This is a genomic window from Pseudomonas sp., from assembly GCF_049653025.1.
GTDB lineage: Bacteria > Pseudomonadota > Gammaproteobacteria > Pseudomonadales > Pseudomonadaceae > Aquipseudomonas.
Map to the genome: position 1 here is coordinate 1 of NZ_JBASFM010000008.1, position 114,519 is coordinate 114,519.

The window sequence follows — 114,519 nt, forward strand, 5'->3', positions numbered from 1 at the left end:
TCGGATCTGCTGCGCGTCGGCGATACGGCGTTAGAAATGGCCTCGGGCTGCTCATTTACAGCCAGTAAACTCCGCGCCCTCGGCCATTTCTGCCTTGTCTCGCTCTAGCTCGCGAGATCCGAAACAGCTTCTAAAGCGTGAGTGTTTAGACGAACTGCGCGGCGGCGTAGCCCGAAGCCCAGGCCCACTGGAAGTTGAAGCCGCCTAGGTGGCCGGTGACATCCAGCACTTCGCCGACAAAATACAGCCCCGGCGATTTCAGCGACTCCATGGTCTTCGATGACACCTCGCGGGTATCCACGCCGCCCAGGGTGACCTCGGCGGTGCGGTAACCCTCGGTACCGGCCGGTACCAGCTGCCAGTCACCGAGCTGCTCGGCAATCGCCTTGAGTTCGGCGTGGGTGTACTGCTTCATCGGTTTGGAGGCGAACCAGTTGTCCGCCAGCAGCCCGGCCATCTTCTTGGTGAACAGCTCGGCGAGCAGGGTTTTCAGCTCGCTGTTGGGCCGCTCGCGCTGCTGCTCGGCCAGCCACTCAGGTAGGTCGATATGCGGCAGCAGGTTGATGCTGATGGCATCCCCGGGTTGCCAGAATGAGGAAATCTGCAGAATCGCCGGGCCGCTTAAGCCGCGGTGGGTAAACAGAATGTTTTCCTTGAAGCTCTGCCCGTTGCAGCTCACCAGGCAGTCCTCCACCGAGGTGCCAGACAGCTCGGTGCACAGCGCCTTGAGCTGCGGGTCGGTGATGGTGAACGGCACCAGACCGGCGCGGGTCGGCAGCAGCTCGTGGCCGAACTGCCTGGCCACCTGATAACCGAAGCCGGTGGCACCCAGGGTCGGAATCGACAGGCCACCGGTGGCGATCACCAGCGACTCGCAGCGCAGCATGCCGGCGCTGGTCTGCAGCTGGTAGCCGCTGTCCAGCTTGGCGATCTCACTGACCGAGGTGTCCAGGTGCAGGTCGACGCCGGCTTCGTCGCACTCGCTGAGCAGCAGGCCGAGGATGTCGCTGGCCTTGTTGTCGCAGAACAGCTGGCCGAGTTTCTTCTCGTGGTACGCCACGCCGTGCTTGGCCACCAGGCCGATAAAGTCCCACTGGGTGTAGCGCGCCAGGGCGGATTTGCAGAAATGCGGGTTGTGCGAGAGAAAATTGCCCGGCTCGCAGTACATATTGGTGAAGTTGCAGCGGCCGCCCCCGGACATCAGAATCTTCTTGCCGGCCTTGTTGGCGTGATCCAGCAGCAGCACCTGGCGGCCGCGCGCGGCGGCCGTCAAGGCGCACATAAGCCCGGCGGCACCGGCTCCGATAATCACGACTTGGGGGGTAAGCACGAACTCATTCCTCGACACGACCCGCGCCGAAACCCCGGCGCAAAACAGCGCGCATCTTAACTGCAAGTTGTCGAGTGCGCTTGAGGGCTGGACGTGAGGTCGTAAGCCATTACCTGCATGCCGATCTCAAGCATGTCGGTGTTGAATGGGATTTCGCCACAGGTATGGAAACCGAATCGTGAGTAGAAGGCTTGTGCAGTGCGATTGCTCTTTAGAACATCCAGCCACAGCAGGTGATGTTGTCGTACTGATGCACGCTCGCAGACAACCCTCAGTAACTGCTTGCCATAGTCTTTGCCGGTCGCGGACTTGAGCAGGTAGATCTTCTGCAGTTCTACGCCAACTTTATTGCCCAACGGCATGGGGCTATTCCAGTTGAGTTTGGCAAAACCCAGAGTGTCGCCGGCCACGTCCTCGGCCAGCAGCCATAGATGCTGGTCTGTAGCCGCGAGCGAGCGGGCCAGGTTCTCGCTTGAGAAGTCGTCGGAAAGAAAGCGCTGCATCCCTGCGGGTGTCCAGACTTCACTGAAATGCTCACGGTAGGTATCGCAGCCGATACGCTGCAAAGTCTCTAGATCAGCATGGTTGGCATCGCGAACGTGTATGGGCTGGTGTTGCGTCATGCGACAGAACTCCTTTTTTGCCGTAATGAAGATTTGTGGGCACAGGATAGCTTTGGGTGTGTTTGTGGTGATTTACGTACTGTTAAAAATCTCTGGGGTGGCTAGGCTTAGGCCTCTGCTTTTTTGGACAGTTTCGATGACTGGATTGCGTACCTGCTTGCTGTCGCTGGTGCTGCTACCGCTGTATGGCGTCGCTGCTGAAACCTTGCGCTTGGTGGCCGACCCCTGGCCGCCGTTCAATGATCAGGCGTTGCTCAACAACGGTGTGGCCTCGGACCTGGTCAGCACCGCGCTATCACGCGCCGGCTACTCCAGCACCTACGCGCAGGTGCCGTGGGAGCGCGCGGTGCGTGGCTTGCAGCAGGACATTTATGATGTGCTGATCAACGCCTGGTACACCGACGAGCGAGCCACCTTTGGCCATTACTCCCAGCCTTACCTGGTCAACCGCATCCGCTTTCTGCAGCGCAAGGGCAGCCAGATCAGCTTCAAGCAGTTACCCGACCTGTACCCCTACAGCATCGCCGTGGTGCGCGGTTATGCCTATTCCAGCGAGTTCGACCAGGACACCCGGCTGACCAAGGTCGGAGTCGTCGGCTTTGCCATGGGCGCACGCATGCTGCATGCCCGACGGGTGCAACTGACGCTGGAGGATGAGCTGGTCGCGCGCTTTCACCTGAGCCGCGAGCTGGCCAGCATTCGTGATCAGCTGGAGTTTCTGCCGCAGCCGCTAAGCGAGAACGGCCTGCATATTCTGGTCAGCCGCAACCACCCGCAGCATCAGCAGATTGCCGATGCGTTCAACAAGGCGATCGAGGCGATGCGCGCCGACGGCAGCTATGCGCAGATCTTTCAGCGTCACGGCCTGTAACCGGTTGCTGCCAGCCGCTGGCGGCTATCACTGACGTACATTTTCAAAACGCTTGCGGTACGCACTGGGGGTCAGCCCCACCCGTTGTTTGAACAGCCGCCGGAAGGAGTTGCCGTCGTCATAGCCCACCTGCAGGGTGATCTGCTCAAAGGCTTGCTGGCTGCTTTCCAAGAGGAACTTGGCCCGCTCGATGCGCAGGTTCTGCAAATACTCAATCGGCGTTTGCTCGGTGGCGGCTTTGAAGCGGCGAATAAAGTTGCGCATGCTCAAGCAGGATTCCTCAGCCACCTGCTCCATGACGATGCTCTGCGCCAGGCGTTGCTCCAGCCAGACCTGAATCTTGAGAATCTCGGCGTCGGTATGGTTCTTCTTGAAGGTGGTGCTCGCGTAGGGCGTTTGGCTGCGCACAGCCACATCGACCAGCAGTTTCTTCGCGCACTCGGCGGCCAGTTGCGGCGAGGAAAATTTGCGGATCAGATGCAGCAGCAGGTCGCTGCCACTGGTGGAGCCCCCTGAGCACAGAACTTGTCCGTCATCGGTCACGGTGCGCTCGGCTTGCAGTTTCACCTTGGGGAAGCGCTGCGCAAACTGCTCGCTGAATAACCAGTGCGTGGTGGCGCAGCGCCCATCCAGCAGCCCGGCCTGGGCGGTGACAAACGCGCCGGTGCACATGTTGGCGATATAGCTGCCTTGCTGGTGCTGCAGTTGCAGCCATTCGACCATTCTGCCCAGACCAGGCAGCACGCCGAGGATGTTGAACATAAAGCCCGGCACGACAACCAGCTGCGGGTTGTGCACCTGATCCAAGGCTTTGTCCGGGGTCAGTGTCAGGCCGCCGGTGCAGGCCACGCTGTGGCCATCGATCGAGGCGGTTTCCAGAGTGAACAGCGGTACATTGCCTGGCTCATTGCGAGCGCTTTTCTGGGTCGCATAGTGGTGCAGGACATTGGCGGTTGCGAAGAACTCCAGGGTGGCGGCCACGCTGGTGGAGGAGCAGTGATCGGCCATCAGGACGGTGACGTGCATGGCGATTCTCCGGTCTGTGCGCGGTGTGTTGGTAAAAATCGCATGTTATATGTCATTTCTGCCGATAGAGGCAGTCGCGCGTTCTCCCTAGTCTGTGTTTATCAGCTTCGATCATCGATAACACAGGGATTTCCAGCATGAAGAACACGGCATACCGGCTGTTCAAGAAGCCTTTTTTCGGCCGCTTTATCCGGCCCTGGCGCTGGCCGGAAAACGTTGAGCAGAGTCAGTGGCAGCGCCTGAGTGTCGACAGCCAATCGGGGGCGCGTATCTCGGCGTTGCTGGCTGCGGCGCACACCTCGCAGGTCAAGGGGGCGGTATTGCTGGCGCACCCTATGGGCGTGGCGGCCAAGGGCTTTTGGATAAAGTACGGGCACGCCGAGCTGCTGCGCCAGGCGGGCTACCATGTGATGCTGTTCGACTTGAACGGCTTCGGCGAAAGCACCTCGACCAGCATGGATTACCCCCTGGATGTGCTCGCCGCCGGTCGTGCCTTGCAGGCGCAATATCCCGACTTACCGGTGGCGGTGCTCGGCGCGTCCATGGGCGCGGCCATGAGCCTGTGCGCCCTGGCGCAGCCTGATCATCCGTTCAAGGCGGCAGTACTGGAGTCGGCCTTCCCGACCCTGCTGCACTTCTGGTCGCGTTACCCCATTCCCAAGCTGGGCATCCAGCTGTCCAAACTGCTGTATCCCGCCGGCGAGCGTAGCTTGCGCCCCATCTATGCCGCGCAGCGTTTGGTTGGCAGTCCCGAACTATTGCTGATCTACGGCGAGGCCGACGAGTTCACCCCGGTCAAGGACGGCAAGTTGCTATTGCAGGCCCTGCAGGGCAAAGCCGCCACGGAGTTCTGGCAGGTCCCGGGAGCCGAACACACCCATGCCTATGCCGCACAGCCACAGGACTATGCGCAGCGCGTGGTCGGCTTCTTGGATAAGCATCTGCTGGCACACCGCTTGGCGTCTTGATGCTGGCGGGGCTACTGCCAGCAGTTGCGCCCGCGGCCCTGGTGCTTGGCCTGGTAGAGGCGCATGTCGGCCTGGTGCAGCAGGCTTTCCAGGTCATCCGGTGCGCCATGGTAGATGCCGGCGCTGAAGCACAGTGGCGGTGCGCCGATGGCGTATTTCAGGCCGGCGCAATGAGTGCGCAACTGGTCGAGGGTGTCGCTTAGGGTCGCGGCATCTTGCTGGCTGACCATGGCGAACTCCTCGCCGCCCAGGCGGCCGAGCAGGGCGTCGGGAAAGGCGGCAGAAAACGCCCGGGAGAAGGCGATCAACGCCGCGTCACCGCTGGCGTGGCCGTGTTCGTCGTTGATGCGTTTGAAAAAATCCAGGTCGAGCATCGCCACGCTGAGGTCGCGGCCGCCGGCGCGCGCCTGCTGGAACAACTGTTGGCCGTGTTCGTAGAAGGCTCGGCGGTTGTTCAGGCCGGTGAGGGCATCGAATTGCGCCGCCTGTTTCAGCGCGCGCAGCAGGTCGCGGCGTTCCAGTGTCGACATCACCCGGCAGTTGAGCTCTTCCGAGCAGAACGGTTTGCGCAGGAAGTCATCGGCCCCGTGCTTGATAAATTTGGCGCTGAGCGAACCCTTGGTGTCGGCGGACAGGCCGAGAATGATCAGCTCGTGGCGCTTCATCTTCTGCCGTAGCAGCTTGACCAGGTCGAAACCGCTGAGCCCCGGCATGCTGTGGTCGACCACCAGCAGGTCGATGTCTGGCTGTTCCTTGAGGATGCGCAGGGCTTCGTCGCCATCGCAGGCTTCGATGATCTGGTAGCGATGCGGGGTCAGCACGTGGCGGATGTAATGGCGGGTCGCGTCGGAGTCCTCGGCGATGAGGATCTTCACGGCGCTGTTGCTTTCCAGGCGGTGCAGCAGGCGGAAGGCGTACTCGTAGGAGTGCTGGCTTTCCTTGAGCACGTAATCGACCACGCCCTTGAGCAGCATCTGGTCGCGGCGTTGTTCGTTGTAGGTGCCGCTGAGCACGATGCAGGGCAAGCGGTAGGTCATCACCACATCGACGATCTCGCCGTCCGGGGCATCCGGCAGGTTGAGGTCGACGATGGCGGCGAAGAACAGCTCGGCCGAGGTTTCCAGCATCACCTGGGCTTCACCCAGGGACGCGCAGAAGATCGGCTGGAACGCGCTTTCCTTGCGGAACAGGTGCTCAAGGATTTTCAGCACCAGGGGGCTGTCTTCGACCACCAGAATATTGCGCACGGGGCGTTCCTCTGCCGCGGGCCGCGTCACTGCGGCCGTCTGTTTGCCTGCTGCAACTATAGGGCGCGTATGCGCAGCGAGCGGCCCTTGATCTTGCCGTCGGTCAGGCACTTGAGCGCCTGCATGGCGACGACGCGCTCAACGGCCACATAGGCCTGGAAGTCGAAGATGGCGATCTTGCCAACCTGCGCGCCAGGGATGCCGGCCTCGCCAGTCAGGGCACCGAGGATATCGCCGGGGCGCAGCTTGTCCTTGCGCCCAGCGCCGATGCACAACGTAGTCATTGGCGGCTGTAACGGCGCGCCGCCCTGGTGTTTCAGGCTGCTCAGCGGGTGCCAGTTGAGCGGCACCCTTTGCAGGGTCTCGATGGCCTGGGCGCGATGGCCTTCGGCTGGGGCCACCAGGCTCATGGCCAGGCCCTTTTCGCCGGCACGACCGGTACGGCCGACGCGGTGAATGTGAATTTCCGAGTCGCGCGCCAGTTCGACGTTGATCACCATGTCCAGCGCATCGATATCCAGGCCGCGCGCGGCCACATCGGTGGCCACCAGTACCGACAAGCTGCGGTTGGCAAACATCGCCAGCACCTGGTCACGGTCGCGTTGCTCCAAGTCGCCATGCAGCGCGGCAGCCGAGATGCCTTTGGCGGTCAGGTGATCGACCACTTCCTGGCACTGCTGCTTGGTAAAGCAGAAGGCCACGCAGGATTGCGGGCGGTAGCTGTTGAGCAGCTTGACCACGGCGTCCATGCGCTCTTCCGGGGCGATCTCGTAGAAGCGCTGTTCGATCTGCGTATCGTCGTGCAGGGCGTCAGCCTTGACCTGCTGCGGGTTGCGCATAAAGGTCGCGGACAGTTGCTTGATGCCGCTCGGGTAGGTGGCCGAGAACAGCAGGGTCTGCCGGCGTGTCGGGGTCTGCCCGATGATGTCGGCGATGCTGTCGTAGAAGCCCATGTCGAGCATGCGGTCGGCTTCGTCGAGCACCAGGGTGTTGAGGCCGTCGAGCTTCAGCGTGCCCTTGCTCAGATGCTGCTGGATGCGCCCCGGGGTGCCGACGATGATCTGCGCGCCATGCTCCAGCGAGCCGATCTGCGGGCCAAACGGCACGCCGCCGCACAGGGTAAGGATCTTGATGTTGTCGGCGGAGCGCGCCAGGCGGCGCAGTTCCTTGGCCACCTGGTCGGCCAGCTCGCGGGTCGGGCAGATCACCAGCGCCTGACAACCGAAGAAACGCGGATTGAGCGGGTTAAGCAGGCCGATGCCGAAGGCGGCAGTCTTGCCGCTGCCGGTCTTGGCCTGGGCAATCAGGTCCATGCCCTTGAGCATTACCGGCAGGCTCTGCGCCTGAATCGGGGTCATCTCGGTGTAACCGAGGGACTCGAGGTTCGCCAGCATGGCGGCGGAAAGCGGCAGAGAAGAAAACGCGGTGTTGGTCACGGTACAGGCCTGCTAAACGAAATGGCGTGCAGTGTAACAGGCTGCGCTTGCTGGCCTGACGTTAACAGGCAGCCGGTCGTGTGCCGGCGCGGCTTAGAACCTTATTTACGATCTCGCGAGCTAGAGCCATGCAAGGCGCTACGTTAGTAACAGCCTTCGGCTGGTCAAAGCGGCGAGGAAGCGGAGTTTACTGGTGTAAATGAGCATTACTCGTTTCACTCGCCCTTCGGGTCGCGCTAAAGCGCGTTAGCCACAAGTGGCTTGCCGAGCCTGTTTTTAACGCAGCAGGGCCGACGCGCAGCAGATCGTAAAAAGGTTCTAGAACAGATCGATGGGGTCGACGTCCAGCGACCAACGCACCGCGCGGCCGCTGGGCATCTGCTCCAGGGCCTGCATCCACGTATTGAGCAGGCGATGCAACGGCGCGCGGGCATTGGCCTGCACCAGCAACTGGGCGCGATAGCGGCCGGCGCGGCGCTCCATCGGTGCGGGCACCGGGCCGAGCAGTTCGATGCCGTTGAGTTTCAGCTCGTTCAATAGCAGCTCGGCTTCCGTGCAGGCGTCGTCGAGAAAGCCTTCGGCCTGGCCCGGCTTGTGCGCCTCTGCGCGCAGCAGGGCGAGGTGGCAGAACGGCGGCAGGCCGGCGCTGCGCCGTTCACTGAGGGCCTGTTCGGCGAAGGCGAAGTAGCCCTGCTCGGTCAGTTGCACCAATAAAGGATGGTCGGCCAGGTGGCTCTGGATGATCACCTTGCCCGGCTCTTCGGCGCGCCCGGCGCGGCCGGCAACCTGCACAATCAGCTGGGCCATGCGCTCGCTGGCGCGGAAATCCGCGGAGAACAGGCCGCCATCGGCATCCAGAATCGCCACCAGGGTCACGCGTGGGAAGTGGTGACCCTTGGCGAGCATCTGTGTGCCGACCAGGATGCACGGCTCGCCGCGCTGCACGGTGTTGAACAGGGTGGTCATGGCGTCCTTGCGCGAGGTGCTGTCGCGGTCCACACGCAGCACCGGCACCTTGGGAAAGAGAATCTCCAGGCGTTCCTCGGCGCGCTCGGTGCCGGCACCCACCGGGCGCAAGTCGACGTTGTTGCACTTGGGGCAGTTGCTCGGCTGGCGCTCGACGTGCCCGCAGTGGTGGCAGCGCAGCTCGCGCGAGCGCTGGTGCACGGTCATGCGCGCGTCGCAACGCGGGCATTCCGACAGCCAGCCGCAGTCGTGGCAGAGCAGGGTCGGGGCGAAGCCGCGGCGGTTGAGAAACACCAGCACCTGCTGGCCCGCTTCCAAGGTTTGCGCAATAGCCTGCTGCATCGGGCCGGAGATGCCGGAATCCAGCGGCCGGCTTTTTACATCCAGGCGCAGGAAGCGCGGCTGCTTGGCCCCGCCGGCACGCTCGCGCAGGTGCAGCAGGGCGTAACGGCCGTTGTGGGCGTTGTGCAGGCTTTCCAGCGAGGGCGTGGCCGAACCGAGCACAATCGGAATGCTTTCCTGATGCGCACGCACCACGGCGAGGTCGCGTGCGTGGTAGCGCAGGCCTTCCTGCTGTTTATAGGAGGCGTCGTGTTCTTCATCGATGATGATCAGCCCCGGCCGCTGCATCGGGGTGAACAGCGCCGAGCGGGTGCCGATGATGATGTCGGCCTCGCCATCGCGCGCCGCCAGCCAGGCGTCCAGGCGTTCGCGATCATTCACCGCCGAGTGCAGCAGGGCGATGCGTGCATTAAAGCGCTGCTCGAAGCGCGCCAGGGTCTGCGGACCGAGGTTGATCTCCGGAATCAGCACCAGGGCCTGCTTGCCGGCCTCCAGGGTTTCGCGGATCAGCTGCAGGTACACCTCGGTCTTGCCGCTGCCGGTGACGCCTGCGAGGAGAAAGGCGTTGAAGCTGCCGAAACCCGAGCGGATGGCCTCGGCGGCGGCGCGTTGTTCGGTATTCAGCGGCAGTTCCGGCTGGGCCAGCCAGTTCAGGTGGCGCTCGCTCGGTGCGTGGCGGCGGACTTCGACCCTGACCAGGCCCTTTTCCAGCAGCAGGTCGAGGCTGTCCTTGTTCAGCTGCAGCTTGCTCAGCAGCTGATGGGCGACGCCATGCGGGTGCTGGGCGAGGGTTTGCAGAGCGTCACGCTGGCGCGGCGCACGGCTCAGGCGCGGATCGTCCAGCTGCGCGCCGCCTGCGACCGACCAGAAGCGTTCCTGCCGCGCTTCGGCCGGCTCACCCTGGCGCAGCAGCACCGGCAGTGCCCAGCTGAGGGTGTCGCCGAGGCTGTGCTGGTAATACTGCGCGGTCCACAGGCACAGCTTGAGCAGCGCGGGTGGCAGCGGCGATTGGGCGTCAAGCAGTTGCAGGGCGGGCTTGAGCTTGTCTGCCGGCACTTCGCTGTGATCGGTCACCTCGATCAGGATGCCGATCATTTCGCGCCGGCCAAACGGCACGCGCAGCCGCGCACCCGGCTGCAAGGCGCTGCGCGGCACACCGGGCGGGGCACGGTAGTCGAACAGGCGGCGCAGCGGCGAGGGCAGGGCGAGGCGCAGAATGGCGTCGGGCACGCAAAGGCTCCAGCTGGAAGGGCGCGATCTTACCACGGGCTTAGACGACGGCCGGCGCGCAGCGTGGCTTGCGTAGCTGCGATGCTCTGGTATTATCGCCGGCCTAATTCCGTGCGGTACCTGACAATAGTGTCCGGTGGCGGCACGCTAGACCTGAGGAATCACCATGAAAGCCGATATCCACCCGAACTATGTCGCCATCACCTGCACCTGCAGCTGCGGCAACGTGATCGAAACTCGCTCCACCATGGCCAAGCCGCTGAGCCTGGACGTGTGCAACGAGTGCCACCCGTTCTACACCGGCAAGCAGAAAATGCTGGATACCGGCGGCCGTGTTGATCGCTTCAAGCAGCGTTTCGGCATGTTCGGCGCCAAGCAGTAAGCTTGCGCGCAGCGACGGAGACCCGCATGGGTTACCCCGCGCTACTGAAAAAGGCGTCCCTGGTGGGCGCCTTTTTCGTTTTCGGCTTTTATTTCAACACCGCGCAGGCGTTCTGCCCTGCGCCGGGCAAGCTACCCAGCGTCAAGGTGCAGCGTGTGGTCGACGGCGACACCTTGCGCCTAGTCGATGGCCGCAATGTGCGCCTGATTGGGCTGAACAGCCCGGAAATGGGCCGTCAGGGCGGCAGCGCCGAGCCCTTTGCCGAGGCCGCGCGTAAACGCTTGCAGGCGCTGGTGAAGGCCAATGGCGAGCGGGTCAGCCTGCAAGCTGGACAGCAGGCCAAGGACCATTACGGCCGTACCCTGGCACATGCCTATGACAGCCGCGGGCGCAATCTAGAAGCACAGCTGCTGGCTGAAGGGCTCGGCTACCAGGTCGCCGTCGCGCCCAATCTGGCGCTGGTCGCCTGTCAGCAGGTCGCCGAGCGCAGTGCTCGCGAGGCGCGCAGCGGCGTATGGCAGCGCTCGCCGGTAAAAACCCCACAGCAGCTGCGCAGCGGCGGCTTTGCCCTGATCCAGGGACGCGTCGCCCAGGTTGAGCGCAATCGCGGCGGCATCTGGCTGGAAATGGACGGTGGCTTGGTGCTGCAGGTTGCCACGCGCGCGCTGGCGGGCTTCGACCAGCGTCAGTTGCAGGGCCTCGCCGGACGCACAGTTGAGGCGCGCGGCTGGGTGATTGATCGCGCTCAGCGCGGTAGTGTGAAACCGGGGCAGGCACGCTGGATGCTGCCACTGACCGATAAAGCCATGTTGGAGGTGCTGCCGTGAGTCTGCGTGTGTTGATGCTGCTCTTGCTGCTGGGCCAGTTGGCCGGCTGCGCGGTCAACCCGGCGACTGGGCGCAACAACTTCGTGATGATGAGCGAACAGCAGGAGCTGGACCTCGGCCGACGCTACAACCAGCAAATTCTCAAGGAAAACCCGCGTTACGCCGACGAGAAGCTGCAGGCCTATGTGCAGCAGGTCGGTGAACGGGTGGCGAAGAACAGCCACCGCAGCCAGCTTACCTACACCTTCACCGTGGTCGACAGTCCGGACATCAACGCCTTCGCCTTGCCGGGCGGTTACATCTATATCCACCGCGGGTTGCTGGTGTACCTCAGTTCGGAGGCCGAGCTGGCAGCGGTGCTGGGCCATGAGGTCGGTCACGTCACCGCGCGGCACAGTGTGCAGCAGCAGAGCCAGTCGAGTGCCTGGAATATTCTCGGCCAGGCGGTGGCGCTGGGTACCGGGGTCGGTGCAGCGGCGGATATCACCAATGTGCTCGGCGGCGCGGTGGTGAGCGGTTATGGCCGTGACATGGAGCTGGAGGCCGATGGCCTTGGTGCGCAGTACCTGGCACGTAGCGGCTATGACCCGCAGGCGATGATCGAAGTGGTCAAGGTGCTGAAGAACCAGGAAGACTTTGCCCGCGACCAGGCGGCCGCAGAGGGCGAGGCGCAGCCGGCTGGCGGTTATCACGGCCTGTTTGATACCCACCCGGACAATGACCGCCGTTTGCAGCAGGTCATCGGCCCGGCGCGTGCGCTGGCGACCGGGCAGCAGGAGGTCAACCGCGAGGCCTTCCTCAAACGCCTTGAGGGTGTGCCGTTTGGCGACTCGGCCGACACCGGCGTCAGGCGCGGTCAGCATTTCTACCATGCACCGCTGGGCTTCGCCCTGAGCGTTCCCGGGGGCTGGGGCATGCTCAATCGGCCCGACGCGTTGATTGCCCACAGTGCCGATCAGCAGGCCTTTGTCGCCATGAGCCTGGAGCCGAATCCGCAGCAGTTGCGGCCTGAAGAACTGCTCCATCAGCGTGTTCGCGGGCAGCGTCTAGTGGCCGGCGTCGAGCTGCAGCAAGCCGGTTTGCAGGGTTACAGCGCGGTGCTGGCCGGCAACTCGCCCAAGCGCCTGGCGGTGGTGCAGCAAGGCGAGCGGACCTATCTGTTCGTCGGTGTGGTGCGCGGGCAAACGTCGCTGCAAAGCCAGGACGAGCAGTTTATGCAGGTGATCAAGAGTTTCCGGCCGCTGAGTGCGGCCGAGCGCAAGCAGGCCGAGCCGCTGCGCATCCAGTTGGTCAAAGCAGCGCCTGGCCAAAGCATGGCCGCGCTGGCCAAACACAGTAAATTGCCAGGTGATGCTCAAATGACTCTGCGCCTGCTGAATAACCTCTATCCGACCGGCGAACCGCGCCCCGGTGATTGGCTGAAAGTCGTGCGCTAGGCGGTCGTGCTTATCCAGACCAGGCAGTCTTGTGCAGCTGTATACAACTTGCGTATCCTCGCCGCCTGCCTGTTCAACAGCCCAAAGCGGAAATGCCAACATGTCTGATTTGAAAACAGCCGCTCTCGAATATCACGCCTATCCCCGTCCGGGTAAGCTGAGTGTCGAGCTAACCAAGCCCACCGCCACCGCACGCGATCTGTCCCTGGCCTACAGTCCTGGCGTCGCTGAGCCTGTGCGTGAAATCGCGCGTGATCCGGAGTTGGCGTACCGCTACACCGGCAAGGGCAACCTGGTGGCAGTCATTTCCGACGGTACCGCGATTCTCGGTCTGGGCGACCTCGGCCCACTGGCCTCCAAGCCGGTGATGGAAGGCAAGGGCGTGCTGTTCAAGCGCTTCGCCGGCATCGACGTATTTGACATCGAAGTCGAGTCCGAGAGCCCACAGGCCTTTATCGACACCGTGCGCCGTATCTCCATCACCTTCGGCGGCATCAATCTGGAAGACATCAAGGCACCCGAGTGCTTCGAGATCGAACGCACGCTGATCGAGCAGTGCGACATTCCGGTATTCCACGATGACCAGCACGGCACCGCCATCGTGACGGCGGCCGGTATGCTCAACGCCCTGGAAATCGCTGGCAAGACTCTGGAGCAAGCCAAGATCGTCTGCCTGGGCGCTGGCGCTGCCGCGATCTCCTGCATGAAGTTGCTGGTGAGCATGGGTGCCAAGGTCGAGAACATCTTTATGATCGATCGCAAAGGCGTGATCCACGCTGGCCGCGACGACCTGAATCAGTACAAGGCGGTGTTCGCCAGCGAAACCGACAAGCGCACCCTGGCCGATGCCCTGGATGGTGCGGACGTATTCGTCGGCCTGTCGGGTGCCAACCTGCTGGCGGCTGAAGACCTCAAGCGCATGGCCCCGAGCCCGATCGTGTTCGCCTGCTCCAACCCGGACCCGGAAATCTCGCCCGAGCTGGCTCACGCCACCCGCAACGATGTGATCATGGCCACCGGCCGTTCGGACTACCCGAACCAGGTCAACAACGTGCTCGGCTTCCCGTTCATCTTCCGTGGTGCCCTGGACGTTCGCGCCACCCGCATCAACGAAGAGATGAAGATTGCCGCCGCCCTGGCCCTGCGTGAACTGGCCAAGCTGCCGGTACCGCAGGAAGTCTGCGAGGCCTACGGTGGCATCGCCCTGTCGTTCGGCCGCGAGTACATCATTCCGAAGCCGATGGACCCGCGTCTGATCACCGTGGTCTGCGATGCAGTGGCCAAGGCCGCCATCGAAAGCGGCGTAGCCACCCTGCCGTATCCGAAGCACTACCCGCTGCAGTCGGTTAACGACGTGTTCAACGGCTAAGCCTTCGCCCAATAAAAAACCCGCTTCGGCGGGTTTTTTATTGGCTGCGTTTTAACCGTGTTAGTGGGATCTAGAACAGGTCGATGGGCGCGGCTTCATCAGCAGGCAATGGGCTGCCAGGGATGCCCATGCCGGGCTCCAGTTCGCTCATCGGTGGCGGCGAGTCTTCGCTTTTGAACAGCTCGAAGTAGGCATCTGGCGTATCGGGCGTAGCGGCGCGGCCACTGAGAGGGTCGATGCGCAGGGTCAGCAGGCCTTCCGGTTCCGCGAGCAGATGGCTGGGCTTGTCTTTCAGCGCCACGGCCATGTAACTCATCCAGATCGGCAGGGCGACGGTGCCGCCGTACTCGTTGCGGCCAAGGCTTTCCGGCTGGTCGAAGCCGGCCCAGACCGTGGTGATGTAGTCGGCGTTGTAGCCGGAGAACCAGCTGTCCTTCGACTCGTTGGTGGTACCGGTCTTGCCCGCCAGGTCATCGCGGCCCAGTGCCATGGCGCGGCGTCCGGTACCGCGCTTGATCACATCCTGCAGCATGCTGGTCATGATGTAAGCCGTGCGGCCATCGATAATCTGTTCGGCCATCACCGGTTCAGCCGGTAGCGGTTGCTCGCCGACGCTGAGTGGCAGCGCGCTGTTTTGCTCGGCGCGCTGTGCAATGCCTTCCGGAGTCTGCGCCGGGCTGGCGTTGAACAGTTGCTTGCCGGTGCGGTCTTCGATTCGCTCAATCAGATACGGCGTGGTCTTGTAGCCACCGTTGGCAAAGGTGCTCCAGCCTTCGGCGATTTCCAGTGGCGTCAGGCTGGCAGTACCCAGCGCGAGTGACAGGTTGGGCGGCAGGTCGTTTTTTTCAAAACCGAAGCGTTCGATATAGCTCAGGGTGCTGTTGATCCCGAGGTCTTGCAGCAGGCGGATCGAGACCAGGTTGCGCGAGCGGTACAGCGCTTCGCGCAGGCGGATCGGGCCGAGGAAGGTGTTGTTGTCGTTCTTCGGTCGCCAGACCTGCGACAGGGCATCGTCGGCAAACACGATGGGTGCGTCGTTGACCAGGGTGGCGGCGGTATAGCCTTTGTCCAGGGCGGCGCTGTAGATGAACGGCTTGAAGCTGGAACCCGGCTGACGCTTGGCTTGAGCGGCGCGGTTGTAGTTGCTTTGCTCGAAGGAGAAGCCGCCGACCAGCGCGCGAATCGCGCCGTTGCGTGGGTCCAGCGACACCAGCGCGCTTTGGGCGGCAGGCAGCTGAACAAAGTGCAGGCTGCCATCGTCCTGGCGTTGCACGCGGATCAAGTCGCCGATCTGGCTGACATCCGCCGGTTGCTGTGGGCGCGGGCCGAGGCTGTTGGTATTAAGAAAGGGGCGTGCCCATTTCATGCTGTCCCAGGCAATCGCCTGTTCTTCGCCATTGCGCATCAGCACGAGAATGCCGCTTTTCTCGACACCGGTAACGATTGCAGGTTCCAGGCCGCCGAGCGAGGTCTGTTTGGCCAGCTCGGCCAGCCAGTTGTCCTTGGTCATGCCTGGCAGGCGGCTTTCCGGGCCGCGATAGCCATGGCGCTGGTCGTAGGCAATCAGGCCTTGGCGCACTGAGGTGTTGGCCGCGAGCTGCAAGTCGCTGGGTACTGTGGTGGTGACATTGAACCCGTCGGTGTAAGCGCCACTGCCATAGAGCCCAACCATTTCGGCGCGGGCCATCTCGGCAATATAGGGGGCCACCAGCTCGGGTGCGGGTACGTGATAACTGGCCTTGATCGGTTCGGCCACCGCTTCGTCATAGCGTTGCTTATCGATACGGCCGAGGCTGTGCATGCGCCCGAGAATCCAGTCGCGGCGCTCCAGCGCGCGGGTTGGATTGACCAGCGGGTTGAAGCGCGAAGGCGCTTTCGGCAGGCCGGCAATCATCGCCATCTGCGAGAGGCTGATGTCACGGATGGACTTGCCGTAGTACACCTGCGCTGCGGCCTCGATGCCGTAGGCGCGATTGCCCAGGTAGATCTTGTTCACGTACAGCTCGAGGATTTCGTCCTTGCTGAGCTCGCGTTCAATCTGCAGGGCCAGGAGTATTTCGTTGATCTTGCGCGAGAAACTTCTCTCGCTGGTGAGGAAGAAGTTCTTCGCCACCTGCATAGTGATGGTGCTGCCGCCGGTTTGGATCTGCCCACTTTTCAATATTTGCGTTGCAGCACGCATCAGGCTGGTCAGGTCGACGCCATAATGGTTGGCAAAATTGTCGTCTTCGGCTGCTAATAATGCGCTGATAAAGTCAGGTGGAATGTCGGCGAAGGCGATTGGCGAACGGCGCATTTCACCAAATTCGGCAATTAGCTTGGCGTCGCTGCTATAGATGCGCAGTGGAATCTGCAGCTGAATGCTGCGCAAAGATTCGACGGATGGAAGGCTGGGGCTAAGATAGAGGAAGGCCCCGCTGAAACTGAGCACCAAGCCACAAAAAGCGGCGAGGCAAGACCAGCAAAAAAAACGCAAAAGATGTATCAAGATTTTTGTATTTCCAGATAAAAGAACGGGTTAAGCGGAACACAAGGTTAAAAGAGAAAAACTGATCACATTATAAGCGGTTTTTTTGCTAGGTAGCCATTTGCGCTTCTGTCAAGACTGTTATTTAATGTGAAAAAACATAAATAGTCCGTAAGTCGCGGATGCCAATAGGAAATCGGTCGTGCTAGGGCTCTTCAATAAGAAAGCGAATACGCTACTCGGGATCGATATCAGTTCGACCTCCGTCAAGCTCCTCGAATTGAGTCGCTCAGGAAGCCGCTACAAAGTAGAGGCTTACGCTGTCGAGCCGCTCCCACCTAACGCTGTGGTTGAGAAAAACATCGCCGAGCTTGAAGGGGTGGGGCAGGCCCTGTCACGCGTTCTGGCCAAGGCCAAAAGCGGCGTCAAGACGGTCGCGGTTGCCGTGGCCGGCTCCGCGGTGATTACCAAGACCATCGAGATGGAAGCTGGGCTTTCAGACGATGAGCTTGAAAATCAGCTGAAGATCGAAGCCGACCAGTACATTCCTTATCCATTGGAAGAAGTGGCAATCGACTTTGAGGTGCAAGGCTCATCCCCGCGCAACGCGGATCGAGTTGAAGTCCTGCTCGCCGCCTGTCGCAAGGAAAACGTTGAAGTCCGCGAGGCCGCTCTGGCACTTGCAGGCCTGACGGCCAAAGTGGTCGATGTTGAAGCCTATGCGCTTGAGCGCGCCTACGGTCTGTTGATTGACCAGCTGGGCGGCGGTCGTGATGAGCTGACCGTGGCGGTCGTTGATATTGGCGCGACCATGACCACGCTGAGCGTCCTGCATAACGGACGCACTATCTATACCCGTGAGCAACTGTTTGGCGGCAAGCAGCTGACTGAAGAAATTCAGCGGCGTTATGGCTTGTCTGTCGAAGAGGCGGGGCTGGCCAAGAAGCAAGGTGGCTTGCCTGACGATTACGACAGCGAAGTATTGCAGCCGTTTAAAGAAGCTGTCGTACAGCAGGTCGCACGCTCTTTACAGTTCTTCTTTGCTGCGGGCCAGTTCAATGATGTCGATTACATCCTGCTGGCCGGCGGAACCGCCTCCATTCCTGACTTGGATCGCTTGATTCAGCAAAAAATTGGCACGCAGACGTTGGTCGCCAACCCATTCGCTGAAATGGCGCTGAGTGGCAAGGTCAACGCAGGGGCGCTCGCCAGCGACGCGCCAGCCTTGATGATTGCCTGTGGTCTGGCGATGAGGAGTTTCGACTAATGGCGCGGATTAACCTACTTCCATGGCGCGAGCAGTTACGTGAGGAGCGCAAGCAGCGTTTCTTGGTGACCCTCGCGGGTGTATTCGTAGTTGCGGCGGGTGCTGTGTTCCTTGGCGATCAGTACTTGAACGGTGCTATAGAACAGCAAGATGCACGCAATGAATTTGTGCGTAAGGAAATTGCGGTTCTGGATGCGCGAATCAAAGAAATCAGTGAGTTGAAGACCCGTCGGCAGCAGCTTCTTGAGCGGATGAAGATTATTCAGGACCTTCAAGGGAATCGACCAATTATTGGGCGCGTGTTCGATCAGTTGGTTAGAACTTTACCAGATGGTGTGCATTTCACTGCCGTTAAAATGACGGCGAAAAATATTGCAATTGTTGGGGCTGCTGAATCTAACAATCGAGTTTCAAATTTGATGCGTAATTTGGATGCGTCGGAGTGGATGATTTCGCCTAATCTGACGGAGGTCAAGTCTGTTACTGCGGGTGCGGTTGATCAGGCAAACGTGTTTCAGCTGAGCGTGCAGCAAACAATGCCTGCGCTTGACGCTGAGGGGGTAAAGCAATGAGCCTGAGTAATGCGTTAGAAAGTTTGCGTAAAGTTGATATAAACGACCTTGATTTTAATAATATTGGCTCTTGGCCGGCAGTTGTTAAGGTTATTGCTGGGTTCTTGCTGTTGGTTGCTGTATTGGCTCTTGGCTACAACTTTCATCTGAAAGATATGCAGGCGCAGCTTGAGGGGAAGCAGATAGAAGAGGGCTCTTTGAAGGAGCAATTTTCGAGAAAAGCTTTTCAGGCGGCAAACTTGGATGCATATAAAGAGCAGATGCAGGAGATGGAGGTTTCTTTCGGGGCGTTACTAAAACAGTTGCCGAGTGATACCGAGGTTCCAGGGCTGCTTGAAGATATTACTCGTACAGGCTTGGGTAGTGGGCTAGAATTTGAGGAGATAAAGTTGCTTCCTGAGGCTGCTCAGCAGTTTTATATAGAACTCCCAATACAGATAAAAGTTGTAGGTAGCTATCACGACCTTGCTACATTTGTTAGCGGGGTCGCGAGCCTTCCTCGAATTGTTACGCTGCATGATTTTGAGTTGCTACCGGACTCTGACAGCTCAACTAAGCTGCGAATGAGTATATTGGCAAAGACTTACCGTTATAATGATAAGGGAGTTCAGTGATGAGGATTCCTTACGCGGCCTGTGTTTTATGTGTGTTGTCCTTGAGTGGTTGTGGGGGCGGGGATTTTTCGGATTTGCAAGCCTATATGGATGAGGTGCGTGCTAGGCCTAAAGGTGAGATTGAGCCGCTGCCAAAGTTTCAGCCGTATGAGAGCTTTGCCTACAGTGCCGCTGCTTTGCGTAGCCCCTTTCAGCCTCCCGTGAAGATAGACATACTCAGTGGTCAAAAGGGGTCTCAAGATATTAAGCCAGATGAGGCTCGTACCAAACAATTTCTTGAAGGCTTCAATATAGAAGTGTTTGAAATGGTAGGTACCTTGGCAAATGACACAGGTTCCTTTGCGCTTGTTAGTGGCGCGGGTGGTGTTCATCGGGTCAGGGTTGGTGATTATCTTGGTAGGAATCATGGGCGAATTCTTGCAATAGATGAGTCTAAGGTCGATGTAATTGAAATCGTTCCAGATGGTGAAGGTGGTTGGCTGGAGCGGCCGCGGAGCCTGTCCCTTAAGGAGCGCTCTTAATCAGAGCGGAGTCGGTTATGAAGAAAAATAAATGGTCTGCTCAATGGAATATGATTATGAAGAGTTCTATTTCTCGCCTTGGCCTCCCGCTATTGGCCGTGTTTCTATCTCCATCGTTGTGGGCCGCGAATTTGCAGGCTCTTGATGTTGTTGCTTTGCCAGGCGATCGTGTTGAGTTGAAACTTACCTTTGATGAGCCTGTGTCTGCGCCGCGTGGATACACTATAGAGCAGCCGGCTCGTATCGCACTTGACTTACCTGGTGTCTCAAATAAGCTCGGCTCAAAGAATCGAGAGCTAGGTGTGGGTAACGCCCGTAGCGTAACCATCGTCGAGGCGAAAGATCGTACGCGACTTATTGTTAATTTGACGAACCTCGCACCATATAATACGCGTGTTGAGGGGAATGACCTTTTTGTGATTGTAGGTGAGGGGGCTTCTAGTGGTGTTGTGACTGCTAGTACTGCATCGGTAGCGGCCCAAGTTGCATCTCTTCCCGCTAAGGCCTACGGTCCGATGGTTAGGGATATCAGTAATATTGATTTTCAGCGTGGGGAGCAGGGCGAGGGTAACGTGGTCATTACTTTGTCTGATGCATCAGTTAGCCCGGATATCCAAGATCAAGGCGGTAAGATTCGTTTGGATTTCTCTAAGACTCAGTTGCCTGAAACGCTTCGGGTAAAGTTGGATGTAAAGGATTTTGCAACGCCTGTGCAGTTCGTTAGCGCTACAGGCACGCCTGATAGCGCTAGTATTATTATTGAGCCTGCCGGGCTTTATGATTATTTGGCGTATCAGACTGACAATAAGCTTACAATTAGTGTTAAACCGTTAACGCAGACTGATGCAGAGAAGCGGAAGGCAGATAGCTTTGCTTATACTGGCGAAAAGCTTTCTCTAAACTTCCAGGATATTGACGTTAGGTCGGTGCTGCAGTTGATTGCGGATTTTACGGATCTTAATTTGGTTGCAAGCGATACTGTTGATGGGAATATTACGCTGCGATTGCAAAATGTCCCTTGGGATCAGGCTCTTGATCTTGTTCTTAAGACTAAAGGGTTGGATAAGCGCAAGGTTGGTAATGTTTTGATGGTGGCACCTGCTGATGAGATAGCTGCCCGTGAGCGTCAGGAAATGGAGGCTCAGAAGCAGGTTTCGGAACTTGCTCCGTTGCGTAAAGATGTTATTCAGCTGAACTATGCCAAGGCCTCAGATATTGCCAAAATATATGAGGATAATGATGCGAAGGGGGTTCTGAAGGACGATATGAGGGGGTCTGTTATTTTTGATGACAGAACTAACACTCTTATTGTGACACTAACGCAGGATCGTATTGATGAGTTGCGTCGTATTGTTACGCAGCTTGACGTTGCTGTTCGGCAAGTTATGATTGAAGCTCGAATAGTTGAGGCTGGTGTAGATTATGATAAAGCCTTGGGCGTGCGCTGGGGTGGGGCGCTTCAGACTGGCGACGGCAAGTGGAACTCTTTTGGGAAAAGTGGAAACATAGGTATAAAAGAGAAGGAGGGTTTCAATTGTGGGCCTTTTGCGGGTAATTGTACTCTTCCGGTAAATCCAGCTGGGTCACCTGTCCCTTTTGTGGATCTTGGCGTACTTAATAGTACAGCTGGGATTGGTATAGGTTTTATCACGGATAATGCTATTTTGGATTTGCAGCTTTCAGCAATGGAAAAAACTGGTAACGGAGAGGTAATCTCCCAGCCTAAAGTAGTGACCTCAGACAAAGAAACCGCCAAAATTCTAAAGGGTACAGAGATTCCTTATCAGGAGGCGAGTTCTAGCGGTGCTACGACTACTTCGTTTAAAGAAGCTGCGCTTTCATTAGAGGTCACGCCTCAAATTACTCCTGATAATCGAGTTATCATGGAGGTCAAAGTGTCCAAGGATTCGCCTGACTTTTCTCGTGTGCTGAATGGTGTGCCGCCGATTAATAAAAATGAGGTGAATGCTAAAGTGCTGGTGAGTGATGGTGAAACTATTGTCCTTGGTGGTGTGTTCTCTAATACTCAAATTAAATCTGTAGATAAAGTTCCATTTTTGGGTGATCTTCCTTACCTAGGTCGAATTTTTAGGCGAGATCTTGTGCAGGACAGTAAGTCCGAGCTCTTGATCTTCCTGACTCCACGCATCATGAATAATCAAGCCGTCGCGGTGAGTCGTTGATTCAGTGCGTAATTTGATTCTCGTAGGCCCGATGGGTGCAGGTAAGAGCACCATCGGGCGTTTGCTTGCTAAAGAGTTGCGGTTGCCGTTCAAGGACTCTGATAAAGAGATTGAGCAGCGCACGGGCGCGGATATTCCCTGGATCTTTGATGTTGAGGGTGAGCAGGGGTTTCGTGAGCGTGAGCAGGCGGTAATTGCAGAGCTTTGCGATGTGGACGGTATGGTGCTGGCTACTGGTGGTGGTGCTGTGATGCGGGCTGAGAATCGTGTCGCGTTGCGCCGTGGTGGCCATGTCGTCTATCTGCATGCTTCGGTTGAGCAACAGGTGGATCGTACTTCGCGTGATCGTAATCGGCCCTTGTTAAGGGCTGCAGATCCGGGAAAGGTCCTTGCGGATCTGCTGGCTATTCGCGATCCGCTGTATCGCGAAATCGCCGATGTCGTTGTAGAGACCGATGAGCGTCCGCCTCGTCTGGTTGTGCAAGAGATTCTTGAGCGTCTTGAGGCGCTTTCTCCCCGTTAAAGCGCAGGCTGAACTGCGCTATCCTAGGCCCCTTTGCAATCTGGGGGCTTTATGCAAACTCTTCATGTCGATCTCGGTGAGCGCAGTTACCCGATTCATATCGGGGCTGAACTGCTTGCGCGCAGTGATTTGCTGACCGCACATATAGTCGGGCGGCAGGTCGCGATAGTGACCAATGAGACGGTGGGCCCCCTTTATTTGGAGGCTCTTGAGCGGACGCTCGGTGGTTATGCGTTGACCTCGGTGGTGCTGCCGGATGGCGAGGCATTCAAAACCTGGGATATCTTGCAGCTGATTTTTGATGGTTTGTTAAGCGCTCGGCATGACCGGAGGACCACGGTGATCGCCTTGGGCGGTGGCGTTATTGGTGATATGGCCGGCTTTGCGGCGGCCTGCTATCAGCGCGGCGTTAACTTTATCCAGATGCCGACCACACTGCTGTCGCAGGTTGATTCGTCGGTAGGGGGCAAGACCGGGATCAATCATCCGCTGGGTAAAAATATGGTCGGTGCCTTTTACCAACCACAAGCCGTGTTGATTGATACGGCGACTCTGGCTACCTTGCCAGCGCGTGAGCTGTCAGCCGGTTTGGCTGAGGTAATCAAGTACGGCCTGATTTGTGACGAGCCGTTCCTGACCTGGCTCGAAGAGAATATGTCGGCACTGCGTGCGCTTGATCAGGCGGCTTTGACTGCTGCGATTGCCCGTTCCTGTGCGGCCAAGGCGCGTGTGGTGGCGGCGGATGAGCGTGAGTCTGGTGTGCGGGCAACCTTGAATCTGGGTCACACCTTTGGCCATGCCATCGAAACGCATATGGGCTACGGTGTCTGGCTGCATGGCGAAGCTGTTGCAGCAGGTACGGTGATGGCGCTGGATATGTCTGAGCGCCTTGGCTGGATCTCGACGGCTGAGCGCGAGCGCGCAGTGCGGCTGTTTCTGGCAGCCGGTCTGCCGGTGGTTCCTCCCCAGGAAATGACTCCTGCGGATTTTATGCAGCACATGGCGGTCGACAAGAAGGTGCTGGATGGCCAGTTGCGCCTGGTGCTGCTGCGCGGTTTGGGTGAGGCAGTGGTAACCAGTGAATTTTCCCGCGAAATTTTGAATGCTACGTTGAGCGCAGATTATGCGGCGCAACTGGCTCAGCTTAAAAATTAACGAGTGTCCCATGACCAGTTTGCATGCTGACGAGGCGTTCCTCGATCACTACCATTTCACTCACGATCCTTTTGCTGCGAGAGTGCCTGGCTTCAAGTTTTTCCCGGCGCAGCGCAAGCCGGTGCTTGGCCAGTTGCACCACCTTGCACGCTATAGCCAGCTGCTGCTGGTCGTAAGTGCCCCGGTGGGCGGCGGCAAGACCTTGCTGCGCCAGGCCTTGGTCGCCAGTACCAATAAGCAGACCGTGCAGAGCGTCGTGGTTTCGGCCAAGGGCGCTTCTGATCCGGCAAGTATCCTGCGTCAGATTGCGCAGGGCTTGCAGGTGCAGCGTGCTGAGCTGCCGGCGGTTCTGGCTCAGGTTGGCCAGTTGGCGCTGACGGGGCAGGAAGTCTATGTGCTAGTCGACGATGCGGAAGATCTTAGTGATGCGGCGCTGACCAGTTTGCTGAGCCTGGCCGTTGGTAATGCAGAAGGTCGTCCGCATGTATTCCTATTTGCGGAGTCGCAGTTGCTCTCGCGGCTTGAGCAGGTTGCTGCTGGCGAGGAGCGCTTTCACGTCATCGAATTGCAGCCTTATAGCGAAGATGAGACGCGTGAATACATGGCGCAACGGCTCGAAGGCGCGGGCCAGGGTATTGAGTTGCTCTCGGACGAGCAGGTTGCCGATATTCATGAGCAGTCCGCGGGCTGGCCGGGCGGCATCAATCAGGTGGCGCGCGAGAGTCTGATCGAGGCAATGTTGGCGCAGCGTAATGCGGCTAATCGCGGCGGTTTCTCTTTCAGCTTGCCGCGTAAGCATCTGCTGGCCCTATGTGTCGTCGCGGTTGGCGTACTGGCAGCCTGGTTTATGCAAGGGCGAGTGGTTGAGGATGTTGAGGCACCAGTGGTTGCTCAGTTGCCGTTTGGTCAGGTACCAGCGCCTGCTGTGGTGACCGAGCCTGTGGTTTCGCCGAGTGGCGCTGCGCCGGCGATCCAGTTTGAAGGTGCGAATCAGCCAGTGCCACTGCCGTTGGTGGGCGAGGCGCAACCGGTGATTCGCGAGCCGTTGGCGCAGGCGGCGGGCTTGAGTGGTGCTGAAGAGGCTGACGTGGCAAGCGGCACCAGTGCCGCTGATGTCGTGGCCGAGGTGAGTCCGGTTGCTCCGGTTGTTTCGGCACCGGCAGCCGTGCCTGCTCCTGAGCCGATCAAGGCTGCACCTCCGGTTGCGCCTGCGGTCAAGCCGGTCGTGGCCGCACCTGTTGCTCCTGCCGTGGTCAAGCCGCAAGCGCCAGCGGTGGCCCCGGTGGCGACTAAGCCGGCAGTTACGGGTGATTGGTATGCGACTCAGGCGGGTGCGCGGTTCACCCTGCAGATTCTGGGCGCTCGCTTGGAAAGTGGCGCGCAAGCCTTTGTGCGTGCCAATGGCGCTGACTACCACTACTTCAAGAAACAGCATCAGGGTAAGCCGCTGTTCGTGGTGACCTACGGCAGTTTTGCCACTCGCGATGCGGCGCAAGCCGCGTTGCGCGCCTTGCCTGCCAAAATTCAGGCGGGTAAGCCCTGGCCGCGTAACTTTGCCGGTATCCAGCAAGAGATTGCCCAGGCTCGCTAACTGTTACACTGCGCCGCTGTGCTGACTGGTCGGTCGTTACCACGACCTTCCAGTCTGTTCCTTCGTTTTCGCGACATAAGGTTTCAAGGCTTCGTCACTAAGATTTGTGACGACCTAGGTGGGTATGTACAATGACCACCCTTTCGCCTGCGCAAAGCTGGGGCTTAGTCCTGCGCGCACGGTAAGTGGTTGAATTAGAAAGTAATTGCCTTGTGATAGGCCGTCTGGTGAGAGTCCCTATGAAAGCAGGTTTGTACCGTCCTGATGAGTTCAAGGATAACTGCGGCTTCGGCCTTATCGCCCATATGCAGGGCGAGGCTAGCCATCACCTGCTGCAGACCGCGATTGAAGCGCTGACCTGCATGACCCACCGCGGCGGGATTAACGCCGACGGTAAGACCGGTGATGGTTGTGGCCTGTTGATTCAGAAACCCGATGCGTTCCTGCGGGCCATGGCCCAGCAGCATTTCGCCGTCGAATTGCCCAAGCAATATGCTGTGGGCATGGTGTTCTTCAATCAGGATTCGGCGAAGGCTGAGGCTGCCCGCGAGAACATGAACCGCGAGATTCTGGCTGCCGGCCTGAGCCTGGTGGGCTGGCGCAAAGTGCCGGTCGACACCAGCGTGCTTGGCCGCCTGGCGCTTGAGCGTCTGCCGCAGATCGAACAGGTGTTTATCGGTGGTGAAGGCCTGTCCGATCAGGACTTCGCGATCAAGCTGTTCAGCGCCCGTCGTCGTTCCTCGGTGGCCAACGCCGCCGACAGCGACCATTACATCTGCAGCTTTTCGCACAAGACCATCATCTACAAAGGCCTGATGATGCCGGCCGACCTGCAGCAGTTCTACCCGGACCTGGGTGACGAACGCCTGCAGACCGCCATTTGCGTATTCCACCAGCGCTTCTCCACCAACACCCTGCCGAAGTGGCCGCTGGCGCAGCCGTTCCGCTTCCTGGCGCACAACGGTGAGATCAATACCATCACCGGTAACCGCAACTGGGCGCAGGCGCGCCGGTTGAAGTTCGCCAACGACCTGATTCCGGATCTGGAAGAGCTGGGCCCGCTGGTCAACCGCGTGGGTTCCGACTCCTCGAGCATGGACAACATGCTCGAGCTGATGGTCACCGGCGGCATCGACCTGTTCCGTGGCGTGCGCATGATCATTCCGCCGGCCTGGCAGAACGTCGAGACCATGGACGCCGATCTGCGCGCGTTCTATGAGTACAACTCCATGCATATGGAGCCGTGGGACGGCCCGGCCGGCGTTGTGCTGACCGATGGTCGCCACGCCGTGTGCCTGCTCGACCGCAATGGCCTGCGCCCGGCGCGCTGGGTCACCACCAAGAATGGCTATATCACCCTCGCCTCGGAAATCGGCGTGTGGAACTACGCACCCGAAGACGTCTTGGCCAAAGGCCGCGTAGGCCCAGGGCAGATTCTCGCGGTCGACACCGAAACCGGGCAGATCCTCGGTAGCGATGACATCGACAACCGCCTGAAGTCGCGTCATCCCTACAAGCAGTGGATGCGCAAGAGCGCCACGCGTATCCAGTCGACCATGGAAGACAACGACCATGGTTCGGCGTTCTACGACCCGGATCAGCTCAAGCAGTACATGAAGATGTACCAGGTCACCTTCGAAGAGCGTGACCAGGTGCTGCGTCCGCTCGGTGAGCAGGGCCAGGAAGCCGTGGGCTCGATGGGTGACGACACGCCGATGGCCGTGCTCAGCCAGCGCGTGCGCTCGCCATACGACTACTTCCGCCAGCAGTTCGCCCAGGTTACCAACCCGCCGATCGACCCGCTGCGCGAAGCCATCGTGATGTCACTGGAGATCTGCCTCGGTGCCGAGCGCAACATCTTTGCCGAGTCGCCAGAACACGCTGCCCGCGTGATTCTCAGCAGCCCGGTGATCTCGCCGGCCAAGTGGCGCGCCCTGATGAACCTGGATCGCCCAGGCTTCGAGCGTCAGCTGATCGACATGAACTACGACGAGTCGCTGGGTCTGGAAGCGGCCGTGCGCAATATGGCCGATCAGGCCGAAGAAGCGGTGCGCGCCGGTAAGGTGCTGCTGGTTCTGTCTGACCGCCACATTGCTCCGGGCAAGCTGCCGGCGCACGCCTCGCTGGTCACCGGTGCGATTCACCACCGCCTGACCGAAAAAGGTCTGCGTTGCGACTGCAACATCCTGGTCGAAACCGCCACCGCCCGTGACCCGCACCACTATGCGGTGCTGCTCGGCTTCGGCGCGTCGGCGGTTTACCCGTTCCTCGCTTACGAAGTGCTGGGTGACCTGATTCGTACCGGCGAAGTGCTCGGCGACCTCTATGAGGTGTTTAAGCACTACCGCAAAGGCATCTCCAAGGGCCTGCTGAAGATCCTGTCGAAGATGGGTATCTCCACTGTTGCTTCTTATCGCGGTGCGCAACTGTTCGAAGCCGTCGGCCTGGCCGATGACGTCACCGAACTGTGCTTCCGTGGTGTGGCCAGCCGCATCAAGGGCGCGCGTTTCGTTGATATCGAAAACGAACAGAAACTGCTCGCGGGCGAAGCCTGGAACGCGCGCAAGACCATCCAGCAAGGTGGCTTGCTCAAGTTCGTTTACGGCGGCGAGTACCACGCCTACAACCCGGATGTGGTCAACACCCTGCAGGCCGCTGTGCAGCAAGGCAGCTACGAGAAGTACAAGGAATACAGCACCCTGGTCGACACCCGTCCGGTGTCGATGCTGCGCGACCTGCTTAAGGTCAAACTGGCTGACCAGCCGCTGTCGCTGGACGAAGTCGAGCCGTTCGAGGCCATCCTCAAGCGTTTCGACTCCGCCGGTATCTCGCTCGGCGCATTGTCGCCTGAGGCGCATGAAGCGATTGCCGAGGCGATGAACCGCCTGGGCGCACGCTCCAACTCCGGTGAGGGCGGTGAAGACCCGGCTCGTTATGGCACCGTGCGCAGCTCGAAGATCAAGCAGGTGGCTACCGGCCGCTTTGGCGTGACCCCGGAATACCTGGTCAACGCCGAAGTGCTGCAGATCAAGGTCGCTCAGGGTGCCAAGCCCGGCGAAGGCGGCCAGCTGCCAGGCGGCAAGGTCAACGGGCTGATCGCCAAGCTGCGTTATGCAGTGCCGGGTGTGACCCTGATTTCGCCACCACCGCACCACGACATCTACTCGATCGAAGACTTGTCGCAGCTGATTTTCGACCTCAAGCAGGTCAATCCGCAGGCGCTGGTCTCGGTGAAACTGGTAGCAGAAGCTGGCGTTGGCACCATCGCCGCCGGCGTGGCCAAGGCCTATGCCGACCTGATCACTATCTCTGGCTATGACGGCGGTACCGGCGCTTCGCCGCTGACCTCGATCAAGTACGCTGGCGCGCCGTGGGAACTCGGCTTGGCCGAAACCCACCAGACCCTGCGCGGCAACGACCTGCGCGGCAAGGTGCGGGTGCAGACCGACGGCGGCCTGAAGACCGGCCTCGACGTGATCAAGGCCGCCATCCTCGGTGCCGAAAGCTTCGGCTTCGGTACCGCGCCGATGATCGCCCTGGGCTGCAAATATCTGCGCATCTGTCACCTGAACAACTGCGCCACCGGCGTGGCCACGCAGAACGACAAGCTGCGCAAGGATCACTTCATCGGCACCGTTGAAATGGTGATGAACTTCTTCACCTATGTCGCCGAAGAAACCCGCGAGTGGCTGGCCAAGCTGGGCGTACGTAGCCTGGAAGAGCTGATCGGGCGTACCGATCTGCTGGAAATGCTGCCGGGTGAAACCACCAAACAGGGTTATCTGGATCTGAGCCCGCTGCTCGGTAGCGACCACATCCCGGCTGACAAGCCGCAGTTCTGCCAGGTCGAGAAGAACCCGCCGTTCGACCAGGGCCTGCTGGCCGAGAAGATGGTCGAGCTGGCCAAGCCGGCGATCGTCGCTGCCAGCGGTGCCGAGTTCGCGCTGGATATCTGTAACTGCGACCGCTCCATTGGTGCCCGTGTCTCCGGCGAAATTGCCCGCGCCCACGGCAACCAGGGCATGGCCAAGGCCCCGATCACCTACCGCTTCAAGGGCACTGCAGGGCAGAGCTTCGGCGTGTGGAACGCCGGCGGTCTGCACATGTACCTGGAAGGCGACGCCAACGACTACGTCGGCAAGGGCATGACCGGTGGCAAGCTGGTTATCGTTCCGCCTAAAGGCAGCCCGTTCAAGACCCAGGAGTCGGCCATCATCGGCAACACCTGCTTGTACGGTGCCACCGGTGGCAAGCTGTTCGCGGCTGGTACTGCGGGCGAGCGCTTCGCCGTGCGTAACTCCGGTGCGCACACCGTGGTTGAAGGCACGGGCGACCATTGCTGTGAATACATGACCGGCGGTTTCGTCTGCGTACTGGGCAAGACCGGCTACAACTTCGGTTCCGGTATGACCGGCGGCTTCGCCTACGTGCTCGACCTGGACAACAGTTTTGTTGACCGGGTGAACCACGAGTTGGTGGAAATCCAGCGGATCAACAACGAAGCGATGGAAGCCTACCGCAGCCACCTGCGCGGCGTGCTGACCGAATATGTGGCGGAAACCGCCAGCGAGTGGGGCAGCAACCTGCTGGAAAACCTCGACGACTACCTGCGCAAGTTCTGGCTGGTCAAACCGAAGGCGGCAAGCCTGAAGTCGTTGCTCTCCAGCACCCGTGCCAACCCGCAATAAGAATGCGCCTGAAGTGGTTTGATGAGGTATTGCAATGACTGAACGTCTGAATAACGACTTCCAGTTCATCGAAGTCGGGCGCAAAGACCCGAAGAAGAAACTGTTGCGTCAGCGTAAGAAAGAGTTCGTCGAGATCTACGACAACTTCAAGCCTGCGCAAGCGGCCGACCAGGCGCATCGTTGCCTGGGCTGCGGTAACCCCTATTGCGAATGGAAGTGCCCGGTGCACAACTTCATTCCCAACTGGCTCAAGCTGGTGTCCGAGGGCAACATCCTCGCCGCCGCCGAACTGTCGCACCAGACCAACACCCTGCCGGAAGTCTGCGGCCGTGTGTGCCCGCAGGACCGTCTGTGTGAGGGTGCCTGCACCCTGAACGACGGCTTCGGCGCGGTGACCATCGGCTCGGTGGAGAAGTACATCACCGATACGGCGTTTGCCATGGGCTGGCGTCCGGATATGTCGCGCGTGGTGCCAACTGGCAAACGCGTCGCCGTGATCGGTGCAGGCCCTGCTGGCCTGGGCTGCGCCGACGTACTGGTGCGCAACGGCGTGACCCCGGTGGTGTTCGACAAGAACCCGGAAATCGGTGGCCTGCTGACCTTCGGTATCCCTGAGTTCAAGCTGGAGAAGAGCGTGCTGAGCAATCGCCGCGAAGTCTTCACCGGCATGGGCGTCGAGTTCCGCCTGAACACCGAGATCGGCACAGACATCACCATGCAGCAGCTGCTGGATGAGTACGATGCCGTGTTTATGGGCATGGGCACCTACACCTATATGAAGGGTGGCTTCCCCGGTGAAGACTTGCCGGGCGTCACCGATGCTCTGGATTTCCTGATCGCCAACGTCAACCGCAACCTCGGTTTCGAGAAGAACGCGGAAGACTTTATCGACATGAAGGGCAAGCGCATCGTCGTCCTCGGCGGCGGCGACACCGCGATGGACTGCAACCGCACTTCGATCCGTCAGGGCGCCAAGTCGGTGACCTGCGCCTATCGCCGCGACGAAGAAAACATGCCGGGCTCGCGCAAGGAAGTGAAGAACGCCAAGGAAGAAGGGGTGAAGTTCCTCTTTAACCGTCAACCCATCGCCATCGTCGGTGAAGACAAGGTTGAGGGCGTGAAAGTGGTCGAGACCCGTCTCGGCGAGCCGGATGCCCGTGGCCGTCGCAGCCCTGAGCCGATTCCCGGCTCCGAGGAAATCATCCCGGCGGAAGCTGTACTGATTGCCTTTGGTTTCCGTCCAAGCCCGGCTGCCTGGTTCAGCGATTTCGAGATCGAAACCGACAGCCAGGGCCGCGTCGTAGCGCCGGAGCAGAGCCAGTTCAAGCACCAAACCAGCAACCCGAAGATCTTCGCCGGCGGCGATATGGTTCGCGGTTCCGATCTGGTGGTGACTGCGATCTTCGAAGGGCGTAATGCCGCTGAAGGCATCTTGGATTACCTCGGGGTCTAAGCTACAGCGTGATTGGCTCATCCCCCTGGGGCGAGGCAAATCGTCGCAATAGACAAAAGGCACGGCACTCGCCGTGCCTTTTGTTTTGCGCTCTGCGAAAATACCCGCACTTTTTCTGCGTCACGGTGCGCGGTGCGCCTGTGACCCAGGAGCCCGCCCGGAGGAGGGGGACGCCACTGGCCGACTCCCGCACACTCCTTCGTCGTGACGCTTCCTTGCCGAATTTCCAGGAATCCTGCCGATGTCCGTCCTGAAGAACGACCGTTTCCTTCGTGCTCTGCTCAAGCAACCTGTCGACGTCACCCCGGTGTGGATGATGCGCCAGGCCGGTCGTTACCTGCCGGAGTACCGCGCCACCCGCGCCAAAGCGGGAGACTTCGTCAAGCTGATGAAGAACCCGGAGCTGGCCTGCGAGGTCACCATCCAGCCGCTGGATCGCTACCCGCAGCTGGATGCGGCGATTCTGTTCTCTGACATCCTGACCATCCCCGATGCCATGGGCCAGGGCCTGTATTTTGAAACTGGCGAAGGTCCGCGCTTCAAGAAAGTCATCAGCTCGATGGCCGATATCGAGGCGCTACCGATCCCGGATCCGGAGCAGGACCTGGGCTATGTGATGGACGCGGTGCGTACCATTCGCCGCGAGCTGAATGGCCGTGTGCCGCTGATCGGCTTCACCGGCAGCCCCTGGACCCTGGCCACCTATATGGTGGAAGGCGGCTCAAGCAAGGATTTCCGCAAGTCCAAGGCCATGCTCTACGACAACCCGCAGGCCATGCACGCGCTGCTCGACAAGCTGGCGCAGTCAGTCACCGCCTACCTTAACGGGCAGATCAAGGCGGGCGCACAGGCGGTGCAGATTTTCGATTCCTGGGGTGGTTCGCTGTCGTCCGCGGCCTATCAGGAATTCTCTCTGGCCTATATGCAGAAGATCATCGACGGCCTGATCCGCGAGCACGACGGTCGCCGTGTGCCAGTGATTCTTTTCACCAAGGGTGGCGGTCTATGGCTGGAGTCGATGGCCGACAGCGGCGCCGAAGCCCTGGGCCTGGATTGGACCTGCGATATCGGTAGCGCCCGTGCCCGAGTCGGCAATAAGGTGGCGCTGCAGGGCAATATGGACCCGAGCGTGCTGTACGCCAACCCGGCGGCAATCCGTGCCGAAGTGGGCCGTATTCTCGCCGCCTACGGTCATGGCAGCGGCCAGGTGTTCAACCTCGGCCACGGCATCACTCCGGAGGTCGACCCGGCCCACGCCGGCGCGTTCTTCGAAGCGGTGCATGAGTTGTCTGCGCAGTACCATCAATAAAACCTGCATAAAACAAAGGCCGCATTAGCGGCCTTTGTTTTATCTGCGTGTTGTTCAAGGTTGGCGCAAATCGCGTACGGCCTTTACCAACGCCAGCTGTTCGGCTTCGCTGAGCTTGTCGGCGTAGCCGGGCATGGCACCGGGGCCATCCTGAATGGCTTCGAGGATGTCGCTGTCGCTGTTGTTGTCCTGCCACTTGGCTTTGCTCAGGTTCTGCGCAAAGTACAGCCAGCCGCGCATGGTGTTGGCGCGGCCGTCTTCGGCGTGGCATTTGGCGCAGTGCTGACGGTACAGCTGCTGGCCATCCACCTCGGCCAGCGCGGGCAGGCTGGCGAGCAGAGTTAGCGCACCAAGCAGGCCGAGCAGCGCCGGCTTATTTGACATTGGCCAGGTTTCCCTTGAGCGCTACGCCCGCCATGATCGCGCCAGCGTGGCATTCGTACTTCTGGCTGTCCTTGTACTCGACGTTCTTGTAGTTACTGGCCAGGTCGACCACGGCATTGGCACCGGCGGCCTTGGCGGCGTTCTGGAAATAGATCAGCACTGATTGCAGGGCCCAGTTGCAGGCCGCTTCGTCAGACTTATTAAACGCATTAGCCTTCTTGCTGGTGAATACGCCGGACTTGATCACGCTGACCGAGCCGGCCGGTTTGTTGCCCGCTAGGTAGAACTTCACGCTGCCGTCGAGGCGGCCGGCATTCAGGGCCTCCTGCAGCGCGGTCTCAAAGGGCAGGAAGTGCGTGGTGTCGCGAGCCTGGCTAATGGCCGGGAACAGGCTCAAGCAGGCTGCTGCAAGGATCCAGGATTTGGCGTTCATAGGTTGCTCCTTGTTATAAGGCTTTGCTCGGAACGGCTCAAAAGTATTGCCGCCGCAGCAAGTGTAATCCAGCCTGCTCTCAGCTCCAGCGCTTGAAGATCAGCGAGGTATTCACCCCGCCAAAGGCGAAATTGTTGTTCATCACGTACTCATGACGCATCGGGCGGAACTCGCCGCGCAGGTAGTCCAGCTCACCGCAGGCCGGGTCGATAGTGTCCAGGTTCAGCGTCGGCACATAGCTGTCTGAGTTCATCATCTCGATGCTGAACCAGGATTCCAGCGCGCCACAGGCACCCAGGGTGTGGCCGAAGTAGCTCTTCTGCGAGCTGATCGGCATGCGGCTGCCGAACAGTTCCTGAGTGGCCTGGGTCTCGGCCACGTCGCCCTGGTCGGTGGCGGTGCCGTGGCCGTTGACGTAGCCGATGGCAGAAGGCGCAAGGCCGGCATCCTGCAGCGCCAGCTGCATAGCCCCGCGCATGGTCGCCTGCACCGGCTTGGTGGCGTGCTGGCCATCGGAATTGCAGCCGAAGCCGACGATCTCGGCATGGATGGTCGCGCCACGGGCCAGCGCGTGTTCCAGCTCTTCGAGTACCAGGATGCCGGCCCCTTCACCGATCACCAGGCCGTCGCGGCCGCTGTCGTAGGGGCGCGGCGAGGTATGTGGTGCATCGTTCTTCAGGCTGGTGGCGTAGAGCGCATCGAAGACCATGGCCTCGGTCGGGCAGAGTTCCTCGGCACCGCCGGCCAGCATCATTGGCAGGCGGCCGAACTTGATCGCCTCGTAGGCGTAGCCGATGCCCTGGCTGCCACTGGTGCAGGCGCTGGAGGTGGGGATCAGGCGGCCCTTGAGGCCGAAGAAGATGCTGATATTGGCAGCCGTGGTGTGCGGCATCATGCGGATATAGGAGTTGGCGTTAAGGCCGTCCGCTACGGAATTGAGCAGCATATTGCCGAACGCCTTGATCTCGTCGGTGCTGCCGGTGGACGAGCCGCAGGCCACGCCCATGCGCCCGTCCTTGATCGACTCGTCGCCGAGCAGGCCGGCATGCTCCAGCGCGCGTTCGGCGGCGTACACCGCCAGCTTGGACACTCGGCCCATGCTGCGGGTCTGCTTGCGCGTCCAGTGCTTGGGCGTTTCGAAGCCGTCCACCGGGCCGCCCAGGCGGGTATTCAGCTCGCCGAAGCGGTCCCACTCGGTCATATAGCGGATGCCGCTCTTGCCGGCTTTGAAGTTCGCCGCGATCGCCGGCCAGTCACTGCCCAGCGAGGTCACGCCAGCCATGCCGGTGACTACCACCCGTTTGCAACCGTTCATCAGCACAGCCCGCCGTTCACTGCGAGGACCTGGCGGGTAATGTAGGCCGCCTCCTCGGACATCAGAAAATTCACCGCCCCGGCCACTTCTTCCGGGGTGCCCATGCGCGCTGCCGGGATCATCTTGAGGATCTCCCCGACCGGCACCAGCTCGTCGAGTATCTCGGTGTCGATCAGCCCCGGGGCCACGCAGTTGACCGTGATCTTGCGCTTGCCCAGCTCGATCGCCAAGGCCTTGGCCGCGCCGATGATGCCGGCCTTGGAGGCGCTGTAGTTGACCTGGCCGCGGTTGCCGATCAGCCCGGACACCGAGGTGATGCAGACGATGCGCCCGGCCTTGCGCCGACGGATCATCGGCATGGTCAGCGGGTGCAGCACGTTGTAGAAACCGTCCAGGTTGGTGCGCATGACCAGGTCCCAGTCTTCCTCGCTCAACGCCGGAAAGGCCCCGTCGCGGGTCAGGCCGGCGTTGCACACAACCCCATAATACGCGCCGTGCTGCTCGACATCGGCTTCCAATGCTGCGCGGCAGGTGGCGCGGTCGGACACGTCGAATTGCAGGATGCGCGCTTGTTGGCCCAGCGCCTCGATCTGCGCTTGTACGGCCTCGGCCTCGTCACGTCGGGCGCGGCAGTGCAGCACGATGTCGTAGCCGCTCTTGGCCAGGCGCAGGGCGATGGCTTTGCCGATGCCGCGGCTGGAGCCGGTGACCAGAATGGTTTCGCTCATGACGGTAGTTCTTCCTGAAGATAGCTGGCCACCTGCGGTGGGCGGAACACATTGAGGCGGGCGAAGGCCTCGATGCCGGGGCCGGACAGCTGGCACTCGAATACGCCCATGCCGTTGTCGTCCTGCAGCGAGCGCAAGGCCTTGATATGAAGCTCGGTGCCGGCCGGAAAGCGCTCGACATTACATTGGAAGTTCCGCGTACCGAGCAGAAAGCCCAGCTCCACCGGTTGCCCGAGCAGGCGCGCCTGGCAGCCGGCGTAGGCGGCCACACTCTGCGCCATCAGCTCGATGCCGACCCAGGCCGGCAGGCTGCCATCTTCCAGGTTAAACAGGCCGCCGTTACGGATGGTCAGCTGGGTTTCGATGTCCTCGTCGCCGAAACTCACGACCCGGTCGAGCAGAATCATGTCGGCGGCGTGGGGAATCAGCTCGGCGATTGGCCACTGGCTCATAGCGCGCCTCCCATCTTTTCACCCGGCTCTTCACCCAAGAGCAGGCTGATATTGTTGCCGCCAAAGGCAAAGGAGTTACTCATCAAGCGGCGCGGCTGGCTGTTGCTCAGGCGCGTGCCGGTTGCTACCAGGTTTAGTGCAGGCAAGGCCGGGTCGGCCTGGCCGTCCCAGATATGCGGCGGTAGCAGTTTTTGCGGGTTGAACTCGCTCAAGGTCAGCCAGCAGAAGGCGGCTTCCAGTGCGCCGGCCGCGCCGAGGGTGTGGCCGGTCAATGCTTTGCTCGATGAGCAGGCCACGCCGTCAGGGAAAACCGCCTGCACCGCCAGGTTTTCCATGGCGTCGTTGTGCGTGGTGGCGGTGCCGTGCAGATTCAGGTAATCGATCTCGCTGGCGTCGATTGCGCCAGCCGCCAGCGCCTTGCGCATGGCGGTCTGCGCGCCAATACCCTCGGGTTGTGGCGCGGAAATATGGTGGGCATCGGAGCTGGCACCGCCGCCGAGCAGGGCGATGGGGCTGGGTTGTTTAGTCATAAGGAAGAGCGCTGCACCCTCGCCGATATTGATGCCATGGCGGTTGGCCGAGAACGGGTTGCAGCGTTCGGCCGACACCGCTTCCAGGGCAGAGAAACCGTTCAGGGTCAGGCGGCACAGGCTGTCCACGCCGCCACACAGCACCGCATCGCACACGCCCAGATTGAGCAGGCGCTGGGCACTGAGCAGCGCCCGCGCGCCCGAGGTGCAGGCGGTGGAAATGCAGTAGCTCGGCCCGCTCAGGCCCAGCCAGTCGCTGAGAAAGCTCGCCGGTGCGGCCAGTTCCTGCTGGGCGTAGTGGTAGTGTGCCGGCAGTGCGCCCTGGTTGAGGTACGCGGCGATGCTCTGGCTGGCTTCCTCGATGCCCGAGGTGCTGGTGCCGAGTACCACAGCAATACGATCCGCGCCGAACTGGGCGATAGCGGCGCGAATCTCGGCCTCTATCTCCAGGGCGGCGGCCAGCAGCAGCTGGTTATTGCGGCTCGGCGGATGGCCCGGCAGGTCGGGTAACTCCGGCAGGCTGCCGGGCACCGCGCCGACAGTTAGTTCGCGGTCGGCCACCCAGCCGCTTTGCGCGCGCATGCCGCTGGCATCGCCGGCGAACAACGCCGTCGCCACCGCGTGCTTGCCTTGGCCGAGGGCGCAGTTGAGGCCCAGGGCAGAGAGGTATGCGGCCATCAGGGAGCCTTATCGTCAGGCAGCGCGCTGACCCGGTAATCCAGGTCGGGCGGGCTGTGCAGGGTGAAATCCAGCGGCGCACGGTAACTGATTCGCCACTGCGGGTTAAGTCGGCGAGTGCCATCGGCGTCCAGTTGCCAGTCGTCGCCCGCGTAGTGCTGGCTTAGCAGTGGTGTGGGCGTCAGGGCAAACAGCAGCGCGGCAAACAGTTCGCGGGCTTCGCTATTGGGCGGCAGCAGGCCGTCGCTGTGCCATGCGCCGTCACGCAGCAGCTGGCGCGCCAGCGGTACGCCGAGCGGGTCGAACAGCGAGACGCGCAGCGCGCCGTGTTCGTCCTGCAGCACCAGCCACCAGGTCTGCAGGCTTCCGGCCTGCACGCGCTCTAGCTGCAAGGCCAGCGGTAACGGCGCGGCCGGCGGCGACGGTTGCAACGGCAGCGGCGTGCGTGCGGCGCAGGCCGCGAGCAGCAGGCACAGGCCGATAAGCAGGGCACGTGACATCAGAGGTTCGGTTCCAGCGGCTTGCGCGCCACCACATTGACCAGGGTTTCATTGCGCTGACCAACCGGCTTGGGTTTCATCAGGCCCCAGCGTTCCAGCAGGCCGAAGTCCTTGGAGCGGCTCCACCACAGGTAGGGGTAGGAGACATTCTCGGCGGCGAACTCGAAGCCTTGGCCGCGCAGCATGTCCAGATAGCCTTCGGCGCTTTTCTGCACATGCATCGGGTGACGGAACAGCCAGCGGATCACCCAGGTGTCGATATAGAACTGCGTCGATTCGGCGAACAGCAGCCGCCCACCCGGTTTTAGCACGCGCCAGAACTCGGCCAGCGCCTGTTCCTGTTCGACCAGGTGATGGAAGGTCTGGTGGCAGAACATCAGGTCGACGCTGGCGTCGGGCAGGTCGATGGCCGCGCAGTCGCTGGCGATCAGCTGCACATCCAGGCCCAGGCGCTCGGCCTCGGCGCGCGAGCAGGTGAGGCTGTGCGGGTCGGCATCCAGACCGATTATCCGCGCCGGTTTGAACGCCTCGGCGAGCAGGCCGAAGGACTTGCCCTGGCCGCAGCCGACATCCAGCAGCACCGGCGCTTCCGACAGCGGGCTGTCGAACAGGCCGCACAGGTCATTGATCGCCACGCGCAGCACATGGTGTTGCCAGACATGGCTCTGCAGAAACCAGAAACCGAAACGGGTTTCCTCGACGTAGCTGGCGGCCGGGTTGCTCATAAATATCCTTATTCGCTAGTAGCACAGAGTTCAGCGAGCACCCGCAGGCGGCGGCGCGGTTCGGCGACGTAGGGGTTGTTCTGATCCCAGGCGTAGCCGGCGAGGATCGAGCTGATCATCCGGCGGATTTCCGGCTGGGCCTTCTCGAAATAGATCACGTCCTGGAAGCTGCCGTCGTACCAGCCCTCGACATACACGCGGAAGGTGTCGACGCCGCGCTTGAGCGGGATAGCAAAGTCGGCTTCCCAGTCCACCGTCTCGCCACTTAGCTGGCGGTGCAACAGGCCGGCGGCCATGCTCGCCGAACGCATGGCGATGGTTACCCCGGAGCTGAACACCGGGTCGAGGAATTCGGCGGCGTTGCCGAGCAGGGCGAAACCGGCACCGTGCAGGGTTTTCACGTTGGCCGCGTAGCCGCCAATGGTGCGCGCCGGAGTGTCCCACACGGCGTTCTTCAGCACCTTGGCCAGCGAGGGCGTTTCCTCGATAAATTGCTTGAGGCAGGCGTCCAGGTCTTCTGGGCGACCCTGGAAACGGGTGGCATCGGCGACCACGCCGACCGAGCAGCGGCCGTTGCTGAACGGGATGGTCCAGAACCACACGTCGCGCAGTTCGGGATGGGTGGTGATCAGAATCTTCTCACGGTCGAAATCGCTGCCGTCGTTGCGGTCTTCGACGTGGGTGAACACCGCCTGGCGCACCGGGAAGTTCGATGGCAGGTCGAGGTCGAGCAGGCGCGGCAGCACGCGGCCGTAGCCACTGCCATCGAGAACGAAGGCGCATTCGACCTGGTATTCGTGGCCATCGGCCAAGCGCCGCACGCTCAGGCGCGGGCAGTCGCCGCTGAAATCGACGGCGAAGATTTCCTCTTCATAGCGGATTTCCACGCCCTGCAGTTCGGCCTGGTCGGCCAGCAGCTTGTCGAAGTCGGCGCGCAGCACCTGATAGGTCGAGCCCTGACCTTGGGTGAAGGTGTCGCGAAAATCGAACTCGGTATAACGCTCGCCCCAGCCAAAGGCCGCGCCATGTTTGGTCTGGAAGCCGGCGGCGCGTACCGCGTCGAGCATTCCGGCTTCCTCGACGAAGTCCAGGCAGTGCGACAGCAGGCTCTCGCCAATCGAGAAACGCGGGAAGCGCTGGCGCTCCAGCACCAGCACGTCATGGCCGTTGCGCTTGAGCAACGCCGCGGCAATCGCCCCAGACGGGCCGGCACCGATGACTACGACTTGGCGTTGTTCGACTTCAAGGGACTTCATAGCGGCGTCTTGCCTCATGCTTGGCGGCGTGTGGGTAGGCACCGGCCAGGGCCGGTAGCAGGGTCGAGATCAGGCCCATCAGCATCAGGGCGAAATACAGTGCTGGGCTGATTATCTGCTGTTGCAGCAGCAGATTGAGAAAGATGATTTCAGTCAGGCCGCGGGTATTCAACAACAGGCTTTCGCGCCACTGCCCCGCGTAGGCGCGCAGCTGCCCGGCGGCCCAGCTCAGGCCCAGCCAGTTACCGGCCAGTTTGCTGATGATTGGCAGCAGCAACAGCGCCGCAAACTGCCAGGCAGAATACCCCTGCCAGGCGTCCTGCCAGTCGATCTGCAGCAGGCCAAAGGCCAAAATCAGCGGCACCGCCAGCCAGGTTTGCAGCCAGCGCAGCAGCCCGGCGGGTAGCGGCAGACGCAAAGGCAGGCGCAGGGCGGTGAGCAGCAACAGGTAGGCGATGCCGAACACCAGGGCATTCAGGTGCAGTTGTTGCATCACCAGCAGCAGGGCGAGAAAGCAGCCGCCGTTAAGCCGCGCCGAGCGCAGCGGCAGCAGTTTTAACAGCAGCGGCAGGCCGGCGGCCAGCAGGGGCCAGAGCAGGGTGGCTGGGTCGCTGCTGCCCTGGGCCAGGCCGAAGATCAGCCAGCAGAGCAAATCCATGATGATTGCCGCCTGCAGCAACTGACGGATCTTAGCCACCGGGTAGCCGAGGTGCTGCAGGTAGAGAAACAGCACCGGAATGGCGGTCAGGGCAAACAACAGGCCCACGGCAATATCGGCCAGCATGCCCTGCTCCGGCAGCAGCCAGACCGCGCAGGCCAGGCCGCAGAGGAACGGCACAAAGAAACTCGGTAGGGCGATCTGCAGGCTGCCCGGCTCCAGTTGCAGATCGACCACATCACTGAGGATATGCCCGAGCAGCAAACAGAAGGCCACGCCATACAAAGGCTCCAGCCACACCGGTGCGAGTAGCTCGCTGGCTCCGAAGCCCAGCGGCGCGGTCCATAGCATCAGCAGCGGCAGGCCGAGGGTGGCCAGCAGCAATTGGCTGACGATCGGCATCAGGCGCAGGCGCTTGCCCAGCCAGGTCGCCAGGGCAAATAACGCGAGTAGTGCCAGCCAGGCCAGGGCGATGCTCATGTCGTTTGTGCCTGGTTAACGGCGGCTTGCCGGGTGCCGGCCCAGGGCGCGAGGAGGAAGCAGAAGAACAGGCCGAGGCTGATCGCCAGGCCGAAGTTGGCAATCGCCGGGGTGTCGCTGAGCAGCAGCAGGCCGAACGACAGCCAGCTGGTCAGCGCCGAGAGCAGGGTGCCGAGCAGGCTGACCGCAGGTCCGTCGATGTTTTCGCGCATCAGAATGGCGTAATCGACGCCGATGGCGGTGATCAACAGCAGGCCGAACAGGCTGAACAGGGTCAGCGGCTGGCCCAGCCAACCGAGGCAGGCCAGCGCCGCCATGGCCGCCAGCAGCGGCAGGCAGACCACCCGCAGCGCACCGCCGAGGCCGAACGGCAGGCACAGCAACAGCAGGATAGCGATGGAGGAGAGCAGTTTCAGTTCGGCGGCGCTCAGCTGGGTGGCGCTAAACAGCGCGTTCAGCTCACTGATGCGGTCGACCAGCTGCACGCCCGGCAAGTCTGCGCTGAGGCTGCGCAATACGCTGCTGTCGCTGAGGCCCTGCAAGCTGATCAGCCCCGCCACCGCGTTGTTCTCAGCCCCCAGCCAGAGCCCGCGCCAGGCTTCGCCCAGCGGGCTGGCCAGGCTCTGTTCGAGGCTGGGGGCGGGGTCGTTGGTCAGCTGCGCCAGCTCGGCCTGCAGTGCGGCGGCCGGAATGCCCAGGTCGAGCAGTGGCTGCCAGTGCTGTGGCAGTTGCTGCAAGGCGGCGCGTAACGGTTGTAGCTGGCTGTCGGCGGCCACCAGCTGGCTGAGGGCGCGGTAGCCACGCAGTTGGCCGGCGGCCACCGCCTGGTCGAGGCGTTGGCTGAGCGCGGCCTGGCGCTCCAGCAACTGCTGCGGGTTAGCGGCGCGCACCAAAAAGAACTGGCTGGTGGGCTGTTGCCCGGTTAGCTCGGCGATGCGCTGGGCTTCGGCCAATAGTTGCGGTTCCTGGCCGAGCCACTGGCGTAAGTCATTCTGTGTATGCAGTTGCCACAGCCCGCCTGCACAAAACAGCAGGAGTAACGCCAGCAGCGGCGCGCTGCCGATCTTGGCTAACAGACGCGTGCGTCCGGCCAGCAGGCGTTGGCTAAAACTCAGCAGCTGCGGCGATGGGCTTAGCCGCAGGCCACGCAGCCAGGCCGGCAGCAGGCATACCGAGCACAGATAAGCGGCGATCAGCCCGGCGGCGGAGAACAGCGCGACCTGGGTCAGCGCCGGAAACGGGGTAAAGGCCAGCGCCAAGTAGCCGATCAGGTTGGTGCCCAGGCTCAGGCTCAGGCCCGGCAAGGTGGCGCGCAGGGCGCCCCAGCTGCTCCAGCTTTCGCTGCCTTCTGCGTTGCTCCAGCTTTTACTTAGATAGTGTTGCGGGTAATCGGCGGCGACCCCGACCAGGCTGGCGCCGAGTACCAGGGTCAGGGCGTTGATCTGGCCGAACACCAGCACGCAGGCGGTGCAGCCGGCCAGCAGCGCCATGCCAATCGGCAGCAGGCTAACCAGCACCCGCACGCGGCGGAAGGCCAGCAGCAACAGCAGCAGCGTACCGAAGGTGGCCCCTCCACCAATCAGGCTGATCTCGCGGGTGGCCTTGGCCTGCCCAGCGGCGGCGTACAGTACGCCACCAGCTGCCAGCAGTTGCCCGCCGGCTGTTTCGATCTGTGCGCGGGTGTCGGCGACCTGGGCGGCAATCAGCGGCGGTTCCTGCATATCGAATGCACTGCCCTGGGCGCTGGCGCGCAGCAGGGCCCAGGTCATGCCCGGCTCTTCCAGCAGCAGCGCGCCGCTGCTCAGGTCGGCCTGGATGCGGCTGCCGGGATTCAGCGCCTGTTGCGCGCGTACGCCGAGGCCCAGCCAATCCTGCTCGATAGGCAGCAAGCTCAAACCGGCAAAGGTATCGAACAACTGCGCGGCGCGTTGTTCGATTAGTTGTTGCGGTTGTTTCAGCAGCAGCTGGCGATCCGCGCTCGGCAGCAGGGCCAGGCGGTTGTTGCGCAGATAGTCGCGCAGCGCCGCGAGGTCGCTGTCGACGCTCCACTGCACCTGGGCGAAGCGCCCGCTGCCGCGCCACTGCTCGCCCACCTGCTGCGCCAGGGCAATCGCCTGGTCGCGCTGCGGGTGGCCGATCAACAGCAGCAGGTCGCGATTGAGCGGCTCCTGCATACGCTGCTCGGCCTGCTGCACCAGGGCGTCGCCGCTGCCGGCGGGCAACAGGGCGAGCATATCCGCGGCTACGGGCGGGCCGTTGCGCCACTGCCAGGCGGCAAGCGCCAGCAAGACCGCGAGCAGCAGCAGAAAGCCGCGCGGCAGCCAGCGTTCACTGGGCAAAGTTGCGTTGCTCCTGCTCGCTCAAGGCCGCGCCGGCCTGGCTTTCCGGCAAGCGCAGCACGCTGTGATCGCCCTGGGTTTCATGCAACTCGATGCGCTGCACCAGGGCGCCGCCGTCGATCTGAATGCGGCTGAAAATCTGCTTGAGCAACACCGAGTTCGGCAGCAAGCGCAGTTGCCAGGCCTCGGCCGTACCGCTCAATTGCAGTTCGAAATCCCGTGCCAGGCCGCTGTGGTCGCCCTTGAGTACGGCGAGAAACAGCCGGCTCTGTTGGGCTGCGACATCCTGGCCGGGTTGCTGTTGCCAGCCGCTGGGCGTGCGTTTGGCGATGCCCTGGCTGTCGATGCGGTAATCCTGCTTGAGCGGGCTTTGCAGCTGCCAGAGCAGGCCAAGATCGCGGCTCAACACAAACTGACCGCGACTGGTCAGCGGCTGCGGCAGGGCGCGCAGGTGCTTTTCCTGAATCAGCGGGCCGCGTACCACGGCGGGCTTGGCCAGCTGGGCGCTGAGCTGGTCGAGGTCGAAGGCCAGTGCGCTCTGGCTCAGCAGCCAGAGGCCGAGGCCTGCCAGCAGGCGTTTCACGCCAGCACCTTGGCAACGGCGTCGATCAGCACCTTGGGTGAAGCAAACTGCATCTCGCGGGTGGCGATTTCCACCGCTACCTGCACGCTGCTGCCACGGGTCATGCGCTCGCCGCTGGCTGCATCGGTGATCAGGTAGTTGATCTTCAGGCGGTTCTCCCACTCCACCAGGTCGGCGCGCACGATGATCTTCTGGCCGAACTGCGCGCCGCGGATATAGCGCAGCTGCAGGTCGATCACCGGCCAGGCGTAGCCGGCGTCGCGCATCTGCACGTAGTTGTGGCCGAGTTTGTCGAGCAGGGCGCAGCGCGCTTCTTCGAAGTATTTGACGTAGTGGCCGTGCCAGACCACTTCCATCATGTCGACGTCGAAGAACGGCACCTGCAGTTCGATTTCCGCCTGCAATACGCCTTTGCTACGCATAGAGCCTCCAGTGCTGCGCGCGGATACGCACCAGGCACAGACGCAGCTCGGCTTCCAGGGCGCGGTCTTCGACCACTGGGTGGAAGTCCACGGCCAGCTGTTCACGCATGGCAGTGATCGGTGCCGGGATATCGCTCTTGCCGTCGCGCTGGCGCAGCCATACGCCCTGGTTGGCGGCCAGCAGGGTGGCGGCGGCGACCTGTTCGGTCAGCTCCAGGCTGCGCAGGGCGTCGCGGGCGGCGATGGTGCCCATGCTCACCTTGTCCTGGTTGTGGCACTCGGTTGAGCGCGAGAACACGCTGGCCGGCATGGTGTTTTTCAGCGCTTCGGCGGTCCAGGCGCTGGTGCCGATCTGCACGGCCTTGAAGCCGTGGTTGATCATCGCGCTGACGCTCGGCGCGCCGGACAGGTTGCTCGGCAGGCCGTGGTTGTAGCGGGTGTCGACCAGCAGGGCGAGCTGGCGGTCGAGCAGGTCGGCGACGTTGCCCACCAGATTCTTCAGGCTGTCCATGGCGAAGGCGATATGCCCGCCGTAGAAGTGTCCGCCGTGCAGCACGCGTTCGGCTTCGGCGTCGATCAGCGGGTTGTCGTTGGCGCTGTTCAGCTCGATTTCGATAAATTGGCGCAGCAGGCCCAGGCTATCGGCCAGTACGCCGAGCACGTGCGGCGCACAGCGCAGCGAGTAGCGGTCCTGCAAACGATGCAGCGGCGCGGTCGGTGCGTCGATGGCCAGGTCCTGGCGCAGCCAGGCGGCAACCTGCATCTGCCCCGGGTGCGGCTTGGCGGCGAACAGGCGCTCGTCGAAGTGCTCCGGATTGCCTTCCAGCGCCACCACGTTAAGCGCGGTGATACGGGTGGCCAGTTTCAGCAGGTAATCGGCACGGGAGAACGCCTGGCAGGCCAGGGCGGTCATCACCGCCGTGCCGTTCATCAGCGCCAGGGCTTCTTTCGGTCGCAGGGTCAGCGGCGTCCAGCCGAGTTCCTTATGCACATCGGCGGCGCTGCGGCGCTCACCCTTGAACATCACTTCGCGTTCACCGCTCAGGGTAGCCGCGACATAGGACAGCGGCGTCAGATCGCCGCTGGCGCCCACCGAGCCTTCTTCCGGAATCAGCGGCAGCACATCAAATTCGAGAAACGCCTGCAGGCGTTCCAGCAGCTCGACGCGCACGCCGGAAACGCCCTGACACAGCGACTGCAAACGTGCGGCGAGCACGGCGCGGGTGGCAGGCTCATCGAGCAGCTTGCCGAGGCCACAGCCGTGGAAGGTGTAGAGGTGACGCGGCAGCGCCTCGACTTGATGCAGCGGCACGGCCACCACGCAGGAGTCGCCGTAGCCGGTGGTGACGCCGTAGATCACGCCTTCCTTGTCCAGCAGACTGTCGAGGAAACGCGCGCCCTTGGCGATTTTTTCGCGGTAGGCGGCATCGTTTTGCAGCTGCGCCGGGGCGCTGCGGCTGGCCAGGGCGACAACCTGCTCGATGCGCAGGGGCTGTTCGCCAAACACGATGGGATCAGGCTGATTTGTCGTCATCTTCATTCCAGAACGGGTAGAAATTGAACCATTGCAGGGGCGCGCTCAGGCAGCGTTGGCCCAGGCGGTCGGCGTAGCGTTGGGTGCACTGGCGGATTACCGCGTCACGTTCGCTGCGCTTCCACGGTAGGCGCTCGAGAAAGGGTTCGAGAATCACCTGGTAGCGGCCGTCGATCTTCAGGCAACTCATCAGGTTGACCGGGCATTGCAGCAGCCCCGCCAGCAACCACGGGCCTTGCGGGAAGGCGGCCGGCTTGCCGAGAAAGTCCACGCTGACCTTGCGGCTGCCCTTGAGCGGTACGCGGTCGCCGGCAATCGCCAGCCACTCGCCGCGCTCCAGGCGCTCGGACAATTGCAGCATGATCGCCGCGTCCAGTTCGCTGACCTGGATCAGGCGCAGGTGGCTGGCACCGGCATCGGCCAGCAGGCGGTTGAACTGGGCGGCGTGTTTGGTGTGCAGCAGCACGTTCATCTGTACCTGCGCGCCGACCTCGGCCAGGGCGCGGCAGACTTCCAGATTGCCCAGGTGCGCGGCGACCAGTATCTGCCCACGGTTCTGCCGTTGCAGCTGGCCACAGAGGTCGTCGGGGTCGATCAGGTCAACCTGCTCCAGGCCGAGGCGGCCATTCCAGACGTCGAGCTTGTCGAGCAAGGTGTCGGCGAAGTGCATAAATTGGCGGAACACGCTGTAACGGCTCGGGCGTAGCTCCGGGCGTCCGCTCCAGGCGGCCAGATTGCTTTGATAGTGGTGAATGCTGCGCCGCGCCCTGGCGCCGAACAGGTAGAAGTACAGCACGATCAGATACAGCAGTGGGCTGATCAGGCGACGGCCGAGCACGCGCGTCAGCACCGCGGTGATCTTCATCAGAATAAAACTGCCGCGCTCGCGCTGGCTGGCCCAGTGGCGTTGATCGCTCATCCGCGCCACCGTTGCCAGAGGATCTGCGGCGCACGCAGCAGCATGCCGAAGAACAGCTTGGCGTGCATCTTCGATATCAGCGCGTTGTCGTGCCACAGGCGGAAGTGCGAGAGGCCATCCAGCGGGTAATGCACGCGGGTCGGCAGCCAGTGCATTGGCTGGTTGCGCCAGGCCAGGCGCACCAGGATCTCAGTGTCGAAATCCATGCGTTTGCCGATGGCTACCGAGTCGATCAGCGCCAAAGTGGCCGGCAGCGGGTACACCCGGAAGCCGCACATGGAATCGCGGATGCTCAGCGACAGGGTGTTGATCCACACCCACACGTGGGTCAGGTAGCGCGCGTAGAGGCGGCCTTTCGGCACGCTGGCATCGTATTGCGGGTAGCCGCAAATCAGCGCCTGCGGGTTGGCTTGCGAGGTTTGGATAAAGCGCGGCAGATCGCTGAGGTCATGCTGACCGTCGGCGTCCACCTGCAGCGCATGGCTAAAGCCCAGGCGCGCCGCTTCACGCAGCCCGGCCATCACCGCGCCGCCTTTGCCCTGATTGACGGGCAGACGCAGCAGGTGGGTATCGGGTTGTGTGGCCAGCTGATCCATGACCGTTGCACAGGCCAAGCTGGATGCGTCATCCACCAGCACGCAGGGCAGGCCGGCTTGATGCAGAGCCGCAACAACAGTCGGCAGCGCGTGCTCATGGTTGTAGACCGGGATTACCGCGCAGGGCTTATGCACGGGCGGCTCCCAGCAGAATGCGCCCGGAGGAGCAGGCCGCTTCGCCGTTGCGGAAGGTGAAGTACAGCTTGCCGCGCGCCGCGTCGAAACGCAGGGTCAGTTGCAGGCGGTCGCCGGGGCGTACCAGTTGCTGGAATTTCAGCACTTCCATGCCACAGAAACGTGGTGGCAGGTCCTTGATCAGGCCGCGCGCCAGTTGCTGCGCCCAGTCGACCTGGACCACGCCCGGCAGTACCGGGGTCTGCGGGAAGTGGCCGGTGAAGTGTGCGAGGTCCAGCGGCACCACCAGTTCAAGCTGCCATTCGCCATCCTGCTCGACAGCCGACAGCGGCTCCACCTGGGTTGGCCGTGGTGCTGCCAGTAGTGCTTCGACTGTGGCTTGCGCCAGCTTGCCCTGGTTGGTGTAGGGCAGCTGGGCGAGCAACCGCCAACGCCGGGGCAAGGCAATCGCTTCGCAATGGCTGGCCAAGTGGCGGCGCAGGGTTTCGCTAACGGTCTTGCGCCCCTGGTTGCGCAGCGCATGCAGGCCCGCCGGGCTCAAGGCCACCAACGCGCCGAGGTAGGCGCGGCCTTCCTGCACCACACCGAGGCGTGCATCACTGAGCCATTCGTGGCTGCTCAGCGCCTGTTCGAGCATCGGCAGGGAGATGCGTTTTTCTTCCAGCTTGATAATCCGGTCCAGGCGGCCGCGCAGGGCAAAGCGGCCATCGGCTTGCAGCTCGACCGCATCGGCGGTCTGCTCGCGGTGGCCGGCCGGCAGGTAGGGCGAGGTCAGGTGCAGCGCACCTTCGCTGTTCTTTCCCAGTTCAACTCCGGCAAACGGCGTCCACAGATCGCCACCCTGACGCCAGGCGATACCGCCGGTTTCCGAGCTGCCGTAGATTTCCGTGGGCCATTGGCCGAGCAGGTTTTGCAGTTCGGCGGCGGTTTCCGCTGGCAGCGCGCCACCGGAGGAAAACACCTGACGCACCGCGCGCAGCGCTGGCCAATTAAGGTTATCGCCCATGCGCTTGAGCAGCGCCGGGCTGGCGACCCAGGCGAAGTCGCTGCCGGTTGCCAGGCTTTCGCGTTGCAAGTCTTCGGGGAATGGCTGGGCGCGGCGCAGAAAAGTGCGGCCGGCGCACAGCGGCCACAGCACGCGAAACAGCAGGCCGTAGATATGCTGGGTGGCGACGCTGCCGAGGATGGTCGCGCTGCCCAGTTGCTCGCCCCACAGCTGCTCCAGGGCGGTCACTTCATTGGCCAGCTGGCGCAGGGATTTGTCGATCAGCTTGGCTTCGCCGCTGGAGCCGGAGGTGCACAGGGTTAGCTGGCACTGGTCGAGATCGAGCGGGGCCGGCGGCAGTGCCGCGCTGTCGGCGTTAAGCAGGCCATCGAGGTTGTCCAGCCACAGGTCGCACTGCGTACTCATGCGCTGGCGGGTTTGCGGCTGGGCATCGGCCGGCAGCAGTACGGCAATCCCGGCGCGCCAGGCGGCCAGCAAGGCGATGGCCAGTTCGCCGGCGTCGTCGAGGTACAGCGCCAGGCGCTTTACGCCACGGCCTTGCAGCTCAGCCGCCAGGTGCAGGGCATGCTGGCGCAGCTGGGCGTGATCCAGGTCCGCAGTTACTGCGCGACCGGGGTGGGCTTCGAGCAGCAGATGCTCGAGGGGCAGCCAGTTCATTCATGTCTCCTTACACGCTGGCGCACCAGCCACTCGCCGGCAAACAGCAGGCCCATCAGGCCGTAGGCAATTAGCCCGGTATACAGCGTCCACCAGCTCAGCGGCGCCCAGAAGTTCAGCGCCACCACCACCAGGCCGTTGGCCAGAAAGAACCAGGCCCAGACTGCAGTGACCAAACGCGTGTAGCGGATCGCCACTTCCGGCAACTGCGGCTCAGTCAGGCGCGCCAGGCGTTCGATCAGCGGCGGGCCGAATTTCAGGCTGAGGCCGAACAGCGCCAGCAGCAGGCCATTCAGCAGCACCGGGTACCAGCGCAGCAACGCGGGCTCCCCGGCCAGACCGAGCAGCAGGCAGAAGCCCAGGGCCACGGCGGTCATCCAGCGATTGCCCGGCTTGCCCCATTGGCTTAGCGCACGCACCAGCCACAGGCCGCCGAGCACGGCGGCGAACAGGCGCGGCGACAGATGCTCCATGCCGTAATACACGGCAAAGGGATAGAGCAGCCCAGCCAGCAGCAGGAGCAGGCCAAACAGGCGCGCCATCAGTCTGCAACGGGGGCGTTGACGAGCTGCAGCACCGCCTCGACCACGTCACCGACGGTACGCACGGCTTTGAATTCCTCGGCGGCGAGCTTCTTGCCCGTCTGGCGCTTGATATGGTCGATCAGGTCGACGGCATCGATGCTGTCGATTTCCAGGTCCTGATAGAGGTTGGCTTCCGGCGTAATGCGCTCGGCATCCAGCTCGAACAGCTCGACCAGGGCGTCGCGCAGGGTGATGAAAATCTCTTCACGGGTTTGCATCGGTGGCTTCCTCAGGCGGTCTGTTGCGATGACACGAATGCCGCCAGGCTGGCTACGTTGGCAAAGTGCTTGCGGGTGTCTTTGGCTTCGGCGTCGATCTTGATGCCAAAGCGTTTCTGGATGGCCAGGCCGAGTTCCAGGGCGTCTACCGAATCCAGGCCGAGGCCTTCACCGAACAGGGTCAGGTCGGCGGCGATGTCTTCGGCAGCCATGTCTTCGAGGCCGAGGGCGTCGATGATCAGGTTCTTAATTTCCAGCTGCAAATCGCTCATCTTTGGCGAGCTCCTTAATAAAGTGTTGGTGCAGAAAGTCGTTGAGTTTGCGTGAGGCGATTGGCGGTGGCCCCATGGCGTTGAACTGTTGTGGGTCAATATCCTCGCCCACGCGCAGGCGAAAGTGAAAACGGCGCGACGGAATGCTGTACCAAGGCTCGGCCTTGGTCAGGGTGGTGGGCGTGACGCTGATCACCACCGGGGTGACGATGCGCGCGCCGCGCAGGGCGATGGCCGCTGCGCCACGGTGAAACTCCGGGCTGTGCCCCGGCGTGGTGCGCGTGCCTTCAGGGAAGATCGCCAGGGTCTGGCCGCTTTGCAGCGCGCCGGCGGCTTCGTCGAGCATGTCCATGCTGCCGCTGTTGCTGATGTAGTGGGCCGCGCGCAGGGGGCCGCGCATGCTCGGGTTATCCCACAGGCTCTGTTTGACCACGCAATTGGCGTCGCGAATAAAGGCGATCAGCACCACCACGTCGATCAGCGACGGGTGATTGGCGATGACCATCTGCCCGGGGCGGCCGAGGCGTTCGACACCCTCGACCTCATAAGTCAGCACGCCGCTGCGGTACATAAACTGCACGAACAGGTAGAAGGTCTTGCTCACCACCGCGCGGGCGCGAGTGCGCCGGCTCAGGGCGTCGCCCGGTAGCAGGGCCAGCAGCGGGAAGATCAGCACGCGCAGCAGCACACCGCCGATGCCGAACAGGCTGAAACTCAGGGCCGTGGCAATCAGCCGCCAGATATAGGGCGCGCTGTAACGGCTCAGGCCTTGTTGCGTGACCATGTCCATTGCCGGCTCTTCCAGTGGTGTTGCAGGGAGGTTTGCTCGCCGCACAGGGCGCGCACCAGGTTGAGGGCGTGTGGCCATTCGGCGCGCGGGCCAGTGCCTTTGGCCAGTTCGAGCTGCCAGTCATCGCCTGGGGTTAGCAGCAGGCCGACGGCATAGGAAAACGGTACGTCGTCGATAAAAGGTTGGTACAGCTCGGGCGGGCTTTCCTCGGCAATCACCAGCAATACCGCAGGCGCGCCGTCGTGGAGCATGCCGCAGGCTTCCAGTACGGCGTTTTCCAGGCCATCGCCGGCACCGGCCAGAGCGGTCATTTCGCTGTGATCGCCGCGCTGGATCGACCACAGGCCGATGATCGCGTTATGCACCGAGAGGCTGAACTGGGTCGGCGACAGCGGCTCGTTGTGCGCCAGGTCGGTCAGGATGGTCAGGGTGCGCGGGGTTTCGCCATGCCGGCTGGCGAATACCATGGGCAGTTGCGGGTGCGCTTCGGCCAGCGGCCAGGCAACGTGGAAGGCCATGCGTGCCAGACGGCTCAAGCGCCGGCGCTGCATGGCTGGCAGTGCGCTGACATCCGGTTGCTCACCAGCATCCACCAGGCGCGTCGGTGCCTGGTGCCAGGCGCACCAGTCAGCCGTGCTGTCCAGGCCAGGGGCCCAGGCACGCCATTGTTCGATCCTGAAATGTGTCACGCGGTGGGCGTCCATGTCGGCTACAGCCAGCCGCAACCAGCGGAGGGCTTGGCAGCAGGTGTGGCGAAGTGCTGGCATTATCCAGACCGTGCGGGCCGTGCGCAAATCCGTGGTAGAGCGTTCTGACCGGAGGCGGCGGCCAATTTGCCGAAAATCTCGCCCTTGTCACGTAGTTTGCATAGAATCCAGGGCCATTTCGGGGCTTATGTGGGATTCAGGGGGGTGTTACATGCGGCGCGTGATCTTCAATCAGAAGGGCGGGGTGGGTAAATCCAGCATCGCCTGCAACCTGGCCGCAGTCAGTGCCTCCCAGGGCTATCGCACCCTGTTGATCGACCTGGACGCCCAGGCCAACTCGACGCATTACCTCACCGGCCTGACCGGCGAGGAAATCCCCATGGGCATCGCCGAGTTCTTCAAGGGCACCCTGTCGTCCACGCCGTTCGCCAAGAAAGGCAGTGTGGATATCTACGAAACGCCGTTCGACAACCTGCATGTGGTCACCGCCACCGCCGAGTTGGCCGACCTGCAGCCCAAGCTTGAGCAGAAACACAAGATCAACAAGCTGCGCAAACTGCTCGAAGACCTCAGCGAGGACTACGACCGGATTTACCTCGATACCCCGCCGGCGCTGAACTTCTACACCGTTTCGGCGTTGATCGCCGCCGACCGCGTGCTGATCCCGTTCGACTGCGACAGTTTCTCGCGTCAGGCGCTGTATGGCCTGCTGCGCGAGATCGAAGAGCTCAAGGAAGACCACAACGAGGGCCTGGAAGTCGAAGGCATCGTGGTCAACCAGTTCCAGCCGCGTGCTACCCTGCCGCAGCAGCTGCTCGATGAGCTGATTGCCGAGGGCTTGCCGGTGCTGCCGGTCAACCTGATGAGTTCGGTGAAGATGCGCGAGTCGCACCAGGCTTGTATGCCGCTGATCTACCTGGACCGCAGCCACAAGCTGACCCAGCAGTTTGTTGAACTGCATGACCTGCTTAACAACGCCGATTGAGTCGGACCTGGAAACTAAAAAAGCTGCCTAGGCAGCTTTTTTGTTGGGCGCAGGAAACCTACCGCACGACATAGATATCGCAAGGAGCCTTGTGCAGGAAGTGCTGCGCCAGGCTACCAAGCAGCGCTTGCGACAGCGCGCTGCGGCCGTGGCTGCCGAGGACCAGCAGTTCGGTGTTGGTGCTTTTCAGGTGCGCCTGCAGGCAGCGCAGGATGCCGCCTTGCTCCACCGAATGGGTCAGGGTCGGGCCTGTTTCCGGTAAGTTCTGCGCCTCATCTTCCAGCAGCTGGCTGATCAGGGCTTTCTGTGTGGTCAGTTGTGCTTCGATCTGCTTGGGCGTGCCCTTGTCCGGCTCGAAAACGTGCAGGGCGTGCAGCTCGGCGCTTTCCGGCAGCAGGCGGTAGGCCTGGCCGAGGGCGCTACAGGCGCAGAGCGAAAAGTCGATGGCGGCCAGGGCGCGTTCATACGGGCGCGAATCGTTACGCGCGACCAGCAGCAGTGGCACCGGGCAGTTGCGCGCGATGCGGTCGAGGCTGGTGCCGGAGAAGAAGTCGTGGCGCTGATGATGGCCGCCGAGCACCAGCAGGTCGCAGTCCAGTTCGTTCAACTGCTGCAACACCACTTCCGAGGGCTTGATGCCGGTGCGGATCAGCAGCTGGCTGCCGGGCGGGGCGTATTGCGTCAGGCTGCGGTCCAGGGCCTGCTTGGCCTGCTCGTGTTCCTGGGAGCTTTTGCTCGGGTCGAGCACATGCAACATGGTCAGCTTGGCGTTGAACTGCTTGGCCAACTGGGTGGCGCGGCACAGGGCCATGTCGGCAGTGTCGCGCAGGTCGTGGGCGATAAGAATGTGACTGGGCATGGTCGGCGTTCTCCTGCCGATGCATGTCGGCACATTTATTGTGACCTCGAGTCATAGCTGGACTTTTGACCCAGGGCAAGGTCAGGCGTCAGCGCGCACGTAATTGATAGACGCCGCGACTCTCGGCCACTACTTCACCACTGTCGTCGGTCAGCTGCAACTGCAATAGATATTCGGCTTTGCCGGTGTCTGTCGCTTGCTGTTGCAGGCGCTGGATTTCCTCGGCCTCCAGGCGTGCCTCGACGCGGATATCGCCGCTGGCCGGGCGGCGAAAGCGCAGGTTCATTTCCTTGATGATGGGGTAGAAACGCTGGGCATCGAAGCTGGTGAGAAACAGCGCGCCGCCGGGAATCTCCGCCAGGGTAAACAGCGCACCGGCGTACATGCTGCCGATATGGTTCTGGTTGCCCGCCAGTGGCATGCGCAGGCGCACCCGGCCGGGCTCCAGCACTTCGGCCTTGAGGCCGCTGCGTTTGACGAAGGCGATCTGTTCTTCGGTGAGCTGGCGTACCAGTTCAATGGGCATCGGCATGCTGGGCTCCACACGTATTGTTGTGCAGCCAGCCTAAAGGTTGGATGTGGCCAAGGTAATGACCGCGGGGCAGTCGCGCGATTGACCGATTCGCTCAGATGCCCTGCTGGCGCAACCAGCCCAGCAGCTGCGGCAAGGGCAGCGCGCCGCTCTGCCGGGCAACTTCGACGCCGCCTTTGAGCAGGATCAGGCTGGGGATCGAGCGGATGCCCATTTCGGCGGACAGTTGCGGGTTGGCTTCGCTGTCCAGCTTGGCCAGGCGGCAGCGGCCTTGCAGCTGACTGGAGGCCTGCTCGTAGATCGGCGCAAAGCTGCGGCAGGGGCCGCACCAGCTGGCCCAGACATCCATCAACAGCGGCAGGTCGCCCTTGTTTTGCGCGTCGAAACTGGCCTGGGTCAGCTCGAAGGGTTTGCTCGGCAGCACCTCGGCCTTGCAGCGGCCACAGCGCGGTGCATCGCCCAGGCGTTCGCTAGGAATGCGGTTGAGGCCGTTGCAGTGCGGGCAGGGGATCAGCAGGGGATCGGTCATACGCGGCTCCTTGGGCAATGCTCCACTAGATGGAGCCGCGCTGCGGCGATATCAAGTCAGACCGGTACCAGCGGCCAGAACCAGGGAATCACCAGGGTTGCGACCACCCAGAGAATCAGGTTCAGCGGAATACCGACCTTCATGAAATCGGTAAAGCGATAGCCGCCGGCGTTATACACAAAGGTGTTGGTCTGGTAGCCGATCGGTGTGGCGAAGCTGGCGCTGGCGGCGAACATCACCGCGACCACAAAGGCGCGCGGGTCGACGCCCAGGTGCTGGGCCATGCCGATGGCAATTGGCGTGACCAGTACGGCGACGGCGTTGTTCGACAGCACCTCGGTGAGAATCGAGGTAAACAGGTAGATAAAGCTCAGCATCAGCAGCGGTCCGGCCCAGGGCAGCCAGGCCATCACGTTCTCGACCATCAATTTGACCAGGCCGACCTTGTCCATGGCGATGCTGATGGCCAGCATGCCGAAGATCAGGCTGAGGATCTTCCAGTCCACCGCCTTGTAGGCGTCCTCCACATCCAGGCAACGGGTCGCCAGCACGGTGACCGCGCCGATGATCGCCAGGCCTTCGATGGGCATCACGCCGAAGGCCGCCAGCAGCATGACTGCGAGGGTGGCGATGATCGCAATCGGTGCCTTGTCACGGCGGAAGGCGCGCTCCTGCACGGCGTTGAGGCTGATCAGCTCGCCGTTGTCTGCAAAACGCTTGATCTGCGTCGGCGTGCCTTCCACCAGCATCACGTCGCCGAACTGCAGTTCGAAGTCATCCAGGTTGCCCTGGATATTCTCGTCCTGGCGGTGCACGGCGAGCACGGCGATGCCGTAGCGCGCGGTGAGGTCGAGGTCGCGCATGGGCCGGTGGCTGTAACGCGAGTTACGCCCGACGATGGCCTCGGCGAGGATAACGTCGTGGCTGCTGATGGTCTCGAAGGCATCGCTGCGGTTGAACGTGAGGTGGCCGCTTTCGCGCAGCTCCACCACATCCTTGACCTGGCCGTGCAGCACCAGTTGGTCGCCAGCGGCCAGCAGGGTGTCGTGGGCCGGCTCGGTGAGCTCCTGCTCATCGCGGAAGATCTTCAACACCTGCAAGCCGCTGCCGCCATTGAGGTTTGCTTCGTGCAGGGTCTTGCCGATCACCGGCGAGTCATGCGGTACCAGCAACTCGGTCATAAAGGTGCGGTCGAGGTTCGGGCGCAGCTGCTTGGACAGGGTTTCGCGTTCGGGCAGCAGGTGGCGGCCAATGGTCAGCAGGTAGGCCATGCCGGCGGCGGCGAGAATCAACCCGGCACCGGTGATCTCAAACATGCCGAAGGGCTCAAGGCCGGCCTTGCGCGCCACGCCATCGACCAGAATGTTGGTCGAGGTGCCGATCATGGTCAGGGTGCCGCCGAGGATGGTGGCGTAGGACAACGGGATCAGCAGCTTCGACGGCAGGGTGCCGGCACGTCGGGCCAGGGAAATCGCTACCGGGGTGAGGATGGCCACCACCGGGGTGTTGTTGAGGAAGGCGGAAATCACCAGGGCGGTAACCGTGAGGCCAGTGAGCACGCGGACTGGACTGGTGCCGACCAGGTCGCCCAGCCAGTTGCCGAGGGCATCAATGCAGCCGGTGCGCTCCAGGGCCGCAGACAGCACGAACATGCAGGCGATGGTCACCGGCGCTGAGTTGCTCAGCACGCTGAGCACTTCTGCAGGCGTCAGCAGTTGGGTAATCAGCAGCGCCGCCACGGCGATGGCCGCGACGATGTCCGGGCTCCACTTCTCGCGCACAAAGGCGTACAGCACCCAGACCAGCAGGGCACCGACAAACAGTAGGGGCAGAGGCAGTGAATCCCAGAACATGGACATCCTTAAACGTCGAATCTCGTGTGAGGTATCGCGCGCGGCAAATCCAGGCAGGGTGCCGCGCAAGGCGGAGAAGATAAGGGTTGCTGCTTAGAGAGTCTAAGAATGTTTGGAAAGGTTTATATGCCTTTTCGATTTAATAGATAAGGCTGTACCGACCGCTCTGCCGCGCACTGTGCCTGTGCGACGGGTCGGTGGCGGATTAGGCTCAGGCTGTTATCGAACAGGAGGTGATATGCGTCAGCTAGGCATTCTGGGTGGCATGAGCTGGGAGTCCACGGCCAGCTATTACCGCTTGCTCAATCAGGGCGTGCGCGAGCGCCTGGGCGGCCTGCACTCGGCCCCTTTGTTGCTGCATTCGGTGGACTTCGCCGAGATCGCGGCCTGCCAGCAGCGCGGTGACTGGCAGGCCGCGGGCAAGCAGTTGGCGAGCGCCGCGCAGGGTTTGCAGCGGGCCGGCGCGACGGCCTTGCTGCTGGCGACCAACACCATGCATAAGGTGGCACCGGCCATCGAGGCGGCGGTGGAGATTCCCTTGCTGCATATCGGTGATGCGGTCGGTCAGGCGCTACAGCGTCAGGGCGTGACCCGGGCGGCATTGTTGGGGACGCGCTTTACCATGCAGGAGGATTTTTATCGTCAGCGCCTGGCCGAGCGCTTCGGCATCGAGGTGCTGGTACCCGCGCCCGCGCAGATGACGGAAATCGACCGGGTGATCTTTGCCGAGCTGTGCCAGGGGCGCTTTCTCGACAGCGCCCGCGCGTTCTATCTGGAGTGTTTGCAGCAGCTGCGCGAGCAAGGGGCCGAGGCGGCGATTCTCGGTTGCACCGAAATCGGCCTGCTGCTTGAAGGCCTGGAGGCACCGCTGCCGTTACTCGACAGCACCGAGCTGCATGTGGCTATGGGGCTGGAATGGATGTTGGGTTCGTAGGGTGGATGGCGCTTTATCCATCCGCCGACGCAGGTTGGTGGATGAAAAAGGCGTCATCCACCCTACGGTTCTGCTCAGGATGAGCAGCTGATTTCCAGGTGCTTACCCCACTCGGGCGGGCGCTGGGCGTAGCGCTCGAACCCCGGCTGTTCGGCGAAGGGCTGGCTGAGCACCTGATGCAACTCGCGCACCGGCGCGTAGTCGCCCTGTTCTGCGGCCTCGATGGCCTGCTGCGCCAGGTAGTTGCGCAGGATGTATTTGGGGTTGACCCCATGCATGCGCAGGCGGCGCTGTACCTGATCATCGCCGTCCTGGGCGCTGCGGGCCAGGTAGTCGGCGGCCCAGGCGTCGAAGCCGGCCAGGTCGGTAAAGTCGTCACGCAGGCGCGCCACGGCTTGCGTTGCCGGGCTGTCACCGAGTTCGCGGAAGAAGTTGTTGTAGTCCACCGCGCTGCCCTGCATCAGTTGCAGCAGGCGCTGCGCCAGCACCTCGTCGCCCTCATCCGCGCTGAGCAGGCCCAGGCGCTTGCGCATCAGATCGAGGTAGTGCGCCTGGTACAGCGGCAGGAACAGGCTGAGGGTTTCGCGCAGGGCCTCCACGTCCACCAGCGGCGTCAGCGCCTGGGCGAGGGCAGCGAGGTTCCACTGGGCGATCGGCACCTGATTACTGAAGCTGTAGCGGCCGGTGTCGTCGGAGTGGTTGCAGATAAAGTTGGCGTCGAAATCATCGAGGAAGGCATAAGGGCCGTAATCGAAGGTGATGCCGAGGATCGACATGTTGTCGGTGTTCATCACCCCATGGCAGAAACCGTAGGCCTGCCAGTAGGCGATCATCGTGGCGTTGCGCTCGATAATTTCGCGGAACATCGCCAGGTGCGGCTGCTCCTGTTGCCGGCAGTCGGCGTAGTGGCAGCTCAGCACATGCTCGGCCAGCTGTTTGAGCTGTTCATGCTGGCGGGTGTAATAGAAGTACTCGAAGTGGCCGAAGCGCACATGGCTGGGGGCCAGGCGCAGCACCATCGCCGCGCTTTCCTGCTTCTCGCGCCACACCGGGGTGCTGGAGCCGGTTACGCACAGCGCGCGTGAGCTGGGAATGCCGAGGGCATGCAGGTGTTCGCTGGCGAGAAATTCGCGGATTGATGAGCGCAATACCGCGCGGCCGTCGCCCATGCGTGAGTAGGGCGTTTGTCCGGCCCCTTTCAGGTGCAGGTCCCAGTACTGGCCCGCGTCGTTGATTACTTCCCCCAGCAGCAGGCCACGGCCATCGCCCAGGCGCGGGTTGTAGCCGCCGAATTGATGCCCGGAGTAGACCATGGCGCGTGGCTCGGCCTCGCTCCACAGCTTGTGTCCGGCGAAGATCTGCGCGAACACCTCGCTGTCGGCCTCGGCCGGGTCGAGATCGAGCAGCGCCATGGCGGCCAGGCTGGCCACCACCAGACGTGGCTCGGCAATCGGCTCGGGCAGCACCTCGCTGGAAAAGCCGTCGCCGAGGCGGGCGAAGCGGTTGTCGAAGGTCAATTCGGAAAGCGATTTCACTACCAGGCTCCCGCCGGGCGAATGCGCCCCGGCAGCGTTGTTGGGGTGCGACCCGCCGAGGCGGGCCGCAGCGATGGCTTACTGTGGATCGACCGCCGGTGCTGGTGGCGCGAGCGGTGCAGGCTGGGCATTGGCTGCTGCGGTGCCGGCGACCATTTGCCCGCTGGTCAGGTTGAGCTCCTGACCGTGCAGGTTCTTGATCATCACCTCGACCTGGTTGAAGGCCATTTCCACGTTGTTCTCGCGGAAGCTCAGGGCGATCCGCGTGAGGATTTCATCGGTGGCGGCGTTGCGGTCGCCCAGTTCACGCACATGGAAGCGCAGTTCGTAGTCGAAGGTACTGGCGCTGATGGTCAGGAAGAACAGCAGCGGCTCCGGGTCGCGCAGCACCCGCGGGTTCTCCAAGCAGGCCTGCATCATCAGCTTGCGCGCCAGTGGCAGGTCGGTTTCATAGGCCACGCCGATCTTCACGATCACCCGGGTAACGGTGTCGTTGAGCGACCAGTTGATCAGTTGATCAGTGACGAAGGTCTTGTTCGGCACGATGATTTCTTTGCGGTCGAAATCGGTGATGGTGGTGGCGCGGATGCGGATCTTGCTCACGGTGCCGGACAGGTTGCCGATGGTCACCACGTCGCCGATGCGCACCGGGCGCTCGAACAGGATGATCAGGCCGGAGATAAAGTTGGCAAAGATCTCCTGCAGGCCGAAGCCGAGGCCCACCGACAGCGCCGCGACCAGCCATTGCAGCTTGTCCCAGCTGACCCCGAGGGTCGACAGGGTGATGACGAAGCCGATGCCGACAATCGCGTAGGAGAGCAGGGTGGTGGTGGCGTAGGCGCTGCCTTGCGCCAGCTTCAGCCGTGACAGCACCAGCACTTCGAGCAGCCCCGGCAGGTTGCGCCCGAGGGCCACGGTGATGCCGACGATGATCAGCGCGCCCAGCACGTCGCTGAGGCTGATCGGCGTCATGGTGAGCGCCTCGCCGCTGCCGCTGCTGTATTCATACAGGGTGATGTTGTCGAGGTAGGCGAATACCGAGATCAGGTCCGCCCATACCCAATACAGGCCGAGGAGGAAGGTGCCGAGCAGGGCCAGGCGGATCAGGCGCAGCGACTGCTGGTTGACCTGCTCGATGTCTAGGGTCGGCTCTTCGATCACCGCTTCGCCGCCTTCGCCGCCTTCCTTGCTTTGCGCCTGGCGTTTGCTCAGGGCGCGCTGGTAGGCCAGGCGCCGCGCGGCGACCGACAGGCCGCGAATAAAGGAGGCCTCGATGACCAGCCAGAGCATCAGCAGGTAGAGGGTGTTGATCAGCCGATCCGTCAGCATCAGCGCGGTGTAGTAGTAGCCGAGGGCCATGGCCACGATCAGCGCCAGCGGCAACAGGCTGAGCGCCAGGCCGATCAGCATGCGCAGCGGCGAGGCATGTTCACGCACCTGGCCGCTGAGCAGCAGCTTGTACAGCAGCCCGGCCATCAGCGCGTAGCAACTGAGCACCACGCCCAGGCCGATCACGTCGTCGCCCAGGCTGGCCGGTTGATGCTTGGCCACGGTTACCACCGCCACCAATGCCATCACCACTAGGCCGAGGCGACGGATCTGCCGGTGCAGGAAGGCCACTTGTGGACGATTCCAGCGGAAGTGCAGCTCGGCCACGCCGCCGTCGGAAAGAATCCGGTACAGGGTGTAGAAAATCAGCCAGGCATGGGCCATCTGGTACAGCGCCGCACCCATGTTGACGTTCTGGCCGCGCGCATCCATCTGCAGGGCATAGCCGCAGAGCGCCAGGAACAGCGTGCCGGGCAGGGCCAGCAGCAGGTTGAGCAGGATCGCCATGGGCGTGTGCAGCTGGCTGTCACGCTTGTAGTGGCCGATGTCCTGGTGCAGCTCGCCGAGCTTGCGGTACAGGTAGCCGCGGCGCCACAGCAGCCCGCCAATCAGCAGCAGCAGGGGCAGAAACAGCAGCGGCTGCTTGGTCAGCCCGGCCCACAGTTGGTGCAGGCTGGAGCCCCACGGCAGCACTGCGATCTGGCGTTCGAGCAGGCGCGGTACCGACATAAACCATTCCAGGTCCAGTGGCTTGTTGCTGGGAATCCAGAACATCTGCTCGTCGAGGGTCTTGCGCAGCGCCGCCGAGGTGCTTTGCAGTTGTTTCTGACTCAGTTGCAGGGTGATCGACTCATTGAGCAGGGCGTTTAACTCACGGTTGAGGCGGTCAATCAGCTCGCTGCGGGTGCTGATGATCGCCAGCAGGTCGGCGCGCAGGCTCGGCTCGCTGACGCTGACCTCGCTGCCCTGTTCGCCGAGCAACTGGTCAACGTAGGCCGTGGGGCTGCTGATGCTCTCGCGCTGCTGGTTGAGCTCGAACTGGTACAGGCGCAGGTCGGCAATCTGGTCGGCCAGGCCGCGGTCGATGCTCAGGGTCGGCAGTGCCTGTTTCTGTTGATAGAGAATGCGCGACAGCAGCAGGCTGCCTTGCAGCACACTGATCTGCTCTTCCAGGGCCTGGTCGCTCTGGTTGAGGCTGTCGAGCTGCTGCTTGGTCTGCAGGTTCTGTTGGGTCAGCTGGTTGAGCCGCTCGGTGGCGCGCAGCAGGTAATCGGACAGCTTCAGGTTGAGGGCGCTCTCGCGTGCCAGCAAGGTGCCCGGGCCGGCCTTCTCGGCCTCGCGGGACTGTTCGGCCACCGTCTGCTGGGAGAAAGCCCGGCGCTTGTCGTTGATCAGGGTCTGTAGGTCGAGCAGTTCCTGTTCGAGGCGGCGGATGCGCTCTTCCAGAAGCATCCGCCGGCTGTCGGCGAGGTCCTGCAGCAGGCTGTTGCCGGCCAGCTCCTGGCGGTGCAGCTGGGTTTGCGCATGCAGTTGCGCGAGTTCGGCATTCAGCTGGTCGCGGCGCTCGTTGCTCAGCGGCTTACTGCTGTCCTTGCCGGTCTTGAGGATGTTGTTGATGGCCTGGGTGCGGGTCTGGCTGTTGCTGATCGCGGCCTGGGCGCGTTCCGGGCGGGTTTGCGCGTTGATGATCTGGCTGTTGGCCTCGATCAGCTGGCGCTGCCATTCGCCGAGTTGGTTGTTGCGCTCGGCCAACAGCTGCTCGAGCTGTGGCAGCTGGCTCTTGGCGTAGCGCTGACTGGCCAGGGTCGGCTTGCTGGCTTTCAGTCGCTCGAATTCGCGCTTGGCTTCGTTGGTCAGCCGTGGGGCCTGCTGCAGCTGCTTCTCCAGGTCGAGCAGGCGCTGTTCGCTGTCTGCTTGATCGGCCAGCAGCTCCAGGGTCTTTTCCAGGGTCTGCTTGACCAGCAACTGCTCGGCTTCTGGCAGCTTACGGTCGGCCAGTTGGTCCAGGCTGCGCTGCACGTCCGCGCTCTTCGGCGGTTCGGCGGCGTGCAGCAAAGGGGCGCTCAGGCACAGCCCGAGCAGTGCGGCGGCAAAGTAGGTGCGTAGAGAAGGCATAGTGGCGATCGTAAGGCTCGAAAGAGGCTGAGTTTAACAGGCGCTTGCCGGGACGCCTGTGCAGGTGTCTCAGCAAGCTCTTTGAACAGCATTTTCCAGTAAGGTTCTTACAGGAATAATCCCGGGCCCGGACGGCTGCCCTCGGGGAACTTGACCCCGACTTTACGGATTTTGTTGCCTTCCATCGCGGCCACGGTCCAGGTCAGGCCCTGCCATTCAACCTGGTCGCCGATCACCGGCTGGCCACCGATCTGGTGCGCAATAAAGCGGCCCAGGTGCAGCTGCCCTTCGGCACCTTGCAACTGCAGGCCATAGAGGGCGGCCACGGCGTTGAGCTGGGCATCGCCTTCGAGGATAAAGTCACCGAAGAAGCGCAGGTCGAGGCCGCGGGTCGGCGCTTCGATAAACAGTTTGCCCAGGGTTGGCAGGTCATGTTCATGGCCAACCACGCACAGCACGTCGCCGGCTTCCAGGGTGGTACTGCCCGAGGTGTGTAGCAGTTCGCGGCCGCGGAACAGCGCGGCGATGCGCGTGCCTTCGGGCATGCGCAGGTCGCGCAGCGGCGCGCCGATGCACCATTTTTCCGCGCCGAGGCGGTAGATAAACAGCTCCCACTCGCTGGTGGGGTGGGTTTCCAGGCCGGCGCGGGAGATTGGCGCAGGGTCCGGCGGTACGGTGACTTTCAGCAGCTTGGCCGCCCACGGCAGGCTGGTGCCTTGTAGTACCAGTGACACCAGCACAATAAAGAAGGCCACGTTGAAGAACAGCTGGGCATTCGGCAGTCCGGCCATCAGCGGGAACACCGCGAGAATGATCGGTACCGCGCCGCGCAGGCCAACCCAGGCGATAAAGGCTTTCTCGCGGTCGTGGAAGGCGCGAAACGGCAGCAGGCCGAGAAACACCGACAGCGGCCGGGCGAACAGGATCATCCACAGCGCCAGGCCCAGCGCCGGCAGGATGATCGGCAGCAGCTCGCGTGGCGTAACCAGCAGGCCGAGTACTAGGAACATGCCGATCTGCGCCAGCCAGGTGAGGCCATCAAGGATATGCAGGATGCCGTGACGCGAGCGGATCGGCCGGTTACCCAGCAGCAGGCCGCACAGGTAGATGGCGAGGATGCCGCTGCCGCCGACGGCGTTGGTGACGGCGAAGATCATGATCCCGCCGCTGACCACTAGCAGCGGATACAGGCCGTTGGCCAGGCTGATGCGGTTGATCACCTGCAGCAGCAGCCAGCCGCCACCGAGGCCGAGCAGGCCGCCGATGCCGAATTGCTGGATCAGGTGGACGACGAAGGTCCAGTTGAAGCCGGATTCGCCGCTGGCGAGCATCTCGATCAGGGTGACGGTGAGAAACACCGCCATCGGGTCGTTGCTGCCGGATTCGATTTCCAGGGTGGCGCTGACCCGCTCGTTGAGGCCGCGCCCGCCGAGCAGGCTGAATACCGCCGCGGCATCAGTGGAGCCGACGATGGCACCGATCAGCAGGCCTTCCAGCAGGCTCAGGTTGAACAGCCAGGCGGCGGCTACGCCGGTCAGTCCGGCGGTGATCAGTACGCCGACGGTGGCCAATGATAAGGACGGCCACAGCGCCACGCGAAAGCTGGAGACACGCGTGCGCATGCCGCCATCCAGCAAAATGATCGCCAACGCCAGGTTGCCGACCAGATACGCCGTGGAGTAATCGTTGAAGAAAATGCCGCCAGGGCCATCGGTGCCGGCGAGCATGCCGACCACCAGGAAGATCACCAGAATCGGGATGCCGAAGCGCGAACCGAATGCGCTGACAAGAATGCTCATGGCCACCAGCAATGCACCGATCAAGAACAGATTATTGATGGTGCTGGCATCCAAGGCGCGTACTCCGTGCGGGTTGGTTGAGTGCGCCACTATGCATGGCGCGTGCCAGAGATTCTAACCGCTGGCTGCACCCGCCGCTCAAAAAAAACGCCCCGCGTTCAGCGGGGCGTCAGGTCTCAAGCCAGTTGAGTTTTAGAACCAGGCGTCCTGCATATTCAGGCAGGTTCCATCGCGGGCTTCGAGGATGGCCAGGTCGTGGTGGCAGCTCGGCACTTCCCAGGTCAGGAAGTAGCGCGCCGCCTGCAGCTTGCCCTGATAGAAGTCGACATCGATTGCTTCACCCTTGGCCAGGCCTTCTTCAGCGCGGATCGCCTGTTCCAGCCAGCGCCAGCCGATGACCATATGACCGAATACCTTGAGGTACAGCGCCGAGTTGGCCAGGCCCTGGTTGACCTTGCCGCTCATCAGGTCGCCGAGCAGGGCCAGGGTCACGGTCGACAGGCGCGCGAGCAGTTGCTCCAGCGGCTGGCGTAGCTCGTTGAGCGAGGCATGGGGCTCGGCGCGCTGGCAGGTGCCCTGGATCAGCTTGACCAGTTGCTTGAGCGCCGCGCCGCCGTTCATCGACACCTTGCGCCCGAGCAGGTCGAGCGACTGGATGCCGTGGGTGCCCTCGTGGATCGGGTTGAGGCGGTTGTCGCGGTAGTACTGCTCCACCGGGTATTCGCGGGTGTAGCCATGGCCACCGAGAATCTGGATCGCCAGTTCGTTGGCCTTCAGGCAGAACTCCGAAGGCCAGGATTTGACGATCGGCGTGAGCAGGTCGAGCAGTTCCAGGGCGGTCTTGCGCTCTTCCTCGGTGGCCAGGGTCTGGGTGTCGTCGAACAGCCGTGCGGCATACAGGCCGAGGTCGAACGAGCCTTCGACATAGGCCTTCTGGGTCAGCAGCATGCGCCGCACGTCGGCGTGCTCGATGATCGCTACCTGCTGGGAGGCCGGGTCCTTGCCATCCGGCAGGCGACCCTGCGGACGGTTGCGCGCGTAGTCCAGCGAGTACAGGTAGCCGGCATAGCCGAGCATCACCGCGCCCATGCCGACGCCGATGCGGGCCTCGTTCATCATCTGGAACATATAGTTGAGGCCGTGATGCGGCTTGCCCACCAGGTAGCCGACGCAGCCGTCGTTATCGCCCCCCGCGTTATCACCAAAATTCAGTGCGGTGGAGGTGGTGCCGCGCCAGCCCATCTTGTGGAACAGGCCGGCGAGGATCACGTCGTTGCGCTTGCCCAGGCTGCCGTCATCGTTGACCAGGAACTTCGGCACGATAAACAGGCTGATGCCTTTCACCCCGGCAGGCGCATCCGGCAGCTTGGCCAGCACCATGTGCACGATGTTTTCCGACAGCGGATGGTCGCCGCCGGAGATAAAGATCTTGTTGCCCTTGAGCCGGTAGCTGCCATCGGCGTGCGGCTCGGCCTTGGTGCGAATGTCCGACAGCGACGAGCCTGCATGCGGCTCGGTGAGGCCCATGGTGCCGAAGAAGCGGCCGTCGATCATCGGCTGCAGAAAGCGCTGTTTCTGCTCTTCGCTGCCAAAACTCTCGATCAGGTTGGCCGCGCCCATGGTCAGGAATGGGTAGGAGGTGGTCGCGGCGTTGGCCGACTGGAAGTGGCAGAAGCAGGCCTGCGACAGCAGGGTCGGCAGCTGCATGCCGCCGGCTTCGAAATCCCGCGCGGCGTTGAGGAAGCCGGCCTCGAGGAAGGCGTCCACCGCCGGTTTGACTTCCGGAATCAGCACCGCGCCGCCGTCGACATACTGCGGCTCGTTTTCGTCGTTCTTGCGGTTGTGCGGGGCGAAGAATTCTTCGGCGATACCGCGTGCGGTGCTGATCGCCGCATCGAAGGTCTCGCGGTTGTGGTCGGCGAAGCGCTCGCGCTGGGTCAGGGCTTCGGCGTCCAGCACTTCGTAGAGCTCGAAGGCCAGGTTGCGGGAACTGAGCAGGGTCTCGGACATGGAAATACCTCCGGTGGCAATGCGTCGAGTCTAAGCAGCTCCAGGCGAGGCACCCAGCACTATCAATAAGCGTGATAACAGGAGCCTGTTCAGCCTTACGCGTCGAAGCCGCGTGCCAGTTCAGCGGTAAGCGCTGCGGCACCGATGCTTTTGCAGCCGCTGGCGTTCTGTCCGGACCAGAGTGGCGAGAAATCACCGCTGCCATTGGCTTCGGCCTTGCTGCGCAGTGGCGCGATGGCCGCAGTGGCCAGCGGAAAGCTGGGGGCGGCGGCGCTGAGCGGGCCCAGTTCGCGCATCACCCGGTTGACGATGCCGCGCGCCGGTCGGCCGCTGAACAGGTTGGTCAGGGCCGTGTGCTGCGCGGCCGGGCTGCGCAGGGCGGCGCGGTGGATGGCGCTGGTGCTGGCCTCGTCGCAGCACAGGTACGCGGTGCCGATCTGCACCCCAGCCGCGCCGAGGGCCATGGCCGCACGCACACCCTGGGCGTCGGCAATGCCGCCGGCGGCGATCACCGGCAGGCGCACGGCTTGGACGATCTGCGGCAGCAGGGCAAAGGTGCCGAGCTGGCTGCTTAGCTCATCGCTGAGGAACATGCCGCGATGGCCGCCGGCTTCCAGGCCCTGGGCGATGATCGCATCGACGCCCTGGGCTTGCAGCCACAGCGCTTCCGCCACCGTGGTCGCCGAGCTGAGCACCTTGGCTCCGCAGGCTTTGACTCGTGCCAGCAGCTCGGCCGAGGGCAGGCCGAAGTGGAAACTCACCACCGCTGGGCGAAACTCATCGAGCAGGTCGGCCATTTCGGCATTGAACGGCAGGCGGCCGGGGCCGTTGGCGATAGTCGCCGGGTCGATGCCGAACTCGGCGTAGTAAGGGCTCAAGGCCTCGCGCCAGGCGGCTTCCTGTTGCGGCTGGGGCGCTGGCGGGGTGTGGCAGAAGACGTTGAGGTTGTAGGGCTTGCTGGTTTTTTCGGTGAGCGCCTTTAGTTCATTGCGCAGCCCGGCCACGTCGAGCATGGCGCAGGGCAGCGAGCCCAGCGCGCCGGCGTTCGACACGGCCGCCGCCAACCCATGCAGTTGCACTCCAGCCATCGGCGCTTGAATCAGCGGAAGGTCGATATTCAGCAGGCGTTGCAGACGCATAGGGACAATCTCCATGTCAGTGGGTAGGCCGGGCGATAGCTGGCTGCGGAATTCTAATCCAAGCAGGTAAACTGTGCGGCCACAGGAGTCTGCCTAGATGAACTACCGCCACGCCTTCCATGCCGGCAACCATGCCGATGTGCTGAAACACTATGTCTTGAGTCGTCTGATCGCCCTGCTGTCGCGCAAGGAGGCTCCGTTCGCCTACCTCGACAGCCATGCCGGCATCGGTCTGTATGACCTGCGCGGCGACCAGGCCAGCCGCACTGGCGAGTGGCTGGAAGGCATCGCGCGGCTGTGGCAGGCCACGGATGTGCCGGACCCGCTGCTGGATTATCTGGAAGTGATTCGCGCGATGAACCCGGATGGCGAGCTGCGCCATTACCCCGGCTCGCCGGAGCTGGCGCGCTTGCTGACCCGCGAGCAGGATTGCCTGCACCTGAATGAGAAACACCCGGAAGACGGTCGCCTGCTCAAGGAAAACATGCGCGGCGACCGCCGCGTCGCGGTGCACCTGGGGGAGGGCTGGCATGTGCCGCGCGCCCTGCTGCCAACTCGCGAGAAGCGCGCGCTGCTGTTGATCGACCCACCGTTCGAGCAGGTTGATGAGATGGAGCGCTGCGCCCAGTCCCTGAGCGAAGCCATCGGCCGTATGCGCCAGGCGGTGGTAGCGATCTGGTATCCGATCAAGGACCTGCGCCAGCTGCGGCGCTTCTACAGTGACCTGCAAAAGAGCAAGGCACCCAAGCTGCTGCGGGTGGAGCTTTACGTGCATTCCACCGATGAGGCCGCGCGACTGAACGGCTCCGGCCTGGTGATCAGCAATCCGCCCTGGGGCCTGGAAGACGAGCTCAAGCAGATCCTGCCCTGGCTCGCCCAACTGCTCGGGCAGACTCAGGGCGGCTGGCGCATGGACTGGCTGATCGAGGAAAGCAGCGGCAGCTAGCAGTGCGTTGAAAAATGTAGGCGAGGCAGGCAAGACAAGGCAAAAACGGCCGAGGAAGCGGAGTTTACTGGCTGTAAATGAGCATTCCGAGGCCGCTTTTAACGCAGTATTGCCAACGCAGGTAGTTTTTCAGCGCACTGCTAACGGCTCTGGCTGGGCTCGACAAAATAGCTGAGTTGCTGGCGTGGGTTGAGGTATTCCAGCACCTCGCGCGGCAACTGCGCCGGGCGCAGGCTCTTGTCGATACTCAGGCGTGGTTCCTGCTCCAGGTCGAGGATCAGCGCCTCGTTCTTCGGTACGGCGGCGTCATAGACAATCAGCGTCGGTTTCAGCGGCTGGCTCGGGTTCATGCCGAGCACCAGGCCGTAGCGCTGGTCGTCCAGTTGCACCAGGCTGCCCGGCGGGTAGATGCCCATCACCCGGATAAAGGCTTTGAGCGCCACCGCGTCGAAGCGCGTGCTCTGCTGCTTGAACATCAGCGCCAGCGCCTCGTGCGGGCTCAGGCCATCGCGCGGGTTGAGCGGGTTACACAGGTTGTCGAACTGGTTGGCGATGCACACCAGGCGGCTTAGCCGGCCAATGGCGGCCTCGCGCAGCTGGCGCGGATAGCCGCTGCCGTCGCAGTACTCGTGGTGCTCGTTGATGATGCGCAGCACCTCGTCGTCGAGCATCAGCTTGTGGCCCATGCGCAGGCCGAACTCGCAGTGCAGTTGCAGCAGCTGTTGTTCCGGGCGGGTCAGCGGCTCGCTTTTCAGCAGCACCTTGCTCGGCACTTCCAGCTTGCCGACATCATGCAACAGTGCCCCCATGCCGAGGACATGACAGTCCTCGCTGTCCAGGCCGAGTTGGCGGCCGAGCAGCAATGCCAGCACCGTGACGTTCAACGAGTGAAAGTAACTGTCTTCGGCGGCCTTGCTGTTGATGCTGTGCAGCACCACGCCGCTGCCGCCGAGGAGGGCCTCGACCATCGCGCCGACAATCTCGCCGGCCTGCTTGCTGGCATCTTCCGGGCGGCTGCGCAGGGTCTGGTTAAGCGTTTTGACTTGCTGGCTGGCCTGGACGAACTTGCGGTCGACCTCGGCCAGGCGCTTGCGCAGCGCCTTGAGCTTTTCCGCACGGGCCTGGCTGGCCTGTTCGGCCGGGCTGGGCGGGCTGACAACCGGCTGTACCGGGGCCACTGGTTGCGGCGCGCTCAGCGGCGGGCAATCGCTGCGTGCCGGGTCGTAGCGCAGGCGTTCCAGACCGAGGGCGCGCAAGGCGCTGATCTGCGCTTCATCCTTGATCTTGAAGTTGCTGAAGGCAAAGTTGTGTTCCCACCAGGCCAGTTCGAGCTGGATATACAGGCCGACACACAGCTGATCGGGGGATATGTAGGCGGAGGTCGCAGGCATGCGGGTATCGGCACTGGTGGCTATTGGCTTGCAGTCTAGCGGTTTGCCCATGACCTGGCAGTAATCTGCAATGAGTTCTGCGGGGCTTAGTTTTTTCGCAGTTCTTGCTCGACCTCATCAGCCCAAGCCAGCCAGGATTGCTCGCCGAGAATGCCGCGGCGCAGGGTCAGGTAGGGCAGGCGCAGGGCCTTGCGCTGCTCGGCAGGCAGGGCCTGGTAGTCGCGCTCGATGCTGAGCAGGCTGTCCAGGGTCTTGCGGTGCACGGCTACATGGCGCTGCATTTCCTCGCGCAGGTTGTCCAGCGAGGTATGCGCGCCGGCGTAGAGTTTGACCAGCAGCGCATCGTTGATTTTGTTCGGCTGCACCGGTTCGCCCAGCCAGCGCAGCAGCTCGGCGTGGCCGGCCGGGGTGAGGCGGTAGTTCTTCTTGTCCGGGCGGGTTTCCTGGGCTTGCGCCTCGAACTCCAGCCAGCCGGCTTCGCTGAGCTTCTTCAGCTCCAGGTAGACCTGCTGGTGCTTGGCGTTCCAGAAATAGCCGAGGCCATCCTTGAAGCGCTTGAGCAGGTCGTAGCCGCTGCCGGGTTCGCTTTCCAGCAGGATAAGAATGGCGTGTTTAAGCGACATGGACAGACTTCGCGGGCTGATTGAAAGGGAGGTTTGCGATGTGCGGCAGTATACGGATTATGCAAAAAGTTGCATGGTCAGCAGGTGCTGTCTAGTATGCAAAAAATTGCATAACAACAATAACGCAGGAGCCACCCATGAAACGCACCGGTACCCGCTTCCGTTCGCGCCTGATTCAGGGCGATTACGATGCCATCATCATCGGCTCCGGCATCGGTGGCCTGACCGCCGCCGCGCTGCTGGCCAAGCTCGGCAAGCGCGTGTGCGTGCTGGAGCAACACTACACCGCCGGCGGCTACACCCACAGTTACGAGCGCGAAGGCTATGAGTGGGACGTGGGCGTGCATTACATCGGCGAGGTGCACAAACCCTGGTCGGCAATCCGCCGCATCTTCGATGTGATCAGCGACGGCAAGCTGCAATGGGCACCGATGGATGCCCACTACGACCGCATTGTCATCGGCGACCAGACCTACGACTACGTGGCTGGTCGCGAGGAGTTCAAGGCGGAGATGCTGCGCCACTTCCCCGATGAAGCGGTGGTGCTCGACCGTTATGTCGATCTGCTCAGCGAAGTCAGCGCCAAGGTGCCGCGCTTCTTCGCCGGGCAAGCCCTGCCGCGTTCGCTGGGCATGCTTTACAGCAAGCTGCGCCGGTTGTGGCTGCCGGATTACTTCTTCAAGACCACCCGTGAAGTGCTTGAAGGCCTGACCGACAATCAGCAGCTGATCGGCGTACTCACCGCGCAGTGGGGCGACTACGGCCTGCCACCGGCCGAAGCCGCCTTCGTTATGCACGCCATGGTCGCCAAGCACTACATCACCGGCGGCAACTACCCGGTGGGCGGCGCGATCAAGATTTCTGAGACCATCATCCCGCAGATCGAAGCGACCGGCGGCCAGGTGTTCACCTATGCCGGGGTCGACAAGATTCTGGTGGAGAACGGTCGCGCAGTCGGCGTACGCATGCAGAAGGATGGCTTCGAGATTCGCGCACCGCAGATCGTCAGCTGCGCCGGCCTGGTGCCGACCTATACCCGTCTGCTCGAACCACAGGTGGCCAGCGACTATGGCCTGTTGGAGCAACTGCCCAAGGTCAAACTGTCGGCCGCCACTCTGTGCCTGTACGCCGGCTTCAAGGGCAGCGCCGCCGAGTTGAAATTGCCGAAGACCAACTACTGGGTTTACCCAAGCCATGATCATGACCATAACGTCAGCAGCTTTATGGCCGGGCAGAACCCGGCGATGCCGCTGATCTATATCAGCTTCCCCTCGGCCAAGGACCCGGCCTGGGATGCGCACTATCCGAACAAGGCCACGGTGGAAATCGTCGCACCGACCCAGCCGCAGTGGTTCGCCCAGTGGAAGGGCAGCACCTGGGGCAAACGCGGTGCCGAGTACGAGGCGTTCAAGGCCGAGCTCACCGAGCAGCTGCTGGAAACCCTCTACCAACACCAGCCGCAACTACGTGGTGCACTGGATTTCTGCGAGCTGGGCACACCGCTGTCCACCGAGTGGTACCAGTGGAACGAGCAGGGCGAGATCTATGGCATCGACCACACGGTAGAGCGTTTCGAGCAGCACTGGATTCACAGCCAGACGCCGATCAAAGGTCTGTATCTGACCGGTGCCGATACGGTGACTGCCGGGGTGGGCGGTGCGCTGATGGCAGGGGTGCTGACCGCCACGCGCATGCTCGGCTGGCGCGGCTACAAGATTGCGGGGCTGTTGAAGAACTGGAAGCCGGCGCTGGCGGACGAGGCTCGCTCCGCGGCCGCGGGGGCTGAGGGCTAGGCCATTACATCGATACTGTTGCCCAGATTGGGCGGATTGCCTGAGGGGCTGGCTGGCGCGGCGAGCTGAACCAGGCTGGCGGCGCTGCTGGCCTGCAGTTCCAGAGTTTTGCGCAGCAACAGGAGTGAGGCCAGGGCGGAGGCTTGTGCCGCCGCCTGGGTGGAGACCTGGCTGATGTTCAGCTCCATGGCGTCTTCCTCTTCATCTGCAAAGGGTCAGCCCGGCAGGCAAACCCCGGTGCCGCCCAGGCCGCAATAGCCGCCGGGGTTCTTTGCCAGGTATTGCTGGTGATAGGCCTCGGCATAGTAAAAGGGCGGCGCGGCGCGGACTTCGGTGGTGATAGGGCCAAAGCCGGCCTTGGCCAGTTCGGCCTCGAACTGCGCCTGGCTGCTCTGTGCTGCGGCCAGTTGCTCAGGGCCGTAACAGTAGATCGCCGAGCGGTACTGGCTGCCGATATCGTTGCCCTGGCGCATGCCCTGGGTCGGGTTATGCGCCTCCCAGAATGTTTTCAGCAGTGCGGCGTAGCTGGTGACCTTTGGATCGAAAACCACCAGCACCACTTCGGTGTGGCCGGTCAGGCCGGAGCAGGCTTCGTCATAGGTCGGATTCGGCGTATGGCCGCCGGCATAGCCGACTGCCGTGCTCCATACGCCCGGTTGCTGCCAGAAGCGCCGTTCGGCGCCCCAGAAGCAACCGAGGGCAAATACCGCCTGTTCGAGACTTGTGGGGAACGGCCCCTGCAGCGCATTGCCATTGACGAAGTGTGCCGCCGGCACCGCCATGGCGTCGGCGCGGCCCGGCAGGGCCTGCTCGGCCGTCGGCAGTTCGAGTTTGTGGGCGAGTATTTGCGAGCGCAGCACCATGAGCCATTTCCTCAGCAGAAGCATGTGTGTCATAGACCGTTAGAAACCCAGCTTGTTACAGCTAGCCTCGGTTTGGATAGCGCTTGAGGCTTTCCAGCAGGTCACGGCCGGCGATGGGTTTGTCGAACAGGAAGCCCTGGCCAATATCGCACTGCTGGCGGCGGAGGAAGCTCAGCTGCGCGGCGGTTTCGATGCCTTCGGCCACCACCTTGAGTTTCAGGTTGTGCGCCATGGCGATCACCGCGGAGGTGATTTCCATGTCGTCCTGGTTCTCGGGGATGTCCTTGATAAAGCTGCGATCGATCTTGATCACGTCGATGGGGAATTTCTTCAGGTAGCTGAGCGAGGAATAGCCGGTGCCGAAGTCGTCCATGGCCAGGGTCAGGCCCAGGCTTTTCAAACGGCTGAGCTGGTGGCGGGTGTCGTCGGTGGCTTCCAGCAGCAGGCTTTCGGTCAGCTCCAGCTCGAGCAGGGCCGGGTCGAGCTGTTCCTCATGCAGGATGGCGGCGATTTCGCCGACCAGATCCGGGTCGGAAAACTGCTTGGGCGACAGGTTGATCGCCATCTGCAGTGGCTTGTGCCCGATCGCGATCAGCTGCTTGCTCATGCGGCAGGCCTGGCGCACCACCCATTTGCCGATCGGGATGATCAGGCCGGTTTCTTCCGCCACGCTGATAAATTTGTCCGGGCTGATCATGCCCTTGTCCGGGTGGTGCCAGCGCAGCAGCGCTTCCATGCCCAGCAGTTGGCCGCTCTTCAGGCACAGCTTGGGTTGGTAGAACACTTCCAGCTCGTTCTGCATCAGCGCGCGGCGCAGGTTGCTCTCGACGAACAGCTTGTAATGCGCCTCGGCGTTGAGCACCTCGGTAAACACCTGCAGCTGATTCTTGCCGTTGGCCTTGGCTTTGTGCAGCGCCAGGCCGGTGTGTTTCATCAGGGTCTGCGGGTCATCGCCGTGTTCCGGGGCGCAGCCCAGGCCGATGGAACCGGTGACATTGATCAGCTGGTTGTCGACAAACAGCGGCTTGTCCAGGGTGTGCAGGAGCTTCTGCGCCACCAGTTGGCTGTCGGCCTGGTTGGCGTCGAGCAGCACGGCAAATTCGTTGCTGGCAAAGCGCGCCAGCACGCTGCTGGGGTGCAGGGTGTTGCGCAAACGACGGGCCAGGCTGACCAGCAGCTTGTCGCCGGTCTGGTGGCCGAGGCTGTCGTTGATCCGCTTGAAGTTGTCGATGTCCACCAGCAGCAGGCTGATCGGTTTGCCGGGGTGCGCGGCAAAGTGTTCCTCCAGGGCGCGGATAAACGCATAGCGGTTGCCCAGCCCGGTCAGGTTGTCGCGAAAGGCCAGGCGCTCGATATGCTGCTGCGCCTGTTTGCTCGCGGTAACGTCTTCGTAGATGCCGATATAGTGGGTCAGGCTGCCGTCATCGGCATGTACCTTGGACAGCGATAACTGGCCCCAGTAAGGGTCGAGATTCTTGCGCCGGCTCTTGAATTCGCCCTGCCAGCTGTTGTGTTCGGCCAGGCTGGTGCGCGCGTCGAACAGCAGGTCACTGAGGTTTTCCAGGGCCGGAATGGCCGACAGGTGGTGGCCCTGAACTTCGCTGGCGCTGTACAGAGTGATGGCGGTGAAGCTCGGGTTGACGTACTCCACCAGGCCATCGCGGTCGAGCAGGATAAAGGCGCTTGAACTCTGCTCGACGGCGCGCTGGAACAGGTACAGGGCCGAGGTGGCGGTGCGCCGCTGCTGGCTGGTCAGCACCTGTGCGTACTGGTCGGCCAGCTCGCCGGCAAAGGCGATTTCGTCGGCCTGCCAGGTGCGTGGCGAGCCGATATGCTCCAGGCACAGCACACCGACCACTTCGCCGTCGATGCGCACGCTGGCGTCGAGCATGGCGGTGATGTCCATGGGCTGCAGGTAGCTGGCGCTCAACTCGCAAGTGCGCAGGTCGTGCTGGGCGTCGTGGGCATCCAGCGCGCGGCCGCTGTGCAGGGCCGTGAGGTAATGCGGGTAAGGGCTGGCATCGAGGCTGGCCTGGGCGACATGACGGCCCTGGTCAGCCTGGTACAGGGCCACCGATTGCAGCAGGTGGCCACTGAGGTTCCAGAGCCCGGCGCGGGCTACGCCATAGAGTTCGCAGGCACTCTTGGTGATCAGCTCGGCGGCTTCGCGCAGCGGGTTGCTGTCACCGTAGTGGTGGCGCGCCAGTTTGACGATCAGGCTTTGCTGGGCCTGCGAGCGCTGCTGTTGCTGCTGCAGTTCGGCCTGGCTGCGCTGGTACAGCGCGAGGGTGTGCTGGCTTGAGTCGAGTTGTTCGTTCATTACCAGCAAGTAGCCGCGCAACAGGTGCCGGCCATGCTGCCTGTAGGCTTCGCCCAACTCCATCAGGCTGAGGCTGCCGTGCGGGGTGTGCAGGCGGTATTGCACGCAGTAATGACGCTGTTGGTTGATCTGCTGCTGGATGGCATCGTGCAACTGGTAGCGCGCGCTCGGCTCCATCAGGCTGGCGTAGGGCGAGTCGAGCAGCGAGCAGAGCTCCTGGGCCGGCAGGCCGAGCTGCTGCTCGCAGCCCGAATCGAGGTACAGCAGGGTCCAGCTGGCTTCATTCAAACGCTCGAAACGCAGAAGGCCCAAGCGCGAGGGCACTGGCAACTGCGTCACAACCTCGGCCGCTAAACGACTTGCGGCATCGGGATGACTTTTCATTCGGTGGCTGGCTTCCAGTATGCTGACCGAGACGAGGGCTCAGCCCACTTAACTTATGGCGTCGGGTAAGGGTGCATCATGCAATTGCGACTGACAAGAAAACTAATAACCGCCGTGTTGCTGAGTAGTTGTGTGGCCGCCGCGCCGGCCTTGGCCAATGAGCCGGAAGCGGCGCTCAGCAGCGCCGAGCAAGGCGATTACCTGTTGGAGCTGAAGCGTCTTTACCTGACCCAGAACGAGCGCCAGGCGCTGTTCGCCCACTGCAACGATCTGCTGGAAACCTACGCCTTGCGCGCCGCCTATCAGGTCGGTCAGGCGCAGCGTCAGGACCTGCTGTATCAACTTAGCCCGGGTGAATCCGGCGAGTTGCTGCTACGCGAGGAGACCCGTGGCCAGCAGGGCACTGACATTGCCGTGCGCAACCGCCGTATCGGCGTGTTCGGTGCCGATCCGTTCGTGCGTTATGACTGCCCGGCGAGTGGCATCAGCTGCGTGCTGCACAACCCCAACGACGGCAGCCCGCTGCTGACCATCGTGCGCGATCATAAGGGCGCGGCCGAACTGGCCAAGGCGCTGAGCTTTCTGATCCGTAATCTGCAGAAGGGCTAAGCGCTTTCCTCATTTTTGCCGTTGTCGTAGAGCAAAAAAAACCCCGCCAAATGGGCGGGGTCGAGGATACGAGCGTGGCGTGCTCGAAAAATAAAGCGGGTGTTACAGCAGCATGCTGCGGATATCGCCCAGCACGTCGGCGAGGCGCTTGGTAAAGCGCGCCGCAGCGGCACCGTTGATCACTCGATGGTCGTAGGACAGCGACAGCGGCAGCATCAGCTTGGGCTGGAAGGCTTTGCCATCCCACACCGGCTGAATGGTTGCCTTGCTGACACCGAGAATCGCCACTTCCGGCGCGTTGACGATCGGCGTAAAGCCGGTGCCGCCAATATGACCGAGGCTGGAGATGGTGAAGCAGGCACCCTGCATATCATCAGCCGAGAGCTTCTTGGTACGCGCTTTCTCCGCCAGTACGGCGGCTTCGGCGGCCAGTTGCAGCAGGCTTTTCTGATCGACGTTCTTGATCACCGGCACCAGCAGGCCGTCCGGGGTATCGACGGCAAAGCCGATGTGTACGTATTTCTTGCGGATGATCGCCTTGCCGCTCGGTGCCAGCGAGCTGTTGAAGTCCGGCAGTTCCTTGAGCAGGAAGGCGCAGGCTTTCAGTAGCAGTGGCAGCACGGTGAGCTTGACCCCAGCCTTTTCCGCCACGGCTTTCTGCGCGACGCGGAAGGCTTCCAACTCGGTGATATCGGCCGAGTCGAACTGGGTCACGTGCGGCACGTTGAGCCAGCTGCGGTGCAGGTTGGCGGCGCCGACCTGCATCAGGCGGGTCATCGCCACTTCTTCGATTTCACCGAACTTGCTGAAGTCCACCACCGGGATCGGCGGAATGCCGGCACCGCCGGTTGCGCCGGCCGCTGGAGCTTCCTTGGCCTTCTGCATCATTACTTTGACGTAAGCCTGCACGTCCTCTTTGAGCACGCGGCCTTTCGGTCCGGTACCCGGTACGACGGACAGCTCGACACCGAATTCGCGAGCGAGCTGGCGCACGGCGGGGCCCGCATGCACCTTGCTGGCTGGGCGCGCAGGGGCGTCCGCAACCTTGGCCGCGGCGGCTGCCAGCGAGGCAATGGCGCTGACTTCGGCGGCAACCGCCGGGTGAGCGCCTTCTGGCACCTTGTGCACAGCACTGGCGGCAGCTGGTGCGGCCGCGGCTGGTGCAACTGCCGGAGCGGCTGCTGCGCCTGCGACTTTCAGCTTGAGGATGAAATCGCCGGTGCCGACTTCGTTTTCCAGTTTGACGCCGATGCTTTCCACCACGCCGGCAGCCGGCGAGGGGATTTCCATGCTGGCCTTGTCCGACTCCAGGGTGATCAGCGATTGGTCGGCTTCGACCGTGTCGCCGACCTTGACCAGGATTTCGATGACCCTGGCCTTGCCGTCAGAGCCGATATCCGGCACATGGATATCCTGCACGCTGCTGCTTGCTGCAGCGGCGGGCGCGGCAACAGGTGCTGGCGCTGCAGCAGCTTGTGGCGCGGCGGCCGGAGCCGGTGCGGCGGCAGGCGCTGTTGGTGCTGCGGCTGCAGCACCTTCGACTTCCAGCTCAAACAGTTCGTCGCCTTCTTTCAGACGGTCGCCCAGCTTCACTTTCAGGCTTTTCACCACGCCGGCTTTCGGCGCGGGAATCTCCATGCTGGCCTTGTCCGACTCCAGGGTAAGCACGCTCTGATCGGCCTCGATGCGATCACCGACCTTGACCATCAGTTCGATTACTTCACCCTCACCACCACCGATGTCGGGTACGCGAATCAATTCACTCATCGTTTCGCTCCTTAGCAGTCCAGTGGGTTGAGTTTTTCCGGGTTGATGCCGAACTTGACGATGGCCTCGGCCACCACCTTAGGTTCGATATCACCACGGTCGGCGAGTGCTTCCAGAGCTGCCAGGACCACCCAGTTGCGGTCCACTTCGAAGAAGTGGCGCAGCTTCTTGCGGCTGTCGCTGCGGCCGAAGCCGTCGGTGCCCAGCACCTTGAATTCCTTGCTCGGCACCCACTGACGAATCTGTTCGGCGAACAGCTTCATATAGTCGGTGGAGGCGATCACCGGGCCTTTACGGCCGTTCAGGCATTCTTCGACATAGGTCTGCTTGGGCTTCTGGCCCGGGTGCAGACGGTTGCTGCGTTCCACGGCCAGGCCATCGCGACGCAGTTCGTTGAAGCTGGTAACGCTCCACACGTCGGCGGCGACGTTGAACTCGTCACGCAGGATCTTCGCCGCCTCGCGCACTTCACGCAGGATGGTGCCGGAGCCGAGCAGTTGTACGTGGTGCGCGGCTTCCTTCTTGTCTTCTTCGAGCAGGTACATGCCCTTGATGATGCCTTCCTCAATGCCGAGCGGCATGGCCGGCTGCTGGTAGGACTCGTTCATCACGGTGATGTAGTAGAAAACGTCCTGCTGCAGTTCGGTCATCTTCTTCATGCCGTCCTGGATGATCACCGCCAGCTCATAGCCGTAGGTCGGATCATAGGTGCGGCAGTTGGGGATGGTCGCGGCGAGCATGTGGCTGTGGCCGTCTTCGTGTTGCAGGCCTTCGCCGTTCAGTGTGGTGCGCCCGGCGGTACCGCCGATCAGGAAACCACGGGTGCGGCTGTCGCCAGCGGCCCAGGCCAGGTCACCAATACGCTGGAAGCCGAACATCGAGTAGAAAATGTAGAACGGCAGCATCGGCTGGTTGTGGCTGGAATACGAGGTGCCCGCAGCAATGAAGGAGCTCATGGCGCCGGCTTCGTTGATGCCTTCCTCGAGAATCTGGCCCTTCTTGTCTTCGCGGTAGAACATCACCTGGTCTTTATCCACCGGCTCGTAGAGCTGGCCGACCGAGGAGTAGATACCGAGCTGGCGGAACATGCCTTCCATACCGAAGGTGCGCGCTTCGTCCGGGATGATCGGCACGATGCGTTGGCCGATTTCCTTGTCCTTGACCAGCTGCGCGAGGATGCGCACGAAGGCCATGGTGGTGGAGATTTCGCGGTCGCCGGAGCCGTCGAGGATGGCCTTGAGGGTTTCCAGCGGCGGTGTCGGGATGCTGATGCTCTTGGCCCGGCGCTGTGGCACGAAGCCGCCCAGCGCGGCGCGGCGTTCGCTCAGGTAACGCGCTTCGGCGCTGCCTTCTTCCGGCTTGAGGAACGGCAGGCTTTCCAGCTCGTCGTCTTTGACCGGGATGTCGAAGCGGTCGCGGAACTGCTTGAGGCTGTCGACATCGACCTTCTTGGTGTTGTGCGCGGTGTTCTTTGCCTCGCCCGCACCGGTGCCATAGCCCTTGACGGTCTTGGCCAGGATCACGGTCGGCTGCTCTTTGTGGTTGACCGCCTGGTGGTAGGCCGCATAGACCTTGTACGGGTCGTGGCCGCCACGGTTGAGCTTCCAGATCTCGTCGTCGGACAGGTCGGCGACCATCGCCTTGAGTTCCGGCGAGTTGAAGAAGTGCTCACGGACGAACGCGCCGTCCTTGGCCTTGTAGTTCTGGTATTCGCCGTCGATCACTTCGTCCATGCGGCGTTGCAGGATGCCGTCGACGTCCTTGGCCAGCAGCGGATCCCAGAAGCGGCCCCAGACCACCTTGTTGACGTTCCAGCCACCGCCACGGAACACGCCTTCGAGTTCCTGGATGATCTTGCCGTTGCCACGTACCGGGCCGTCGAGGCGCTGCAGGTTGCAGTTGATGACGAAGATCAGGTTGTCGAGTTTCTCGCGGCCGGCCAGGGAGATCGCGCCGAGGGATTCCGGCTCGTCGCACTCGCCGTCGCCCATAAAGCACCAGACCTTCTGCTTGCCGGCCGGGATAAAGCCGCGCGCTTCCAGGTACTTCATAAAGCGCGCTTGGTAGATCGCCTGAATCGGGCCCAGGCCCATGGATACGGTCGGGAACTGCCAGAAGTCCGGCATCAGCCAAGGGTGTGGGTAGGACGACAGGCCATTGCCATCGACTTCCTGGCGGAAGTTGTTCATCTGGTCTTCAGTGATGCGGCCTTCCATAAAGGCGCGGGCGTAAACGCCGGGCGATGCATGGCCCTGGAAGAAGATCAGGTCGCCGCCGTGCTCGCTGGTCGGGGCCTGGAAGAAGTAGTTGAAGCCGATGTCATACAGCGTCGCGCTGGAGGCGAAGCTGGAGATGTGACCGCCCAGGTCGGAGTCTTTCAGGTTGGTGCGCATCACCATGGCCAGCGCGTTCCAGCGCACCAGCGAGCGAATGCGGCGTTCCATAAACAGGTCGCCGGGCATACGTGCTTCGTGGGTCAGCGGGATGGTGTTGCGGTACGGCGTGGTGATCGCGTACGGCAGCTGTGAACCACTGCGGGTGGCCAGCTCGCCCATACGGGTCATCAGGTAATGTGCGCGGTCTTCACCCTCGTTATCGAGGACGGACTCAAGGGCGTCCAGCCATTCCTGGGTTTCGACGGGATCGAGGTCTTGCATGGCTTGCTCCAGGGCGGAAAGGCTTCCAGAATCGGAGGCCAGGTTTCGGGCCCGACTTCGTGAGTGGACCGCGTGAATTCTTGGATTGACCGGGGGTAGGACCGGCTTCGTGTAGTTTTACTACATTCTGATGCCGATTTCAGCCTTTTGGATACAATCTTTGGTAGTAAAACTACAATTATTTTTCTGCCTGCACTTCGCCCGTCACCAGGGTGGCTATTTGCCTGGTCCGCGAGTGCGCGTGCAGAACGCTAAAAAGGATAGACCATGAGCCTGCCCGCGCTGGCCTCTTTACCCGCTGCCCTTGCCCCTCTTGCCCTGCGTGCCGAGCAGTCCTTGCAGCAGGCGTTTGCCGAGTTATCCGCGGCGGCTGCGGAGCAGTTTGCGGCCTGGCCGGCGGCGCGGTGCGAGCTGTTGCAGCGGGTGGGCGCGGCCAGCGATTTTGTCGTGCAGCAGGGCGCGCGTGATCCGCAAATGCTCCTCGACCTGGCCGCCAGCGGCGAGCTGGAGCGTGCGCTGCGGGCGGGTGAACTTCGCGGCCAGTTGGCCCAGGCCTTGGCCGAATGCGCCGATGACGACGAGCTGGGTCGGCGCTTGCGGCGTTTTCGCAACCGCCAGCAGCTGCGCATCATCTGGCGCGATATCAGCCGCCAGGCCGATCTGATCGAAACCTGCCGCGACCTCTCCGAGTTGGCCGACGCCTGTATCGACCAAGCCTATCACTGGCTGTATCCACGCCATTGCGCGCAGTTCGGCACACCACTTGGCCGCCGCACTGGCGAGCCGCAGCATATGGTGGTGCTGGGCATGGGCAAGCTGGGTGCGCATGAGCTGAACCTGTCTTCGGACATCGATCTGATCTTCGGCTATCCCGAAGGCGGCGAGACCGAGGGCGTCAAGCGCCCGCTGGATAATCAGGAGTTCTTTATCCGTCTCGGTCAGAAGCTGATCAAGGCGCTGGACGTGATCACGGTCGAGGGCTTCGTCTTCCGTACCGATATGCGCCTGCGCCCCTACGGCTCCTCCGGTTCGCTGGTGTTCAGCTTCAATGCGCTGGAGCAGTACTACCAGGATCAGGGCCGCGACTGGGAGCGCTACGCAATGATCAAGGCGCGCGTAGTGGGCGGCGATCAGGCGGCCGGCGCGCAGCTGCTGGAGATGCTGCGGCCGTTCGTTTATCGGCGTTACCTGGATTTCTCGGCGATCGAAGCGCTGCGCGCGATGAAGCAGCTGATCCAGCAGGAAGTGCGGCGCAAGGGCATGGCCGAGAACATCAAGCTGGGTGCCGGAGGCATCCGCGAGGTGGAGTTTATCGCCCAGGCCTTCCAGCTGATCCACGGCGGTCGCGATCTCAGCCTGCAGCAACGCCCACTATTAAAGGTGCTGGCCACTTTGGAAGGACAGGGCTACCTGCCGGCGGCGGTGACCGATGAGCTGCGTCAGGGTTATGAGTTTCTGCGCTACACCGAGCATGCGCTGCAGGCCATTGATGACCGGCAGACGCAGATGCTGCCCGACAGCGAGCAGGACCGCGCGCGGGTCGCCTTTATTATGGGTTTCGACAGCTGGTCGGCGTTCCATGAGCGCCTGATGTACTGGCGAGGGCGGGTCGACTGGCATTTCCGCCAGGTGATTGCCGATCCCGACGAGGATGCCGAAGGCGCGGAAGAGGCTGTGGTCGGCTGCGAGTGGCTGCCGCTCTGGGAAGACATGCAGAACGAAGAGGCCGCCTGCCGGCAGTTGGCGGAAGCCGGTTTTGTCGACGCGCAGTCGGCCTTGCAGCGCTTGGTCGGGTTGCGCAGCGGCAATCAGGTGCGCGCCATGCAGCGCCTCGGTCGCGAGCGCCTGGATGCCTTTATTCCGCGGCTGCTGGCGCAAGCGGTGGAGCATGCCAACCCTGATCTGGTGCTGGAGCGGGTGTTGCCGTTGGTCGAAGCGGTGGCGCGGCGCTCGGCCTATCTGGTGCTGTTGACGGAAAACCCCAGCGCCTTGCAGCGCCTGCTGACGCTGTGTGCGGCCAGTCCGTGGATCGCCGAGCAGATCACCCGCTTCCCGCTGCTGCTGGATGAGCTGCTTAATGAAGGGCGCTTGTTCAAGCCTCCTCTGGCCCCAGAACTGGCCGCCGAGCTGCGTGAACGGCTGATGCGCATTCCCGAGGAAGACCTGGAGCAGCAGATGGAAGCGCTGCGTCACTTCAAGCTGGCGCACCGGCTGCGCGTGGCCGCCTCGGAGATTGCCGGTACTTTGCCGCTGATGAAGGTCAGCGATTACCTGACCTGGCTGGCCGAGGCGATTCTCGATCAGGTGTTGGCTCTGGCCTGGCGCCATACGGTGAGCAAATACGGCGCGCCGCGCCGCGCCGACGGCAGCATCTGCGATCCGGATTTCGTCATCGTCGGCTACGGCAAGGTCGGTGGCATCGAGCTGGGCCATGGTTCGGACCTCGATCTGGTGTTTATCCACGACGGCGATCCGCACGCGGAAACCGATGGCGAGAAATCCATCGACGGCGCGCAGTTCTTCAACCGCCTGGGCCAGCGCATCATTCACCTGCTGACCACCCAGACCAACTCCGGCCAGCTCTACGAGGTGGATATGCGCCTGCGCCCCTCGGGTGCGGCGGGTCTGCTGGTCAGCTCGCTCGGCGCGTTCGAGCGCTATCAGCAGGGCGAGGCCTGGACCTGGGAACATCAGGCGCTGGTACGGGCCCGCGTGCTGGTCGGTTGCCCGCGCGTCGGTGCCGCTTTCGAACAGGTGCGGGCGGCCGTGTTGGGGCGTGAACGCGACCTGGCCACGCTGCGCACCGAGGTCAGCGAGATGCGCGCGAAGATGCGCGACAACCTCGGCAGCAAGGCCACTGCCGCCGGCACTGCGGCAAATGCCTTCGAGGCCGCGGCGCCGTTCGACCTCAAGCAGGACGCCGGAGGTATCGTCGATATTGAATTTATGGTGCAATACGCGGCCCTGGCCTGGTCGCGCCAGTACCCGGAACTGCTGGAGTTCACCGATAACATCCGCATTTTGGAAGGGTTGGAGCGAGTGGGTTTGTTACCGGGCGAAGACGCCCGATTGCTGCAGGACACCTACAAGGCCTACCGCTCAGCGGCCCATCGCCAGGCGTTGCAGAAGCAACCTGGGGTGGTCAGTGGTGAACAGTTTCACGACGAGCGGCGCACGGTGTTGCGCATCTGGCAGGAGCTGGGTTTGAGCTGACCGGGCTTGAGCTGAATTGAGGGCGCCGGGCGCATGTCGCGCCGGGTGCCGTAGACGAATCGAATGTGAGGAGCAGGCAACTATGTCGATGGCCGATCGTGATGGCGTGATCTGGTATGACGGCGAGCTGGTGCCGTGGCGCAACGCGACCACCCACGTGCTGACCCATACCCTGCACTACGGCATGGGCGTGTTCGAAGGCGTGCGCGCCTACAACACCCCGCAAGGCACGGCGATCTTCCGTCTGGAAGCGCACACCGACCGCCTGTTCGATTCGGCCCACATCATGGGCATGAAGATTCCGTTCAGCAAAGAAGAGATCAATCAGGCTACCCGCGCCGCCGTGCGTGAGAACAACCTGGAAAGCGCCTATATCCGCCCGATGGTGTTCTACGGATCTGAAGCCATGGGCCTGCGCGCCACTGGCTTGAAAGTGCAGGTGATCGTCGCGGCTTGGAACTGGGGCGCCTATATGGGTGATGAAGCCCTGCAGGTCGGCATCAAGGTGCGTACCAGCTCCTTTACCCGCCACCACGTCAATATCTCGATGACCCGTGCCAAGGCCAACGGCAACTACATCAACTCGATGCTGGCGCTGCAGGAAGCCATCTCCGGTGGTGCCGACGAAGCCATGCTGCTGGATACCGAAGGCTATGTGGCCGAGGGTTCGGGCGAGAACATCTTCCTGGTGCGTAACGGCGTGATCTATACCCCGGAAGTCACTTCCTGCCTGAACGGCATTACCCGTAATACCATTCTGACTCTGGCCGCCGAGCACGGCCTGCAGGTGATCGAGAAGCGCATCACCCGTGATGAGGTGTACATCGCTGACGAAGCCTTCTTCACCGGCACCGCCGCCGAAGTCACGCCGATTCGCGAAGTCGATGGCCGGCAGATCGGCGCAGGTCGTCGCGGGCCGATCACCGAAAAACTGCAAACCGCCTATTTCGACCTGGTAACTGGCAAGACCAGCAACCACGCCGAATGGCGCACCTTGGTTAAATAAGCGGCACGCTGCGCAGGGTGGGTTGAGCGTAGCGATACCCATCGGGGTGACGCTGCTGAGTTAAGCGTTGAGCATGTCCAGGAGGCGAAAGCCTCCTTGGTCGTTTCTGGGATAGGCATGAAAATACTGATCGTAGGCCCCAGCTGGGTGGGTGACATGGTGATGGCGCAGACGCTGTTTCAGTGTCTGCAGCAGCGCCACCCTGGCTGCGCAATCGACGTGTTGGCTCCCGAGTGGAGTCGGCCGATTCTTGAACGCATGCCCGAAGTGCGCCAGGCGCTGAGCTTCCCGCTCGGCCATGGCGTGCTTGAACTGGCGACGCGGCGCAAGATCGGCCAGTCCCTGGCCGGCCAGTACGACCAGGCTATTCTGCTGCCCAACTCGCTCAAGTCCGCCCTGGTGCCGTTCTTCGCCGGTATCCCCAAGCGCACCGGCTGGAAAGGCGAGCTGCGCTACGGCCTGCTCAACGATATCCGCACACTGGACAAAGAACGCTACCCGCTGATGATCGAGCGCTTTATGGCGTTGGCCTTCGAGCCGGGTAGCGAGCTGGCGCAGCCTTATCCGCGGCCGAGTCTGCGTATTGAGGAAGTCAGTCGCGCCGCGGCGCTGGCCAAGTTCGGCCTGAGCCTGGACCGCCCGGTGTTGGCGCTGTGCCCAGGAGCCGAGTTCGGTGAAGCCAAGCGCTGGCCGAGCGAGCATTACGCCAAGGTCGCCGAGCTGAAGATCCGTGCCGGCTGGCAGGTCTGGTTGTTCGGCTCGAAGAACGATCATGCGGTCGGCGAGGAAATCCGCGCCCGCCTGATTCCAGGCCTGCGCGAGGAAGCTACTAACCTGGCCGGCGACACCAGCCTGGCCGAAGCCATCGACCTGCTCTCCTGCGCCGGTGCCGTGGTCTCCAACGACTCCGGCCTGATGCATGTGGCGGCCGCGCTGAACCGCCCGCTGGTGGCGGTCTACGGCTCGACCTCGCCGGGCTTTACCCCACCGCTGGCCGAGCAGGTGGAAATCGTCCGCCTGGGGCTGGAGTGCAGCCCATGCTTCGACCGCACCTGCCGCTTCGGCCATTACAACTGCCTGGGCCAGCTCAAGCCACGTCCGGTGATCGAGGCGCTGGATCGCCTGGTCAGCGACCCGGTCGAGGTTGAATAGCTTGCGGGTACTGCTGATCAAGACCTCGTCGCTGGGCGACGTGGTGCACACCCTGCCGGCGCTAACCGATGCCGCGCGCGCCATCCCTGGCATTCAGTTCGACTGGGTGGTGGAGGAGGGCTTCGCCGAAATTCCGGCCTGGCATCCTGCCGTGGCCCAGGTGATCCCGGTGGCCATCCGCCGCTGGCGCAAGCACCTCTGGCAGACCCTGAAAACCGGTGAATGGCGGCGCTTTAAGCAACGCCTGGGCGAGACCCGCTACGACCTGGTGATCGATGCTCAGGGTCTGCTGAAAAGTGCCTGGCTGACCCGCTATGCCCAAGGCCCGATTGCCGGCCTGGACCGCGACTCTGCGCGTGAGCCGCTGGCCAGCCGATTCTATGATCGCCGCTATGCCGTATCGCGCGAGCAACATGCCCTTGAGCGCACCCGCCAGTTATTTGCCCAGGCGTTGGGTTATGCGCTGCCAGCAGGCGTTGGCGATTACGGCCTGAATCGCGCGCAATTGGCCGATCACGCGCAGCAGCCTTACCTGCTGTTTCTGCACGGCACTACCTGGCCAAGTAAGCACTGGCCCGAAGCCGACTGGCGCCAGCTGGCTGAGCAGATGAGTGCGCAGGGTTGGGCGGTGCGCCTGCCCTGGGGCAATGAAGCCGAGAAGGCCCGCGCCGAACGGATCGCCGCCGGCATTGAAAACGCTGCGGTGCTGCCCAAATTAAATCTTGCAGGCGTGGCCAAGGTAATCGCCGGGGCCAGTGCCTGCGTGGCGGTGGATACCGGGCTGGGCCACCTGGCTGCTGCGCTGGATGTGCCAAGTATTTCCCTGTACGGCCCGACGCTGCCAGGGCGAGTAGGTGCCTATGGCCGTGGTCAGGTACATCTGTGCGCCACGGGGCCGAATGCCGGTTCGGGTGATCGCCATAAAGCCTGTTTCGACGGTCTGGATGCCGAGCGTGTCGCCACACAATTGCAGGCCCTGTTGCTGGCCGAGGACGTTGTTTGATGCAACTCGCGTTTATCCTCTACAAATACTTCCCGTTCGGCGGCCTGCAGCGCGACTTTCTGCGCATCGCCCTGGAATGCCAGGCGCGCGGTCATGCGATTCGCGTCTACACGCCGATCTGGGAAGGTGAAGTGCCGGCGGGCTTTGACGTGGTGGTGGTGCCGGTCAAGGCGCTGTTCAACCACAAACGCAACGAGAAACTCACCGCCTGGGTCGAGGCTGACCTGGCCAAGCGTCCGGTTGATCGGGTGATCGGCTTTAACAAGATGCCCGGTCTGGACGTCTACTATGCCGCCGACGGCTGCTATGAAGACAAGGCGCAGACCCTGCGCAACCCGCTGTACAAGTATTGGGGTCGTTACAAACACTTTGCCGATTACGAGCGCGCTGTGTTTGCGCCCGAATCGAAGACCGAGATTCTGATGATCTCCGAAGTGCAGCAGCCGCTGTTTATCAGGCATTACCACACCCCGCTGCAACGCTTTCACCTGCTGCCGCCAGGTATCGCCGCAGACCGCCGCGCGCCGGCCAATGCCGCTGAAATTCGCGCCGAATTCCGCGCCGAGTTCAAGCTGGCGGATAACGACCTGCTGCTGGTGCAGATCGGCTCTGGTTTTAAGACCAAGGGCCTGGATCGCAGCCTCAAAGCTCTGGCCGCCTTGCCGCGTGAGCTGAAGCAGCGCACCCGCTTGATTGCCATCGGTCAGGATGATCCGCGTTCATTCCAGCTGCAGGCCAAGGCGCTGGGCGTGTCCGATCAGGTGCAGATTCTCAAGGGGCGCAGCGATATTCCGCGTTTCCTGCTCGGTGCCGATCTGCTGATTCATCCGGCCTACAACGAAAACACCGGCACCGTGCTGCTGGAGGCGCTGGTCTCCGGCCTGCCGGTGCTGGTAACTGATGTCTGCGGCTACGCCCACTACATTGCCGAGGCGGATGCCGGGCGCGTGCTGAGCGGGCCGTTCGAGCAGGAGCGGTTTAATCATCTGCTCGCCGATATGCTCGCCGACGATCAGCGTCGTGCTTTTTGGGGCCGCAACGGTTTGGCTTATGCCGACAGCGCCGACCTGTATTCCATGCCGCAACATGCGGCCGATATCATCCTGGCGAAGCGTCCATGAAACTGGTACTGGCTGAACCCTTTAAAAGCCTGTGGGCCGGGCGCGATGCGTTTGTCGCCGTCGAGGCTCTGCAGGGGCAGGTGTACCGCGAGTTGGAAGGCCGCCGCACGCTGCGCACCGAAGTCGATGGGCGTGGTTACTTCGTCAAGATTCATCGCGGCATCGGCTGGGGCGAGATTGTCAAAAACCTGCTCACCGCCAAGCTGCCGGTGCTCGGCGCGCGCCAGGAATGGCAAGCAATCGAGCGCCTGACCGAAGTCGGTGTAGCGACCATGACCGCCGTGGCCTACGGCGAACGCGGCAGCAACCCGGCGGCGCAGCATTCCTTTATCGTCACTGAAGAGCTGGCGCCGACCACCGACCTCGAACAACTGAACCTGAACTGGGCGCAGCAACCGCCCGAGCCACGGCTTAAGTGGGCGCTGATCAAGGAAGTGGCGAGCATGGTCGGCAATATGCACCGCGCTGGGGTCAATCATCGCGACTGTTATATCTGCCACTTTCTGTTGCACACCGACAAGCCGGTAACTGCCGACGATTTTCGCCTGTCGGTGATCGACCTGCACCGCGCCCAGGTGCGCAGCGCCACACCGCTGCGCTGGCGCAACAAAGATCTGGCCGCGCTGTACTTTTCGGCGCTGGATATCGGCCTGACCCGGCGCGACAAGCTGCGTTTTCTGCGCGGCTATTTCCAGTTGCCGTTGCGCCAGATCCTGCGTGAAGAAGCGCGTTTGCTTACCTGGCTGGAGCGCAAGGCAGACAAGCTGTATGCGCGCAAGCAGCGCTATGGCGACGCACTGTGAGTGGTGATAGATGGGGTGTCTGTCGTGTCGAATGGTTTTGAAGGGGCGGTGTAATGAAATTCCAGGGATTGACTGTCGCAGTGGTGCCACCCAAGGCATTGGGGGATGTGACTCTGTATCTGCACCTGGCCTGGCAGTTCCATCAGGCAGGTGCACGGGTGCGCTTTTTCTCCAACCCACTGTTCCCTGCGCGGGAGTTTTTTACCTGGCTGCAGATTGAGCCGTCTGAGCGATTGAGCCTGCAGTCTCTCGCGGATGAGTGCGATCTGGTCATCGCCTATTTCAATCATCTGGCGCAAGATCCTGTCGAGCGTGAGCGCTGCCTGGAACGCAACAATATTGCCTATGTCACCGCGAAGAAGCTGCCGCGGGATATCCCCCTAGAGGGCCGCGATGTGACAGTGGCCGGGCAGTACTTTAAGTCCGCCAGTATGCCGTTCTGCTTGGAATCACGCGCAGGCCGGTCGATGCGTGAGTGGGTCGACCGCTATGTGGCAACGGTATATGGGCTTCCGGTTACGTGTTCCCTGGCGATGGTCTGCCCCAGCCTGCGCCGCGAGCGCGATAATCGGGTATTGATCTTCCCCACTTCGCCGCACAGCAAGAAGAATTACTCCATGGTTGGCTTCCTGCGTCTGGCCCGGCGTTTGCGCAAGCGTGGTTGGCAGGTCGAGTTTATCGGTCTGCCGAGTGAAATGGATGAGTTGAACGCCTGTTTCGCAGGCTTCCCCGTGTTTAGCTTCGCCGATATTCGAGGCTTGATGGTGCATATGGCCGGTGCGGCAGCGGTTATTGCCAACGATTCGGGTGGCGGTCATCTGGGCTCGATGATGGGGCTGCGTACCTTTACTATCGCGCGCCGCTACGAGAGTTTTGTCTGGCGTCCTGGGTTCAATTCCGAGGGTATGGTTTTGGCCCCGCGTTTTCGCTTCAAGTGGCTCGATGGCGACTACATATGGCGGCCGTTTGTACCGGTTGGGCGAATTGTCGAGGCGCTGGGGAACTATACGGCTGTCGGTGCTGTGTTGCCGCAGGGCGAGGCGCGCTGATGTCAGGCTGGAATCTGGCACCCGACTACACAGTTTTGAATGCTGAGTTCGGCTCTCTGGAGGCAGTGTTCGCCTTACAGGGGCGGCGTCTGACCCGCGATCCGCTGTCCGAGGTGATCCTGGTTGAGCGCGAGGGCGTGCGGTATTACGTCAAGCGCTATTGGGGTGGCGGCAAGGGCTTGCGTCGTTTTATCGGTCGGCCGCGGGTCAAGGCCGAATGGCAGAATCTGAAAAATTTCGCCAAGTGGGGCATACCGACAGCGTCGATCGTCGCTTATGGGCTGGAGCGGCGCTTGGGGGCTTTTGTGCGCGGTGCCTTGATTACCCGCGAACTGGAAAACACCCTGGACATGGCCCATATGGCCACGTGCAGGGATCCGCGCTTTCAAGACTCGCGTTGGGTGGCGTTGATCAGTGCGCAACTGGCACATGCCACCCGTATTTTGCACGATCACCATTTCGCCCATAACGACCTGAAGTGGCGCAATCTGCTGGTCAATGATCGCGAAGAGTTGTTCCTGATCGATTGTCCAACTGGGGCGTTCTGGTGGGGGCCGCTCCTCAGTTATCGCATCGTCAAGGATCTGGCCTGTTTGGATAAAGTTGCTAGCAAGGTGCTTTCACGCAGCCAGCGCCTGCGCTTCTACTTGCAGTACTGCCGACGTGAGCGTCTAAGCATTGCCGACAAGCGTCGGGTGTTGCAGATAGTGAAATTCTTTGAGGGAAGGGAATGAGTGATTTTATTGCGGCGCAGGATCGCGCCTTGCTCGAGCGCCACAGGTTGACCAGCTTCGAGGCCTTATGGGCGCTACAGCTGGAGGCGGTGGATGAGCCCAATACCGAGCGCGGTGGTTGGAGCAGTGTGTACCGACTGGATTTGGGTGAGGCGGCGTTTTACCTCAAGCGTCAGAGTAATCACCTGACCCGCAGTCTGCTGCATCCTTTTGGCGAGCCGACTTTTTCCCGCGAGTTTCGCAATATTCGGCGTTATGCGGCGCTGGGCATTCCCGCGCTGCAGGCGGCGTTTTTTTCCGAGCGCAATTTGCCTGGCGAGCGGCGTGCGGTGCTGCTGACCCGCGCTCTGGATGGCTGGCAGGATCTGGATGCCTGGTTACCCGGTTGGGCTGCGCTCGAAGAGGTGCGTCGTGCGGCAATTCTCAAGGCCTGTGGTGAGCTGGCGCGGCGTCTGCACCAAGCTGGGCAGATGCATGGCTGCTTTTACCCCAAGCATATTTTTTTGCGCGAGACCGCTGAAGGCTTCGATGCACAGCTGATTGATCTGGAAAAGACCCGCCCGCTGCTGTTCGGTCAGCGTGATCGAGTAAAGGATCTGGAACCGTTATTGCGCCGCGCCAGTGCGTGGAGCGAGGCGGAGGTCGGCGTGTTGCTGGCGGCCTATCTCGGCGATGCTGCTGATCTCAATAGCTGGAGTGAGCGTCTCGGTGCCCGGCGGCGCAACAAGGAAGCGCGGCGATGAATTTGGTGGATCTCAGTCAGGCTGGCCGCGCGCCAGAGTTGCCGCTGACCATCGAGCTAGCCGATGCAGCGGGCTCGGCTGAACTGACCCTGCAGCGTCTGCTGCGCGTATTACCTGGGCAGCGCTATGTCGCCCAGGCCGAATGGCGTGGGCGGGCGGTGCTGGCCAAGTTGCTGGTGGGCGACAAGGCTGCGCGGCATTTTCAGCGCGAGCGTGACGGTGCGCGCTTGCTCGCCGAACTAGGGCTGAATACGCCGCTGCTGCTGGCCGAAGGATTGCGTGATGGCGAGGGCGGCTGGCTGCTGTTCGAGTACCTAGAGGGTGCGCAGAGCCTGTGGGACGCTTGGCGCGCTGTGGAGCATCAGCCGCTGCTCAGTGCCGATCAGCAGGCGGTGCTGGCCGATGCGCTGGTTAGCATCGCACAGATGCATGCCAAGGGGCTGTGGCAGGCGGATCTGCATCTGGACAATCTACTGCGGCATAACGGCCAGTTGTTTGTCATCGACGGCGGAGGGGTGCAAGTCGAGGCGGCCGGTCAAGCATTGTCGCGCGGCAAGGTGCTGGAAAACCTTGGGGTGTTCTTCGCCCAGCTGCCAGCCGAGTTGACGCCCTTTATCGAAGAGCTATTGGTGCATTACCTGCTGGCTAACGGCGAGCATGCATTGCCGCTGGAAGCGTTGCTTAAAGAAGTGGAAAAGGTGCGCAAATGGCGTTTGCGCGATTATCTGCGCAAGATCGCCCGTGACTGCAGCCTGTTCGCCGCTAAGATCGGTGCCTTCGGCCTGCAGGTGGTGCGCCGCGAACAGCAAGCTGAACTGCAGCCGCTGCTGAACAACCTCGATTTGCTCACCGAGGCCGGCCATATCTACAAGACCGGCGGTGCGGCCACCGTGGCGCGGGTTGAGCTGGGCGGGCGTGCGCTGGTGGTCAAACGCTACAACGTGAAGAGCATCGCCCACTGGCTAAAGCGTTTCTGGCGCCCCAGCCGCGCCTGGCACAGCTGGGTTGAGGGCAATCGTCTGCAGTTGCTCGGCATTGCCACCCCGCAGCCACTGGCCGTGCTAGAGCGGCGCTGGTGCTGGTTGCGCGGGCGTGCCTACCTGATTACCGAATACTGTGGCGGGCAGGATATAATCGCGCGCTTTCAGCCATACCAAGATGGAACACCCCCGGAAACCGAGCTGTTGGCACTGGATCGTTTGTTCGCCGCCTTGCTGCGCGAACGCATCAGCCATGGTGATTTCAAGGGGCACAATCTGTTTTGGGATGAAAGCCTGGGTCGCTGGTCGCTAATCGATCTCGACGCCATGCAGCAGCACCGCAGTGCGCGCAGCTTCGCCAAGGCCTATGCCCGTGATCGCGCCCGTTTCCTGCGCAACTGGCCCGCCGACTCGGCACTGCACCAGTTGCTCAACCAACGTATACCGCTGACGCCCGCCGTCGGCTCAGCAGACTAGAAGAGGCAAAACCAGTGGCACTGACCATTCTCGGCCTGTCCGGCGCCCTCAGCCATGACCCCTCCGCCGCCCTGTATATCGACGGCAAGCTGATCGCGGCCGTCGAAGAAGAGCGCTTCGTGCGCGACAAGCACGCGAAGAACCGCATGCCCTACGAGTCGGCCAAGTTCTGTCTGGAGCAGGCCGGGATCAAGCCGTCTGACGTCGACGTCGTGGCCATTCCATTCGCCCCGATCAGCATCTTCGAGAAAGCCCGCTGGCAGTACGCCAAGCGCTACTGGTACGCGCCGGATCGCGCCCTCGACGCCATCCTGATGGGCAACCGTCGCTACAAACGCTACTACAAGCACATCCAGTGGTGCCTGCAGCAGCTCGGCTTTGACCTGAAGAAAATCAAGATCGAGCCGGTTGAGCACCACTTGGCCCACGCCGCCAGCGCCTACCACTGCTCGGGTTTCACCGAGAAGACCGCGATCCTCGGCATCGACGGCAAGGGTGAGTACGCCACCACCTTCTTCGGCTACGGCGAGAACGGCAAGATCCACAAGATCAAGGAGTTCTACGATCCGGATTCGTTGGGAGGTCTGTACGGCGCGATCACCGAGTTCCTCGGCTTCGAGATGCTCGACGGTGAGTTCAAGGTGATGGGCATGGCACCCTATGGCGATGCCAGCAAGTACGATTTTTCGCGTCTGGCCAAGTTCGAGAACGGCGAGCTGATCATCAACACCGAGTACGCCAACGTCATCGGCCTGCGCCGTTATAAAGAAAACGGCAAGGGCTTCTACTTCTCCAAGAAGCTGATCGAGTGGCTGGGGCCGAAGCGTCAGGGCGATATCGCCGATGACCCTTACATCCACTACGCCGCCAGCATGCAGGCACTGTTCGAGAAGCTGGCGTTGCAGATGATGGAGCACTACCTGGGCGACATCATCCGCGAGACTGGCAAGATCGCCTTCGCCGGCGGCTGCGCGCTGAACGTCAAGCTGAACCAGAAGATCATCGCCCGCGATGATGTGAAGGAACTGTTCGTCCAGCCGGCGTCCGGCGACGCCGGTACTGCGGTCGGCGCGGCTGCCTACGTCTCGCACCAGCGCGGCGTGCCGGTGGAGAAGATGGAACATGTCTACCTCGGCCCGTCGTACTCCAACGAGGACGTGATCGCCGCCTGCGCTCGCCACCCGAGCAAGCCGGTTTTCAAGCAGATCGACAACATGCCGCAGCGCATCGCCAAGATCATGGTCGACGCCAACCCGGTGGCCTGGTTCCAGGGCCGCATGGAGTTCGGCCCGCGCGCCCTCGGCGGCCGTTCGATCATCGGTTGCCCGAGCGTGCCGGGCGTGGCTGATCGGATCAACGAACAGATCAAGTTCCGCGAGCGCTGGAGGCCTTTCTGCCCGTCGATGCTCGACACCGTCGGCCCGCAGATGCTCAAGGTCGATCACCCGAGCCCGTTTATGACCTTCACCTTCGAAGTCAACGAAGAGTGGAAGACCCGCGTCGGCGAAGTGGTGCACGAAGACGGCACCTCGCGCGCCCAGGTGCTCAAGCGTGAGTACAACCCGCGCTACTACGACATGATGCTGGAACTGGAGAAACTCACCGGCAACGGCGTGTCGCTAAACACCTCGCTGAACCGCCGTGGCGAGCCGATGATCTGCTCGCCGACCGACGCACTGAACATGTTCTACGGCTCCGACCTGCAGTACCTGATCATGGAAGACATCCTCGTGGTCAAGGACGGCAAGGACTGGTATGACCACGTTTGACTCGCCAGCAGGCGAGTCGCCATGGGTCTTGCAGTTCTGTCATGGCTACGACGGCCCCTTCCTCGATTGTGCGCGGCAGTACGCCGCGCTGTTCGTTGGCACGTCCTACAAGGTCTGTACGGTCTATCTGACCGGCAAGCCGAGTGTGGAAGTCGAGCAGGGTTCGGCCTCGGATGAGGTGATTTTCCTCGATTATTCCAGTCGCGATGTGCGCGGGCTCAAGCTCAAGGCCATTCGCGATATCCGCCGCATCTGTGCGGCGCGGGTGTTTAGATTCTGCATCGCCCATCGTTTCAAGCCGATCTATGTTGCTCTACTGGGTAGCGACCTACCGGTGATCGGTGTGCACCATGCGTTTGGCGACTACAAGCGGCGTACGCGCCAGCTGTTCGCCAACTTCTTTCGCAAGCGCCTGGTTTTGCTCGGGGTCTCCAATGCCGTGCGCGATGATATGCGCGGCTGTCTGCCGAGCTGGCCGCTCGAGCGTATCGAGACCCTGTACAACCGCATTGATATTGCCGCGGTGCAGGCCGAGCAGGTTTCTCGTGAAACTGCTCGAGAGCATCTAGGGCTGCCGCAGGATGCCTGGGTGGTCGGCAACGTTGGCCGCCTGCACCCGGATAAGGATCAGACCACTCTGATCAAAGGTTTTGCCCAGGCTCTGCCGCAATTGCCAGCAGGCAGCCTGCTGGTGATCATGGGTAGCGGTAGGCTTGAGGCGTGGCTGAGAAGCCTTACCGCCGAACTGGGGGTAAAGGATTCAGTGCGTTTTCTCGGCCAGGTGGCGAACGGTCGTAAGTATTTCAGGGCGTTCGATTTGTTTGCTCTGAGTTCTGATCACGAGCCCTTCGGCATGGTGTTGTTGGAAGCCATGGCTGCAGGGGTACCGCTGGTCGGTACTGACTGCGGCGGTGGTCGCGAAGTGCTGCAGGGTATTGGTCGGCTGTTTCCGTTGGGCAATGCCAAGGCGCTGGCTGTGGAGCTGATTGCCGAGGCGGCAGCCACCAGAGAATTGCCGGCCAAGCGTCAGTGTATGCAGGACCGCCTGGCCGAGCGTTTCTCTGATCAGGCGGTGCGTGCCGAGTTCTGGTCATCTCCCTTATTTGTCGTCCTGCGCTGAGGTTGTGATGACGCAGAGTGTTGTCAGTAACCCTTGGGCTGCCAAGGCCCGTGCTCTGGATCGCTACCGCTGGCTGCTGCTGCGCGAGCGTCATGGCCGGCTCGGTAGTATCTTGCGTTTTGCTCGCGAGTTGGTCGGTGATTGGCTGTTCGGTCTGTGTGCCAAACGTCGTCTGGCGGCCACGATCACGGCCGAGCCCTGTGACTTCTTGCTGCTGCAGTCGGCCCCCAAGGTGATCAAGTTCCAGCGCAAGAAGCTGTTGATCGAAGACCTGAGTGCACGTGGTCATAGTCTGGTGGAGACCGCTCTGGAGGAGCCCAGGGCAATCCTTCGCCAGCGTCTGCTTAGGCGGCCCCCGTGCAGCGTGCCGACTCGCTACTTCGGCCATGCTGCTTATGCCGAATGGCTGGTGGAGCGCTATCTACCGCGCATCTTGCTCAATGATCGTAATGGCAGTCTGTATGCACCGTTTTTGCGTCTATCGCTGAATGCGCGGCAGCGTCTGTTGGTGCAGCTGGCCCATGCCTCGACCGTGGAGAGTTCACGGCGTCTGGGCATGAACGACTACGATTACTACTTTATATTTGGCCAGAGTTCACTGGAGGCGTTGCAGTCGAGAGCCTTGCGTTTCGGTAGCTCACAGGCTGTGCTGGCGGGCTCGCATATGGTCGATCAGGCTTATGATCTGCAGCCTGCTGATTCTTCTCTTCGTGTTGTCCTAGTGCTGGGTGTTGGCCCTGATAAGGAAAAGCAAGTCGGTTACCGGCGCACTTACGCACTTATACGCGACTGGGCGGCGCAAAATCCCGACTATCAGGTGCTGGTCAAGGCTCATCCGCGTAGCCAGGTGTTGTTCTGGCAAGAGACTGCCGCAGCTCTGGATAATCTGCAGGTGTTGCCCGCCAGCTGCACACTGGCTGAGGCCCTCGGGCGTGCGTCACTGGTAATCAATATAATGTCCAACGCGGTGATTGAGGCCGCATTGGCACGGCGACCGGTTATCTACGTAAATGTCAGCGGTGAACCGGATATTTTTGCTCAGGATAGCTTCTTCGGTCAGCGGGTCGAGCGTGTTGAGCAGTTGCAGCAGCGGATTGCGCAGATTGATGCTGATTACGCACGCAGTCTGGAGCAAGCTGCCCGCTTTGCCGATTATCACCTGGCCTATGGTGTTTCCGGGCTCGCGCGGGCTGGAGCCTTACTCGAAAAACTTCTGCGCAACGAGCAGATTGAGAGCCAGCCTCTGTTGCAGGGACTGGTTACTGATAAATCTTACAAGGCAGGAAGCTGCAGCGGTGTGAGTGGTGCTATGAGCGGGTTTTGTTTTGAACGTGCGTTTGTCATTAATCTTGATCATCGCACGGATCGTTGGGTAAAGATGACGGAGAACTTGGCTCGGGTCGGTATTGCCGCCGAACGTTTTTCCGCCATCAGTGTTCGTGATCTGGTAGATGACCAGCCTTCGGGCGCGCTCAAGGCATTTCTTCAGCGCGTTGATGGCCCGAGTCCGTCTGCAGAGCATAAACTGCAAACGACTTGGGCGTGCATGCGCAGTCATCTGGCGATCATTCGCATTGCACGCGATGCAGGTTGGCCGTCGGTGTTGATTCTCGAGGACGACTGCGAGTTCGAGTCCTATACCCGGGCCGTGCTGACTCAGGCATGCAAGCAGTTGCAGGGCCGTGAGTGGGGCTTGTTGTATCTCGGCGGCACCTTCAAAAAAGGCGGTAAGAAAACAGCAGCATCCACGAATCTCTGGGCGGTCAGCCGTATTCGTCTGGCTCATGCCTATGTAGTAAATGCCAGCCTCTATGAGCGGATTCTCCGCGAGGCCCCCGAGTCGGGTTTGCCGCTCGATTGGTATTACTCGGAAGTGCTGCAGTCCTCTGTTGAGACTCTCATGGTGCGGCCGACGCTGGCCCAGCAGCGCTTGCTTGATATGAGTGATATCGAACAGGTCGAGCGTAAGCCTAAACACAAAACTCGCCAAATGCTGCAGCGTTGGTGGGCAAAAATACGCTACGGCCGTTCGTCGTACTAATGAGGCAAATATGACCAATACATTGCCATCTTCGCGATGGACTGCTGTTCTGACGCTATGGCTGGCTTTTGGTTTCGCATGGCTTTTGCTGGGTATGTTCTTACTTCCGACCAGCAAGTTGTATCAGCAGGGGTTGATTGTTTTCTTCTGGTTGCCAGGTTTGCTGGCGCTGTTCTCTATAGCAGCAGTGCGGCGTGCATGGGACTATATGCTGTTGTTTTTGCTTGCTCTGTCGGTACTCTGGGCTGGTGTTTCCATTGCCTGGGGAGGGGCAGCAGACCGGCTTAAGGAATTGCTTTATGTCTGCCTTGCGGTAAACGCTGTGGTCGCTCTGGCTGCGCTTAATGCGCGCCTGCTTTGGCAGGTCTTGCTGAGTTGCGCGGTGCTAGGTTCCGTACTGGTTTGGTGGTCACTTTTCTATTTTTATGTGTTGCAGGACCAGCCGCTAGAAACGCGCGTTGTGGCTACAGGCTTGCTCAATCACACCATTCTTGCATCGCATGTTATTGGGGTTATGGGGCTGGTTGTGTTGTTTATGCGCAGTTGGCTTTCGCCGCACCTTCCTCGTTGGCTGTGGGTTGTCGCGTGCATAGGTTGTTTGGTTTTCTTGTTGATGTCGCGCAGCAAAGGCCCTGCGCTTGCGTTGTTGGTGTGTTTGGCGCTATCCGGTATCTGGTCCGCTTCTCGTTGGGCTTGGCTAGCAGGTGGTATGGCTATCTTCACGGCGCTGCTGGGGGCTTGGTTGCTGCCTGAGCAACTGTTACGTGGTGGTTTTTCCTATCGCCCGCAATTGCTCGAACAGGCCTGGATGTTATGGCTGGCCAATCCTTGGCTGGGGCTGGGGCTTGGTACCGACTATCAACTGCTAATCGCCGAATTGGGCAACAGCTATGAGCATGCCCACAACCTCTATATGCACCTCGCCGTGCAGTTAGGTGCCATTGGTCTATTGCTCTGGCTCGCTTTGCAGGCAGGAATTGCCTGGCGCGCGTGGTCGGCAAGGGGCTCGGTGCCGGGGCAAGCACTGTGTGCGCTGTGTTGTTTCTCCTTGGTTGCGTTGTTGACGGATGGTATCGGCCCCTGGGTCAAACCGCGGGAGGAGTGGTTTACGGTGTGGTTGCCAGTACTTCTCGGTTTTGCCTTGGCCGTAGACCGGAAGTTGCTTGCGAAGTCACGGGCTGCGAATAGCCAGGATCTTACTGTTAGTAACGACAAGTAGGCGTTGAGCATAATGAAGGCGACGTACCCTGCAGGTAGTGAAAATGTCGGCGATGAGCTTAACCGTTGGTTGTGGCCTGCTCTTTTGGGTGATTTGCCCACGGACAGCACAAGCGGGTCTGCGCTCCTGGGTATCGGAACTCTGCTCAATCGTGAGTTTTGTACGCGATTAGACGGTGTAAGTCGTATCAATGTGCTTGGCACTGGGGCGGGTTATGGGTCGCCACCTGAACAGGACGCTCGTTGGCATTGCTATGCCGTTCGCGGCCCGCGTTCGGCTAAGGCAATGGGGCTGTCGAGCGAGCACGCCGTCGCCGATGCCGCCTATTTGCTGGCTACGCTGGACTGGTCTGTCTGGACGTCTACTGCCAGGACAGGGAAGACCGTTGTCGTCCCGCATCATCGCTCACTGCGTTTTCTGGATTGGGCCGCAATTTGTGAGCAGGCGGGGCTGACGTTTCTTTCGCCTCTGCTGTCGGCAGAGTCATTCATGCAGGAACTGGCTTCGGCGGATTTGGTCCTGGCAGAGGCTATGCACGGGGCTATTCTTGCCGATATTTTGCGTGTGCCCTGGGTCCCGTTCAGCTTTGGCGGTCAGTTCAATGCCGAAAAATGGTACGACTGGGCGGAGGCTTTTGGTGTGTCTCTGCAGGTGACCGAACTCTCTGGGTTTTATGAGGCAGCTAGGTTCGCGGGTCGCAAGGGATTGCTCCATCATTGCGGGCAGTGGCTCAAGGCGGGTCTGCAGCGCTGTGGACTTGGTAAGCGGAAATGGCGAGCCGTGACTCCGCCAGGTTGGCCTTTCGAACGAGCCGAGAAGGAATTGGTTCAGGCTCTGCGGGGGGTATCGCAGCTGCCAGGTCAATTGACTGGTGAGCAAGTTTTTCGCCAGCGGGTCGCCCAGCTATATTGTTGCGTCAACCAATTGCGGCGTGACTATGGCGGCGAGGATTGCAAACCTCTTAGCGGGAATCCGCAGGCGTTTTTCAGCCGGTATGGTGAGTAGGTATGATCCCGCGAAAAATTCACTACTGCTGGTTCGGAGGTAAACCATTGCCTCTGCAGGCCAGACGCTGCCTTGCTTCGTGGGCCTATCATTTGCCGGATTATCAGGTAGTGCGTTGGGATGAGCGAAGTTTTGATATCACCGCACATCCATTTGCCGCAGCCGCTTATGTTGCTGAGCGCTACGCCTTTGTTTCTGACTATGTGCGTATGCGCGTTCTCGAAGAGCATGGCGGTATCTACTTGGATGTGGATGTTGAGGTGCGTGCGCGTTTTGATGATTTGCTTAGCTTGCAACTGTTTATCGGAACTGAGGATCAGCAGCGCTTTGCCACGTCGATTATTGGTGCACAGGCTGGGCACTGGCTGCCGCGGCATATGCTGGAGTTTTACGACCGCACGGAGTTCGATTTGGCGCGGTTGTCCGAATTGGTGAACGTCAATGAGGTCAGCCGATTGCTTATAAATCAGGGGTTCACAGGCAGCGGCGGCGACGAGCTGCGTGGCCAAGAGCGGACGCTTGCTATCGGTATGCTCGCAGATGCTCGTGGTGTTGCTGCTCCAGGAATGAAACCTATTGCGCGGCACTTCTATGCGGGCAGCTGGCGTTCACGCAGCGATAAAGGGGTTCTAAGTCGTATTGTTCGCGGGCTGCGCAAGTTGCCGGAACAGATTGAGGCGTGGCTGTATTTGCAGTGCTACAGAGTCGGGGCTTACCTCCGCTAGAGTGAGTTCGGCGGGCTATAAGCAGTTAGTTTCGTGCCGTGGGTGTGTAGGTGGTGCTGAAGTCTGGCCGGTTTCTAGCAGCCTTGTAGGCAGCCATTAGCTCATCCCAGGGGAAGTTCTGCACCTTACGCCGCTGCAGGTAATTGCGCAGGTGCTGAAAGTTTCGGCGAATTAGGGTGCGTCCCAGTGGACGTCCCTTAAAGCGGATGTCGAGAAAGTCGATCAGGCCGAAGCCACCACCAGGCGTATGCAGGATGTTGCCCAGGTGCAGTGAGCGAAAGTAGATGCCGTGCTGATGCAGTTGATGGATATAAGTGGCCAGTTTCGGCAGTAGCAAGTCGAACTGCTCACGATCGCTGTGGAACATTCGATCCAGTGGTAGGCCTGTGAGTGGCTCGTAGAGGCACGCGCTGATCAGTTTGCTGCGGTCAATCCAGCAGGTTTCACAAATCGCGGGAGTCAGGATACCTAAAGCCTGTAGGCGTTTGGCGCGATCATCGAATCGGGCCGCGTCGGGGCGCAGGCGGGCAAGCAAGGGCAGGCGGCGGCTGCGGAAGATTTTCAATAATTTGCCATCGGTGAGGCGAATTACTTTGGCACCATGGCTGTCTTTTTCCAGAACCTCACCGTGGCTCAGCCAATCTTGGAATTCTTTCGCTGTTACAATCCGCATCTTATTTCTCTAGTCGTCGTACGAGGCGTGCCGAATGGCCAATTCTAACCAGCAATCGAGTGTCAGGGTTTATTTGCGATTGCTGAAATACGTGGTCCCTTACTCGGGCCTGTTCGCCATCAGCATCTTGGGTTTTTTGATCTTCGCGTCCACCCAGCCGATGTTTGGCTACATCCTCAAGTATTTTGTGGACGGGCTGGCCAACCCGGATGCTAGCTTCTTCGCGGCTGTGCCCTACCTGAAAGATGTGCCTTTTCTGGTCGACCTGAAGCTTATGCAGGTCGTGCCCCTACTGATTGTGTTGATCGCGCTCTGGCAGGGCATCGGTTCCTTTCTCGGCAACTATTTTCTGGCCAAGGTTTCGCTAGGCCTGGTGCATGACCTGCGCGTTTCGTTGTTTAACAACTTGCTGGTTCTGCCTAACCGCTACTTCGATACCCATAACTCGGGCCATCTGATTTCGCGGATTAGCTTTAACGTGACCATGGTCACCGGCGCGGCTACTGATGCCATCAAGGTCGTGGTGCGCGAGGGCATGACGGTGATTTTCCTGTTCGCCTCGTTGCTGTGGATGAACTGGAAGCTGACTCTGGTGATGCTGGCGATTCTGCCGCTGATCGGTCTGATGGTGACCAGCGCCAGCCGCAAGTTCCGCAAGCAAAGCAAGAAGATCCAAGCGGCCATGGGCGATGTGACCCATGTGGCGTCTGAGACTATCCAGGGCTACCGGGTCGTCCGCAGCTTTGGTGGTGAGTCATACGAGCAGGCGCGCTTTCTCAATGCAAGTAATAGCAACCGGGAAAAACAGCTGCGTATGACCAAGACCGGTGCGGTGTATACGCCGATGTTGCAGCTGGTGATTTACACCGCCATGGCGGTGCTGATGTTCCTTGTTCTGCTGATGCGCGGCGATGCCTCGCCTGGCGATTTGGTCGCCTACATCACCCTGGCGGGCCTGCTGCCCAAACCGATTCGCCAGCTGTCTGAAGTGAGCGCCACGGTGCAGAAAGGCCTGGCCGGTGCCGAGAGCATTTTCGAGCAGCTTGATGAAGATATGGAGGTCGACCACGGTACTGAAGAGCGCGCACGTGTTAGCGGTCACCTTGAAGTCCGTGATTTGAGCTTCCACTATCCAGGGACCGAGAAGCCGGTGCTCAACAACATTTCCTTTGTTGCCGAGCCTGGGCAGATGGTTGCGCTGGTAGGGCGTTCGGGGAGTGGTAAGTCAACGCTGGCCAGCTTGATTCCGCGTTTCTATCACCATGAGCAGGGCCAGATCCTGCTCGATGGCCTGGATGTCGAACACTACCGCCTGCGCAACCTGCGTCAGCACATTGCGCTGGTGACCCAGCACGTCACCCTGTTCAACGACACGGTGGCCAATAACATTGCCTATGGTGATCTGGCCGGTGCTCCGCTTGAGGATGTGCGCAAGGCGTCTGAAGCGGCTTACGCGGCTGAGTTTATTGAGAAGCTTCCAGAGGGCTATGCCACTCTGGTGGGTGAAAACGGCGTGCTGCTCTCCGGTGGTCAGCGCCAGCGCCTGGCGATTGCCCGCGCGCTTCTGAAGAACGCGCCGTTGTTGATTCTCGACGAGGCCACTTCGGCGCTGGATACCGAGTCGGAACGGCATATTCAGGCCGCCCTGGATGAGGTGATGAAGGGTCGTACCACCTTGGTGATCGCCCACCGCCTGAGCACTATCGAGAAAGCTGACCTGATTCTGGTGATGGACCAGGGGCAGATTGTCGAGCGCGGCACTCATAGCGAATTGCTGGCGCTGAACGGTTACTACGCGCGTTTGCATGCGCGTGACTTCGTCGAGGGTGACGATCAGATTGCGGAGCAGGATGCCTGATGCTCAGCCATTTACGCGCCTGGCGTGAACGTGGCTGGACGCCTATCGATGCGGCCGCCTATGCAAACGCTTGGCAGCTGTTCGGCGGCAGTGTCGCCACCCATCCGCAGGTCGTCGAGCGCCTGGCAGGGTTGGCGGGTTTGCCGGTGCGTTACCTGGGCTGGTTTGAACGGGGCGAGTTGCGCGCCGCCGTGCCGACCTGGGGGCGTCACCTGGCCTTGTCCAAGGATGTGCTGAAACAGCATGGCAAGCGTGGTTTGTTCGACCTGGGTAATGCCGAAATCATCCTGCCGCTGGCAAGCGACGCGCGCGTGCCGCTGCGGCACAAGGTGCGCTACCTGTCGGCGCTGAATGCCGAGCAGGTGCTCGGCCGCCGTGAGCAGCCGGAAGGTCTGGCGTTGGCTCGTGAGCCAGAGGAATACAGCAAGAAGTTCCGCTACAACCAACGCCGTGAGCAGCGCTTGCTGGAAGAGGCGGGCGGTGTCGTTCGGCCGATGTTGGAGCTGTCCGCCAGCGAGCAGGCGCTGATCTACGCCAACCTGTTTCAGCGCCGCTGGGGCTTCGAGGCCACCGGCAAGGCGCATCTGGCCGAGGTGTTCAGCCTGATGCGCGACTTTATTACCGGCTCGCTGATTTACCTGAACGACCAGCCCGTGGCAATTCAGGTGCTCTACCGGGTCGAGGCACCGCAATGGGTCAGCCTGGAGTACATCAACGGCGGCGTCGACCCGCAGAACCGCGAGTTCAGCCCCGGCAGCGTGCTTAGCTTTATCAACAGCCAAACTGCCTGGGCCGAGGCCCGCGCTATCGGCAAGCCCTTGCGCTATTCCTTTGGCCGGGCGGATCGCGAGTACAAGGACCGCTGGTGTAACCGCTTCCCGGTTTATCAGGTCTGAACATGACAGGACGCAAGCAAACCCTGCTTAAGCGCCATCGTCGCAACAAGCGCTTTGCGCTGTTGCTGGCGTTGCTACTGCTGACGCTGCTCGGTGTGTTTGCTGCCTGGTGGTGGGTGCCGCTGCTGATGCTACTTGGCTGGATTGGGCACGAGGCCTGGTTTGCCGATCACCTGTTCTATTCCCCAGGCGATGACTATCAGTACGTGTTTGCGCCGGGTACGCCAGCTGTGCCTGCTCGTATCGAGGCTGGTCGGCTGATCCTCGACGGCGCCGTGGGCAGTGCCGATAGTCTGTTCCTGCAGGTGCGAATCAAGGCGAGCTGGCTGGGCCGCCGGCTTGACCCCTATGTGCGGCTCGGAACGGATCGTCAGGATTTCGAGCGCGGCGTGCAGGGGCTGCGCTACTTGAATCTGTCTGGGCAAGGCGAGCTCTTGGCCGATGGGCAGTTACAGATCCGCGGGCGCTTCTGCCGCCTTGAGTCGACCGCGCTGCTCTATGCGCAGGCTAACCCGGATTACGCCGAACAACGCTTGATGATTATTGCGCCGCATGCCGATGACGCCGAGCTGGCGGCTTTCGGCCTGTACAGCCGTGCCCGCGATGTCAGCATCGTGACCCTGACCCAGGGGGAGATCGAGGCCGAGGCCTACCGCTCGCTGGGCTTGGACACCACTGCGGCCGCGCGCCTCAAGGGTCGCCTGCGCAGCTGGGACAGCCTGGCCGTGCCGCTATGGGGCGGTGTGCCGCAAAATCAGTGCTTGCAGCTGGGGTATTACTGCCTGCAATTGCCGGCCATGGCCGCGCAACCGCAGCAGGCATTTGCCTCGCGCGAGTCGGGTGAGGGCGATATTCGCAGCGTACGCGTGGCCAATTCAATCACACTGCCTGGCGACGCCGATGGCCTGCCCAGCTGGCGCAATCTGTTGGCCGATTTAGTGGCAGTCCTTGAGCACTACCAGCCTGAGGTGGTGGTGACGCCGCACCCGCAGCTGGACCCACACAGCGACCATGTGGCCAGTACCCAGGCACTGCTGGAGGCGATTGAGCTGAGCAGCTGGAAGCCGAAAACCCTACTGCTGTATGCCAACCACCTGCACGACAACGACCGCTGGCCGATGGGCCCTGCTGGTTTTGGCATTGCACTACCGCCCGCTATTGCAGCGCTGCCGGCGGATGGTTTGTGGAGCCCGAGTCTGGATGCCGCGCAGCAGCTGGATAAAGCCATGGCCCTGGCCATGCAACACGATTTACAAGGCGCATTGCCGCTTAAACGGCGCATCCGCCGGTTGATTCAGCGCCTGCTGGCCGGGCGGCGCTGGCCGGCCACTGGTGAAGACGAATTCTTCCGCAAGGCGGTGCGCCGCCACGAACTGTTCTGGGTGCGTACGCTCGACGGTTGATCAGCGTATTTACCTGCCAATGTTATGATTTGCGGCGATTCGTTTTAGCCGCTTCTGGAGTGTTTATGAAATTGTCCATGCCGCGTTTCGACCAGGCCGCCGTTCTGGTGGTGGGCGATGTGATGCTCGATCGTTATTGGCATGGCGGCACCTCACGGATTTCTCCGGAAGCGCCGGTGCCGGTGGTCAAGGTCGAGCAGATCGAAGACCGTCCGGGTGGCGCGGCCAACGTCGCGTTGAACATCGCCGCGCTCGGCGCACCGGCGGTGCTGGTCGGCGTTACCGGCACCGATGAGGCCGCTGATAGCCTGAGCAACAGTTTGCAGGCAGTCGGGGTGAAGACGCTGTTTCAGCGCATCGCAACGCAGCCGACCATCGTCAAATTGCGGGTGATGAGCCGTCACCAGCAACTGCTGCGCATGGATTTCGAAGAGCCGTTCAACACCGACGCCGCCGCACTCGCCGCCAGCGTCGAAGCGCAGCTCGACGGGATCAAGGTGCTGGTGCTGTCCGATTACGGCAAAGGCGCGCTGCAGAACCATCAGGCGTTGGTGCAGCTGGCGCGCAGCAAAGGCATCGCGGTATTGGCCGACCCCAAGGGCAAGGACTTCTCCATCTACCGTGGGGCCAGCCTGATTACCCCGAACCTGCACGAGTTCGAAACCATCGTCGGCCATTGCCGCGACGAGGCCGAGCTGGTGGCCAAGGGCGCAGCGCTGATGAGCGAGCTGGAGCTGGGCGCGCTGTTGGTAACCCGTGGTGAGCACGGCATGACCCTGCTGCGTCCGGATCATAGCCCACTGCACCTGCCGGCTCGTGCCCGCGAAGTGTTCGATGTGACCGGTGCCGGCGATACGGTGATTTCCACCCTGGCCGCCAGCCTGGCCGCCGGCGAGGAGCTGCCGCATGCCGTGGCCTTGGCCAACCTCGCCGCTGGTATCGTGGTCGGCAAGCTGGGCACTGCCGCCATCAGCGCGCCCGAGTTGCGCCGGGCGATTCAGCGCGAGGCGGGTTCAGAGCGCGGCGTGCTGAGTCTCGACCAGTTGTTGCTGGCGGTCGAGGATGCGCGCGCCCATGGCGAGTCGATCGTGTTCACCAATGGCTGTTTCGACATCCTGCATGCCGGCCATGTGACCTACCTGGAGCAGGCGCGCGCCCAGGGCAATCGCCTGGTGCTGGCGGTCAACGATGATGCCTCGGTCAGCCGCTTGAAAGGCCCGGGTCGGCCGATTAACTCGGTGGACCGGCGCATGGCCGTGCTGGCCGGCCTCGGTGCGGTGGACTGGGTGGTGAGCTTTAGCGAAGATACCCCGGAAAATCTGCTGCGTCAGGTCAAACCGGATGTGCTGGTCAAGGGCGGCGATTACGGTATCGAAGGTGTGGTCGGCGGCGATATTGTTCGCGCCTATGGCGGCGAAGTGCGCGTGCTGGGGCTGGTGGAAAACAGCTCGACTACTGCCATCGTCGAGAAGATCCGCAACAAGTAAGCCGCTGCCCAGCGACTGGCTGTTGTGCCAGTCGCTGGCGTCGGCGCGGTCATAGGCGCTTGCCCCGGCCGCGCGCATCATCCCTGGCATCCCCCGCATGGAGCGAGATGCCATGACTTCCGACGTACAGGGCCGTGCCCTGGCAATGCTCAACCGGGTCGCCCAGGCTGACTGGCCGGACCGTTTGAAACTGCGCAAACCCTTCGAAAAACTTATCTATACCGGCAGCCGTGCGAGCTTTCGTGCGGCGGCGCAGCGTGCGGGCAAAGCCGCCAAGGTGGCGCGTCCGGTTGATCCCGATGCCTTGTTCGACCTGTCGTTGTCCGATGAACAGCAGATGCTGGTGGAGATGCTCGAAGCCTTCGCCAGTGAGGTGCTGCGGCCGCTGGCCCACGACGCCGACGCGCAGGCGGCGTTGCCGGCGGCCTTGCTCAACCAGGCCCATGAGCTGGGCCTGACCCATTACGGAGTGAGCGAGGCGCAGGGCGGCATGGCCGGCGAGCGCACCACCCTGAGCAATGCCTTGATCGCCGAAGCGCTGGGCAAGGGCGATCTGTCCCTGGCGGCGGCCTTGTTGGTGCCGTTGTCGGCGGCCAACTGCATTCGCCGCTTTGGCACTACAGCGCAGCAGGCGCACTGGCTGCCGGCGTTTGTCAGCGAAGAACGAGCGCCGCTGATGGCCATTGCGGTCAATGAGCCGGTGCCGTTATTCGATCCGCTGCGTCTGGCCACTCAGGCGAAAAAGCGCGGCAAACACTACCTGCTCAGCGGCGAGAAATGCCTGGTGGTGCGCGGCCTGGATGCCAGCCAGCTGATTATTGCCGCGCAGACGGCGGACGGCCCTGGGCTGTTTATCGTCGATGCCGGAGCCAAGGGTTTGCAGCGTCAGCCGCAGCCCGCCATGGGCCTCAAGGCCACCAGCACCGCGCGCGTGCTGTTGAAAAGCGTCAAGGTGCCGCTGGAGGCGCGTCTGCTCGGCGAGCAGTTCAGCTATCAAGGCTTTCTCGATTACGCCGCGTTGGCCTGGTGCGCCCTGGCGGTGGGTACGGCGCAGGCCGCGCTGGATTATGTGATCAGCTATTGCAACGAGCGCCTGGCCTTCGGCGAGCCGATCAGCCACCGCCAGGGCGTGGCTTTTATGGTCGCGGACATGGCCGTGGAGGTCGACGCCATGCGCCTGATGGTTTGGCGCGCCTGCGCCCGCGCCGAACAAGGCCTGCCCTTCCAGCGCGAGGCCTATCTGGCCCGCCTGCTGTGCGGTGAGAAGGCCATGCAGATCGGCACCGACGCGGTGCAACTGCTTGGCGGCCATGGCTTTACCAAAGAACATCCGGCCGAGCGCTGGTACCGCGATTTGCGTGCGTTGGCCGTGATGGCCGGCGGCCTGCAACTCTAAGGACGCATCGACATGAATCTGGAAACCCCAAAGAAATTCCGTGGCCTGGTCAATCAGGCCCATCAGGTGGCGGAGAACTACTTCCGGCCGATCTCGCGCAAGTACGACAAGGCCGAGCATGCCTATCCCAAGGAACTGGATCTGCTCGCCGCCTTGCTCGACGGCATGAACGCCGGCTCGCCGGATGCCATTGGGGCCACCTCGGCGAGCAAGCGGGGGGCGGCCCGCGAGCAGCAGGAAGGAATCAAGAACGGCGGCAACCTCTCGGCCCTGCTGGGGGTGATGGAGCTGTGCTGGGGCGATGTCGGCCTGCTCTTGGCCATGCCGCGTCAGGGCCTGGGCAATGCGGCGATTGCCGCGGTGGCCAATGACGAACAGCTCAAACGCTTCGGTGGCACCTGGGCGGCCATGGCCATCACCGAGCCGGGCTGCGGCTCGGATTCGGCGGCGATCCGCACCACCGCGATCAAGGATGGCGATCACTACGTGCTTAACGGCGAGAAAATCTTCGTCACCTCGGGTGAGCGCGCCGATGCGGTGGTGGTCTGGGCCACCCTGGACAAGCACCTCGGCCGCGCGGCGATCAAGTCCTTCGTGGTCGAGCACGGCACGCCGGGCATGACGGTGACGCGTCTGGAGAAGAAGCTCGGCATCAAGGCCTCGGATACCGCCTCGATCAGTTTCAGCGACTGCCGGGTGCCGGCGGCCAACTTGCTGGGTAACCCCGAAATCGATGTGCAGAAGGGCTTTGCCGGGGTCATGGAAACCTTCGATAACACCCGCCCACTGGTAGCTGGCATGGCCGTCGGGGTGGCTAAGGCCTCGCTGGACCGCACCCGCGAACTGCTGAAAAAGGTCTGTACGCTGGATTACCGCAAGCCGCTGCTCAGCGTCAGCCATGCCGAGGCGACCCTCTATCGTCTGGAGGCCGAGTGGGAAGCCGCGCGCCTGCTGACCCTGAAAGCCGCCTGGATGGCCGACAACAAGTTGCCTAACTCCAAGGAGGCCTCGATCGCCAAGGCCAAGGCCGGACGGGTGGCCAACGAGGTGACACTCAAGTGTGTGGAACTGGCCGGAGCGCTGGGTTATGGCGAGGATGAGCTGCTGGAAAAATGGGCGCGCGACTCGAAGATTCTCGACATCTTCGAAGGCACCCAGCAGATCCAGTTGCTGATCGTGGCGCGGCGCTTGCTCGGCAAGAGCTCGAGCGAACTGAAATAAGCGACGCTTGAACGAAGTCCCTTTTTGCCCTGCTTAGGTGGGGCTTTTTTGTGCCCGGCCATTCTGGGTGGCCGGCGCGGCACCGTGCTGCTGGGCCAGCCAGTCCTTCCAGCGTATCCGTTCATCACGCACCACCCAGCCATCCTGCGCTGCAAAGCTTTCTGCCAGCCACAGCCCGCGCGTGCTGGCGGCGTGCAGCTGGCCTTGCTTGAGGGTCAGCAACTGGGCCGTCGGGCGGCCCTGATCCAGCGGAATCAGAAACAGATCGGGGCGGGCGCGATTGAGGCGGGCGATCAGTTGGCCGTCCTCGAGGTGCTCATCGACATGCAGCAGGCTCAGTTGCTGGCTGTCCTTGGGCAATTCCAGGCGCAGGTCGTAGACCAGTTGCAGCGAGGCCGTTGGCAGGTGCACGTAGGCGTGCGGCCGCTCCAGCAGCTTGAGGTTGCCGCATTGCACCGGACGCGCGGCCCCGGACAGGGCGCTGAGGTTGAAGTGCGCGGTTTGCCGGTAGCGCAGCGCGCCCTGGTAAGGCGTGGGCAGCCAGGTATCGCCGAAGCGCCCGCTCAGCCAGCCCTCCGGGGTTTCCAGCAGGCATTCTTCGGCCACTTCCTGAATGGCGGTGAGCAGCGGCAGGTTGAGCTCGTGGGTCGGCACATAGCCGGAGATCAGCTTGAGCACCACGTCGCCACGGTCGAGACGGCGTTGGCGCACCAGCAGCCAGTAGTCGCGCCCCTGCCAGTTGAGGGTCAGGCGCACGGATACGCCGAGGTTGGCCAGTTCCAGGGCAAAGCGCTGGTTATCGGCCACGCTCACCGGTTTGCGCTTTTCCAGCATCTGGCGAAAATTCAGCGGCCTGCCCAGGCCCTGGTAGCACAAGCCGTCGGCGCTGGCCTCGACAAACAGCTGTTGGCTCTTAAAGCTGCTGGGGTCTTTGCGGATCAGGGTGCGCGGCATTGCAACTCCTCGCGGGCATGAACATGGCCTGAGAGCTTGGCACAGTTGGGCGCAGCTGGCGGCCTAGAGCCTGTTTTTAACGCAGCAAGGCCGACGCGCAGCAGAGCGTAAACGGGTTCTTAGGCAATATCCTGAATTACAGCGGCGGCGGTGGCGACGTTGTGCGCCAGGTGTTCGGGGTTGATGGTGCCGATGATGGCGCTGGTGGCCGCCGGGTGGGCGAAGATCAGCTCGAAGCTGGCGCGTACCGGGTCGACGCCCTGCGCGAGGCAGGCGTGGCCGCTGGCCAGGGCTTTTTTGATCAGAATGCCCTTGCCGTGCAGTTCGGCGTAGTCGAGCACGGCCTGCTCGGTTTGCTCATTGAGGTTGTAGGTGACCATCGCGCAGTCGCCGTGTTCGAGGGCCAGCAGGCCGCCTTCGACGGTTTTGCCGGAGAGGCCGAAGCCGCGAATTTTGCCCTCGCGCTTAAGCTCAGCCAGGGTTTCGTACACGCCGCTGTCACGCAGGATGGCCACGTCGTTGCCGTCCGAATGCACCAGCAGCAGGTCGATATAGTCGGTTTCCAGGCGTTTGAGGCTGCGCTCCAGCGAGAAACGCGTGTGTTCCGGGCTGAAGTCGAAGCGCGACTGGCCGTTGTCGAACTCTTCGCCGATCTTGCTGACGATCACCCACTGCTGGCGTTGCCCGCGCAGCAACGGGCCGAGGCGGGTTTCGCTGGTGCCATAGGCCGGCGCGGTGTCGATCAGGTTGATGCCCAGGTCATGGGCCAGGGCCAGTAGCTGGCGCGCGGCGGCGTCATCGGGAATGGTAAAGCCGTTGGGGTATTTCACCCCCTGGTCGCGGCCGAGCTTGACCGTGCCGAGCCCCAGCGGCGAAACCAGTAGCTCGGTCGCGCCCAGCGGGCGGTGCAGGTTGTGCAAACTGTGCAGGGCATGCATCAGAACAGTTCCTCCCAAACCGGTGGGGCTACGGCGGGCTGTGGTAGCGCCGGCAGTGGTGCGTGGCTGCCCGGGCGAATGCCGTCGCGTTGCAGGGCGGCGAGCACGCGGTCGGCGAAGTCCGGCGCAAGTGCCAGTTTAGTCGGCCAACCGACCAGCAGCGTGCCCTGTTCATTGAGAAAGGCATTGTCCGGTCGTACCAGGCCCGATTGCGCCGGCTCGGCGCGTTCTACGCGCAGGGTGGCCCACTGCGCGGCTGAGAGGTCGACCCAGGGCAGCAGCTCGCTCAACTCCTTCTGCGCGGCCTGGATTTGTGCCGCTTCGTTACGGGCCACGCCATCGGCTTCGGCCAGGTCGCCGCCGAGGTACCAGACCCACTGGCCATCGGCGGCCGGGTGGGTGGTGACGGTCACCCGTGGCTTCGGCCCGCCGCCCAGGCAGTGGGCGTACAGCGGCTTCAGCGTTGGGCCTTTGACCAGCACCATATGCAGCGGGCGCAACTGCTGCGCCGGCTGGCTCAGGCCCAAAGTCGCCAGCAACTCGGCGTTGCCGCGGCCGGCGCTGAGGATGATGCGTTGTGCGCGGATCTCCCGGCCATCGACGATCAGCCCTGCCAATTCGCCATTTTCCTGCAACGGCTCGATGCGCTCGGCGGCCAACAGGCCATCGCCGGCCAGTTCGCTCAGGCGCTTGATCAGACTCGGCACATCCAGCACCAGTTCGGCCAGGCGATAGACCTTGCCCTTGAATTTCGGATGCTGCAGCGCCGGCGGCAGCTGCTCGCCCTTGACCTGATCGACGCGGCCACGCACCGCCTTGCTGGCGAAGAAGCTGGTGATATTGCCGGCCAGGCTGCCGGGCGACCACAGGTAATGGGCATCGGAGAGCAGGCGCACGCCGCTCAGATCCAGTTCGCCGGTGCCGGCCAGGGCTTCGCGCCAGCGCCGCGGCATATCGGCGATGGCTTCCGAGGCCCCGCTCAATGCGCCATGCAGGGCGTACTTGGCACCGCCGTGGATGATGCCCTGGGATTTCACGCTCTGTCCGCCGCCGAGGCTGGCGTTCTCCACCAGCAGGGTGGCAAAGCCCTGGTGGCGCAGGCGTGCATTCAGCCAGAGGCCGGCGATACCGCCGCCGACGATCAGAACGTCAGTGCTCAGAGCTTGGGACATGCGCGCGCCTCGATGGGAAAACGGGCGCGCAGTATACCGCGAGCGGCCTGTGCCGCTCGCTCGATCAATGGCCGACGCTGCTCGAGAACAGCTGGATAACCACCACGCCGGCGACGATCAGGCCCATGCCAAGCATGGCCGGCAGGTCCAGGCGCTGCTGGTAGAGAAATACCGCTGCAATGCTCACCAGCACGATGCCGAGGCCGGCCCATACCGCGTAGGCGACGCCGACTGGAATGGTCTTCACCACCAGGCTGAGCATCCAGAAGGAAATGCCGTAGCCGACCACCACCAGGAACAGGGGCAGCGGTTTGTTGAAACCATCCAGGGCCTTCATCGAGGTGGTGGCGATGACTTCGGCGGTAATGGCGATGGCGAGGTACAGGTAGCCGCTCATGATGGGCCTCCAGGGTGAAGTGGCGGCCATTTTAGTGGCTGCGCCGATGGGGTAAAGTCATTACCTATCTGCTTTGGAGATGGGTTGTGCAGTGGAATCTGGAACAAATTCGCGTGTTTGTCAGCGTCGCCGAGGGTCAGTCGTTCTCTGCGGTGGCGCGGCAGAGTCGGCGCGCGCAGTCGGCCGTGAGCAGTGCGATCGCCTTGCTGGAGAGCGACCTCGGCGTGCAGTTGTTCGAGCGTAGCAGCGGCCGTCAGCCGCGCCTGACCGACGCCGGTGCGGCCTTGCTGGAAGAGGCGCGCGAGGTGCTGCGCCAGTGCCAGCGCCTGCACGGCCGCGCGCTCGGCCTGGTGCGTGGCGAAGAGGTGTGCCTGCGCCTGGCTCAGGACGAAGCGATGCCTTATCAACCGGTGCTCGATAGCCTGGAAGCCCTGGCCCAGGCGTTTCCGTTGCTGGAGGTGCAGCTGGCCAGCGGTGCCCAGGGTGATGTGGCGCGCAAGCTGCTGGAGCACCGCGCCGATCTGGGGCTGCTGTTTCACCACGAGCAGATGCCGGATGCCCTGGAGCGCCAACGCCTGGGCACCATCGAGCTGGTTACGGTGTGCGGCGCAGGGCACGCCCTGGCCGAGGCCGTGCATGTCGACCGGCGCGAGCTGGCTCGCCATCGGCAATTGCTGATGGCCCCGCAGGACGGTCATTACCCCGGCGGCGAGCAGCTCAGCCCGTCGATCTGGCGCACCGACAGTTTCTACTCCATGGCCGAGTTACTGATGCGCAACCTCGGCTGGGCTTGGTTGCCGCGCCATGTGCTGCAATACCCGACTTACCAGGGGCAGCTGGTGGAGCTGAGCAGCGACTGGGTGCCGCCACCGCTGGTGGTGGAACTGGTCTGCCGCCGCGATGAGGCGCTCGGCCCGGCTGCGCTGTGGCTGGCCGAGTGCTTTGCCAAGCACCTGCAGGCCATAGGCTGATCGAAAAGTGCCTGCGCATCGGTGATGCTGCGTTAGAAAGTAGTTCGGCCTGCTCATGTACTATTCGTACACTCCGCGTCCTCACTTCTTTCTGCCTTGCCTGACCTTTGCTCGACGACTTTTCCTAAAGTGCCTAAGCTGCGCGCCATGAATAGAAGCCTCTACACCCTGTTGTTTTATTTCGGTTTGCCGCTGGTGGCCGGGCGTCTGGCCTGGCGCGCCTGGCAGGCACCGGCCTATGCCAAGCGGATTGGCGAGCGTTTCGCCCTCGGCCTGCCGCCGCTCAAGCCGGGTGGCATCTGGCTGCATGCGGTGTCGGTGGGCGAGAGCATCGCCGCTGCGCCGCTGATCCGTGAGCTGCTGGCGCGCTATCCGCACCTGCCGATCACCATGACCTGCATGACCCCGACCGGTTCGGAGCGGATTCAGGCGCTGTTCGGCGGTGCCGAATATGCCGGGCGAGTTCAGCACTGCTACCTGCCGTATGACCTGCCGTGGGCGGCGGCGCGTTTTCTCGATCAGGTGCAGCCCAAGCTGGCGGTGATCATGGAAACCGAGTTGTGGCCTAACCATATCCACCAGTGCGCCAAGCGCGGCATCCCCGTGGCGCTGGCCAATGCGCGGTTGTCCGAGCGTTCGGCGCGCGGTTATGCGCGCTTCGCCAAGCTCGCCGCGCCAATGCTCGCCGAGCTGGATTTGCTTGCCGTGCAGACGGCGCTGGAGG

At 62.1% G+C, this 114,519-nt stretch carries 96 protein-coding genes and 1 pseudogene (1 of these 97 only partly in view); 46 read left to right on the plus strand and 51 right to left on the minus strand.

The genetic code is table 11. The features are described from left to right. Window positions 1-145: 145 nt before the first annotated feature. Together WBK23_RS07880 and WBK23_RS07885 are read right to left on the minus strand one after the other, a co-directional pair. Complete coding sequence (locus WBK23_RS07880; protein WP_424483431.1) at window positions 146-1,330, minus strand: NAD(P)/FAD-dependent oxidoreductase; 1,185 nt, start codon at window positions 1,328-1,330, stop codon at window positions 146-148. A 56-nt stretch (window positions 1,331-1,386) separates the two neighbouring features. Continuing rightward, window positions 1,387-1,953: an N-acetyltransferase family protein gene (locus WBK23_RS07885; protein ID WP_424483432.1), complete on the minus strand. Its 567-nt coding sequence runs from the start codon at window positions 1,951-1,953 to the stop codon at window positions 1,387-1,389. Between the two features lie 136 nt (window positions 1,954-2,089). Between WBK23_RS07885 and WBK23_RS07890 the strand changes: the two genes are divergently transcribed. Next, window positions 2,090-2,824: a substrate-binding periplasmic protein gene (locus WBK23_RS07890; RefSeq protein ID WP_424483433.1), complete on the plus strand. Its 735-nt coding sequence runs from the start codon at window positions 2,090-2,092 to the stop codon at window positions 2,822-2,824. Window positions 2,825-2,851: 27 nt separating this feature from the next. Here WBK23_RS07890 and WBK23_RS07895 read toward each other — a convergent pair whose 3' ends face one another. Then, complete coding sequence (locus WBK23_RS07895) at window positions 2,852-3,850, minus strand: GlxA family transcriptional regulator (protein ID WP_424483434.1); 999 nt, start codon at window positions 3,848-3,850, stop codon at window positions 2,852-2,854. A gap of 137 nt (window positions 3,851-3,987) precedes the next feature. Between WBK23_RS07895 and WBK23_RS07900 the strand changes: the two genes are divergently transcribed. Beyond that, a complete protein-coding gene (locus WBK23_RS07900; RefSeq protein ID WP_424483435.1) occupies window positions 3,988-4,818 on the plus strand; it encodes an alpha/beta hydrolase family protein in 831 nt (276 codons plus the stop codon). Window positions 4,819-4,829: 11 nt separating this feature from the next. On the opposite strand, the gene WBK23_RS07905 is transcribed toward WBK23_RS07900, so the two are convergent. The 3 genes from WBK23_RS07905 to WBK23_RS07915 all read right to left on the minus strand — a co-directional run bounded on the left by WBK23_RS07905 (window position 4,830) and on the right by WBK23_RS07915 (window position 10,039). Then, entirely contained in the window at window positions 4,830-6,065 is a 1,236-nt protein-coding gene (locus WBK23_RS07905) for a diguanylate cyclase domain-containing protein (RefSeq protein ID WP_424483436.1), read from the minus strand. A 56-nt stretch (window positions 6,066-6,121) separates the two neighbouring features. Beyond that, window positions 6,122-7,501 carry an ATP-dependent RNA helicase DbpA gene (gene dbpA, locus WBK23_RS07910; RefSeq protein ID WP_424483437.1) on the minus strand — a complete coding sequence of 460 codons (1,380 nt, stop codon included), beginning with the start codon at window positions 7,499-7,501 and terminating at the stop codon, window positions 6,122-6,124. 318 nt (window positions 7,502-7,819) lie between these two features. Beyond that, a complete protein-coding gene (locus WBK23_RS07915; protein ID WP_424483438.1) occupies window positions 7,820-10,039 on the minus strand; it encodes a primosomal protein N' in 2,220 nt (739 codons plus the stop codon). Between the two features lie 166 nt (window positions 10,040-10,205). On the opposite strand from WBK23_RS07915, the gene rpmE reads away from it, so the two are divergent. The 4 genes from rpmE (at window position 10,206) to WBK23_RS07935 (ending at window position 14,053) form a co-directional block, all read left to right on the plus strand. Beyond that, window positions 10,206-10,421: a 50S ribosomal protein L31 gene (gene rpmE, locus WBK23_RS07920; protein WP_424483439.1), complete on the plus strand. Its 216-nt coding sequence runs from the start codon at window positions 10,206-10,208 to the stop codon at window positions 10,419-10,421. A 26-nt stretch (window positions 10,422-10,447) separates the two neighbouring features. Then, window positions 10,448-11,248 (plus strand): thermonuclease family protein, encoded by an 801-nt coding sequence (locus tag WBK23_RS07925; RefSeq protein ID WP_424483440.1) that lies wholly within the window; start codon window positions 10,448-10,450, stop codon window positions 11,246-11,248. A 14-nt stretch (window positions 11,249-11,262) separates the two neighbouring features. After that, window positions 11,263-12,684, plus strand: coding sequence for a M48 family metalloprotease (locus WBK23_RS07930; RefSeq protein ID WP_424483644.1), 1,422 nt, complete (start codon window positions 11,263-11,265; stop codon window positions 12,682-12,684). 100 nt (window positions 12,685-12,784) lie between these two features. After that, window positions 12,785-14,053, plus strand: coding sequence for a malic enzyme-like NAD(P)-binding protein (locus WBK23_RS07935; RefSeq protein WP_424483441.1), 1,269 nt, complete (start codon window positions 12,785-12,787; stop codon window positions 14,051-14,053). A gap of 70 nt (window positions 14,054-14,123) precedes the next feature. Here the strand turns inward: WBK23_RS07935 and WBK23_RS07940 are convergent, their stop codons facing one another. After that, entirely contained in the window at window positions 14,124-16,541 is a 2,418-nt protein-coding gene (locus WBK23_RS07940; protein WP_424483442.1) for a penicillin-binding protein 1A, read from the minus strand. Between the two features lie 181 nt (window positions 16,542-16,722). Here WBK23_RS07940 and WBK23_RS07945 point away from each other — a divergent pair, with 181 nt between their 5' ends. The 11 genes from WBK23_RS07945 to hemE all read left to right on the plus strand — a co-directional run bounded on the left by WBK23_RS07945 (window position 16,723) and on the right by hemE (window position 32,396). After that, window positions 16,723-17,787, plus strand: coding sequence for a pilus assembly protein PilM (locus tag WBK23_RS07945; protein ID WP_424483443.1), 1,065 nt, complete (start codon window positions 16,723-16,725; stop codon window positions 17,785-17,787). Further along, a complete protein-coding gene (gene pilN, locus WBK23_RS07950; protein WP_424483444.1) occupies window positions 17,787-18,359 on the plus strand; it encodes a type 4a pilus biogenesis protein PilN in 573 nt (190 codons plus the stop codon). Before WBK23_RS07945 ends, pilN begins: the two co-directional genes overlap by 1 nt. Further along, the gene (gene pilO / locus WBK23_RS07955) at window positions 18,356-18,973 is read left to right on the plus strand and encodes a type 4a pilus biogenesis protein PilO (protein ID WP_424483445.1); all 618 of its coding nucleotides are present in this window, start codon (window positions 18,356-18,358) and stop codon (window positions 18,971-18,973) included. The genes pilN and pilO overlap by 4 nt, the downstream gene beginning before the upstream one ends. Continuing rightward, window positions 18,973-19,494: a type 4a pilus biogenesis lipoprotein PilP gene (gene pilP, locus WBK23_RS07960; protein ID WP_424483446.1), complete on the plus strand. Its 522-nt coding sequence runs from the start codon at window positions 18,973-18,975 to the stop codon at window positions 19,492-19,494. Before pilO ends, pilP begins: the two co-directional genes overlap by 1 nt. Window positions 19,495-19,550: 56 nt before the next feature. Further along, the gene (pilQ, locus tag WBK23_RS07965; RefSeq protein WP_424483645.1) at window positions 19,551-21,677 is read left to right on the plus strand and encodes a type IV pilus secretin PilQ; all 2,127 of its coding nucleotides are present in this window, start codon (window positions 19,551-19,553) and stop codon (window positions 21,675-21,677) included. Between the two features lie 4 nt (window positions 21,678-21,681). Beyond that, window positions 21,682-22,200 (plus strand): shikimate kinase AroK, encoded by a 519-nt coding sequence (aroK, locus tag WBK23_RS07970; RefSeq protein WP_424483447.1) that lies wholly within the window; start codon window positions 21,682-21,684, stop codon window positions 22,198-22,200. 51 nt (window positions 22,201-22,251) lie between these two features. Further along, window positions 22,252-23,355 carry a 3-dehydroquinate synthase gene (gene aroB, locus WBK23_RS07975; RefSeq protein ID WP_424483448.1) on the plus strand — a complete coding sequence of 368 codons (1,104 nt, stop codon included), beginning with the start codon at window positions 22,252-22,254 and terminating at the stop codon, window positions 23,353-23,355. A 10-nt stretch (window positions 23,356-23,365) separates the two neighbouring features. Next, window positions 23,366-24,946: an AAA family ATPase gene (locus WBK23_RS07980; RefSeq protein ID WP_424483449.1), complete on the plus strand. Its 1,581-nt coding sequence runs from the start codon at window positions 23,366-23,368 to the stop codon at window positions 24,944-24,946. A gap of 239 nt (window positions 24,947-25,185) precedes the next feature. Next, window positions 25,186-29,634, plus strand: a complete 4,449-nt coding sequence (gltB, locus tag WBK23_RS07985; RefSeq protein WP_424483450.1) for a glutamate synthase large subunit — start codon at window positions 25,186-25,188, stop codon at window positions 29,632-29,634. A 34-nt stretch (window positions 29,635-29,668) separates the two neighbouring features. Next, window positions 29,669-31,087: an FAD-dependent oxidoreductase gene (locus WBK23_RS07990; RefSeq protein ID WP_160012939.1), complete on the plus strand. Its 1,419-nt coding sequence runs from the start codon at window positions 29,669-29,671 to the stop codon at window positions 31,085-31,087. Between the two features lie 241 nt (window positions 31,088-31,328). Continuing rightward, complete coding sequence (hemE, locus tag WBK23_RS07995; RefSeq protein ID WP_424483451.1) at window positions 31,329-32,396, plus strand: uroporphyrinogen decarboxylase; 1,068 nt, start codon at window positions 31,329-31,331, stop codon at window positions 32,394-32,396. A 54-nt stretch (window positions 32,397-32,450) separates the two neighbouring features. On the opposite strand, the gene WBK23_RS08000 is transcribed toward hemE, so the two are convergent. The 22 genes from WBK23_RS08000 to WBK23_RS08105 form a co-directional block, all read right to left on the minus strand. Further along, window positions 32,451-32,780, minus strand: coding sequence for a c-type cytochrome (locus WBK23_RS08000; protein WP_424483452.1), 330 nt, complete (start codon window positions 32,778-32,780; stop codon window positions 32,451-32,453). Further along, window positions 32,770-33,213, minus strand: coding sequence for an excinuclease (locus WBK23_RS08005; protein ID WP_424483453.1), 444 nt, complete (start codon window positions 33,211-33,213; stop codon window positions 32,770-32,772). Before WBK23_RS08005 ends, WBK23_RS08000 begins: the two co-directional genes overlap by 11 nt. 79 nt (window positions 33,214-33,292) lie before the next feature. Further along, window positions 33,293-34,528, minus strand: coding sequence for a beta-ketoacyl-ACP synthase (locus WBK23_RS08010; protein WP_424483454.1), 1,236 nt, complete (start codon window positions 34,526-34,528; stop codon window positions 33,293-33,295). Then, window positions 34,528-35,256: a 3-oxoacyl-ACP reductase FabG gene (fabG, locus tag WBK23_RS08015; RefSeq protein ID WP_424483455.1), complete on the minus strand. Its 729-nt coding sequence runs from the start codon at window positions 35,254-35,256 to the stop codon at window positions 34,528-34,530. The genes WBK23_RS08010 and fabG overlap by 1 nt, the downstream gene beginning before the upstream one ends. Continuing rightward, complete coding sequence (locus tag WBK23_RS08020; protein ID WP_424483456.1) at window positions 35,253-35,708, minus strand: hotdog family protein; 456 nt, start codon at window positions 35,706-35,708, stop codon at window positions 35,253-35,255. The genes fabG and WBK23_RS08020 overlap by 4 nt, the downstream gene beginning before the upstream one ends. Next, a complete protein-coding gene (locus tag WBK23_RS08025; RefSeq protein ID WP_424483457.1) occupies window positions 35,705-36,916 on the minus strand; it encodes a beta-ketoacyl-[acyl-carrier-protein] synthase family protein in 1,212 nt (403 codons plus the stop codon). The genes WBK23_RS08020 and WBK23_RS08025 overlap by 4 nt, the downstream gene beginning before the upstream one ends. Beyond that, window positions 36,916-37,416 carry a hypothetical protein gene (locus tag WBK23_RS08030; protein WP_424483458.1) on the minus strand — a complete coding sequence of 167 codons (501 nt, stop codon included), beginning with the start codon at window positions 37,414-37,416 and terminating at the stop codon, window positions 36,916-36,918. Before WBK23_RS08030 ends, WBK23_RS08025 begins: the two co-directional genes overlap by 1 nt. Further along, window positions 37,416-38,141 carry a class I SAM-dependent methyltransferase gene (locus tag WBK23_RS08035; protein ID WP_424483459.1) on the minus strand — a complete coding sequence of 242 codons (726 nt, stop codon included), beginning with the start codon at window positions 38,139-38,141 and terminating at the stop codon, window positions 37,416-37,418. The genes WBK23_RS08030 and WBK23_RS08035 overlap by 1 nt, the downstream gene beginning before the upstream one ends. Window positions 38,142-38,149: 8 nt before the next feature. Next, on the minus strand, window positions 38,150-39,397 hold the full coding sequence (locus WBK23_RS08040) for an NAD(P)/FAD-dependent oxidoreductase (RefSeq protein WP_424483460.1): 1,248 nt from the start codon (window positions 39,395-39,397) through the stop codon (window positions 38,150-38,152). Beyond that, window positions 39,384-40,535, minus strand: a complete 1,152-nt coding sequence (locus WBK23_RS08045; protein ID WP_424483461.1) for a sodium:proton antiporter — start codon at window positions 40,533-40,535, stop codon at window positions 39,384-39,386. The genes WBK23_RS08040 and WBK23_RS08045 overlap by 14 nt, the downstream gene beginning before the upstream one ends. Then, window positions 40,532-42,874 carry an MMPL family transporter gene (locus WBK23_RS08050; RefSeq protein ID WP_424483462.1) on the minus strand — a complete coding sequence of 781 codons (2,343 nt, stop codon included), beginning with the start codon at window positions 42,872-42,874 and terminating at the stop codon, window positions 40,532-40,534. Before WBK23_RS08050 ends, WBK23_RS08045 begins: the two co-directional genes overlap by 4 nt. Further along, window positions 42,864-43,457, minus strand: coding sequence for an outer membrane lipoprotein carrier protein LolA (locus WBK23_RS08055; RefSeq protein ID WP_424483463.1), 594 nt, complete (start codon window positions 43,455-43,457; stop codon window positions 42,864-42,866). The genes WBK23_RS08050 and WBK23_RS08055 overlap by 11 nt, the downstream gene beginning before the upstream one ends. After that, complete coding sequence (locus tag WBK23_RS08060) at window positions 43,454-43,879, minus strand: acyl-CoA thioesterase (protein ID WP_424483464.1); 426 nt, start codon at window positions 43,877-43,879, stop codon at window positions 43,454-43,456. The genes WBK23_RS08055 and WBK23_RS08060 overlap by 4 nt, the downstream gene beginning before the upstream one ends. Next, the gene (locus WBK23_RS08065) at window positions 43,872-45,413 is read right to left on the minus strand and encodes an HAL/PAL/TAL family ammonia-lyase (RefSeq protein ID WP_424483465.1); all 1,542 of its coding nucleotides are present in this window, start codon (window positions 45,411-45,413) and stop codon (window positions 43,872-43,874) included. Before WBK23_RS08065 ends, WBK23_RS08060 begins: the two co-directional genes overlap by 8 nt. Continuing rightward, window positions 45,394-46,332, minus strand: a complete 939-nt coding sequence (locus WBK23_RS08070; protein WP_424483466.1) for a glycosyl transferase — start codon at window positions 46,330-46,332, stop codon at window positions 45,394-45,396. Before WBK23_RS08070 ends, WBK23_RS08065 begins: the two co-directional genes overlap by 20 nt. Then, the gene (locus tag WBK23_RS08075; protein ID WP_424483467.1) at window positions 46,329-47,063 is read right to left on the minus strand and encodes a glycosyltransferase family 2 protein; all 735 of its coding nucleotides are present in this window, start codon (window positions 47,061-47,063) and stop codon (window positions 46,329-46,331) included. Before WBK23_RS08075 ends, WBK23_RS08070 begins: the two co-directional genes overlap by 4 nt. After that, a complete protein-coding gene (locus tag WBK23_RS08080; protein WP_424483468.1) occupies window positions 47,056-48,726 on the minus strand; it encodes an AMP-binding protein in 1,671 nt (556 codons plus the stop codon). The genes WBK23_RS08075 and WBK23_RS08080 overlap by 8 nt, the downstream gene beginning before the upstream one ends. Then, window positions 48,723-49,268 (minus strand): hypothetical protein, encoded by a 546-nt coding sequence (locus WBK23_RS08085; protein ID WP_424483469.1) that lies wholly within the window; start codon window positions 49,266-49,268, stop codon window positions 48,723-48,725. The genes WBK23_RS08080 and WBK23_RS08085 overlap by 4 nt, the downstream gene beginning before the upstream one ends. Next, window positions 49,268-49,528: an acyl carrier protein gene (locus tag WBK23_RS08090; RefSeq protein ID WP_424483470.1), complete on the minus strand. Its 261-nt coding sequence runs from the start codon at window positions 49,526-49,528 to the stop codon at window positions 49,268-49,270. Before WBK23_RS08090 ends, WBK23_RS08085 begins: the two co-directional genes overlap by 1 nt. A gap of 11 nt (window positions 49,529-49,539) precedes the next feature. Beyond that, the gene (locus tag WBK23_RS08095; RefSeq protein ID WP_090249897.1) at window positions 49,540-49,800 is read right to left on the minus strand and encodes a phosphopantetheine-binding protein; all 261 of its coding nucleotides are present in this window, start codon (window positions 49,798-49,800) and stop codon (window positions 49,540-49,542) included. After that, window positions 49,775-50,590, minus strand: coding sequence for a lysophospholipid acyltransferase family protein (locus WBK23_RS08100; protein WP_424483471.1), 816 nt, complete (start codon window positions 50,588-50,590; stop codon window positions 49,775-49,777). Before WBK23_RS08100 ends, WBK23_RS08095 begins: the two co-directional genes overlap by 26 nt. Further along, entirely contained in the window at window positions 50,563-51,294 is a 732-nt protein-coding gene (locus tag WBK23_RS08105) for a beta-ketoacyl synthase chain length factor (RefSeq protein ID WP_424483472.1), read from the minus strand. Before WBK23_RS08105 ends, WBK23_RS08100 begins: the two co-directional genes overlap by 28 nt. A gap of 214 nt (window positions 51,295-51,508) precedes the next feature. Between WBK23_RS08105 and WBK23_RS08110 the strand changes: the two genes are divergently transcribed. Then, window positions 51,509-52,282: a ParA family protein gene (locus WBK23_RS08110; protein WP_424483473.1), complete on the plus strand. Its 774-nt coding sequence runs from the start codon at window positions 51,509-51,511 to the stop codon at window positions 52,280-52,282. A 58-nt stretch (window positions 52,283-52,340) separates the two neighbouring features. Here the strand turns inward: WBK23_RS08110 and WBK23_RS08115 are convergent, their stop codons facing one another. From WBK23_RS08115 to WBK23_RS08130, 4 genes are all read right to left on the minus strand, one after another. Beyond that, complete coding sequence (locus WBK23_RS08115; protein ID WP_424483474.1) at window positions 52,341-53,141, minus strand: universal stress protein; 801 nt, start codon at window positions 53,139-53,141, stop codon at window positions 52,341-52,343. Between the two features lie 88 nt (window positions 53,142-53,229). Beyond that, complete coding sequence (locus WBK23_RS08120) at window positions 53,230-53,673, minus strand: YiiD C-terminal domain-containing protein (RefSeq protein WP_424483475.1); 444 nt, start codon at window positions 53,671-53,673, stop codon at window positions 53,230-53,232. A gap of 94 nt (window positions 53,674-53,767) precedes the next feature. Next, window positions 53,768-54,202 carry a thioredoxin TrxC gene (trxC, locus tag WBK23_RS08125; RefSeq protein WP_424483476.1) on the minus strand — a complete coding sequence of 145 codons (435 nt, stop codon included), beginning with the start codon at window positions 54,200-54,202 and terminating at the stop codon, window positions 53,768-53,770. Between the two features lie 56 nt (window positions 54,203-54,258). Then, window positions 54,259-56,061, minus strand: a complete 1,803-nt coding sequence (locus WBK23_RS08130; RefSeq protein ID WP_424483477.1) for an SLC13 family permease — start codon at window positions 56,059-56,061, stop codon at window positions 54,259-54,261. 232 nt (window positions 56,062-56,293) lie between these two features. Here WBK23_RS08130 and WBK23_RS08135 point away from each other — a divergent pair, with 232 nt between their 5' ends. Next, entirely contained in the window at window positions 56,294-56,989 is a 696-nt protein-coding gene (locus tag WBK23_RS08135; protein ID WP_424483478.1) for an aspartate/glutamate racemase family protein, read from the plus strand. Between the two features lie 74 nt (window positions 56,990-57,063). Here WBK23_RS08135 and selO read toward each other — a convergent pair whose 3' ends face one another. The 5 genes from selO to WBK23_RS08160 all read right to left on the minus strand — a co-directional run bounded on the left by selO (window position 57,064) and on the right by WBK23_RS08160 (window position 66,916). After that, entirely contained in the window at window positions 57,064-58,524 is a 1,461-nt protein-coding gene (selO, locus tag WBK23_RS08140; protein WP_424483479.1) for a protein adenylyltransferase SelO, read from the minus strand. Window positions 58,525-58,602: 78 nt separating this feature from the next. Next, on the minus strand, window positions 58,603-61,968 hold the full coding sequence (gene mscK / locus WBK23_RS08145) for a mechanosensitive channel MscK (protein WP_424483480.1): 3,366 nt from the start codon (window positions 61,966-61,968) through the stop codon (window positions 58,603-58,605). A gap of 107 nt (window positions 61,969-62,075) precedes the next feature. Beyond that, window positions 62,076-63,821, minus strand: coding sequence for a potassium/proton antiporter (locus tag WBK23_RS08150; RefSeq protein WP_424483481.1), 1,746 nt, complete (start codon window positions 63,819-63,821; stop codon window positions 62,076-62,078). A gap of 138 nt (window positions 63,822-63,959) precedes the next feature. Then, window positions 63,960-65,777, minus strand: coding sequence for an acyl-CoA dehydrogenase (locus WBK23_RS08155; protein ID WP_424483482.1), 1,818 nt, complete (start codon window positions 65,775-65,777; stop codon window positions 63,960-63,962). A gap of 95 nt (window positions 65,778-65,872) precedes the next feature. Continuing rightward, window positions 65,873-66,916, minus strand: coding sequence for an NAD(P)H-dependent flavin oxidoreductase (locus WBK23_RS08160; protein ID WP_424483483.1), 1,044 nt, complete (start codon window positions 66,914-66,916; stop codon window positions 65,873-65,875). Window positions 66,917-67,013: 97 nt separating this feature from the next. On the opposite strand from WBK23_RS08160, the gene WBK23_RS08165 reads away from it, so the two are divergent. Next, complete coding sequence (locus WBK23_RS08165; RefSeq protein ID WP_424483484.1) at window positions 67,014-67,862, plus strand: 23S rRNA (adenine(2030)-N(6))-methyltransferase RlmJ; 849 nt, start codon at window positions 67,014-67,016, stop codon at window positions 67,860-67,862. A gap of 140 nt (window positions 67,863-68,002) precedes the next feature. Here WBK23_RS08165 and WBK23_RS08170 read toward each other — a convergent pair whose 3' ends face one another. Beyond that, entirely contained in the window at window positions 68,003-69,253 is a 1,251-nt protein-coding gene (locus WBK23_RS08170; protein WP_424483485.1) for an HD-GYP domain-containing protein, read from the minus strand. An 86-nt stretch (window positions 69,254-69,339) separates the two neighbouring features. After that, the gene (locus WBK23_RS08175) at window positions 69,340-69,876 is read right to left on the minus strand and encodes a PadR family transcriptional regulator (RefSeq protein WP_424483486.1); all 537 of its coding nucleotides are present in this window, start codon (window positions 69,874-69,876) and stop codon (window positions 69,340-69,342) included. Between the two features lie 137 nt (window positions 69,877-70,013). Here WBK23_RS08175 and WBK23_RS08180 point away from each other — a divergent pair, with 137 nt between their 5' ends. Next, window positions 70,014-71,669, plus strand: coding sequence for a phytoene desaturase family protein (locus tag WBK23_RS08180; RefSeq protein ID WP_424483487.1), 1,656 nt, complete (start codon window positions 70,014-70,016; stop codon window positions 71,667-71,669). Here WBK23_RS08180 and WBK23_RS08185 read toward each other — a convergent pair. From WBK23_RS08185 to WBK23_RS08200, 4 genes and pseudogenes are all read right to left on the minus strand, one after another. Then, window positions 71,666-71,857: a putative motility protein gene (locus WBK23_RS08185; protein WP_424483488.1), complete on the minus strand. Its 192-nt coding sequence runs from the start codon at window positions 71,855-71,857 to the stop codon at window positions 71,666-71,668. The genes WBK23_RS08180 and WBK23_RS08185 overlap by 4 nt on opposite strands. Before the next feature lie 27 nt (window positions 71,858-71,884). Then, complete coding sequence (msrA, locus tag WBK23_RS08190) at window positions 71,885-72,532, minus strand: peptide-methionine (S)-S-oxide reductase MsrA (protein ID WP_424483489.1); 648 nt, start codon at window positions 72,530-72,532, stop codon at window positions 71,885-71,887. Window positions 72,533-72,593: 61 nt separating this feature from the next. Beyond that, the gene (locus tag WBK23_RS08195; protein ID WP_424483646.1) at window positions 72,594-74,852 is read right to left on the minus strand and encodes a putative bifunctional diguanylate cyclase/phosphodiesterase; all 2,259 of its coding nucleotides are present in this window, start codon (window positions 74,850-74,852) and stop codon (window positions 72,594-72,596) included. After that, window positions 74,852-75,236 (minus strand): annotated as a pseudogene (locus WBK23_RS08200) (PAS domain-containing protein); the annotation flags it as partial. The pseudogene WBK23_RS08200 and the gene WBK23_RS08195, both read right to left, overlap by 1 nt. 78 nt (window positions 75,237-75,314) lie before the next feature. Between WBK23_RS08200 and WBK23_RS08205 the strand changes: the two are divergent. Continuing rightward, window positions 75,315-75,845: a hypothetical protein gene (locus WBK23_RS08205; RefSeq protein WP_424483490.1), complete on the plus strand. Its 531-nt coding sequence runs from the start codon at window positions 75,315-75,317 to the stop codon at window positions 75,843-75,845. A gap of 102 nt (window positions 75,846-75,947) precedes the next feature. Here WBK23_RS08205 and aceF read toward each other — a convergent pair whose 3' ends face one another. Beyond that, window positions 75,948-77,612 carry a dihydrolipoyllysine-residue acetyltransferase gene (gene aceF, locus WBK23_RS08210; RefSeq protein WP_424483491.1) on the minus strand — a complete coding sequence of 555 codons (1,665 nt, stop codon included), beginning with the start codon at window positions 77,610-77,612 and terminating at the stop codon, window positions 75,948-75,950. An 11-nt stretch (window positions 77,613-77,623) separates the two neighbouring features. Further along, entirely contained in the window at window positions 77,624-80,269 is a 2,646-nt protein-coding gene (gene aceE / locus WBK23_RS08215; protein WP_424483492.1) for a pyruvate dehydrogenase (acetyl-transferring), homodimeric type, read from the minus strand. A 267-nt stretch (window positions 80,270-80,536) separates the two neighbouring features. Between aceE and glnE the strand changes: the two genes are divergently transcribed. The 16 genes from glnE (at window position 80,537) to WBK23_RS08295 (ending at window position 100,429) form a co-directional block, all read left to right on the plus strand. Continuing rightward, entirely contained in the window at window positions 80,537-83,482 is a 2,946-nt protein-coding gene (gene glnE / locus WBK23_RS08220) for a bifunctional [glutamate--ammonia ligase]-adenylyl-L-tyrosine phosphorylase/[glutamate--ammonia-ligase] adenylyltransferase (RefSeq protein WP_424483493.1), read from the plus strand. A gap of 82 nt (window positions 83,483-83,564) precedes the next feature. Next, on the plus strand, window positions 83,565-84,488 hold the full coding sequence (locus WBK23_RS08225) for a branched-chain amino acid transaminase (RefSeq protein ID WP_424483494.1): 924 nt from the start codon (window positions 83,565-83,567) through the stop codon (window positions 84,486-84,488). 117 nt (window positions 84,489-84,605) lie between these two features. Beyond that, on the plus strand, window positions 84,606-85,640 hold the full coding sequence (gene waaF, locus WBK23_RS08230; protein WP_424483495.1) for a lipopolysaccharide heptosyltransferase II: 1,035 nt from the start codon (window positions 84,606-84,608) through the stop codon (window positions 85,638-85,640). Between the two features lies 1 nt (window position 85,641). Further along, entirely contained in the window at window positions 85,642-86,643 is a 1,002-nt protein-coding gene (waaC, locus tag WBK23_RS08235) for a lipopolysaccharide heptosyltransferase I (protein WP_424483496.1), read from the plus strand. Further along, on the plus strand, window positions 86,643-87,764 hold the full coding sequence (locus tag WBK23_RS08240) for a glycosyltransferase family 4 protein (protein WP_424483497.1): 1,122 nt from the start codon (window positions 86,643-86,645) through the stop codon (window positions 87,762-87,764). The genes waaC and WBK23_RS08240 overlap by 1 nt, the downstream gene beginning before the upstream one ends. Continuing rightward, window positions 87,761-88,567, plus strand: coding sequence for a lipopolysaccharide core heptose(I) kinase RfaP (gene rfaP, locus WBK23_RS08245; protein WP_424483498.1), 807 nt, complete (start codon window positions 87,761-87,763; stop codon window positions 88,565-88,567). Before WBK23_RS08240 ends, rfaP begins: the two co-directional genes overlap by 4 nt. A gap of 53 nt (window positions 88,568-88,620) precedes the next feature. Next, complete coding sequence (locus WBK23_RS08250; RefSeq protein ID WP_424483499.1) at window positions 88,621-89,616, plus strand: glycosyltransferase family 9 protein; 996 nt, start codon at window positions 88,621-88,623, stop codon at window positions 89,614-89,616. Beyond that, a complete protein-coding gene (locus WBK23_RS08255) occupies window positions 89,616-90,350 on the plus strand; it encodes a lipopolysaccharide kinase InaA family protein (protein WP_424483500.1) in 735 nt (244 codons plus the stop codon). Before WBK23_RS08250 ends, WBK23_RS08255 begins: the two co-directional genes overlap by 1 nt. Then, complete coding sequence (locus tag WBK23_RS08260; RefSeq protein ID WP_424483501.1) at window positions 90,347-91,093, plus strand: lipopolysaccharide kinase InaA family protein; 747 nt, start codon at window positions 90,347-90,349, stop codon at window positions 91,091-91,093. The genes WBK23_RS08255 and WBK23_RS08260 overlap by 4 nt, the downstream gene beginning before the upstream one ends. Beyond that, window positions 91,090-92,550: a lipopolysaccharide kinase InaA family protein gene (locus tag WBK23_RS08265; RefSeq protein ID WP_424483502.1), complete on the plus strand. Its 1,461-nt coding sequence runs from the start codon at window positions 91,090-91,092 to the stop codon at window positions 92,548-92,550. Before WBK23_RS08260 ends, WBK23_RS08265 begins: the two co-directional genes overlap by 4 nt. Window positions 92,551-92,564: 14 nt before the next feature. Then, window positions 92,565-94,319: a carbamoyltransferase family protein gene (locus tag WBK23_RS08270; RefSeq protein ID WP_424483503.1), complete on the plus strand. Its 1,755-nt coding sequence runs from the start codon at window positions 92,565-92,567 to the stop codon at window positions 94,317-94,319. Next, complete coding sequence (locus tag WBK23_RS08275; RefSeq protein WP_424483504.1) at window positions 94,306-95,439, plus strand: glycosyltransferase; 1,134 nt, start codon at window positions 94,306-94,308, stop codon at window positions 95,437-95,439. The genes WBK23_RS08270 and WBK23_RS08275 overlap by 14 nt, the downstream gene beginning before the upstream one ends. A 7-nt stretch (window positions 95,440-95,446) precedes the next feature. Beyond that, window positions 95,447-97,480: a glycosyltransferase family 25 protein gene (locus WBK23_RS08280; protein ID WP_424483505.1), complete on the plus strand. Its 2,034-nt coding sequence runs from the start codon at window positions 95,447-95,449 to the stop codon at window positions 97,478-97,480. Between the two features lie 10 nt (window positions 97,481-97,490). After that, entirely contained in the window at window positions 97,491-98,699 is a 1,209-nt protein-coding gene (locus WBK23_RS08285; RefSeq protein WP_424483506.1) for an O-antigen ligase family protein, read from the plus strand. A 12-nt stretch (window positions 98,700-98,711) separates the two neighbouring features. Further along, entirely contained in the window at window positions 98,712-99,704 is a 993-nt protein-coding gene (locus tag WBK23_RS08290; protein ID WP_424483507.1) for a polysaccharide pyruvyl transferase family protein, read from the plus strand. Window positions 99,705-99,706: 2 nt separating this feature from the next. After that, window positions 99,707-100,429, plus strand: a complete 723-nt coding sequence (locus WBK23_RS08295) for a glycosyltransferase family 32 protein (protein ID WP_424483508.1) — start codon at window positions 99,707-99,709, stop codon at window positions 100,427-100,429. 25 nt (window positions 100,430-100,454) lie between these two features. On the opposite strand, the gene WBK23_RS08300 is transcribed toward WBK23_RS08295, so the two are convergent. Further along, window positions 100,455-101,102, minus strand: a complete 648-nt coding sequence (locus WBK23_RS08300; RefSeq protein ID WP_424483509.1) for a toluene tolerance protein — start codon at window positions 101,100-101,102, stop codon at window positions 100,455-100,457. A gap of 34 nt (window positions 101,103-101,136) precedes the next feature. Between WBK23_RS08300 and msbA the strand changes: the two genes are divergently transcribed. The 6 genes from msbA to WBK23_RS08330 all read left to right on the plus strand — a co-directional run bounded on the left by msbA (window position 101,137) and on the right by WBK23_RS08330 (window position 109,363). After that, window positions 101,137-102,960, plus strand: coding sequence for a lipid A export permease/ATP-binding protein MsbA (gene msbA, locus WBK23_RS08305; RefSeq protein WP_424483510.1), 1,824 nt, complete (start codon window positions 101,137-101,139; stop codon window positions 102,958-102,960). Then, a complete protein-coding gene (locus WBK23_RS08310) occupies window positions 102,960-103,856 on the plus strand; it encodes a GNAT family N-acetyltransferase (protein ID WP_424483511.1) in 897 nt (298 codons plus the stop codon). Before msbA ends, WBK23_RS08310 begins: the two co-directional genes overlap by 1 nt. 2 nt (window positions 103,857-103,858) lie before the next feature. Beyond that, entirely contained in the window at window positions 103,859-105,259 is a 1,401-nt protein-coding gene (locus WBK23_RS08315) for a PIG-L deacetylase family protein (protein WP_424483512.1), read from the plus strand. A 65-nt stretch (window positions 105,260-105,324) separates the two neighbouring features. Continuing rightward, the gene (hldE, locus tag WBK23_RS08320) at window positions 105,325-106,746 is read left to right on the plus strand and encodes a bifunctional D-glycero-beta-D-manno-heptose-7-phosphate kinase/D-glycero-beta-D-manno-heptose 1-phosphate adenylyltransferase HldE (RefSeq protein ID WP_424483513.1); all 1,422 of its coding nucleotides are present in this window, start codon (window positions 105,325-105,327) and stop codon (window positions 106,744-106,746) included. Between the two features lie 112 nt (window positions 106,747-106,858). Beyond that, window positions 106,859-108,142, plus strand: coding sequence for an acyl-CoA dehydrogenase family protein (locus tag WBK23_RS08325; RefSeq protein ID WP_424483514.1), 1,284 nt, complete (start codon window positions 106,859-106,861; stop codon window positions 108,140-108,142). Window positions 108,143-108,154: 12 nt separating this feature from the next. Next, a complete protein-coding gene (locus WBK23_RS08330; RefSeq protein ID WP_424483515.1) occupies window positions 108,155-109,363 on the plus strand; it encodes an acyl-CoA dehydrogenase family protein in 1,209 nt (402 codons plus the stop codon). Between the two features lie 33 nt (window positions 109,364-109,396). Here the strand turns inward: WBK23_RS08330 and WBK23_RS08335 are convergent, their stop codons facing one another. The 4 genes from WBK23_RS08335 to WBK23_RS08350 all read right to left on the minus strand — a co-directional run bounded on the left by WBK23_RS08335 (window position 109,397) and on the right by WBK23_RS08350 (window position 112,824). Further along, a complete protein-coding gene (locus WBK23_RS08335) occupies window positions 109,397-110,317 on the minus strand; it encodes a metal ABC transporter ATPase (protein ID WP_424483516.1) in 921 nt (306 codons plus the stop codon). Window positions 110,318-110,436: 119 nt separating this feature from the next. Beyond that, window positions 110,437-111,255: an aldo/keto reductase gene (locus WBK23_RS08340; protein WP_424483517.1), complete on the minus strand. Its 819-nt coding sequence runs from the start codon at window positions 111,253-111,255 to the stop codon at window positions 110,437-110,439. After that, a complete protein-coding gene (locus tag WBK23_RS08345) occupies window positions 111,255-112,427 on the minus strand; it encodes an FAD-dependent oxidoreductase (protein WP_424483518.1) in 1,173 nt (390 codons plus the stop codon). Before WBK23_RS08345 ends, WBK23_RS08340 begins: the two co-directional genes overlap by 1 nt. Window positions 112,428-112,491: 64 nt before the next feature. Continuing rightward, on the minus strand, window positions 112,492-112,824 hold the full coding sequence (locus WBK23_RS08350) for a DMT family transporter (RefSeq protein WP_424483519.1): 333 nt from the start codon (window positions 112,822-112,824) through the stop codon (window positions 112,492-112,494). 86 nt (window positions 112,825-112,910) lie between these two features. Between WBK23_RS08350 and WBK23_RS08355 the strand changes: the two genes are divergently transcribed. Next, window positions 112,911-113,795, plus strand: coding sequence for a LysR family transcriptional regulator (locus tag WBK23_RS08355; protein WP_424483520.1), 885 nt, complete (start codon window positions 112,911-112,913; stop codon window positions 113,793-113,795). Between the two features lie 147 nt (window positions 113,796-113,942). Then, window positions 113,943-114,519, plus strand: the start of a protein-coding gene (gene waaA / locus WBK23_RS08360; RefSeq protein ID WP_424483521.1) for a lipid IV(A) 3-deoxy-D-manno-octulosonic acid transferase. The gene runs 707 nt beyond the window's last position; only the first 577 of its 1,284 coding nucleotides appear in the window; the start codon lies at window positions 113,943-113,945; the stop codon falls past the right edge of the window.

What these genes read in the sequence shown, in the direction of transcription:
- WBK23_RS07885 (WP_424483432.1), bottom strand. Translation starts at nt 1,953, where the DNA reads ATGACGCAACACCAGCCCATACACGTTCGCGATGCCAACCATGCTGAT.
- WBK23_RS07890 (WP_424483433.1), top strand. Translation starts at nt 2,090, where the DNA reads ATGACTGGATTGCGTACCTGCTTGCTGTCGCTGGTGCTGCTACCGCTG.
- WBK23_RS07895 (WP_424483434.1), bottom strand. Translation starts at nt 3,850, where the DNA reads ATGCACGTCACCGTCCTGATGGCCGATCACTGCTCCTCCACCAGCGTG.
- WBK23_RS07900 (WP_424483435.1), top strand. Translation starts at nt 3,988, where the DNA reads ATGAAGAACACGGCATACCGGCTGTTCAAGAAGCCTTTTTTCGGCCGC.
- rpmE (WP_424483439.1), top strand. Translation starts at nt 10,206, where the DNA reads ATGAAAGCCGATATCCACCCGAACTATGTCGCCATCACCTGCACCTGC.
- WBK23_RS07925 (WP_424483440.1), top strand. Translation starts at nt 10,448, where the DNA reads ATGGGTTACCCCGCGCTACTGAAAAAGGCGTCCCTGGTGGGCGCCTTT.
- WBK23_RS07930 (WP_424483644.1), top strand. Translation starts at nt 11,263, where the DNA reads ATGCTGCTCTTGCTGCTGGGCCAGTTGGCCGGCTGCGCGGTCAACCCG.
- WBK23_RS07935 (WP_424483441.1), top strand. Translation starts at nt 12,785, where the DNA reads ATGTCTGATTTGAAAACAGCCGCTCTCGAATATCACGCCTATCCCCGT.
- pilN (WP_424483444.1), top strand. Translation starts at nt 17,787, where the DNA reads ATGGCGCGGATTAACCTACTTCCATGGCGCGAGCAGTTACGTGAGGAG.
- pilO (WP_424483445.1), top strand. Translation starts at nt 18,356, where the DNA reads ATGAGCCTGAGTAATGCGTTAGAAAGTTTGCGTAAAGTTGATATAAAC.
- pilP (WP_424483446.1), top strand. Translation starts at nt 18,973, where the DNA reads ATGAGGATTCCTTACGCGGCCTGTGTTTTATGTGTGTTGTCCTTGAGT.
- pilQ (WP_424483645.1), top strand. Translation starts at nt 19,551, where the DNA reads ATGAAGAGTTCTATTTCTCGCCTTGGCCTCCCGCTATTGGCCGTGTTT.
- aroB (WP_424483448.1), top strand. Translation starts at nt 22,252, where the DNA reads ATGCAAACTCTTCATGTCGATCTCGGTGAGCGCAGTTACCCGATTCAT.
- WBK23_RS07980 (WP_424483449.1), top strand. Translation starts at nt 23,366, where the DNA reads ATGACCAGTTTGCATGCTGACGAGGCGTTCCTCGATCACTACCATTTC.
- gltB (WP_424483450.1), top strand. Translation starts at nt 25,186, where the DNA reads ATGAAAGCAGGTTTGTACCGTCCTGATGAGTTCAAGGATAACTGCGGC.
- WBK23_RS07990 (WP_160012939.1), top strand. Translation starts at nt 29,669, where the DNA reads ATGACTGAACGTCTGAATAACGACTTCCAGTTCATCGAAGTCGGGCGC.
- hemE (WP_424483451.1), top strand. Translation starts at nt 31,329, where the DNA reads ATGTCCGTCCTGAAGAACGACCGTTTCCTTCGTGCTCTGCTCAAGCAA.
- WBK23_RS08000 (WP_424483452.1), bottom strand. Translation starts at nt 32,780, where the DNA reads ATGTCAAATAAGCCGGCGCTGCTCGGCCTGCTTGGTGCGCTAACTCTG.
- WBK23_RS08005 (WP_424483453.1), bottom strand. Translation starts at nt 33,213, where the DNA reads ATGAACGCCAAATCCTGGATCCTTGCAGCAGCCTGCTTGAGCCTGTTC.
- WBK23_RS08010 (WP_424483454.1), bottom strand. Translation starts at nt 34,528, where the DNA reads ATGAACGGTTGCAAACGGGTGGTAGTCACCGGCATGGCTGGCGTGACC.
- fabG (WP_424483455.1), bottom strand. Translation starts at nt 35,256, where the DNA reads ATGAGCGAAACCATTCTGGTCACCGGCTCCAGCCGCGGCATCGGCAAA.
- WBK23_RS08020 (WP_424483456.1), bottom strand. Translation starts at nt 35,708, where the DNA reads ATGAGCCAGTGGCCAATCGCCGAGCTGATTCCCCACGCCGCCGACATG.
- WBK23_RS08025 (WP_424483457.1), bottom strand. Translation starts at nt 36,916, where the DNA reads ATGGCCGCATACCTCTCTGCCCTGGGCCTCAACTGCGCCCTCGGCCAA.
- WBK23_RS08030 (WP_424483458.1), bottom strand. Translation starts at nt 37,416, where the DNA reads ATGTCACGTGCCCTGCTTATCGGCCTGTGCCTGCTGCTCGCGGCCTGC.
- WBK23_RS08035 (WP_424483459.1), bottom strand. Translation starts at nt 38,141, where the DNA reads ATGAGCAACCCGGCCGCCAGCTACGTCGAGGAAACCCGTTTCGGTTTC.
- WBK23_RS08040 (WP_424483460.1), bottom strand. Translation starts at nt 39,397, where the DNA reads ATGAAGTCCCTTGAAGTCGAACAACGCCAAGTCGTAGTCATCGGTGCC.
- WBK23_RS08045 (WP_424483461.1), bottom strand. Translation starts at nt 40,535, where the DNA reads ATGAGCATCGCCCTGGCCTGGCTGGCACTACTCGCGTTATTTGCCCTG.
- WBK23_RS08060 (WP_424483464.1), bottom strand. Translation starts at nt 43,879, where the DNA reads ATGCGTAGCAAAGGCGTATTGCAGGCGGAAATCGAACTGCAGGTGCCG.
- WBK23_RS08065 (WP_424483465.1), bottom strand. Translation starts at nt 45,413, where the DNA reads ATGACGACAAATCAGCCTGATCCCATCGTGTTTGGCGAACAGCCCCTG.
- WBK23_RS08070 (WP_424483466.1), bottom strand. Translation starts at nt 46,332, where the DNA reads ATGAGCGATCAACGCCACTGGGCCAGCCAGCGCGAGCGCGGCAGTTTT.
- WBK23_RS08080 (WP_424483468.1), bottom strand. Translation starts at nt 48,726, where the DNA reads ATGAACTGGCTGCCCCTCGAGCATCTGCTGCTCGAAGCCCACCCCGGT.
- WBK23_RS08085 (WP_424483469.1), bottom strand. Translation starts at nt 49,268, where the DNA reads ATGGCGCGCCTGTTTGGCCTGCTCCTGCTGCTGGCTGGGCTGCTCTAT.
- WBK23_RS08090 (WP_424483470.1), bottom strand. Translation starts at nt 49,528, where the DNA reads ATGCAAACCCGTGAAGAGATTTTCATCACCCTGCGCGACGCCCTGGTC.
- WBK23_RS08095 (WP_090249897.1), bottom strand. Translation starts at nt 49,800, where the DNA reads ATGAGCGATTTGCAGCTGGAAATTAAGAACCTGATCATCGACGCCCTC.
- WBK23_RS08100 (WP_424483471.1), bottom strand. Translation starts at nt 50,590, where the DNA reads ATGGACATGGTCACGCAACAAGGCCTGAGCCGTTACAGCGCGCCCTAT.
- WBK23_RS08105 (WP_424483472.1), bottom strand. Translation starts at nt 51,294, where the DNA reads ATGGACGCCCACCGCGTGACACATTTCAGGATCGAACAATGGCGTGCC.
- WBK23_RS08110 (WP_424483473.1), top strand. Translation starts at nt 51,509, where the DNA reads ATGCGGCGCGTGATCTTCAATCAGAAGGGCGGGGTGGGTAAATCCAGC.
- WBK23_RS08115 (WP_424483474.1), bottom strand. Translation starts at nt 53,141, where the DNA reads ATGCCCAGTCACATTCTTATCGCCCACGACCTGCGCGACACTGCCGAC.
- WBK23_RS08120 (WP_424483475.1), bottom strand. Translation starts at nt 53,673, where the DNA reads ATGCCGATGCCCATTGAACTGGTACGCCAGCTCACCGAAGAACAGATC.
- trxC (WP_424483476.1), bottom strand. Translation starts at nt 54,202, where the DNA reads ATGACCGATCCCCTGCTGATCCCCTGCCCGCACTGCAACGGCCTCAAC.
- WBK23_RS08130 (WP_424483477.1), bottom strand. Translation starts at nt 56,061, where the DNA reads ATGTCCATGTTCTGGGATTCACTGCCTCTGCCCCTACTGTTTGTCGGT.
- WBK23_RS08135 (WP_424483478.1), top strand. Translation starts at nt 56,294, where the DNA reads ATGCGTCAGCTAGGCATTCTGGGTGGCATGAGCTGGGAGTCCACGGCC.
- mscK (WP_424483480.1), bottom strand. Translation starts at nt 61,968, where the DNA reads ATGCCTTCTCTACGCACCTACTTTGCCGCCGCACTGCTCGGGCTGTGC.
- WBK23_RS08155 (WP_424483482.1), bottom strand. Translation starts at nt 65,777, where the DNA reads ATGTCCGAGACCCTGCTCAGTTCCCGCAACCTGGCCTTCGAGCTCTAC.
- WBK23_RS08160 (WP_424483483.1), bottom strand. Translation starts at nt 66,916, where the DNA reads ATGCGTCTGCAACGCCTGCTGAATATCGACCTTCCGCTGATTCAAGCG.
- WBK23_RS08165 (WP_424483484.1), top strand. Translation starts at nt 67,014, where the DNA reads ATGAACTACCGCCACGCCTTCCATGCCGGCAACCATGCCGATGTGCTG.
- WBK23_RS08170 (WP_424483485.1), bottom strand. Translation starts at nt 69,253, where the DNA reads ATGCCTGCGACCTCCGCCTACATATCCCCCGATCAGCTGTGTGTCGGC.
- WBK23_RS08175 (WP_424483486.1), bottom strand. Translation starts at nt 69,876, where the DNA reads ATGTCGCTTAAACACGCCATTCTTATCCTGCTGGAAAGCGAACCCGGC.
- WBK23_RS08180 (WP_424483487.1), top strand. Translation starts at nt 70,014, where the DNA reads ATGAAACGCACCGGTACCCGCTTCCGTTCGCGCCTGATTCAGGGCGAT.
- WBK23_RS08185 (WP_424483488.1), bottom strand. Translation starts at nt 71,857, where the DNA reads ATGGAGCTGAACATCAGCCAGGTCTCCACCCAGGCGGCGGCACAAGCC.
- msrA (WP_424483489.1), bottom strand. Translation starts at nt 72,532, where the DNA reads ATGGTGCTGCGCTCGCAAATACTCGCCCACAAACTCGAACTGCCGACG.
- WBK23_RS08195 (WP_424483646.1), bottom strand. Translation starts at nt 74,852, where the DNA reads ATGAACGAACAACTCGACTCAAGCCAGCACACCCTCGCGCTGTACCAG.
- WBK23_RS08205 (WP_424483490.1), top strand. Translation starts at nt 75,315, where the DNA reads ATGCAATTGCGACTGACAAGAAAACTAATAACCGCCGTGTTGCTGAGT.
- aceF (WP_424483491.1), bottom strand. Translation starts at nt 77,612, where the DNA reads ATGAGTGAATTGATTCGCGTACCCGACATCGGTGGTGGTGAGGGTGAA.
- aceE (WP_424483492.1), bottom strand. Translation starts at nt 80,269, where the DNA reads ATGCAAGACCTCGATCCCGTCGAAACCCAGGAATGGCTGGACGCCCTT.
- glnE (WP_424483493.1), top strand. Translation starts at nt 80,537, where the DNA reads ATGAGCCTGCCCGCGCTGGCCTCTTTACCCGCTGCCCTTGCCCCTCTT.
- WBK23_RS08225 (WP_424483494.1), top strand. Translation starts at nt 83,565, where the DNA reads ATGTCGATGGCCGATCGTGATGGCGTGATCTGGTATGACGGCGAGCTG.
- waaF (WP_424483495.1), top strand. Translation starts at nt 84,606, where the DNA reads ATGAAAATACTGATCGTAGGCCCCAGCTGGGTGGGTGACATGGTGATG.
- WBK23_RS08240 (WP_424483497.1), top strand. Translation starts at nt 86,643, where the DNA reads ATGCAACTCGCGTTTATCCTCTACAAATACTTCCCGTTCGGCGGCCTG.
- rfaP (WP_424483498.1), top strand. Translation starts at nt 87,761, where the DNA reads ATGAAACTGGTACTGGCTGAACCCTTTAAAAGCCTGTGGGCCGGGCGC.
- WBK23_RS08250 (WP_424483499.1), top strand. Translation starts at nt 88,621, where the DNA reads ATGAAATTCCAGGGATTGACTGTCGCAGTGGTGCCACCCAAGGCATTG.
- WBK23_RS08255 (WP_424483500.1), top strand. Translation starts at nt 89,616, where the DNA reads ATGTCAGGCTGGAATCTGGCACCCGACTACACAGTTTTGAATGCTGAG.
- WBK23_RS08260 (WP_424483501.1), top strand. Translation starts at nt 90,347, where the DNA reads ATGAGTGATTTTATTGCGGCGCAGGATCGCGCCTTGCTCGAGCGCCAC.
- WBK23_RS08265 (WP_424483502.1), top strand. Translation starts at nt 91,090, where the DNA reads ATGAATTTGGTGGATCTCAGTCAGGCTGGCCGCGCGCCAGAGTTGCCG.
- WBK23_RS08275 (WP_424483504.1), top strand. Translation starts at nt 94,306, where the DNA reads ATGACCACGTTTGACTCGCCAGCAGGCGAGTCGCCATGGGTCTTGCAG.
- WBK23_RS08280 (WP_424483505.1), top strand. Translation starts at nt 95,447, where the DNA reads ATGACGCAGAGTGTTGTCAGTAACCCTTGGGCTGCCAAGGCCCGTGCT.
- WBK23_RS08285 (WP_424483506.1), top strand. Translation starts at nt 97,491, where the DNA reads ATGACCAATACATTGCCATCTTCGCGATGGACTGCTGTTCTGACGCTA.
- WBK23_RS08290 (WP_424483507.1), top strand. Translation starts at nt 98,712, where the DNA reads ATGAAGGCGACGTACCCTGCAGGTAGTGAAAATGTCGGCGATGAGCTT.
- WBK23_RS08295 (WP_424483508.1), top strand. Translation starts at nt 99,707, where the DNA reads ATGATCCCGCGAAAAATTCACTACTGCTGGTTCGGAGGTAAACCATTG.
- WBK23_RS08300 (WP_424483509.1), bottom strand. Translation starts at nt 101,102, where the DNA reads ATGCGGATTGTAACAGCGAAAGAATTCCAAGATTGGCTGAGCCACGGT.
- msbA (WP_424483510.1), top strand. Translation starts at nt 101,137, where the DNA reads ATGGCCAATTCTAACCAGCAATCGAGTGTCAGGGTTTATTTGCGATTG.
- WBK23_RS08310 (WP_424483511.1), top strand. Translation starts at nt 102,960, where the DNA reads ATGCTCAGCCATTTACGCGCCTGGCGTGAACGTGGCTGGACGCCTATC.
- WBK23_RS08315 (WP_424483512.1), top strand. Translation starts at nt 103,859, where the DNA reads ATGACAGGACGCAAGCAAACCCTGCTTAAGCGCCATCGTCGCAACAAG.
- hldE (WP_424483513.1), top strand. Translation starts at nt 105,325, where the DNA reads ATGAAATTGTCCATGCCGCGTTTCGACCAGGCCGCCGTTCTGGTGGTG.
- WBK23_RS08325 (WP_424483514.1), top strand. Translation starts at nt 106,859, where the DNA reads ATGACTTCCGACGTACAGGGCCGTGCCCTGGCAATGCTCAACCGGGTC.
- WBK23_RS08330 (WP_424483515.1), top strand. Translation starts at nt 108,155, where the DNA reads ATGAATCTGGAAACCCCAAAGAAATTCCGTGGCCTGGTCAATCAGGCC.
- WBK23_RS08335 (WP_424483516.1), bottom strand. Translation starts at nt 110,317, where the DNA reads ATGCCGCGCACCCTGATCCGCAAAGACCCCAGCAGCTTTAAGAGCCAA.
- WBK23_RS08340 (WP_424483517.1), bottom strand. Translation starts at nt 111,255, where the DNA reads ATGCATGCCCTGCACAGTTTGCACAACCTGCACCGCCCGCTGGGCGCG.
- WBK23_RS08345 (WP_424483518.1), bottom strand. Translation starts at nt 112,427, where the DNA reads ATGTCCCAAGCTCTGAGCACTGACGTTCTGATCGTCGGCGGCGGTATC.
- WBK23_RS08350 (WP_424483519.1), bottom strand. Translation starts at nt 112,824, where the DNA reads ATGAGCGGCTACCTGTACCTCGCCATCGCCATTACCGCCGAAGTCATC.